This window comes from Spirosoma humi (assembly GCF_054776575.1).
This window is the reverse complement of record NZ_BAAHBR010000008.1, coordinates 459,296-574,638: the sequence shown is the minus strand read 5'-3', so window position 1 is coordinate 574,638 and position 115,343 is coordinate 459,296. Positions and strand designations below refer to the sequence as shown.

The following is a 115,343-nucleotide window of genomic DNA, read 5'->3' as shown; positions in this document are numbered from 1 at the left end:
CCATGTTGCGCCAGCAGCAAGGCCGTTGCCCGGCCAATGCCCCGCGACGCGCCCGAAATGATAATGGTTTTGTTTTCTACGTTCATAAGATTGATCTTCTAACCGCAAAGGTCGCAAAGGATGGCGCAAGTTTGCCAAGAAGTTTTCTCGGCATTTGTCTGCGCAGTTTGTCCAGAGAAACCTGAACGTCAAGGCCGTTCAATCAAAGTAGAAATTTTTTAGACTCGTCTAAAACCATTTATATTGTCAGTTCGTATCTTTGACGGTATAACGTTTGCCACTCTACCAACCAGGCTGGATTTTAATGATTGATTGGCTCCATATGAATCGGTTGCGCGTAGCCCGCTTGCTGCTTGGCCTGTTTCTGGCTATGTGGCTCAATGGGGTTGTGTTTCGCCACGCGCACCGGTTGTCAGATGGTCGATTGATTGTTCACGCTCACCCCTACTGGCCTTTCGGGAAGAGCCCGATTTTACCCAATACGCATACCGCTCAGGAAATCCTGCTGCTCGATCTGGCCGCGCATCTGCCTGTTGTTGTCAGTAGTTTTTTCGCGTTTCTCTTTCTCCTCAGGACACATTTACGGCCGGTTTTTCTGTTCACCAGCCAGTTGTTTCAGTCCTATTTCCCGTTTTGCTGCTTCTCTCACCGGGGTCCCCCTGTCGTTTGTTGATTTCCTGACTTTGCACGTACTGGTTTCTAAACCAGTAGTTTCTGTTGCACGCTGTTGAAATAATCCATCAAACGATACTTCCTGAATGAAATTATTTTTCCTGTTGATTAGTCTCGGACTAACCGAAGGCTTGGTCTATGCACAACCTGCCCCCAACCGCACTATCCGTGGATCGGTCACCGATGCCGATACGCGAAAACCAATCCCATTCGGCAACGTAAGCCTTAGCGGCCAAAATAAAGGGGCACTTACCGACGCTCGCGGGCAATTTTCCCTGTCCATGAAAGCCGATTCGCTTCCCCACGCGCTTATTATTTCCTGCATCGGCTATAAAGCCGACACCGTGGCCATCACGCCCGGAAACGACGTATACACAGCGACGCTATTGCCCCTTGTAAACGCCTTGAATGAGGTAGTCGTCACGGGGGTTACGCGGGGCACGCTGCTTCGGCAGAATCCGGTGGCTATTCTGGCCATTTCTCATAAATCCATCGAAACAACGGCCAGCAGCAACATTATCGATGTGCTGGTCAAGAACGCGCCCGGCCTGAATGCGGTAAAAACCGGACCTAACATCTCGAAACCGTTTATTCGCGGCCTGGGCTACAATCGGGTGCTCACACTTTACGACGGCGTCCGGCAGGAGGGGCAGCAATGGGGCGATGAACACGGCGTGGAAGTCGACAACTACAACATCGACCGGGCTGAAGTGATTAAGGGACCCGCCAGTCTGATGTATGGCTCCGACGCGCTGGCGGGGGTCGTTAGTATGCTGCCGATGTACCCGAAAGATACCGAAGGTAAAATCAAGGTTGGGTTGGTCACAGAATACCAGTCGAATAACCGGCTGTTGGGCGAATCGATCAGCCTGGCATCGGGCGGATCACGCTGGGCCTGGAACATGCGCGGATCCATCCGGAGGGCAACCAATTACCAAAACAAAGTTGACGGACGCGTATACAACACGGGCTTCTCGGAACGAACCTTAACGACCATGCTTGGCTACTCGGGACATAAGGGCTATTCCCGATTCGGGGCTTCACTGTACGACAATTTACAGGGCATCCCCGATGGAAGCCGGGATTCGCTTACGCGGCAGTTTACGCGGCAGGTAGCCGAATCCGATCTGGACGACATAAAGCATCGCCCCATCGTTCCGGCCAGCGAACTGTCCTCGTATCGCCTGAGTCCTTTGCACCAGCGAATTCAGCACTATCGGTTGCACACCAACAACCATTATCAGATCGGCAACGGCGAAATCGATGTATTGCTGGCTTTTCAGCAGAATATCCGTCGGGAGTATAACCACCCTACGCAACCTGAACAGGCGGGTTTATTCGTGCGGCTCAACACGTTCAATTACGGTCTGCGCTACAATCTGCCCAACCTGGGCCGACTGGCCTCTACCATTGGCGTCAATGGCATGCTACAGTCGAATAAAAACAAGAACGGAACGGATTTTCCAATTCCCAATTACCGGCTCTTCGATGTAGGCACCTTCGTTTTCCTGAAATATCAGGCCGACAAACTGACCCTGAGTGGCGGACTGCGCTACGATAAGCGGCAGTTGCGGGGTGATGATTTTTACGTTCGGACCGACTCCAAAACGGGCTTTGGCCAACACGCGACCCTGCCCGATACCGCCGGAGCCACGTTGCAGTTTCCCCTGCTCAGGCAATCGTTTACGGGTATTTCGGCCAGCGTTGGCGTGACCTACGAGTTTTCGGAAAAACTGGCGTTAAAAGCAAACATCGCCCGGGGCTATCGGGCACCCAGCATCACCGAAATCGCGTCCAATGGTCTCGATCCCGGCGCGCACATTGTGTACATCGGCAACCGGAATTTCAAGCCCGAGTTCAGTTTGCAGGAAGACATTGGCCTGACCGCTACCTTCCCCGATGTCAACGTGGGCGTAAGCGTCTTCAATAACTTTATTCAGAATTACATCTCGCTCGCCCAGTTAGTCGATGATCAGGGTGAGCCGGTGGTCATTGTTCCAGGCAACAAAACGTACCAGTATCAGCAGTCATCAGCGCAGTTGTACGGCTTCGAAACTCAGTTTAGCCTGCACCCAACCGCCTGGCGCGGGTTCAGCTTCGACAATAGTGTCGTCGTCGTTTACGGCTACAACCGGGGCGTACGCTACACGGATGCCGGCATCAATGGCGAGTACCTGCCGTTCATTCCGCCCCTGCGCGTGGCAACGGGCGTGAGTCAGACCCTGCCAATGAAACGGCAATGGCTTTCGGACGTGACTATCAAAGCAGATGTCGATTACAATGCCCGGCAGGACCGGTACCTGGGTTTAAATAATACAGAAACCGCCACGGCGGCTTATACGCTCGTTAATGCCGGAATCGACGGGCTCATTCACACTGGAAAAGACAAGCCCGGTCTTCGGCTGTTATTCCAGGTCAACAATATTTTCGACGTGGCTTACCAGTCGAACCTGAGCCGATTAAAGTACTTCGAATACTTCACGCAATCGCCCAACGGGCGTCTGGGCATGTTCGGTATGGGCAGAAACATATGCGTGAAACTGACTATTCCATTTAATTGACGGGAGGTACCAAATAGCCACTGGCTGTTTGGTACATTTACTTTTTAAAATGCCGGATCATCTCCCCAAAATCCAGGCCCATAGCCAGCCCCATGACGGCTTGTGTTAGTCGTCTGGTTTTGGTTTCGGTGGTTTTGGCAGCGTCAATCCAGTTGCTGAAATAGGTTTGGTGCCCACGGCTTAATGTCTGAAAATGGGCTTGTGCCGCCGGATCATCGTCCAGACAGGCCAGCAGATCGGCCGAGATCGGCCTGGGCGACTCATCAACTTCCAGGTCAACCCGAACGGTGGCACCGGCTTCTTTTCGAATACCCCGACGCATGGTCGCGTTGATCGGCATGATGAACCCGCCTTCCACATCGCCAGACCGGCCCATGGGGATGAGGGCGACTAAGCTGATCGGGTAACTGTCCAGCGTTCCTTTTACCCGAAACGACGTTTTCTGGCCGGGTCTGATGGCTTCTGTTATATCGAGCGGAACGTCGATGTACGTCCAGCCGGTTTTTTCGCCTTTCGCGTCGAACTTTTGAAGGATGGCAGTAAAGGTGGGCATAGGCTTACGTAGTTGCTTGGTACCGAGCAAGTGTTGCTTCCAGCGATGTCTTAATTTCCTGGACCAGACTGGCGGGTTCCAGAACTGTCAGGTGCTCGCCGTAGCTGCGTAAATGCATGAGCAGGTCACGGTTGGGTGCCAGTCGAAGGCGCACAATGCATTCGGTATCCGTATCGCTCAGTACTTCCTGCGTCTGGTGAATGGGCTTGGCTTTTACGTAGCGGCCAAAGAGCGGACTAAACGAAAGAATGATGTTTTCGACGGGCCCGTGACTATCGGTAATCCCGTAAATGTGCTCGAACAGGTCGCTTACGTTGGCCAGAATGGCGGGGGGAACATCGCAGGGATCATCCAGCAGTTCGAGTTCGCTCATGCGGTCGAGCGCAAACGTTTTCTCCCCGCCACTCACGGCATCGTATCCGATCACGTACCAGCTATCGGCAACTTCCCGTAGCAGAATAGGATGCAGAATGCGCAGTTTGGGTCGATCCACCAGGGAGTGAACCGGATTGGTCGCCTTGCCCTTACGCGTGCTCTTTCCATTCGCGACGGGGGTCACCTCTTCGTATTTCAGGTATCGAAACGCCACCTGCCGACTTTGATTGACTGCCCGAATGAGCATGGGCACGAACTGACGATTGCCCCCCAGAATTTTCTCTTCCACATACACGATCCGGCGCGATGTAGCCGGAGCCGCTCTATCGTCGCTTTTCACTTCCCGAATGATATCCAGACTCTGCCGTACTTTCTGGAGGGCATTGGTCAATTCGTCGGCCACGGTAGCGCCCTGGGTAGCGGCCAGCACCTCGCGGGCGTAGTCGAGCGCTTCCATATCCTCGGGAGCGAGCATCAGATTCAGCAAACGAAACTGCGGATTGCTGTAATAATAGCCATTGGCCCGTTTGTCATACTCGATGGGTGCGTCATGATCTTCGCGCATCCGCTGGATGTCTTTTTCGAGCGACGACACCGATCGGATCCCGCATTTATCCTGGCATAATTCAAAGAGCTGCTGTTTAGAATAACGACGCGGGTATCGGCTGATGATCTCGTCGATGAGCCGGTAGCGTTGGAAGGCCGAGCGGGTTATAGGCATGGGAAGGAACGAGGAATTACAAAAGGTGAACAATGACTGGACTATCCATTCAGGTCTTTGCAAAGTAGACGAAACTTTTTTCAAATAAAAAGAAGACCGTAAATAGATTACGTTTTGAGGGGTATACTTTTGAACCGGACATTACATAGACTATCTCATGACTCATACACAGCGTCCGTACTCAAACACCCCGGCTTACACGCCCCGCCCGTCGCTTTCGACCCGGCAATTAGTTGATCTTGAACTGGGTCTGTTCCTGCTCCAGCAGCTACACCCCAGCGCGCCCCCAACGGCCTTGCCGGCGCTGCTCCAGCCCGATGACGCCCGTTGGCTTGGCCTGTCGACAAAACAAAAAAAATACTTGAATCGAGGACGCCTGTTGCTGGCTCACTTCGCCAATAGCTTCCACTGGCAGACGTTACTGAACGCCTACGCGGCTGCCCCCACGCATCGGCTAGCTTACGATCTAAGCCGCGACTGCAGCCATTTTTCGGAGAAAACGGTTGGTTTTTCCCGCAATCGGCTTGGTGTATTACGCAAAATGCTGGCGTAAGCTGACGCTTCTTAATAAATTTCTCACCTTCCACTTTCCCAGTATGACCATGCTTAACCAGTTGCTACAACGGGTATGGGGCCAGTCTGCTCCGGCCGCCCCCCGCATCACCCGGTCAATTGCGTCGCTAACAAGCCCGCTTGCCAACAGCGGATCTCAGCGGTCAGGCCGTCCGCTGCGAACGGCCACCTATATCAAGGTAACATCCGACAACGACAGCAAATACTACGAAATGCGTGAGAATGAAGACGCTACGTTCGATGCGTATTACGGCTGGGTAGGCGGATTCCGGAACAAAGCCACCCATCCAATAACGCAGTGGGATCGGAAAATCCGCGAGAAAAAATCAAGAGGATACATTGACCAGACGCAGTTACTCGCCGAAGCCAGCCCCGTAGCGTTGTTCGAAAGCCTGGGTCTGCTGGTAGGTCGTGTAACAGACAGCCATGTACTCAAGCTCATCAACCGGATGATGGGACCTACCGCTGACCAATTCGACACGGCCTTTAGTGTACGGCATACGGCAACCGATGCCCTTTTCGATGCTTGTGTCCGGCAGCAAAAAAACCGTAAGACGGTGGCGCTCTGGCACAATAACCCCGACGAAGACTGGCTGTCGGCCCTGAAAAGTGAACCGACCATAAACCTGACCAACACGGCCGATTCCGGAAGGTCGGCCACCCGTGGCATTCATTTTGTCGATCGGTTCAACCAGTTGGACCAGCCACTGACGGCGCGGTATCTGGCCATTTATGAAGTGCATATTGGCGAACAGCTCGACCTGCCTCACTCCGTCCAGTTCGCGGCCGATTCCCTTCAGCAGCTCGCAGCTCACTACGATTCGGTTGTTAGGCACCAGAGCGCAGACCTGCCCAAACAGGAGGTTATTATTTACAATCCAGCACAATGCACGATTCGGTACATTGTCAAACTCAAGGCATAAGATGGAGATACAACGTAAAAAACTGGACCCATTAGTGATACGCTTTATTGCCACGACGCTTATTCTGGCCGAAGGCAGTACCACGACACTTGCCGTAAAAAATGCCCTGCGCCGACGTGGCTACGAAGCCAGCCAGGCCGACGTTTCCCAATGGCTGTTTGTGATCAGCCTCTGGGAAAACTGGCACATCGACGACAGCAACGGTACGCACCGAGTGTTTCACTTTCCGAGGTTCGCGCCCTCGTTACAATGAGACTTTTTATCATCCTTTTTCTGGCAGGTGTATGCAGACGGTGTATTCGGCTCTGCGTACACCTGCATTTACATACCGTCATCCACAACACACCGCCCCGGCGGACCATGACCTTTGTGAGAAAATAGGCTAACGGGTACTGTATAGCCGTAAAATCAGCTGTTCGTTGTGATGATACCAGTCACAATGAACAGCTGATTTTGTTTTAGGCCAGTTCATTTTCGGCACGCAGGAAAACCTTCGTCACTACACGAAAAATATTTTCCACAAAAACAGTACAACGTAAAAAGATTACGTTCTTGTAGTCGTAGTTTTGATATGAACAACAAACAACACGACTAATGAACACGCTCCTTTCCACCTCCCGCGTTTCCCGCCCGGCCCTTGCCAGTCTGCTACACTGGCAGGAGCCCCTGGCGACCCGGCTGCGCTTTCGGCATGCGCTACCCGGTATGGTAGCCAACCGGCTGCTCAACGTGGAACTGGGACTTTACTTACTGGCCGAACTGGTCCCGATGGCACCACCACAGGTGTTGCCCGATCTGCTCAACGGCCAGGGGTACGCGTATCGGCACCGGCCCATCTGGTCGCCCCGGCAGCACCGCGCGCTGAGCCAGGCCCGTATTCTGCTGGCTCCCTACATGGACCGCACGGCCTGGTTCAACGCGCTGGACAAATACACGAATCTCTCTTACGAGTTGCGGGCTTTCAGTGCACAGGGCACCCTTCGCACTGATATCAGCGGGTATTTGCTCCGGGAGCGGCTGGGTATGTTTGCCAAGGCGTTGGCGTAAAGGCTGGTAGTAGCCAGAATGCTTTTTGCTGAATGTAGGAACCCTTTAAACCCAATAGTTTATGACGCAATTTCTATCGCTTGAGCCCTTTATTCCATCAGGAGCTGATTTTGACGGGGCCAAACAACTTTTCCAGGAAGTAGGATTCACGATCCGTTGGGACGCAGGCGACTACGTCGGATTTGAGCGGGACGGGTGTAAATTCATTTTACAGAACTACACCAACGTCGAGTTTGCCCAGAACCTGATGCTGAATATCAGGATCAGCAACGCCGACGAATTCTGGCAGGAGATAACCGATAAACAACTTCCCGAAACGTTTGGCATTCGACTCAGCAAGCCAACCAACCAGCCCTACGGCCGGGAAGTAAATCTGATTGATCTGGCTGGCGTCTGCTGGCATTTCGTGGAATAGGTCGGTTGGTTCTTTACGTTTGTCGGATCGACACATGTACCACAATCGCTCAATAAAGGAGGTTACGATTTTAGTTTTAACAGGACTATTACTCAGCTATTTGGGCACCAAGATGGTTTTCTGCCAATTGCCACAGCACAATTCCTTCCTCACTTGTCCAATGTGCATTACCATTAGGAGTTCTTGTGAAGTTTGAATTAAAGCTGTTAAAGATTTGCCTAGTTAGTGCTGATATTTTGTATTCATTCCCGTCATGCTCCCACTTTATGTTTTGAGTACCGTTTCCGATGACAGTTGCTACAAACCGATCGTCATCTTCCAGGAAAGCCACATACGGCATACCCGCTTTTAAATAAATTTTATCGCCCGCTTTCAGAATGTTGTTTTCAAGCAAAATCTTTAAGGTTTGCCGTCGCCGTTTTACTTGCTGCTCTTCGGCTGCTTCTTCTTGCCGCTCCTTACGTTGTACCCGAACCATATATTGAGATGCCTCCGGGGTAGGAATTATTTTGTTAGGAACGATGATCAGTTTACCATCGACCTCATAAGGTTGAAGTCTAATACACGATATATCAAGACCTATTGAGTTAAGCCATAGAACTGTCGTTGTAATCGCAGGTGAGAAGTTCTCCGCACAAAGTATAATACGCGGCTTACCAGACAGTTTAACAAAATCGCTATCATTAATAAATTCCTCCAACTGCCGCTTTCCCTCTTCCAAAGTTATTTCTGGCAGTTGTAGATACCGCTGGCAATACCGAACATACATGGGCACGATGTCAGCCACAGTTATAGTCGATAGCAGTGCAGCATATCGAATTGCCTGCAAATCTGCATAGGCCGCTAGGGAATCTCGCTTAAGTTCAATGATGACTAAATTGCCTTCGTGGTCTAGCGCAAGTATGTCTGGCCGGTCTGCCACCTGATCAAATTCATCAAACTCAATTGAGATGACTTTCAAGTCCTCGCCTAATACGGTCGTATTGTGGCGAACCCATTCTTGAATATGAGTACGTTCCTTAATCCCTAGCTGACTAAATGTACCAGACTCAACTGGTCTTGAACACGTCGGTTCATTTTGGGGTACAACTAACACCATAACTCACTTATTTGAACTCGTTGACAAGGTCAGACACTGAATCGAACTGCTTAACTCTTGGGCCTGTGTTTTGCTTTAAGACTAACGAACACCCGTCTTTGCTGCTTTGACGGGGCGTTCCATTAGGACCCAACTCCCACTTACCTTCTACTACAAATGCTACCCTAATTTTGAGCGGCATATCGTCAACGTCTGATACTCCTAGCAACTTGGTACGAATGGCATCATTTAACAAATGAGAACCTTTCGGATCTATTGCCCAAAGGCATTTAGACGACCACAAAAGAAAGTCTGGGAAAAAATTCGTTGTGCCATGTCCTACTTCTGGGATTGGAATACCATAGCCTGTTTTTGACGGGTTTCGGCACCAATCTAAGCCCAGCGTATCCAGTGCTTCGGCCAACCTCACTTCAAATGGGTTTAAGCCGTTGTACTCGGCATGAAGCGCATTTTTATATGTTCTGACTTGGTATCGTTCACGCTTACCCTCGTCATCCGTCTGTAAATCAGGCGACACTAAGTTAAAGGGCTTAACCTGATACGTTGAATCATATTCATACTCCAACACAAACTCATCATTCAGTCGATTGATGATGTCCGACAGATTCTTATTAAGCGTATTCATTGCTGCCGAACCCATCTGCATTCTCTGTTTCATGCGGGGGTCTTCTTTTATTTTGGTCGAGAAGCGGTGGCCATTCTTATCCACTATGCGCTTGTCTGTTTTGCCCAAACGGTCGGCTCAGTAGTTCCAGACGGTTATTTCTGCGTTATTATCACGCTGTTCCTGTTTATACAACGAACCGTCTTCCTGATTCCGGCGCATATCTAACACACGTGTAGTTACTTGACCTGGCGCTTTGAGGTCGGCATCAGCAAAAAGTGGTACGTTATTGAGAAGTATCTGATCGAGCTTGTTAAGATCTTCACCAAACGATTCAGCTACTTTATCAATTGTTTTTGACTTCAATACGGGCGATTCCCGAGATGATTTGGGTCGGGCACCACTGCCACTAACCGCAATAATCTCGTAACCCTCGTTGGCTAATTCCCGTTGTGTGTTCCGAACAACAGCCGCAAACTCTTCGTCGGGTACGTTGAAATAAAAGTAAGCTGAGTTCAAATCTCCATCATCGAAAGGCGTAGCGTTTGGCTGTCTCAGAAAACGCCCAATTTTCTGAGAAATGTCGGTCATTGATTTGCCCGTACCATCCAGATATGCTACGTAGGCCCAGGGCTCATCCCAACCCTCGCGTAAAGAAAGGTTCCAGATCAAATGCGTGTACCCCTCGTCTCGCAGGGCTTCTGGCGACTTCTTAGCTTTGTGCGTATCGACCAGTTGAGGCCATGGCGCATCGGGGTTTGCGGCTGCCAGATTAGCACTTACATTGGCTAAATGGACAGCTACTCGGTTAGGGTCAACGCCCAGCGTTTGTGTGAGCATATCCCATACTTCCAAACCTGCCAGCGTCGAATTGACAATACAACACATTACCGGCCACTGTTTAGTAGGCTTTAGTTTTTCAATCAGTGTAAACCACTTGTCGTTTGCTTCGCGCAAGGCATCGAGCCGTGTTGTGTTGCAATCGACCAGATACAGCCGGGTCTTTAGCAACCCATTTTCGACTACTTCTTGGGTCGGTACAGTTACTGTTTGCCGTTGAAAAGATTCAGTTTTTTCCTCGCTGCTTTGGCCGGGTAGTAGGTCGGCCAAACCGTCTGGCAGTTCGGAAGCAGATGCCAGAATAAAGGCGCGGGGGTGCAACTCGGTCAGGCGCGAAAACTGCGCTGTCGTGCCACCATGCGCTTCGTCATACACCACGTATAACGGCCTATGACGACCTTCGGCCCCTTCTCCGGCCAGCATTTGCCAGCGGGTAGTGCCGTCAGTCAAGGGTTGATGCACCTTTAAGGCGTCACCGTCGCGGTTGAACAACGCCACCGTTGCCAGAATGATTGTCAGGCCGGTTTGGGCCGTGCAAACCTCTGTCCAATCCGACGACTGCATGTCTGACATTTCTAGTACCTGTGCGTCTTCGGGCAGCAGTTTAGCGTAGTTACCGCCTGCGCTGAAGTTCGTAGCGGTTTGCGAAATAACCGCCCCCCTGTTGGTTGTCCAGAGTACGATAGCATCGCCTAAGCTGCCCACACTCAGGGCAAGCATTGGCGTTTTGCCGCTACCCGTTATAGCCTTCAGTCGGCACAAGAAAGGATTTGGCTTCCCCGTCTTCTGATTGTACCAAGGTTCATAAGGCGGGTTAGGGTACGTTGCCAGCATCTGCGTGAGTTGTCCGGCGGCTCGTAGCTGAAAGGGTTTTAGTGTATCTTGGGTAAGTTGTTGCACGGATTATTCTTGTTCTTCCTCTTCCAACATGTTCAACCGGGCTAGAATAGAGTCCGGGATTTGCTGGAATCGGTATAGTTCATCATTAATCGGCGATACGTTGGCAACGGCATAGATGTACACCGGCTTTGTTACGCCTGCCTGTTCGGCTTCTTTCATAATCTCGGAGCGGATTTGACGTGTCAGGGGTTGATGTCCGTCGGCATTGCCCTTCTCCCATACCAGCGCAATTCCGAAGCCAAGCCGAGTTTTGCCAATCAGGTACTTGTAGCCCCCAAAACGACAATCGTGGCGGTTAGAGTCTTCCTCAATGATTTGCAGGATAATATCAGCCATGTTCTCCCGCTCGAAGCCCATGATTACCCTTTTATCAACGGTACGTTTGGCTTCGTAGAATGTGAAGCCACCGGGCAGGGCGGGGTGGTCTTTGCCATCGGCCCACCGCCCCGACAACACGCGCTGGATACGCTCAGCAGTAAGCCGTTCGGTGTATTCATCGCGAGAGATTTTCTTATTGGTGGGATCGCCATTTTCGACTAGCACAAATTGCCGGTTGCCGCCGTCTTCGGCATTCATTGCCAGTACAGCATGGCCGGTAGTACCGCTACCTGCATAAGGGTCAAAGATTTTGGCGTTTGGGTCGCGCCATGTAACGAGGTTGAACAACTCCGCCAGCATTTCATGGTCTTTGGGGTTTTCAAATGCCCCCCCCATACCTAAATCTTCGAGTGATTCAACTGCTCTTTGCCCTACCCGCTGAATCACGCTTGTTCTTACTTCTTTCTCGATTTCGTGTAAATACTTTTTGAGTCTTGGAATACCTGTATGCGTTGCTTTAAACGCAATCTTGTTCGCATCAATCAACTTTTGCATATCGGCTGGATCAGAATATCTCCAGCCAGAACTTGGAACTTTACAAGGTTTCCCAGTTATTGGATGTATGACGTCATATGTAGGCCCACCACCACCCGGCCAGTTCAAATCACCATCATCATTGTACATCCCACCCTCATCTACCTTTCTGTATCTAATTTTTTTTGCAGGATGATCTTGCGATAAGGATTCGAAAAACTCGTCCATTACCGAACGTATTTTTTCTAAATCATTGCCGTATTCAAGCTTTGCTTCGGCATAGGCTGTCAAGATTTCGTCAGCACCATCTTTGGGTCTGCGCCACTTTCCTTTATAATCTTTCCACTTCTCTGTTCCGGCCATTTGCTTCATTTTGTCGTCAAGGGCCGATTTGTCCCGCGCCCACATGAGCATGTATTCGTGGCCTTCGGAAATGTAATTGGCGTCATTTTTTCGAGAGCGTTCCCAAATGAGCGTGGCAATTCGGTTTCTCTCGCCGAACAATTCTTCCATCAGTAGCCACAGACGTGGTAACTCGTGCTCATCAATCGAGATAATGATTACCCCTGTGTGTTTGAGCAACTTACGGGCAGCCCACAGACGAGGTGCAACGTGGTTTATCCACTTTGTATGCCGTGAGGGGTCATCGAGCGATACGCCTTTTTCAACCCGATTGATGGCCCGTTTCATGCGAGCTACCTCGGTCTTCGAAAAGCGGTAGTTATCGTTGTAGATAAATGTGTCTTTGCCTGTATTGTATGGAGGATCGATGTAGACAACATCAAAACCCGTTTTCGGTCCTCCACGAAACTCTGTGAGCAATGAGCGCATCACAGCCAAATTGTCACCGTCGATAATGCGGTGGTTTCCGTTATCAGGATTGTAGCTTTTTTCGGGGACGGGCTTAATAACAACCGGCTTTACGTTCTCAGCCAAAAATCGGTTACGTCCCTGCCACATTAGCGCAGCATCGTTGGAGCCGGTTTCTGAAATGTGAGAAAAGGCTTCTGTCATCCGCTTTTCCTCTTGCAACTCCTCAATCATGCGAATAAGCTGCTCACGATCAAGCGAATGTAAAAGCGGTGAAGTTGTATTGTTTGCAGCGGTCATAAATTTATGAAAGGTAGGTCTGTCAGGTACATCATAACGTTTCTACAAACCTACAATCCGAAGAACGTAATCTTTTTATGGTTTTCTTTTTCAAGCAATTTACTTTGCTACCAAATCAATCGTAGTCCTTTGTCAATATAGCCAAATCATTCAAAACGTCAGGCTGAAGGTGCTACCCTGGCTTGGCTTGGAGTCCACAGTGAGCTGGCCATTATGGAGTTGCATGATCTGGCGGGAAAGGCTTAGCCCAATGCCCGATCCAGTTTTCTTGGTCGTGTAGAAGGGAATGAAAATCTGCTCCAGCGCTTCGGGTTCAATACCAGGGCCATTGTCGGTTACGCGGATTATCACCCGGGGTCCAATGGCTTCGGCAGCCAGTTGAATGGTGGGACAGTTGGCTTTGCCAATGCTTTCAACCGCGTTTTTAATTAGGTTCAGCAGTACCATTTCAATCTGGGCCGCATCGGCCCAAACCGCTACATTGGGCGATGCCACCGTAGCGTCAATCTGGCAATGTGGCGCACTGGCCTTTGCTAACTGTACGACATGGCGAAGCAGCGGCTCAATTGGCACATCGGCAAAAACGGGCTGCGGAATCGTCGTAAAGTGGCGGTAAGCATCCACAAACTGCATGATACCCGCTCCTCGTTGCTCAATGGTCGTCAGGGCATCGCGCAGGTCGTTGACCGATTCAGCCACAACGGCCGGAAATCTCGCGGCTTCGCTGGACTCATCATCCGACGAGGACAGGGGGACCAAATCCGTTTCGACAATGTCGCGCATGGTGCCCGCCAGCGAGACAATCGGCGTGATGGAATTCATAATCTCGTGCCGCAGCACCTTCGTCAGATTCTGCCAGGCATCGAGTTCCCGTTGTTGTAATTCACTACGGATATTCTGCATGGATACCACCGTTACCAGCCTCCCCCGCAGCCGGACGGCCGTACAACGGACCGATAGTTCTCCATCGGCCCCAGTCTGGTACGATACGGGCGTCGACAAGGTTGTGGACGACCGAAGTACGTCGGCCAGGTCAGCGTGGGTGGCGTTGAGGTCGTTGAGCGTACGAAGGCGGTAGATACCCAGCAGCCGGAGCGCCGTTTGGTTAACCAGTTCCACCTGCCCGGTAGCATCGAATGTCAGCAGCCCCACATTGACGTGCTGAACAATCGTGTTGACGTAATGTAAGTTGGCTTCTTTTTCGGCCCGCGCCTGCCGGAAAGCGTCGAGCACCTCATTGAACTGATCGTTTAACTCGTGAAACGAGGGCCCAAGGTTATTGTCGGCCCGGAAGGCAACCGCAAAATCGGAGTAACGCACGGACTCCAGAAAGCGCGTCAGTTTGCGGTTCAGGCTGGTCACGTACCGGTACAGATTGACCGTCAGGAACAGGTCAAGAATGAGTAGCGGAAAGATCAGCAAGCTGTTCACTTCCTGAATATGCAAATACGTAATCACACCGGTAAGGCCGACAATACCAGCAATTCGCCAGCCTATACCAAGCGCAAATCGATCCATATTAGCCGGCAATCCAACTAAATGGGTATTCAAGCGTAGGTACCTTGGTCCGTTCAGCAATCCGGCGCAGACGGGCAGGTAACGCCATCACATAATCGCGGGCGCGTTGACCGGCATCGTTGAGATCGGTGATCGCATCTACTTGCCAGTCCACCAATAAGGCTTCGGCAATTTCGATATAGTCGTAGGTTGTATAAACGCCCAGGCGTTGAGCGGCATCCGAAAAATGGCTGAATGTCTGACCAATTTTTACGCCACTTTCGCGCAGAAAATGGGCAGGCATGACAATCTTTTTGCGCATCATATCTTCGAAAGCCAGCATCATTTCAGACGGGTCCACTTCGAAAATCTGCCGGACAAAATCTTTGTACGCTTTGGCGTGCCGCATTTCATCGGATGCGATCACCCCGCATATTTTCGACAATTGATTACACCCGGCCTGCTTGGCCAGCGTCGCGGTTCGGCGGTGCGACACGTTGGTGGCCAGTTCCTGAAACGACGTATAAACGAAGTTTCGGTAAGGGTCCTTGCCGGTTCCAATGTCGAAACCGTCGGCAATCAGGTACTGCGTAGACACTTCCATGGCCCGCATATTGACCCGCCCCGACAAGTACAGAAACTTGTTCAGCAGATCGCCATGCCGGTTTTCTTCGGCAGTCCAGCTTCGAATCCAGCGGGTCCAGGCCGTGGCACTGCCCTGCTCGATGCCCTCCATATCCATCAGCCACGACTCATAGGTCGGTAAGGCCTCTTCGGTAATGGTATCGCCCACCAGCACGGCTACGTAGTCGTAGGAGAGCTCGCGGGTACTTTCGCGGAGTAATTTCACCTCATCCAAAAAGGACTCCTTGGTTGTATCGGGCAGCAGATCGGCAGGTTGCCAGTTGGTCTCGATAGGTTTAAGGAATTCATCTATAGATGCGTCGATTTTTTCACCGACGAATCGCATTACATCCAAACGTGTGCCAGATAAGATCATGTATAGGTAACGAAGAAACAGGTCAATTTATCCCAGTGTCGAACAAAGTTCGGCTAAAAGAGCCGATGTTTTAAATTAGCTTCCGTTTTTCTTCCCGACTATACTGGACTCCGTATTATTTTTAGGGCTTAATTAGAATGTACCCGACGGCTGTAGCCTGTATGAAAAAAGGTTTAGACTATATACTGAGCTGTATTTACCTGGTTTATTTTGGGTTAGTGCTATGTATTTTCCATGTCATGCAGGCCGCTGCGTTTAACCTGTTTGGCCGCCCGGCGCACAAAAAAACGGTCGACTGGATGAACGCCAGCATTGCTTACGGCTGGTATCTGACGGGGAGTACCATTCGCTTTCGACAGGCAACCGACCTCCCCACAGATCGACCTATTATTTTTGTCGCCAACCACCAGAGCATGTTCGACATTTCGCCCATTATCTGGTTTCTGCGTCGGCACACGCCTACATTCGTTTCTAAAGTCGAACTCGCACATGGTATTCCGGGCGTATCCTATAACCTGCGCAAAAGTGGGGCGGCACTTATCGATCGCAAAGACCCTAAGCAGGCTATTGTCGAGATTGCCCGTTTAGGAAAACTGATTCAGCAGGAGACCCTTTCCGCCATGATTTTTCCGGAAGGAACGCGTTCCGCTTCGGGTCAGATGCGCCCCTTTGTAACGGGTGGCGTGGCAACGTTACTCAAGCGCGCACCGGCCTCCCTTGTTGTACCGATTGCGATTCGGGGAACGGGTCATTTCAATCCCAAAGGTCTCTTTCCGCTCCGCTCCTTTTCGAAAATGTCGTGGTCCGTATTGCCCGCTATCGACCCCAATGGTCGCACCGCTGATGAAGTCGTCAAACTAGCGCAGGAAGCTATCGTCGCTGAATTGAGTAAACTTAACTAAACTCATCTACATCGCTCACATCGTGAAGAATGGATTTGTGACTGTTAAACATTAATAGATAAATTTACGGGAATTTCCGTCGACACCATGACTCCAGATAAAAGACTTGACCAGATCGAACCCGTCTTAGCTGATGTAGCATTAAAGACTGACCGTTTAATTGAATCGAACGGGCAGATTCTGGAGGTCGCTATCCGTGCCGATAGCAACGCAAAGCTAGCAGCTAAGGGAGTTGCCGACCTCACGATCGAAATGCGCCAACAATTTGGACAACAACAAAACCAGATCGACCAACTAAAAACGGAAATGAACAGTCGATTCGAGCAGGTTGACAGCCGATTCGAGCAGGTTGACAATCGGTTCGAGCAGGTTGACAACCGGTTCGAGCAGGTTGATAACCGGTTCGAGCAGGTTATTAACGAACAGATCGAGCTGCGCAAAGAAATGAACCAGAAATTCTCACAAGTTGCGCAGACTCAGGAACAGATTTTGACATTGTTGCTGGATCGCCTAAAATAAACGGGCTCTATTTCGTTCATAAGCCAAACTTCTCCAGTCGACGATAGAGCGCCTGCCGCGACACGCCCAACTCACGAGCGACATCGGTAATGCTTCCCCGGTGTTTCTGCATCGCCTGCTGAATCAGTTGCCGCTCCATATCTTCCAGTTGAAGGGTCTCGTTGACGGGTGAAGTGGCATTTCCATCTTTTCTAAAAACGAAGTTCCCCGGCTCAAGCAGTATACCCGAGCTTCCATCCGGCCGACCCAGTTCAGGCCGAGCCAGAATAACAGCCCGCTCAACGGCATGCTGTAACTCCCGGACATTACCCGGCCAGCGGTACTGCTTCATTTCAGCCAGCAACGCCGGACTCAGCCCGGAAACGGGTCGGTTGTATTGCTTGGCGTATTTTTTCAGGAAATAATCGGCTAATTGCCCAATGTCTGATTGCCGTTCGCGTAAGGGGGGCAGGTGCAGTTCAATTGTATTGATGCGATACAGCAAATCCTGTCGGAACCCCCGTTCGGCTACCCGTTCGGCCAGATCAGCGTTGGTCGCGCAAATAAGGCGCACATCCAGCGCGCGCGCTTTGTTTGAGCCCACCCGCGTTACCTGCCGCTGCTGAAGTACGGTCAATAGGCGAGCCTGTTGCGAAGGCGTCAGGTTACCGATTTCATCCAGGAAAATAGTGCCGCCATTGGCTTCCTCGAAGCGCCCGGCACGGTCGTCACGGGCATCGGTAAACGCTCCTTTTACGTGGCCAAACAATTCACTCTCGAACAGGCTTTCGGTCAGGGCACCTACGTCGACGCTCACAAATGGCTTGTCGCGCCGGTTGGACTGTTCGTGAATTGCCCGGGCAATCAAATCCTTACCGGTACCATTTTCGCCTAAAATCAGGACATTGGCATCCGTTGGCGCTACCTGCTCAACCGTTTCCAGAACGGGCCGCATCGCACTGCCGATAATGGTTGTACTCCCGGCACTACCCTTCTTACGGGTCGTTTTCTGGGCGTCGTCCCGTTCTTCGACTTCCTCTTTTTTGCCATTAACCGCCCCACGAATGGTATCCAGAAATTTATCATTCTGCCAGGGTTTCAGCACAAAATCGACGGCACCGGCCTTGATCGCCCGTACAGCCATTTCCACATCGCCATAGGCGGTGAACAAAACGACGCGTGCCTTGGGATCAATATCCAGAATACGATCAAGCCAGGCAAACCCCTCCCGGCCACTACTCACATCGCGCTGAAAATTCATATCGAGCACGATGGCATCATACCGGTTGTTGTTGAGGAGAAAAGGCAGTTTTTCTGGATTTTTCTCGATGTCTACCGCGCCCACGTGCCGTTTCAGCAACAGCCGGGCCGCCAGTAATACGTCGGGGTCATCATCGACGAGTAAGAGTTTAGCATCTTGCATAGATCAAAGATAGAATAGGGAACGAATTGTTGCACGTCGGTACCGATTCAACAACGAATTACGGTTTTCTTACGTACTTTGACCGCTAAAAGTCGTTAAGCGGTCATTATTGTCAGTAGGTGGAGTATAAGCGGTATAAGGCTCGTGATTTGGCAGATTACTCATTCTTCACCGGCTATTCCGGCAATAAACGAACGCAACTGCTACCCGCTCGGGCAGCCCTACATTGATACCAAATGACCGACAAGTACCCTCCTTTCGATGACCGCTGGTTTTACGCGCTGGTAGCTGTCGGCGTATTTCTAAATGCCACGGGTCTATTTCCACCCATTATGGAAGTAGATAGTGCACTTTATGCCTCTATTGCCAAACAGATGGCTCAAACCGGCGACTTCGTAAACCTGTACGCTGTAGGCAGCGACTGGCTCGACAAGCCGCATTTCCCGTTCTGGGTCTCTGCCGCGAGCTTCCGGATTTTTGGAGTCAACACGTTTGCCTACAAATTCCCGGCACTCCTGTTTTTTCTGGGCAGCGTCCTGTACACGTATAAGTTCGTCCGCCTGACCTACTCGAAATTAACGGCGCAAGTGGCAACCCTGGTGCTGTTAACGGCCTTCCACGGCGTTTTGTCAAACAGCGACGTTCGGGCAGAGCCCTATCTGATGCCGCTCATCATTGGGCCGGTGTATCATTTTTACCGGGTATTTCTGGGCGATAGGCATCAGGCGCGCCACCTGCTTGTTGGCTCCTTCCTGACCGGATGCGCCCTGATGACCAAAGGTGTTTTTGTTCTTATTCCGATTGGGGGCGGTCTGGTGGTGCATTGGTTGCTGACGGGCCATTGGCAGGAGTTACTCAAGCCGCGCTGGTACCTAGCGGTCGTCCTGTCATTTGCCTGTACCCTCCCCGAAATATACTGCCTGTATCAGCAGTTCGACCTGCACCCGGAGAAGGTTATTTTTGGGAATAAAGGCGTGTCGGGCATTCGTTTCTTTTTTTGGGACAGCCAGTTTGGGCGGTTCTTCAACACAGGCCCCATTAAAGGCGAAGGTGACAAGTTTTTCTTTGTTCACACGCTGCTCTGGGCTTTTTTGCCCTGGTCATTACCCCTGTATATGGGGGCGGGGAAGCAAATCATAGGCTTAGTTAAGCGACACAGCAGCACCCATCCGGCAGAATCGCTGGAGTATGTTTCGCTGGGCTCCGGCTTGCTTACGTTTGCCTTATTCTCCTTGTCGGGGTTTCAGTTGCCCCACTACATGAACATCGTTTTCCCGTTTTTTGCGGTTGTAACAGCCCACTTTCTGGTCGGCCTCAACGTAACCAATTTGCGGAAATGGACGGTTGGCCAAACTATCATCGGCCTGGCCATTGCTGGTATCGCCGTTGCTTTGTTAGTCCTGGTTCAGCCGGTCGGGTTGGTCAGCGGGTTGGTTTGGGTAATCGTTATTACCCTAGCTACGCTCAGCATTTTCCGAAAAAACACATTATTATCTTTATCGGGTCGGATGGTTGGCTCGATACTGGTGCTGGCTGGCACACTGAACCTGTTTTTATATCCGACATTCCTGCGCTATCAGGCGGGCATGGCAACGGCCAACTACGTAAACACAGACGCCAAACTGGCCAAACGCCCCACCGTACTTTACGAACCCGGCACGGGCGTTGGTGGCGGCAGTTTCTGGACGTATGAGTTTTACGCGCATGCGCCCACTGTATACGCCCGTTCAGACGAAGCGATGCAGGTACAGGTACAAAAGGCACCCCAACAGGTATTCACAACTGCCGAATATGCCGATTCGCTGGAGGCCCACGGTTTCCAGGTAAAGCGACTGGCGATGTTCCCCTATTACCATGTCAGCCAACTGACGTATGATTTTTTAAACCCCGCTACCCGCGCCAAAACGCTGTTACCGTATGTTTTAGCGGAGGTGGGCGCCAAGCGCGAATGAGCTCCTGGCATGACGTTCCAGCCTGAGTGAGCACTAAAAGCGGACAAGATTCGTCCGAAAGCGGACAAGTGAGGAAGATCGATAGCCCCTAAGCAACTGACTATCAGCAACACCCTCCAACTGGCATGACTATTGGCACAAGGCTTTATAGCGAATGAGATTCGCGCCAGGAACGGCTCTTTCACGGCTCTGGCGGCCTATTCTTTCCCTCGTTCGCTTATCTAAACTAATGGATCGCGTCTTACCTAAACGTTTCTGGACAACCCAACGCCTGGCTATTTTTGGAGGTGGCGTTCTGGTTATAAGCTTGTTAGCTTACACATTCCTCTTCGCCGATCGTCGGTCGAAGCTGAATGTCGAAAAAGATAAAATTACCGTTTCGACTGTTTCAACGGGGCCATTTGAAGATTTTATTGCCGTCACGGGTGTGGTACAACCCCTTAAAACGATCCGGCTGGATGCCATTGAAGGTGGTTATGTGACCCAAAAGCTCGTTGAAGGCGGCAACACCGTCAAACAGGGCGAAGTCTTGTTGAAACTGGAGAACCAAAGTTTGAAACTGAGCTTTTTACAATCCGAAACCGAAGCCAACCGACTGGTCAATGACCTGCAAAATACCCGCCAACGGATACAGATTGAACGCTTTACGTTACGCAAAACGCTGGCGGATGTCGATGCCCAGATTTCCCAGGCAAAAGATACCTACGAACGGCAGGAAAAGTTGTACAAAGATAAAGTCGTGTCGGAAGAAGACTACCTGAAAGCAAAACGCGCTTACGAACGATTGACGGCCCAGCGTACGATCGAAATCGAAACGCAGAAGTACCAGGAGGAAAACGCGAAATTTCAGATTAAGCAGCTCGAAGGCACCTTGCAGCGTACGCAACGAAATGTAGCCCTCTGGCAGCAAACACTCGATAACCTGGTTGTGAAAGCGCCGGTTTCGGGGCAGTTATCCAGCATCGATGTGGAGGTTGGCTCGAATATCAACCGGGGACAGAACATCGGCCAGATTGATGACCTGAATGGGTTTAAAATGCGGGTCGGCATTGATGAACACTACATTAGTCGGGTGTTCGCGGGCTTGAAAGGTTCTTTTGAATTCAACGGAAAAACGCACGAACTTGAAATCAAGCGGGTCTATCCTGAAGTAAAGAGCGGCCGGTTTGAAGTGGATATGACATTTGCAAACGGCACGCCCCAGGGAATCAAACGCGGCCAGTCGTCGCCCATTCAACTGGAACTGGGTAAAGCCGCTAAGGCAACCTTGATTCCCGTCGGTGGTTTCTTCTCCGATACGGGCGGCAACTGGGTATACGTAGTCGACAAATCGGGGAAACGGGCGGTCAAACGGCAGATTACGCTGGGCCGTAAAAACCCGGAGTTCTACGAAGTACTGGACGGCCTGCAACCCGGCGAACAAGTGATTACCAGCAGCTATGAGAATTTTGGTGATAATGATGTCTTAGAATTTTAATTTTTTCGACAGGATTTGCAGGATTCATAGGCTTGGTAATGCCTGTTTAATCCTGTGAATCTTGTTAATCCTGTCAAGAAAAAAAATATGATCCAGACAATTAACCTTCAGAAACTCTTCTCGACCGAAGAAGTAGAAACCACCGCTCTGAATGGCATCAACATGGATGTCAAAGACGGCGAGTTCGTCGCTATTATGGGGCCATCGGGCTGCGGCAAATCCACGCTACTCAACATCCTGGGCCTGTTAGATAACCCAAGCGAGGGCGAATACAACTTCTACGGCACCGAGGTCGCTAAAATGACCGAACGGCAGCGGGCACAGCTTCGCAAAGGCTCCATCGGTTTTGTCTTTCAAAGCTTCAACCTGATCGACGAACTGACCGTGTATGAAAACGTCGAGCTCCCCCTGCTCTACCTGAAAACGCCCCCCGATGAACGCAAAAAGCGGGTTGAAGAAACGCTGGAACGGATGAGCATCATGCACCGTCGCAATCACTTCCCACAACAGCTATCGGGCGGTCAGCAGCAACGGACGGCCATAGCCCGGGCAGTAGTCGCCAAACCCAAACTGATCCTGGCCGATGAACCGACCGGTAACCTCGATTCGAAAAACGGCGAAGAAGTAATGAAACTGCTGGGTGAGCTGAACGACGAAGGCACGACCATTATCATGGTAACTCACTCCCCTTACGACGCAGGCTTTGCCCACCGTACGGTGAACCTGTTTGACGGCAGAGTAGTAACGGAAAACTTCCACGTTTAACTAGGCCATTTATCCTTTTCATCGCTTCGAAAAGAAGCGATTCGTACTCAATGCGGTAAATTCTAAAAACTGGCCCTATGTTCCGTAACTACCTCAAAATAGCCGTTCGGAGTTTGATGAAAAGCAAACTCTATTCGGGGATCAACGTCTTTGGCCTGGCGCTGGGTATGGCGTGCAGCCTGCTGATTGGCCTTTGGGTAAAGGACGAATTGAGTTACAACCGTTTTCTGCCTGATGCGGAACGTATCCATTATGTGCGGGTCAATTTTCCGTACAATGGCGAAACGGTAACGAATTTTGTAACACCCGGCCCGTTGCAGGAAGCAATTGCGCAGGACGTTCCGGAGGTAGCGGCTACCACGAAAATTAATTTTGCCAATGAAACCCTGATTAAAGTAGGCGAGAAAGCTGCCAAAGAAAAGGGGCATTATGCGAGTGCTGACTTTTTTGGCGTATTCGATTTACCAGCAATCTACGGGAACCCGAAAGCGGCTCTGGCCCAAACCAACCAGATCGTTATTACGCAGAAAGTAGCGGAGAAGTATTTCCCGAATGGGCTGGCTTTAGGAAAAACGCTGCAACTCGATAACAATAAATTCTACGTTGTCGGGGCCGTTATCGCCAATTTACCTGCCACCTCGACGCTGCAATTCGACTGGGTAGTTAATTGGAAAGAATACCAGCAGGACTGGATGAAAACCTGGGGAAATAATTCATTCCAGACGTTTGTCCGACTGAAGCCCAACACCACGCAGGCGCAGGCGGAAGCAGCTATGGCCACGATTTACCCCCGTGCTGCGGGAAAAAATTTCGAAACAGGTCGCCCCGTTCTCCAGCCCATCACCGATCTGCACCTTTACGGTGAATACAAAAATGGACAGCCCGTAGGCGGTCGGATCGAGTATGTACGTATATTCTCCATCGTAGCGCTGTTTATTCTGCTCATTGCCTGCATCAACTTCATGAACCTGTCCACGGCTCGGTCGTCGGAGCGGGCGAAGGAAGTAGGTGTCCGTAAAGTAGTGGGGGCATTGCGGTCGTCGCTAATTGGGCAGTTTATGAGCGAGTCGATCATCATGAGCTTACTGGCGGTTGTGCTGGCGATCGGGTTCGTCTGGGCGCTTTTACCCACCTTCAACACGCTCTTCGAAAAGCAGCTAACGCTCAGCGCCACCGAACCGTCGGTATGGATCAGCATTCTGGGTCTGGTACTCATCACGGGCATTCTATCAGGCAGTTACCCGGCCTTTTTCTTGTCGTCGCTTCAACCGATCAAAATCCTGAAAGGAAACGGCGCATCGTCGCGGCTCCAGTTCGGTTCCGGTCCGGCCCTGTTCCGGCGGGTACTGGTCGTTTTCCAATTCTCGCTGTCTATTTTTCTGATTGTGGGTATGCTGGCCGTTGGGCGGCAGATGAACTACCTGCGTACGAAAAACCTGGGTCTCGATCGGGAGAACGTGGTATACATCCCGCTGGAAGGTGAAATTGCCCAGCCTAAAAAAGTGGAAGCCTTCCGGCAGGAAGTGATGCGTAAGCCAACGGTGGCTTCTGCCACCACCACCATGTCGCTGCCGATTAACGTACAAAGCAACTCCGGCGACTTACGATGGGCGGGTAAAGACCCCAAACTGGAAACCAGTGTGGCCTGCATGTTTGTGGGGGGTGATTTTATGCGTACCATGAACATCAAATTAGCTGCCGGCCGTGATTTCAGTGTAGACAGTCCCGCCGATTCGGCCAACTACATCATCAACGAATCAACCGCCCGGCTGATCAGTAAATCGACCCCGAGCATGAAAAATCCGCTTGGCAAGGAGGTTACGTTCTGGATGGGTAAAGGCCGGATCATCGGGATTATGAAAGACTTCCACCTCAACTCGCTGCATCAGGCCATCAATCCCCTGATTCTCTGCTTCGACGGCCGGAATACAAGTTACCTGTTGGTCAAAACCCGCGCGGGCCAAACCCGACAAGCCATCACCGATCTCGAACAACTGGCGAAGCAATTCAACCCGAACTATCCGTTCAATTACCACTTTGTGGACGAGGAATACGAGAACCTGTACCGGAGCGAGCAACAGGTGAATACACTGGTCAACTATTTCGGTATGCTGGCCATCCTGATTTCGTGTCTGGGCCTGTTTGCCCTGGCGGCCTTCACCGCCGAGCAACGCACCAAAGAAATCGGTGTTCGGAAAGTGCTGGGTGCCTCGGTTGCCAATATCGTTGGGTTACTGTCCAAAGACTTCCTGAAGCTGGTCCTGGTTGCTCTCTTCCTGGCAACACCGCTGGCCTGGTGGGCGCTCCGCAAATGGCTCGACACATTCGTTTATCGGGAAGACCTGACCTGGTGGATCTTTGGCGCAGCTGGTGCACTGGCGGTTCTGATCGCCTTCCTGACGGTGAGTTACCAAAGTATAAAGGCCGCGCTCATGAACCCGGTAACAAGTTTACGAAGCGAATAAATTGTGCATCGTAGAGCCGCATCGTTGCGGCTCTACTTATTTTAAAAACACTCATGTTCAGCAATTACCTCAAAATTGCCCTACGCACCCTCTGGAAACACCGGACACATACGCTCATTAACATCGTTGGGTTATCGGTAGCTTTTGGTACGTGTGTGCTCTTGTTTTTAACCGCTAGCTTTGAGCTCTCTTACGACTCGTTCCACGCGGATGCCGACCGGATCTTCCGGCTCAATTTTCTGGCGTCTAACCGCGATGGCACATCCGACAAAGGGGCAATCATGCCCTATCCGATTTCACCGGCACTGAAAGCCGAATTTCCGGAGATTGACGGCGTTTCGCGCTTCTTCGACCGCAGTGCGAGCATTCGGCGGGGCAGCCAGACGTATGGCAAAGATGTCAGAATGGTCGACCCTGATTTCCTGCACATGTTTACCTTCCCGTTTCAGAAGGGAAACCCCAAATCGGCTCTGAATAGCCTGAGCGATATCGTCATCAGCGAAAAAATGGCGCAGGACGTTTTTGGGACGGAAGATCCGATTGGCAAACCCCTTCAACTCCGCCTGAACGACAGCTGGCAGGCATTTACCGTGACGGGTGTTCTGAGCAATGCGCCCAAAAACTCAACGTTCGACTTCGATGGCTTGATCCGCAGCGACAATGCTCCGGATTATCAGGAAAACAAAACCCGCTGGGATCATGGCAACCATGATGTATATGTCAAGCTGAAAGCCGGAACCGATCCACAAACGCTCCAACGCCGGACCCAGGCCTTTGTGGAGAAATACTTTGCTCAGGAACTCAACGATCTGAAAGAACAAGGCTATCCCAAAAATGAACTGGGTTTCCAGAAAAGCCTGCTGCTGGAACCGTTGCGGGATGTGCATTTCGACACGGAAACAACCAACGGTCAGGGCATTAGCCGGGCATATGTGTACACGCTCCTGCTGGTTGGCTTGTTTATACTGGCGATTGCCTGCATCAATTTCATTAACCTGACCATTGCTCAATCGCTCTCGCGGGCGCGGGAAGTGGGCGTCCGCAAATCGCTGGGTGCCAAGCGCGGGCAATTATTCGGTCAGATTTGGGGCGAAACGCTCCTGTTATGCTTGGTCGCCTTACTCATCGGCCTGGGCCTGGCTTATGTGAGTTTGCCTGGCTTTAACCGGCTCTTCCGGAGCCAACTAACGCTGGACGACTTTCTGAATCCGGGTACGTTACTGGTAACGGGGCTGGGCTTTTTGCTTATTTCACTGGTAGCCGGTGGGTACCCATCCTGGTTCGTGACGCGTTTTAATGCCGTGGAGGTGCTGAAAGGCAGCGTGAAAGTGAGTCGCCCCGGCTTATTACGTAATTCACTGATCGTAAGCCAGTTTACCATTGCCTGCCTGCTCATCGTTTGCACCATTATCATTCATCAGCAAATCGCCTACCTACAGCAAAAGCCGATGGGGTTGAATAAAGAGCAGGTTGTCAGCATTCCAGTAGGTGGCGAAATTAACGGTGAGGTCGCCCTGAAAGCCATGCGCGACCGACTAGCCAATCAACCCAACATTACCGCCGTATCGGGGTCGGGAGTAAACATTGGCGCGGGTCTGGATAACAGTTCATCCCGGATGGTGTTCGGCTTTCTATACGGCAAACGCGATGTTGCCTGCGACTGGGTACGGGTGGACACTGACTACCTGAAAACAATGGGCATCAAACTGATTCAGGGCCGCGATTTCAGCACTAAGTTCAGCACCGATTCGAGTTCAGCCGTGCTGATTACGCAAAGCATGGCGAAAGCCCTGGGCGAAGCCAATCCCGTCGGCAAGTTCATCAAGCCCGACGACAAATCGTTTCAGATCGTCGGTGTCGTCTCAGACTTCAACCTGTATTCGCTGCACCAGAAAGCCAAACCGATTGCCCTGCAGATGCAGGCAAAAACCCCCATTCAGTACATTCTGGTGCGCGTCAATCCGCAAAACCTGATGGGCGCCATGGACATCATCAAGAGTGCCTGGAAAACGATCGCGCCAAAGCAGGAATTCATCGGTTCGTTTCTGGATGAAAACACCCAGCGCTGGTATAAAAAAGAACAGCGACTGGCAACCATCTTCTCCTCAGCGGCTGGCATTGCCATCCTGTTATCCTGCATGGGTTTGTTTTCCATCGCCCTGATCTCTATTCAGCAGCGCACCAAAGAAATTGGCGTGCGCAAAGTACTCGGAGCCAGTATACCCAATATTGTGGCCTTGCTGTCCAAAGACTTTCTGAAGCTGGTTATTATAGCGATTGTCATTGCCAGTCCGATTGCCTGGTATGCCATGACCAATTGGTTAGCTGACTTTGCCTATAAAATCGACATTGCCTGGTGGGTGTTTGCGCTGGCGGGCTTACTGGCGATGGGCATTGCGTTTATAACGGTGAGTTTCCAGAGTATCAAAGCGGCCCTCATGAATCCAGTCAACTCATTGCGAAGCGAATAATTCAGTACAAGTATGATTCGAAACTACCTCCAGATTGCCCTTCGTAACCTATGGCGAAACAAGGGCTTCTCCAGTATCAATATCGTAGGGTTAGCCGTCGGGCTGGCCTCTTGCCTGTTGCTGTTCACGTACATTACGCATGAACTGAGCTATGACGATTTCCAGCAGAAAGCCGACCGAACCGTGCGGGTGACGATGGAGTACAGCATGGAAGGCAAGGTCTCGAAAATACCCCAGACGGGAACCAAGGTTGTCAAGGAATTTGGCCGACAGTTTCCGGAAATAGAATCAGGTGTTCGAATGATTAACCGCGACGCCGTGGTACTCAAGGGTGACCGGCAGTTCAGCGAAAAACGACTTGTCTTTGCCGATTCGGCCTTCTTCACGCTATTTTCGTTCCCCTTGGTCAAGGGCGATCCGCAGACGGCGCTGGCCGCACCCAATTTGGTGGTACTGTCGGAGACAACGGCGGGGATTTACTTCGGCTCCGCAAATCCAGTGGGAAAGACCCTGCGCATCAATACCGGTGGCTCTTTTCGAGATTACACCGTAACGGGTGTGGTTAAAGACAGTCCGGCTAACTCCCAGATCAAATACGACCTGGTGGCTTCGTTCCTGACACTCCCCGCAGCCAAAAGTGAAGAGTGGTTTTCCTCCAATTACGCCACCTATTTACTGCTTCATAAACCCGAAGACATAGCCCGACTGCAGGCCAAAATTCCAGGATTTATGAAAACGCAGTTCGGCAAGGAAGACATGTCGTCGGGTGGTTACCTGACCTATAATCTTGAGCCCTTGCGCCGGGTACATCTGTATTCGGACGTGGAAGGCAGTTTTGAACCCAACGGCGACCTGACGTACATCTATATATTCGGTTCTATTGCCCTGTTGATTTTACTGATTGCCTGTGTCAACTACATCAACCTGGCAACGTCGCGGGCGGTGGAGCGCGCTCAGGAAGTGGGCGTACGGAAAGTAATGGGGGCTATGCGGGGGCAGTTGTTTGGGCAGTTCATCGGCGAATCGGTTATCGTTACGTTTCTGGCCCTTGTGCTGGCCTTTCTGCTGGCGGGATTAACGCTCCCCCTCTTCAACGCCCTCTCTGACCGGCAGTTTTCGGTTCGGATATGGTTTAAGCCGGACAATATTCTGTTACTACTGGGTATTGGTCTGGTGGTCAGCCTGGTAGCCGGAAGTTACCCGGCTTTGGTGCTGGCACGATTCGAGCCGGTTCGCGTTCTGAAAGGGCATCTGAGAACAACCGGAGCAGGGCAGTTTCGCCGGGCGCTGATCGTCTTTCAGTTCGCCATTACCGCGTTCCTTATCATCAGCACCCTGCTGGTTCGGAACCAACTAGCGTTTGTCCAACAAAAGAAGTTAGGCTACAGCAAAGACCACGTACTTATTCTCCCCGTCGATAAGCAGGTCAACGAAAAAATAGCGGCTATAAAAAGTGAGTTTCGGCAAAATGCAGATGTACAGCATGTCTCGCTGGCGTCTGAATCGCCGGTATTTGTCGAAGGCGGGTATGGGATGCGCAGCACTACCATGGCGGCCAACCAGCGTAAAATGGTTGCCGGGGTTTCCATTGATGAAGACTACGTACCCACGATGAGCTTGAACCTGATTGCGGGGAGCAATCTAAATGCCGCCGATATGGACCGTGTTTCGCGGACGGATAATGACAGCCTCACGCGGAGTCGGTTTATTCTTAACGAAGCCGCTGTAAAGGAGCTGGGCTGGACACCGCAACAGGCTGTTGGCCAGCGGCTGGATGTAAGCGGTCGACTGGGTGAAGTGAAGGGTGTTGTCGCCGATTTTCATTTCGCGTCCATGAAGCAGAAAATTGGTCCGCTGGTTCTTTTTCCACAGAATGGCGGTGAAACGCTGCTGGTCAAACTGTCGGGCAGTCGATTGCCGAACACCCTCCAGTTTATGGAAACTAAATGGCGGGCCCTTATCCCCGACCGGCCGTTTGCTTACGAATTTATGGATGCCCAATTCGACAAGCTGTATACCGCCGAAACGCGAACGGAACGTATTTTTAGTGTTTTTGCCTTTCTGTCCATCTTCCTGGCCTGCCTTGGTTTGTTCGGTTTGTCGGCGTATACAACCGCGCAGCGCACTAAAGAAATCGGTGTTCGGAAAGTTCTCGGCGCGAGTGTCTTCAGTATCATTGGGTTACTGTCCAAAGACTTTTTAAAGCTCGTCCTGATTGCCCTTTTGGTGGCCTCCCCCATTGCCTGGTACGCCATGGACCAGTGGCTGAACGGCTTCGCCTACAAAATCAACATCGAGTGGTGGGTGTTTGCCCTGGCGGGTATTTTGGCCATAGGCATTGCTTTACTAACCGTCAGTTTTCAGAGTGTAAAAGCCGCGTTAATGAATCCGGTCAAGAGTTTGCGGAGTGAGTAGTGATAGCGAAGTTATGGATAGAATTCAACGCCCAGTCATCTCAGATGATTGGGCGTTTTTAGTTATTTGAAGTTTTGACAAGACTCTCTATACTACAGTTTCGTATATTCACAAGTTGCACCATTACATTAGAACAACCGGGTGGCATTCCTATCAAAAATGCGAACGGTGAAGTCATTGGTGTATCGGGCAGTTCGGTCGAAAATGACCACCCGGTCGCCCAGGCCGGTGTCGATGCCCTTAGCTAAAGCCTCCTGACCCTTAAATCATCAAGTTCGTCTACTAGAAGCCTAAGAGTACTTAATTTTCGATCACCTGGCTTTAATTAACCACAGAGACACAAAGAACACAGAGGTTATTAGCAGTTACTTTCTGCGCCAGAACCCTCTGTTCTCCGTGCCTCTGTGGTTAATTCTTTTTTAGCGCTATTCTGTCAGTAGGGCAATCCGTTCAACACCAACGTAATCTAAAAGCTTAACATTTTTTAACAGCCTATTAGTCAGCGCGAAAGACAAAGGATGAATACCTTCGCAGCAACAAATTAGCTGTCAAAAACTGCGTGTGTTATGCTCCAAAATTACCTCAAAATTGCGCTACGCAACCTGCTACGGCGTCGATTCTACGCCCTGGTTACGCTGCTCGGCCTGACGGTTGGTATTACATTTCTCCTGCTGATTGGCAGCTACATTCTGGGCGAACTAGCCGTCAATAAAACCTTACGAAACGCTTCTCAACAATACCTCCTTCAGAGCCGATGGAAAGAGCCAAGCATGGGCATGGACGTAACAACGCTGGCTCCCATTGGTCCGGCGCTGAAGGAGCGATACCCAAATCTGGTGGCCAATTATTACCGGTTCTACGGGGTTACAGCCATTGTCTCGACAGATCAGAATCATTTCAGGGAACAAATTCAGGTCGGCGACTCCACCCTACTGTCCATGTTCGGTTTTCCGCTGGCGTATGGCGATCCGAAGACGGCGCTTCTGGCTCCCAACTCAATCGTTATCACGGCCGCACTGGCTCAAAAATACTTCGGGAAGACCGATGTGCTTCGTCAGCAACTAACGGTGCAGACGCCGGTAAGTGGCAAACAGGTTTTTACTGTTACGGGCATCCTGAAAGAGCTTCCGTTCAACAGCGTCACGAACCTGTTGTCGGTGCCCGACCAGGTGTTTATTCCGATGCGCAACGTGGGTTACTTTGCCCCGGAGGCCGCTATGCGCTCCTGGCAGAACCAGTACATTCCTACGTATGTGGCATTGCAACCGGGGGTAACCGCCGACCAGCTCACCCGCCCCATTGCGCAGACGCTGGCCACGTATGCCCCACCCGGATTCAAAGAGAACCTCACCGCTTACCTGAGTCCGCTAGAAACACTATACCTGAAGGCGAACGCTGGCCTGGTCGAAAAAATGGTGTTGACACTGGCCGTTATCGCGCTGTTTATTCTGCTGATGGCCGTGGTCAATTTCGTGAATATTACCATCGGAATGTCGGCTACCCGATTGCGGGAAATTGGGGTTAGGAAAGTGCTGGGCAGCCTTAAAAAGCAGGTTATCGCCCAATTTCTGGCCGAAGCCCTCTTGCTGACCACGGGCGCTACCGTGCTGGCCATAGGCGGCTACGAACTGTTTCGATCAACTTTCGCGGCTTTGCTCGACAAGCCAATTCCATCGGTAGTGACCTGGTCGCCTTACGCTTTTTTAGCGGTGATTGTGCTGATGGTAGCCATTGGCTTACTGGCCGGTAGCTATCCGGCGTTCGTCTTGTCCGGACTTCCTTCTGTGGATTCGCTGAAAGGTAAGCTGGCAGCATCGGTGCAAAAAGGCATTGGCCTGCGTCGGGCGTTGATTGTCTTTCAATTTACCGTAGCCATTCTGGTTTTTGTTGGGGCCGTAGTGATCAGTCGTCAGGTTTCTTTTTTCTTTAACAAGGAATTAGGCTACCAGAAAGATCAGCTCATGACGGTGTCGTCGGTGCCCCGCGACTGGTCACGCGATGGGGTGCAGCGAATGGAAGGTATACGAAACCAACTGGCGCGCATTCCCGGTGTAAGCGACGTTAGCCTTTCATTCGAAATTCCCGATGGACGAACGAGTGGTAGCGGCCGCCTGTTTCCGCAGGGACGCGATAGCACGCAGGCCATCATTGCCAACGTACTAACAACCGACGAGCGATTTGCCCAAACGTATGGCCTGCGCTTTCGGGAAGGAGCCTACTTTACGGCCAGTCCCGGCGATTCGCTGAGCGTTGTCCTGAATGAAGCGGCAACGAAAGCGATGGGCTGGTCTAACCCAGCGAAAGCGATTGATCAGCTGGTACGGTTTCAGGGCAACAGCCAACTATACCGGGTACGTGGTGTTCTTGCCGATTTTCACTTTGGCTCGCTTCACGAAACCATCAAACCCCTCATCTTCCTGAACAATCGGAGCAATCCGATCTATCGCTATTTCTCCTTCAAGATTGCGTCCGGATCCGGTCAATTACCCGAAACAGTAGCCGCCGTCGGGCAGGCGTGGGCGCGTCTGTTCCCCGACGCGCCGTTCGATTATTCGTTTATGGACGATACGCTTCAGAAACTGTATAAAACAGAAATTCAATTACAGAGGGCGGCACGGTTGGCAACTACGCTGGCGCTGCTCATTGTTTTGCTGGGCGTGCTGGGCCTGGTTTCGCTGAACGTAACCCACCGGACCAAGGAGATTGGCATCCGTAAAGTGCTGGGCGCATCGACCGTCGGTATTGTCAATCTCTTCATGAGGGAGTTTGCCCTGATTCTAATCGTTGCCAACGGTATCGCTTGGCCAATTGCGTACTATCTGTTGGGCGACTGGCTTACTCATTTTGCTTACCGCACTGAGCTGTCGTGGTGGCCGTTTGCGCTGGTAGCAGCTTGTCTGGCTGCACTAACGACCTTGATTGTCAGCACACAAACGATCAAAGCGGCCCTGGCTAATCCCGTATCGAGCTTACGAAGTGAATGACCCACAAGAAAAATCTATGCTCTATTCGTATCTTAAAATCGCCCTTCGGAACCTGCGTGCACAGCGTACGTACACGCTGCTGAATAGCATTGGCCTATCGGTGGGTATGGTGGGCGCCTTGCTGATCTTTTTGTTCCTGCGCCACCATCTCAGCATCGACCGGCACCACGCCAACCTGAACCGACTGTTCAGAATTAATACGGACCTTCACTTGGCCGATGGCTCCATTGAGTACAATCCGGAAGCGCCCTTACCCCTGGCAGCAACCCTTCGGAGAGATTATCCGCAAGTGGAACAGGCGGCATTCCTGGTCATGAATCGGGAGCTAACGGTTCAGGTTAAGCGGACTGGGTCGGGCCAGTCAGCACCCGTACGTTTCCTTGAGCATAAAGGCACCGGCCAGGTTGAGCCCGAATGGTTCGACATACTCGATTATACCTGGCTGCAGGGCAACCCGAAAACCGCCCTCCGCCAGCCCAACAGTGCGGTGTTGACACAGTCGTGGGCAACGAGGTATTTCGGTACTGCCGACCCAATCGGGCAGACCCTGACCATCAATAATAAAACCGACGTAACCGTAACGGGTATCGTGGCCGATCCACCGCCCATGACCGATACGAATCTCGGTTTATTTATTTCGATGGCCACGTTGAAGCAGATCGACCCAGGCTATGAGGAAACTAGCTGGGTCTACCTCAACAGCACCAATCGATTGTATGTCAGGCTTACGAATCCGGAGGCCGCTTTTGGCCTCGAAAAAGCATTTCCGGCGCTGGTCCAAAAACAGTACGGCGCAGATGCCAAATTCTTTCAGTTTCATGCGCAGCCCTTACAAGATATTCACGTCGACGTGAAGCGGGGTGGCGAAACGATTCGTGCCTCAATAATCTGGTCATTGGGTGCCATTGGCGTGTTGCTGATCGGGGCGGCCTGTATCAACTTTATCAATCTGGCCACGGCCCAGGCTTTGCGACGTGGTAAAGAAGTTGGCGTCCGCAAAACGCTGGGTAGCTCGCGGAGCCAGTTAATCGGTCAGTTTCTCCTCGAAACAAGCCTGATCGTTGCGGTATCGACTGCTCTGGCCCTGTTGCTGGTGTCACTGCTGCTGCCCTTCTTCGCCGATTGGGTTCAGGTACCGCTAACGTTCCGGATTGATCGATCGACGTCCCTGTTTATCGGATTGCTGCTGGTCAGTATTGTCCTGTTGGCGGGTGGCTATCCGGCGGCTGTTTTGTCGGGCGTGTCGCCCTGGGCTGCGCTGCGTGGTACGGCATTCCGGTACGGCGGGTGTTGGTTGTAACGCAGTTTGTGGTTTGCCAGTCGCTTATTATCGGGGCGCTGGTCGTGGCGAATCAGATTCAGTACATGCAGCAGGCCGACCTGGGATTTCAGAAAGACAATGTCGTGCTGGTAACACTACCGTCCAACCAAAAGGCCAGGCAGGAAGCGTTCAAGAAGCAGCTTCTGTCGTATTCCGATATTGTGTCGGTGAGTTTAAGCCATCGCCCGCCTTCGAGCGATCAGATGTTTGGCGGCTCGTTTAAATTTAACGGCAGCAACGAATGGGTTTTATTTCCGGTTCGGGATCGGCTGGCCGATGCCGACTATGTTCGAACGTATGGCCTGAAACTGGTTGCCGGTCGTAGCCTTGTCCCGAGCGACACCATTCACGAATACCTGATCAATGAAACACTGGCGCGCCAGCTTGGTTTCAGCAACCCGCAGCAGATAGTGGGCAAAAAACTCCAGTATTATCCTTCACCGGTGCCGCTGCCCATTGTTGGCGTTGTGAACGACTTCCATCAAAAATCTTTTCGGGAGGCCATTGGCCCTTGCTTAATTGCCAGTAAAGCTGACTGGTATGCGCGGGCGGGTATTCGCATTTCGGGGCATCATCCAGCACAAACGCTCCAGCGAATCCGGCAAACCTGGCAGCAGCTGTTTCCCGATGAAGTGTTCGAATACCAGTTCATGGATGAACAGATAGCCCGCTTTTACCAAACCGAATCCCTCCTGGCCAAGCTCATCAACGCGTTTACGGGCATTGCCATGTTGATCTGCTGCCTGGGCTTGTATGGCTTGGTACTTCACATTGTCAGCCAGCGCACTAAGGAGATCGGGATTCGCAAAGTACTTGGTGCATCGGTCGCTGGTATCGTGGCGCTTTTGTCCAGAGACTTTATCAAACTGATTGTTATCGCCATTCTCATTGCCTCGCCCCTGGCCGGGTGGACCATGAATCAGTGGCTGCAAGACTTCGCCTACAGAATAGACATTGCCTGGTGGATGTTTGCGCTGGCCGGTCTGCTGGCGATTGGGATTGCCTTGCTAACGGTGAGTTTTCAGAGCGTCAAAGCCGCCCTCATGAATCCAGTCAACTCATTACGCAGCGAGTGAGGTGATCAACACGATCGTTCCGATCGGGGTTTTCTACAGTAATGTCGACGGGCAGCGAAGCCCGTCTTTCTGGGTGCATCAGATTGAATCAAGGTCTATTTAGCCTAATTCATGCCCTTAATTTCACAGTTACGTCATTTATCCGCCGACGAGAAACGAGTAGTTCTACGCCATCAGTCAGGCGTAAAAACATAATTTTCGATCCTGCCCGAGTTACTTCCTCAACATAATCCGGGTTAACTAAGGCTGATTTATTAACCCGAATGAAACCAGGTATACGCTCTTCAAAATACCGTAATGTCTGAGCGACCATCAAAATTTTTGAGCTATCAGCAAAATGAATAATTGTGTAATTCCCATTACCTTCTAATCTGATCATCCTCCGCGTATTTTGAGGGTCACGATAACCTGGAATAAGCACAAAACCTGTCTGCATTTGTTAGTTTACTATATGTTTTTAAAGATTTAACTTAAATTAGTAAAGGCTGAAAAAACCGCTCACACGTCCATTAAAAATCAGAATTGATAAAGCAAAAAGGGGACCATTTACAGGCATTCGTTTAGGGAAGTTAATTCAAAAATAATTCTTCACATTTTGTTTACATGGGTAGCATTTCAGCTCCGCTACCACAAAAAAAGACAGCTAAAGCTATAGGATACGTATATTATTAGCTGGCAAAACGAGTTTATTGCCTGGTCTTTCCGCCACATGGCTTTTTTTGGACATTAGATGTGTCAACCTTGTATTGGTTTAACCGTTGAAGTTTTACTGACCAAACATTTTAAAATAATCCAGGTTATAGAAGCTAATAAGCAACCCGTTTATCTTTCACTATCTATCACAAAAACCATGGGCAATCTCCTGTACACAATTGCTGTGATCCTCATTATCATCTGGTTACTAGGCTTCCTGGGCGTTTTAGGAGCCGGTATTGCCACAAGTGGACTTATTCACATCCTGTTGGTCATTGCCGTAATAGCCATCATTTTACGGCTAATTCAAGGGAGAGGAATTTGACGGACTCCCCAGTAATGAGTTTGTATTTTTAAGTTATTTTTTCGCTGTTGCCATCTGTTTTTTAGCGTTATACTCGTATTCGCTCAAAGTCAGATGGCAACAGTTTTTGATTAACATCGTTTTCAAACGATTGCCAACACTGTTAATAAAACAATTTATTTGCTCAAGATAAAGTCACCGTCCAAAGCCAGTACTCTTTTATCATCTGAAAATGGTTTTCCCATTCTTCCAGAATTGAGGGTTTCCCTAAAAAAGAATGAGCACCTAGCTGATAGGCTTTATTGACAAGAGGCTGATCTTGTTCACTGCTTAAAATGATAACAGGAAGGAGAGGATAAAGAATTCGGATTTCCTCCAACAAGGCAAATCCATGACTCGTTTTGGGCAGGCTAAGATCAAGGAGAATTAGCTTAGGGAAATTTTCCCGTTGATTGAAGGAACGCTTTAAAAAATTGAAGGAACGCTTTAAAAAAGAGAGCGTTTCTTTCGTTGTTGTCGCAAACGTAGGCTCTACCTGGGGAATTTTTGTTCGTAAACAGTATCCAATTAACAATTGATGATCTTTGTTTTTATCTACCACCAAAAGAGGGATACTACTCCTCTGGTGGAACATCTTTTCAGAATCCATACGATTAATACTATTTGTTGAGTACTGCTTTACCCATAAGGACATACGTTAAAGTTTGCTAACCGAGTAGAATAAATTCTACATAGCAAGACTACTACTAAATTCTGTAGGAAATCTGTAGACATTCTGAAGTTAGTGTAAGCCTTCAAAGAGGCAACTTTATTGACGTATTTGTATCTATTCTATTGACTTTGCAGGATTAGCAGTCAATTACCGCCCTGGGAGCCATTGACAACTGTGACTCATGATCACTGTCCGCAACTGTACGTACGGCGTCCGTTTGCGGACATTTTTCAGGCATCTTCAGAATAAATCATCTACTAATCAGTCAGTTAATTTTCTGGTACGGCATTTGGCACCCTTATTTGTTGTGCCACATTAGCCTCATCCAGTCATGCTTCAGAATTACCTGCTCATCGCTTTTCGAAACTTGCGCAAACACAAAGCGTTTAGCGTCATCAATATGGCCGGGGTTGCGGTTGGATTGGCCTGTTTCCTGCTAATTGCCTTGTATGTGCAGGATGAGCTACGGTACGACCGCTATAATGCCCATGCCGACCGGACTTATCGGGTTACCCGAACCTTTTTATCTTCCGAAGGAACGGCATCGCTGCGACTGGCGCATGCAGCCCCGCCCTTCGGCCCCCTTATCAAACAGGACTTCCCGGAAGTAGAACAAGCAGTCAGAACACTGGCCAATGGTGGCCTGATACGGTATGGCGAGCATTCGTTCAATGAGGAAGATATGTATTTTGCCGAGGCCAACCTGTTTAAGGTATTTAGTTTTGACCTTGTGAGCGGCCATCCCGACCAGGCACTTGTCAATCCATTTTCCATTCTCTTTTCCCGGCCAATGGCCGAAAAATACTTCGGTAAGGAAAATCCAGTTGGCAAGACCGTCCGTCTGAACAATCAGTTCGACTTAACCGTCACGGGTGTTTATGAACCACTTCCGACACAAGCTCATTTTCATCCCAATTTTCTGCTCTCCTTCTCAACGTTGAATGATAACCGCGTTTACGGGGCTGAAGTCTTGCGCAGTAATTGGGGCAATAACTCGTTCAATACGTATATACTCCTGCGGCCGGGGGCCAATCCACAACGTATCGAAGCGGGTTTTCCGGCCTTCCAGAATAAACATGTTCCCCCCGAAGAAGGCCGACAGGCGGCTACCTGGTCGGTGCTGAACCTGCAAAAACTCACGGATATTCACTTACGGTCACATACGGATTCGGAGGTAGAGCCAACCGGCAACATTACGTACATTTATCTGTTTTCGGCCATTGGTTTGTTCATTCTGCTTATTGCCTGCATCAATTACATGAATCTGGCAACAGCCCGTTCGGCGGGGCGGGCCAAAGAAGTTGGGATGCGCAAGGTTGTAGGGGCTTTGCGTTCCCAGCTCATTGGGCAGTTTCTAAGTGAATCCCTTTTACTGGTCATTTTATCGCTGGGCATCGCCATTGGTCTGGTGTTTGTGTGTTTACCCGCGCTGAATGCGTTCACGCAAAAGCAGCTGGCGTTCAGTCAACTTCTTGATCCAGCCTTTCTGGGCATACTCCTTGCCATTACGCTACTAACGGGCCTGGTAGCAGGCAGCTATCCAGCTTTCTTCCTGACTTCCTTCCGGCCACTTGGCGTATTGAAGGGGCAAATTGGGTCGGCTATGCGCACGGGTAAGCTACGGCAAGTGCTGGTCATTACCCAGTTTTCCATTGCTATTGTGCTTATTATCAGTACCGCGGTGGTGTATAACCAAATGAAATACATCCAGAATTACCGACTGGGGTATCAGAAAGATCAGATGCTGCTCCTGGCGGACGTTGGTGATTCAACGACAAACTACGAAACGCTGAAACAGCAGTTGGTGCAAACGGGTGTTGTGGCCGATATGGGCCGCTCATCCCGTATACCATCGTCCCGCCTGCTGGACTCCTACGATGCCGCGGCCCCCAAAGGGGATAGCATGGCGCCGGTAAAAATTAACCTGCGCGGTTTGTATGTCGATTACGATTTCATTCCGACCTACCAGATTGCGATGGCCGCCGGCCGTAATTTTTCGCGTTCGTTCTCGACCGACACATCCATGGTGGTTCTCAACGAAACCGCTGTGCGCCAGTTAGGCTGGACACCCCAACAGGCCATTGGCAAGCGCTTTCGTTACGGCCAAGCCGATGGGCAAATTATCGGCGTAACGAAAGATTTTCATTTTGAATCGCTCCACCAGCAGGTTGCCGCCGTTGCTATGGTGATGGCGAAACAGCGTTTCAACTGGATCTCCATTCCTATCAAGGGCAATGTCCCGGCCGCTATCCAGCGCGTCGAGTCGGTGTGGAAGCAGTTTTTCCCGGAACGCCCCTTTGACTATCAGTTTCTGGATTCACGCTTTAATCGGCTCTACGCCCGGGAGCAAACCCAGCAGACTCTGTTTAGTGTCTTCGCGAGCGTGGCCATTCTAATCTCCTGCCTGGGCTTATTTGGCTTGTCGATGTTTATGGCGGAGCAACGGACCAAGGAAATTGGTATTCGGAAAGTGCTGGGTGCGTCGGAAGTTAGCTTAGTGGCTCTTTTTTCGAAAGACTTTATGCAATTGGTACTGGTGGCGCTGCTCATTGCCTCGCCCATTGCCTGGTACGCCATGCACACCTGGCTCGATGATTTTGCCTACCGAACAGCCATTCACTGGTGGGTCTTCCTGCTGGCGGGTGGCCTCACCATATTGATTGCCCTGCTCACCGTGAGCTTTCAGAGCGTCAAAGCCGCCTTGATGAATCCGGTAAAGTCACTACGATCTGAATAAATAACGCAGCCCATGCTTACAAACTATATCAAGATTTCCTGGCGAAGCCTGATGAAAAACAAGGTTTTTTCAGTCATCAACATTGTGGGGCTGGCCGTTGGGATGACCTGTTGTATTCTGATTGCGGCATTTGTCACGGACGAGCTGAGTTATGACCGTTATCCGACGCGGGCAAGTCAGCTATATCGGGTAGGGCTTCAGTTAACGGAGAATGGCGGCACTACGGATTTTTCCAATGTGGATGCGGCTGTCGGACCGGGTATCCAGGCTGCGTTTCCGGAGGTACTGGCGGTTACCCGCTTAGTACCGTGGAGCCAGGTCTTTATGCGGTACCAGGATAAACAATTCAAGGAGCAGGCTATTGCCATGGCCGACTCGAACTTCCTGGAAATCTTTTCCATTCCCTTGCTGGAGGGCGACCTGAAAACTGCCCTGAAAGAACCCGGCTCTATAGTCGTTACGAAAGCTTTTGCGCAGAAATATTTTGGAACCAGCCCCGCTCTGGGCAAAGCACTTCTTTTTGGCAAAGGGCAGGAGGTGCGAAAAGTGACCGGTGTTATTGACCGAATACCCAGCAACACGCACTTTCACTTCGATGCGTTTTTAAGTATGGCCGATTTGGCTTCTAAGTCGCTAACCTGGAGCAACATCGGCTTTTATACATACCTGGTTTTGAACAAAGGTGCCGATCCGCAGAAGCTCGAAGCTAAATTCCCCCAATTGGTCGCCAACTATGTAGTGCCGGAAATAAGGGCCGACATGGGCGTTAGTCTGGCCGAAGCGCAGAAATCGGTTGATACATTCCGGTTTTCTCTGATGCCCTTGACCGACATTCACCTTCATTCGGCGACTAAATACGAACTAGCAGCCAACGGCGATATTAATTCGGTATATATATTCAGTATCCTGGCGATTTTCATTCTGCTCCTGGCCATTGTCAATTTCACGAACTTATCCACGGCGGGGGCCGCGGGGCGCTCGAAAGAGATTGGCATTCGTAAAGTAATGGGCTCCGTCAGGACCCAGTTAATCAGGCAATTTTTACTCGAGTCTACGTTACTGACCTTTATTGCCCTGCTTCTGGCTGTTTTTGCCGTTGGCTTGCTGCTACCCTCCTTCAATGAACTAGCCGGGAAAGAAATTTCGATGGCCTCCCTACTATCCGTAGAGAACGTTAGTATCCTGCTGGCATTCGGCGTTTTCGTCGGTATTCTGGCGGGTGCCTATCCAGCGTTTCTACTCTCTTTCTCAAAGATAACGGCGGTGTTGAAAGGTGGATCGGCAGTGCAAACCAGTCGTCGCAGCAACCTCAGGAGCGGGTTGGTCGTGTTCCAGTTCGCCGTTTCTGGTACGCTGATCGTAGCCACGATGGTAGCCTACCAGCAGTTGCATTTCATGCAGAACAAGAAAGTGGGTTTCGATAAGGATCAGGTACTGGTGATTCAGGACTCGTACATGCTGGGGCAAAACGAGTCCGTTTTCAAGCAGCAGCTTCAACAAGACAGCCGCGTCATTCAGGCCAGCCTTTCCGGCAACATTCCGGTTGGCATGAACAATATGGATGGCACCCAGATTTACGCGAAACGGGACAAAGGCGGCCAGAACCGAGCCGAAATCCAAACCAACATTTACCATGTCGACGAGGATTACCTGAAAACGCTGGGTATGGAAATGAAAGAAGGACGGTCTTTTTCCAAAGCGTTTTCAACCGACTCTACAGCCACAATCATCAATGAAACGGCCGTTCGTGAGTTAGGGCTGGGAAATACCAGTCCGCTCGGCAAGAAAATTGTTCGTTCCGGCCAACACGAATTCACCATTATTGGTGTGGTGAAAGACTTTCATTACGTGTCGGCCCGACAAAAAATTGCCCCGCTGATGATGCTTCTGGGGCGTAACTCTGGTGCCATCCTTGTGAAAGTGAAAGCGACGGATGTTTCGGATGTCATAGCCTCTTTCAAAAAGCAATGGGAATCCTTTGCTCCGCCAGCTCCGTTCACGTATTCATTTCTGAACGAGCGGCTCGCATTTCTCTACGAAAAAGAACAAAGAACAAGTCAGTTATTTACAATTTTTGCCGTCATATCCATCGTCATTGCCTGTCTGGGCTTGTTTGGCTTGGCCGCGTTCACGGCGGAACAACGCACCAAAGAGATTGGTGTTCGAAAAGTGCTGGGTGCATCCGTCGTCAGCATCATCGCGCTCTTATCCAAAGATTTTCTGAAACTCGTGCTCATCGCCATCGTTCTGGCCGTACCCGTTGCCTGGCTTGCCATGGATCGCTGGCTGGAAGGTTTTGCCTACCGAATTGATCTTTCCTGGTGGGTGTTTGCCGGGGCAGGATTACTAGCCGTCGGCATTGCTTTGTTGACGGTGAGTTTCCAGAGTATAAAGGCAGCCCTGCTGGACCCGGTGAAGAGTCTGCGATCCGAATAAATCCTGACAATGATGCTCACAAACTATTTGAAAATTGCCTGGCGAAATCTGGTCCGCAATAAAATATATAGTGCCCTCACGCTATTGGGGTTAGTTAGTGGCATGGTTGGTGCTATCCTGCTGGAGCTTTACGTTTATGACGAACTCACGTTCGACGGATACCATACGCGTGCGGCCGATATTTATCGGCTAAATCTGCATCTCAAATGGGGCGATAATGATCTGAATATGGGTGTCGTTTCAGCACCAATTGGACCAGCCCTCCAACACGAATACCCCGAAGTTAGTCATGTATTACGTGTCAAACCCGGCCACGAGATTTTGTTCCGAGTTGGCGAGAAAGCGCTTTACGTTAAGAATGTCATCTACGCCGATTCGACCTTGTTTTCGTTTTTCGACTATTCATTTATCGACGGCAATCCTAGAGCGTCCTTGTTGAAACCGAACAGTGTCATTCTGACTCAGACACTGGCGATGTCGCTATTTGGGCGAACAGAGGGGGTATTGGGTAAGATAATCAACGTAAAAGATGCCTACCCACTGACCGTGGCAGGTGTCATTCGCGATGCGCCTGCGAATCACCATCTAAAATTCGGCGCGATCCTTCCCTACAGCAATACTCAGCTTAACGGCATTCAACTGGACAAATGGGACAACTTTGGCTCAGTTACTTATTTAATGCTTCACCCGAATGGTGATTCACAAAAGCTGGTTCGTAAAATGTCCGCTTTCTACAAAAAATACATTGCCCGAGCCATCGGTGATGAGACGGGGAAAGGGGTTACGTTCGACATTACGTTACAGCCGTTGACAGACATGCACCTCTTTTCGAGCCACCTGATGGGGGAAGAAAATGTAGGCAATATGGCTTACGTCTACACGTTTTCTGCTATTGGCTTTTTTATCCTGCTGATTGCCATTGTCAATTACATTAACCTCGCAACGGCGCGGTCGGCTGGCCGAGCCCGTGAAATCGGTGTCCGGAAAGCCGTCGGATCGTTGCGTATTCAGTTAGTTGGCCAATTTTTATCGGAGTCGATATTACTGTCGTTACTGGCTCTTATAATTAGTATTCTCCTATTGTATAGTCTGCTTCCACTTTTTAATTATCTAACAGCTAAAACATTATCGATCGATATCTGGAGCCTTCAGACGCTTAGCTTGCTCCTTGGCTTTAGCTTGCTGGTCGGCTTGGTCGGCGGGCTTTATCCAGCTTTCGTACTCTCCCGTTTCAATCCGGTGGCCGTTCTGAAAGGAACGTTCTCCACCAGCGGGAAAGGCCTTCTTCTGCGTAAATCACTAGTGGTTCTACAGTTTACGATTTCAATTGTCATGATCGTGGGAACAGTCGTGGTGTATCGCCAATTACAATACATGCGGCATACGCAGCTAGGGTTCAATCAGGAACAGGTGCTGGTGCTTTCGCTCAAAGCACCAACGGCCCAGCGATCAGCTAAATTACTGAAGGATAAGCTATTGCAAAACTCTATTATCAAAGGAGCCACGCTAACCAATGGGTCAATAGGTGGCGAATTGAACGATAAAACCACATTTGATTTTTATGTCGGCGGTAAAGAGCAACCCGTTAGTACGGAGTATTTCTCAGTAGATCGCGATTTTCTCAACGTCTTGCAGATCGGCGTGAAAGAAGGCCGCAATTTTTCGACTGACTTAGCCAGTGATTCGACGGGAGCGGTACTTATCAACGAAGCCATGCTTAAAAGGCTGGGCTGGAAATCCCTGAAAGAAGGGCTGGTAGGATTTGATTCAAAGCGTATACCCATCACCGGCGTTATTCGCGATTTCCATTTACGTTCGCTGCGTAACAAAATAGAGCCGCTCGTTCTGGTTACGCACGAAGATCGGGGCGACAAGCTTGTCGTGCGAGTCGCTGCGCAGCAAGTCCCCGACGCCCTGGCTTACGTCAGCACTGTTTATAAACAGGTCAACCCAAACCAGCCCTTTGAGTACACCTTCCTGGACCAAACCTTTGCCCAACAATACCAGTCCGACGAGCGTAAAGGCAACCTGTTTCTAGCTTTTTCGAGCCTGGCTATCTTCATTGCCTGTCTGGGCTTGTTCGGTCTGGCTACGTTTACGGCTGAGCAACGGACTAAAGAGGTTGGAGTTCGAAAAGTGCTGGGGGCGTCAGTTACCAGCCTTGTTGCGTTGCTTTCCAAAGATTTCTTAAAGCTGGTGCTCATCGCCATTGTACTGGCCACTCCTCTAGCCTGGTACGTCATGAGCCGCTGGCTGGAGGAATTTGCCTACAAAATCGACATCGAGTGGTGGATGTTTGTAGTAGCGGCCGTACTGGCCATCGGTATCGCCCTACTGACGGTCAGTTTTCAGAGCGTCAAAGCCGCCCTGATGAATCCGGTGAAGAGTCTGCGATCCGAATAAATCCTGACAAGTATGCTTACAAACTATATCAAAATCGCCCTGCGAATCTTCCGGAAAGACAATACCTTCACGCTCATCAACGTGGTGGGGCTGGCCACCGGTTTGGCCGTGGCGCTGCTCATTATCCAGTATGTGCGCTTCGAGTTGAGCTACGAGAACACACACCCGCTGGCTGACCGGATCGTGCGGCTCACTATGGATTATATGAACGGGGGTACAGTCCACGCGCAGGACACAGAAACCAATCCCCCGGTGGGGCCTAAAGCGATGCGGGAAATGAATGAGGTCGTCAAGTATACCCGCGCTTATCCTGTCGGTGAATCCAGCATGACTATTCAGATCGGCGATAGGTATCACCTGGTCAATAATATCTACGCAGTTGATCCTACTTTCTTCTCGATGTTCAACTACCCGCTACTCCGGGGAAGCCTCAACGGTCTTTTTACCCGGCCACGGCAGGTTGTCCTGACGAAAACGATGGCGTTAACCTACTTTAAAACGCTGGATGTGCTGGGCAAAACCCTGAAAATCCTGAAGTCGGAAGGCAGCGTTCTGTTCGAAATCGTGGGCGTAGTGCCGGATAGCCCGGCCAATACGCACTTGAAATTCAACATGCTATTCTCCTACCCGACGATGCTGTCGGACTTTGGCGAACAGGAAGACAACTGGAATGGAAACAACACGCTCACGTACCTGCAACTGGCCGATAACGCCAGTTACGAAGGGTTTACGAAATCGCTGGTAGCCTTCAACGACCGGTTAGTTCGTGAAAAGAAAGTACGAAATCATCGGGTGATCGGGCAGAAAATCAAGGACATTCACCTGTATTCCCATAAAAACTTCGAAACCGAACCCAATGGCGAAGCCCGGTCGGTCTACTTCCTGTTGGGTGTAGCCCTGCTGGTGCTCCTGAGTGCGTTTGTCAACTATGTCAATCTGACCACGTCCAAAGCCCTCGACCGGGCCCGGGAAATTGGTATGAGAAAAGTCGTTGGTTCTACCCAACGTCAGATAAGGATACAAATTTTTATAGAAACCGTCCTGGTCAATATCGTTGCCGGCATTCTGGCCGTGGGATTCGTCGCTGCCCTGCGGTCGGTGTTTGTTCAGGTGGCGGGTCTGCCCGAAGGCTTCAGCGTGTTCGGAGACGTATTTTTCTGGCAAAGCGTTGGGGTGTTTCTAGTACTGAGCATTCTTTTATCGGGCTTTTATCCAGCCTTTGTCCTGTCATCGTTCGATCCGATCGCTGTTCTCAAAGGCAATTTCTCACGCTCTACCAAAGGAACATTGTTGCGCAAATCGTTAGTGGTCTTTCAATTTACGATTACCCTGATTCTGCTGGTACAAACGTTCGTCGTTTATCAGCAGGTCAACTTTCTGCGGGAGCAAAACTTAGGGGTAAACATTTCCCACACTCTTGTGGTAAAAGCGCCGGTAGGAAATAAAGCGCAGCAGGATTATGGAGCGTTTCGGCAAATGCTGCTCGATCAGGCACAGGTAAAGGCGGTGTCTCTTTCCGGCACCGTACCGGGTCTGGGATCCACCCAACTGAATACGACAACGGGCCTTAATTTGTCGGATGCGTCAAAGAAAACCTCCTACAACTACTATTTGACCCAGATAGATACATCATTTGTCGGACTGATGGGCATCAAATTACTGGCAGGCAAAAACTTCGACGCCACAACTCAGCCCGGTTATTCAGATACGACCAACCGGCAGCTCATTGTCAATGAAGAAACCCTCCGGCTCTGGGAAATTCCAACGCCCGCAGCCGCGATTGGCCGACGGGTAGACTTCTGGGGGCGCACGGCAACGATTCGGGGCGTTGTCCAGAATTACCACTACGAATCGCCCAAGGCAGCTTATATTCCGATCATACACTTGTATTCGCCCAACTTCGATTCATACGCCAGCGTGAAGTTTGCCGGGGGAAACCCCAAGGAACAACTCGCGACGTTGAAGAAGGTATACGAGGCCAATTTCCCCTATTCGCCGTTCAGCTACTTCTTCATGGACAGTGAATATGACAAACAATACAAAGCCGACGAACGCTTTCAGCAGGTGTTCGGTGCCCTGACGGGCTTCGCCATTCTGATTTCCTGCCTGGGCTTGTTCGGCCTGGCTACGTTTACCGTTTCCAAACGAACGAAGGAAATCGGCATTCGCAAAGTTATTGGCGCCAGCACGACAAATCTGCTGATTTTACTCTCGAAAGATTTTATTCGTACTGTGCTGGTATCCATCGTTATCGGCTTGCCCATCACCTATTTTCTGGTCAGAAACTGGCTAACCAGTTACGCGGCCCGTATCGAATTAAGCTGGTGGCTTTTTGCCGTCCCCGCCCTGTTTGTCCTGTTCTTAGTGCTCCTGTCGATTGGTGGCAAAACGATTGCTACGGCCCTGATGAACCCCGTTACGTCTCTACGATCTGAATAACGAATTATGCTAAAAAGCTATCTTACTACCGCCCTCCGCGCCTTGAAGCGCAATTGGAGTTATTCGATCATCAACGTGCTGGGGCTGACCCTCAGCCTGGCCTGTTGTTTACTTTTGTTTCTGGCCATTCGGTACGAACTGAGCTTCGACCAGCACAACGCCCATGCCGACCAGACTTATCGACTGATTTCGTTTAACAAAAAATCGAACGACGACCGCTGGCAGGCCGGCATTCCACTCCCTGCATTACCCGCGTTGCGAAACGATTTCCCATCGTTGAAACACGATGTGACGATGGTTTATCGGATGGCCAATGTGGTGGTCAGTGTGCGTGGAAAAGCCAACGTTGCGACTAAAAAATTCCAGGAGGGCGATGGCGTCATTGCGTTCGCCGAACCCGAATATTTCCGTCTGTTCGACTACATCTGGAAAAGCGGCAGCCCGCAAACGTCACTCACCAATCCCAATACGGTTGTCCTGAGCGAGCGAATGGCTGAAAAATATTTTGGTGCAGGCAATCCGATTGGCCAAACGCTCCGGCTCGAAAACAAGACCGACTTTGTGGTAACGGGCGTGATCCAGGAGCCTCCCGCTACAAGCAGCCTGCCTTTTGAGGTGCTGTTGTCGTTTGCCTCCCTCAAACAGTTTGGAGCCAGCACCAACTGGGACGACTGGCAGTCGACATACGGTGGTGCGCAAATCTACCTGAAGCTACCCAACGCACCAGCCGATCAGCCGATGGCCGCAGCACAGATGGACAAACAACTGGCCGCATTCGTCAACAAATACCATAAGTCCGACGATGCCCGTGACCTGATCTATGCGCTCCAACCGCTGACCAGCATCCATTTCGACACGCGCACCGACAATTTTGCCAAGCGGACCGTGAGCAGGGAAATGATCTGGGCAATGGGGTTGATTGGCCTGTTCATTCTGGTCACGGCCTGTGTCAACTTCGTTAACTTGGCCACGGCGCAGGCCATTCGTCGGGCCAAAGAAGTGGGGGTCCGAAAAGTGCTGGGTAGCTCGCGCGGTCAACTGGTGCGTCAGTTTCTGGGTGAAACCGGCGTGCTAACTGCCCTGGCGATGGTGCTGGCCTTCCTGGTGGCGCAGGTGTCGCTGCCCTACGTGGGCGAGTTACTCAATATAAAGTCGGAAAGCGCAACGCTATTCGACCCAACTATTATTCTCTTCCTGTGTGCGCTGGGGATACTGACGACCACACTGGCTGGTTTTTATCCGGCCCTGGTCTTATCCGGTTACCAACCCATTTTAGCCTTGAAAGGCAAGATCCGGTCATCGGGTCGGGGCAATGCACAGCTATCGCTCCGCCGGGGATTAATTGTGGGGCAGTTTGCCATTTCGCAGTTGCTCATTATCGGAACGATCATTGCCTATAGCCAGATGAAGTACTTCCGTTCGGCCGACTTAGGCTATAGCCGGGAGGCCGTGCTGACGGTGCTGATACCGGAGAAAAAGCCCGGCCAGCTTGAATCGCTGACCGCTAAACTAACGGGCCTCCCCGGCATACAGTCCATGAGTTATGCCATGACGACGCCCTCCTCAACCAGCAACTGGACAACGGGCTTTCGCTTCGGCAATTCGGACAAAGAGCCCGATTACGGTGTACTGATGCGGCCAGCCGATACGGCCTATGTGCACACCTACGGACTGAAATTACTGGCCGGACGCATGTACCAGCCTGCCGACACCATACGGGAGTTCGTTATCAATGAAGCCTTTATGAAACGTCTGGGGTTTCAGAAGCCCGAGCAGGTACTTGGTAAGTTGATGACCGTGAACGGTGAGGACATGAAAAAGCCGATTGTTGGCGTCGTCAAGGACTTCAACGCGTTTTCGCTGCATCAGCACATCGAACCAAGTGTATTGACCTCCTACCGCGATCAATACCGCAGTTTAGGCATCAAACTGACGGCCAAACAGGCCAATGCGGAAGCCGTTAGCCAGTTGCTGAAGGAAATCGAAACGCACTGGAACGCCACCTTCCCCGACTTCGTGTTTAAATACAGTTTTCTGGATGAAACACTCGCCAATTTCTACAAAACCGAACAACGTATGTATCTGCTGTTCCAATTGCTGGCGGGCATTGCCATCTTTATCGGCTGCCTGGGCCTTTACGGCGTCGTGGCTTTCATGGCCGAAACCCGGACCAAGGAAATTGGTATTCGGAAAGCGCTCGGCGCTTCAACGGCGCATATCTTCGGATTGTTCTCCTTCGACTTCGTTAAGCTGGTGCTGGTGGCGCTGGTCCTGAGTTCGCCCATCGCCTGGTATGTCATGAATCAATGGCTCCAGAAGTTCGCCTACAAAATCGACATCGCCTGGTGGATGTTTGCGCTGGCAGGACTGCTGGCGGTAGGCGTTGCCTTGCTGACGGTGAGTTTTCAGAGCATTAAAGCGGCCTTGATGAATCCGGTGAAAAGTTTGCGCAGCGAGTAAGGTGTGGAGCAACGTAAACAAGAATCTGGTGTCTATAAGGCATTGACTGAATCCGCGCTTCGGCTCCCTGGATTCCGGTTAGCCTATCGAAAACCAACCAATCGACAATCCTTATGAGAACGCTCGTAACCACTTTGCTGGCGCTTACTACGTCGCTGGCCATCGCTCAGCATTCATCCATCAGCCGGAGCATCAACGACGACGGCAAACTACTGTCTATTCGGGTGCAAGGCACCGTCGATGATAAACCGATCGATTATGACCGCACCTTCGACGTATCTAAATTAAGCAAGACGGAGCGAAACGCCCTGCGCGAACACATTCTGGATTCGCTGAACGTGCGTGTTTCCGAACCAACCAAACCACCCGTTGCTCCGAATGCCGTACCGGCTCCACGTACCCCGAGGGCGCCCATGCCCCCGACACCCCCAAGCCATCCAGAAGAAGTCGGCATCAATAGCCATGATCAGACCATTGTATCGGTCAATAGCGGCAATAACCTGGCAGTCGCGGTAGGTGGAAAACAGCCCTACACCAAAGAAGTGAACTACAACACCGAATCGGGGGAGTTACACCTGCGCTATCGGTTCAGGAGAGATGGCGACGATTTCACGTACGATCGAACCCTGAATGCCCGGAACAAATCGCAGCCGGAACGACAACAGATCATTGAGCGTATCGAGAACGAAATAGGCGTGCCAACAACCCGGAACTAAAATAACGAACCACGATGCTAACGAACTACGTCAAAATTGCCTGGCGAAACCTGATTCGCAACAAAGCCTTTTCGGCGATCAATATTCTGGGACTGGCGCTGGGCATGGGTTGTAGTTTGCTCATTTTCCTGTGGATTCAGGACGAGCTGCGCATGGATAGTTACCATACAAACGGCCCGCATCTGTACAACGTCATGCAACGGCAGTTTTACGATGGACAGGTTCAGACGGGCCGGTTCACCCCCGGCGTGTTAGCCGATGAGCTGAAAAAGCAGTTCCCAGAGGTGGTGTATGCGGCTGGCTATACGGGCTGGGATGCCAATGTGACGTTTGCCGCTGGCGAGAAAATCAACAAAGAAACCGGCCATTGGGCAGGTGCTGACTGGTTCAGCATGTTCAGTATTCCCCTGTTGGCCGGTACACCCGCCACGGCACTGAACTCGCCCAATAGCCTGGCTATTTCCCGAAAAACGGCCGAGTTTTACTTCGGCAATCCGGTGTCGGCTCTTGGCAAAAGCATCCGCATCGACAATAAGAATGATTATCAGGTTACGGCGGTCTTTGAAAACCTGCCCGAAACATCGTCCGACAAGTATGACTTCCTGCTTAACTGGTACGACTGTCTGACGCGCAATCCATGGATGAAAGAATGGGGCAACAATGGCCCGCACACGCGCATCATGCTTCGCCCCGCCAGCAACGGCGAACCGGTCAACACGGCCGCTTTTGAGGCCAAACTGGGACCCTTCCTGCGGAAATACAACAAAGAGATTGGCAAGAGTTTCGATGCGCAACTCTTTTTACAAGCTTACCTGGACGGTTACCTGTATTCTAACTTCAAAAATGGCCAGCAGGACGGCGGTCGCATCGAGTATGTACGCTTGTTTACACTTGTGGCCGTATTTCTGTTGCTGATTGCCTGTATCAATTTTATGAATCTGGCCACGGCTCGCTCCGTCAAGCGAGCACGGGAAGTGGGCGTTCGGAAGGTGATTGGCGCCGTACGAAGTGTGCTGGCTGGTCAGTTTATTGGCGAGGCTTTGTTATTTACGGTTCTGGCTTTACTCATTGCGTTATTCCTCGTTTTCCTGACCCTCCCTTTCTTCAACTCCTTAACGGGCAAACACATAAGCCTGCAAACGACGCAAGCGTCTTTTTGGGTAGTACTGGTTGGGATGGCCCTATTCACCGGCCTGATTGCGGGAAGTTATCCGGCCATGTTTCTATCATCGCTGGAGCCAGTTCGAGTGTTAAAAGGCACCTTGAAATTCGGGGCTGGAGCCCGGTTTTTCCGACAAGGGCTGGTTGTGTTTCAGTTTGTGCTGTCTATGCTGCTCATCGTAGGGACGATCATCGTGTACCGGCAGGTCAATTACGTGCAAACGACCAACCTTGGCTACGAGCGGGAGAACCTGATCTACGTTCCGGTAGAGGGCGAACTCACCAGTTTATCAAGCTACAAAACGTTTAAAGATGAGTTGCTTCGGCAACCCGGCATTCTGGCCGTATCATCCATGCAGGAAGCGCCCACTAATATTGGCAGCAGCACTGGCGGGGTAACCTGGCCGGGGAAAGATCCGAACGTCAACATCGAAATGACCCAGACGGCCGTTGGTTACGATCTGATGAAAACGCTGAAAGTGAACGTGACCGGCCGGGATTTCTCCCCCGAATTTGGAACCGACACCACCAATTACCTGATCAACGAAGCTGCGGCTAAGCGCATTGGGTATAAAGCTGCCGGGTCGGCCAGCTCGCTCGTGGGACAACCGATTACGATGTGGGGAAAGCCGGGAAAAATCATTGGCGTCATGCAGGATTTTCATTTTCAGTCGCTGCACATTCCCATTTCTCCCCTGATCATCCGGTTAAGTACGGAACCCGGTATGCAAAATTTCCTCATTCGAACCCAGCCCGGGCAAACGACGCAGGCCCTGGCCAGTATCGAGGGTTTATGGAAACAGATGAATCCGAAATTTCCGTTTGCCTACCGCTTTGCCGACGATGAATACCAGAAGCTATACAAGAGCGAAACCGTCGTGGGCAGTCTGGCCAATTACTTTGCGTTTCTGGCTATTTTCATTTCCTGCCTGGGTCTGTTTGGGCTCTCAGCGTTTACGGCCGAACAGCGTACCAAGGAAATCGGCATTCGTAAAGTACTCGGTGCATCTGTAAGCAGTATCATTGGGTTGCTCTCCCAGGATTTCCTGAAGCTGGTTCTGCTGGCCATTGCCATTGCGTCGCCCCTGGCCTGGTACGCCATGAACCAGTGGTTACAGGGCTTCGCCTATAAGGTCGACTTATCGTGGTGGGTATTTGCGCTGGCGGGGATACTAGCCATCGGGATTGCCCTACTCACCATCAGTTTTCAGAGTGTGAAAGCTGCGTTAATGAATCCGGTAAAGAGTTTACGCAGCGAGTAGCGCTACGCTCCCTACTTCGCCAGCCTGTGTCCGTAAGTGAACGAAAATCGTCCGCTTACGGACACGAGCCATTTACAAAAAACCGCAATCTACTGTCAGACAGGCTACTACAATCATGGTACGTCATTTGAAATATATACTATAGCACATTGCCAGAAAAACTACGGTGTCTCATGCTAACGAACTACATTAAAATTGCCTGGCGAAATCTGATTCGCAACAAGGCCTTCTCAGCAATCAACATCATTGGGCTGGCGCTTGGCCTGGCAACCTGCATGCTCATTAGCCTGTTCGTGCTCGACGAACTGAGCTACGACCGCTTCCACGACAAGGCGGGCCGGATTGTTCGGGTCTTCTTTCGGGGGTCCATGCAGGGCGGAAAATTGAATGAATCACACGTAATGAGCCCCGTTGCCCAGACGCTGAAAGCCGATTATCCCGAAGTGCAGGAAGCCACACGCCTGCGTATGGGTGGCTCCCCTTTCATTACCTATGGCGATAAGACATTTCGCGATGCATCACTCGTTTACGTCGACTCCAATTTCTTCCAGGTGTTCACGTTTCCACTGCTCCAGGGCGATGCAAAAACAGCACTCGTTCGCCCCAACACCGCGGTTATCACGCAGGAGTTAGCCCATAAATACTTTGGCGATGCCAACCCGATTGGCAAAGTCCTGACGATCAAAAGCTGGAATACAACGTACCAGGTTACGGGCATCATTGACCGGATGCCCGCAAATTCTCACATTCAGGCCGACTTTTTTGCATCGATGGCGAGCTTTCCGGAGGCTAATTCACCCTCCTGGATGACGTCCGAATTTTTCACGTATCTGGTCTTGCCCAACGGCTACGACTACAAACAACTCGAAGCCAAGTTGCCACAGGTGGTGGACAAATACATGGGGCCGCAGATCCAGAAGTCGTTTGGCATGAGCATGAGCCAATTCCGGCAGAAAGGCAATGATCTTGGCCTGTTTTTACAGTCGTTGACCGACATTCACCTCTATTCCAGTTTTGGCTACGACCTTTCCCCTCCCGGCAACATCCAGTACGTTTATATATTCGGGGCTATTGCCTTGTTCATGCTGGTTATTGCCTGTATAAACTTCATGAACCTATCCACGGCGGGTGCTTCCAAACGTGCTAAAGAAGTGGGCATCCGAAAAGTGCTGGGGTCTGTCCGGCAAAGCCTGACCAGCCAGTTTCTAATTGAATCAATGCTGCTCACGGGCATCGCGTTGTTAATCGCCATTGGCATCGTCTACGCATCGTTGCCCGCCTTCAACACGCTGGCGGGGAAAACGCTGACGCTCAACTTCCTGGCGAATGCGTGGCTGCTGCCGGGGCTATTGATTTTGGGTGTGCTGGTGAGTGTTTTGGCCGGGAGTTACCCCGCTTTTTTTCTCTCCTCATTTAAACCGGTGGCGGTATTGAAAGGCGCCAAGTTTACCGGCGACAGCAAAAGTGTCGGCCTGAGAAGCGGACTGGTTGTCATTCAGTTCTTCATTTCGATCACGCTGATCGTTAGTACGACGGTGGTCTACCGGCAGTTGAGCTACATTCAAAACAAAAAGCTGGGCTATAACAAAGATCAGGTACTGGTACTGCCGGAAACCTGGCTGTTGGGCAACAAGGAAGATGTGTTCCGCAGCCAGATCATGCAGGACCCCAACGTAGTGAATGTCAGCACATCGGGCTATTTGCCCGCTGGCCCCAGCAACAACAATAACTTCATGGTGTATCCCGAAACGAACGCCACTCAACTGGTTAAAACGCTCCGATACGATGTCGACTACAATTATATTCCAACCCTGGGTATGCAACTGGCCGCCGGGCGGAATTTCTCTCCCGAGTACGGTACGGATTCGGCCAGCGTCATTCTAAACGAAACTGCGGCAAAAACACTGGGCTGGGGCGACAAAGCCATTGGGCACACCCTGACCAATACGAATAATGAAGGTAACAAAGGCACCTACCGGGTCATTGGCGTGGTCAAAGATTTCCATTTCAGATCGCTGCACGAGCGCATCACGCCCCTCGTAATGGTCTTGGGCAATACAGCCGGAACGGTCATTGTAAAAGTGAAAACTAAAGACCTGACGGGCCTGCTGGCAAACCTGAAAAAACAGTGGAGCCAGCTCGCGCCGGAGGCTCCATTTACCTACTCTTTTCTGGATGAACGCTTCAACGATACTTACCGGACTGAACAAAAAATCGGGCAAATTCTGGGTCTGTTCGCCGGTCTGACCATTTTTGTCGCCTGCCTGGGTCTGTTCGGTCTGGCTACGTTCATGGCCGAGCAGCGTACCAAAGAAATTGGGGTACGGAAGGTCCTTGGCGCATCGGTTACCAGTATCGTAACCTTACTTTCCAAAGACTTTTTGAAGCTGGTTGGCGTAGCCATTCTACTCGCGATACCCGTGGCCTGGTACGTCATGGATCGCTGGCTGCAGGATTTCGCCTATAAAATAGAGCTATCCTGGTGGGTGTTCGCCCTAGCCGGCGTGCTCGCCGTTAGTATTGCTTTGCTGACCGTAAGCTTCCAGAGCGTAAAAGCCGCCCTGATGAATCCGGTCAAATCATTACGATCTGAGTAGAGACGCATATTGGCGTCTCTCACATGCGTCAGTAACACCATTCAATCAGCAATACCATCTGGTCGGGAGGAGCCGCAACTATGCGGCTCTACGCCAATTCCCGAATGACGCGGCAGGGATTTCCAGCGGCAAATACGTTGGCAGGGATGTCTTTCGTGACTACGCTACCGGCCCCGATGGTTGTATTATCGCCAATGGTTACGCCGGGGCAAACGATGACTCCGCCACCCAGCCAGACATTATCGCCGATGGTAATGGGGGCGGCCAGTTCCGGCCCTTTGATTCGTTCAGCCGCTATGACGGGATGATAGGCTGCGTATAACTGCACGTTGGGCGCACACTGAAAATTGGTACCGATTGTAATTTGGGCGCAATCCAGAAAGATGCAGTTGAAGTTCAGAAATCCGTTTGCACCGATGCTGATATTTGACCCATAATCGCAGTAGAATGGCGGTTGTATATTGATGTTGGTGCCCATGCTGCCCAGTAGTTGACCCAGAATTGCCTGGCGTTCCGGCTCGGTATCGTAGGGCGTCCGATTGAACTCAGAGAATAACGTCCGGGCTTTGGTTCGCATCTGTACCAAGGTGGCATCACTGGCGTCGTATAGTTCACCTGCCAGCATCTTTTCCAGTTCTGTTTTCATATCGTTCGTGGTTTTGTGAGTAGACGTAAAAGCCTACTCCCATTAGGTTGTAGGCCTTTCGCCCGAAAGCATCTGAGTCGGCAAAGCTATCGGTAGTTTCTGGTCTGTTGTCCGCAACTGTACAAAAACTTGTCCACATTCGGACAGTACACATCGCCCACAATATCAACTAACTAATTATCAATCCATTACCATTATGGTACAACTTTTGGCGTACAGTCTGTATTCTTAACTAGCTTAAACCCTAATCGCTCATGTTCCGCAGTTACTTAAAAATCGCGTTCCGAAATCTCTGGAAAAACCGGCTGTTCAGCACGTTGAACGTTGTCGGCATGGGCGTGGGTATAGCCGCCGTAGGTCTGATGGTTTTGTATGTATGGCATGAGCTGAGCTACGACCGATTCAATGCCCATGCCGACCGAATTTTCCGGGTCGTGCAGTATGCCCAATGGGCGGGCGGCAACCTGAAACTAGCCCCTACATCGGCCCCGTTCGCGGGTGCGTTGAAAAACGATTACCCCGAAATAGAAAAGACCGTTCGGCTCTATCCCGAAGGCGGTGGGATGATTACCTATCGCGACAAGAAAATCGAAACCAACGATGTCATGTTCGCCGATCAATCGGTGTTCGATGTCTTTACGTTTCCCTTTCTGTACGGCGATCCGGCTACGGCGCTGGCTCAGCCCGAACGTATTGTGATCACTAAAACCCTCGCCGAGAAGCTATTTGGCGATGCGTCCAAAGCCGTCGGGCAACCGATTGAATTCAGCAATCACTTTGTCAACATCGTAACCGGGGTTATCGCCGATGTACCGACGAATTCGCACCTGCAATTCAGCGCCTTGCGATCGATGCCAACCAACTACACCAACGGCTGGCAGAGTTTTGAACTGTATACCTACGTATTACTCAATAAAGCCGCCGATGCCAAAGCCCTGGAAGCCAAGTTAGCAGGCTTCTTCCCCAAATACCTGAAAAAGGAAATGGGCTCGGATATAACCTATCGGATGGAACTCCAGCCGTTACCCTCCATTCACCTTCATTCGCATCTGGATTACGAAGCCAGCACCAATGGCAATAGCCAAACCGTATACATTTTTGCCCTGGTGGCCGCTCTGATCCTGCTCATTGCGGGCATTAACTATGTGAATCTGTACACTGTCCGGTCGATAGGCCGTCTGCGCGAAGTGGGCGTTCGAAAAGCAATTGGCTCACAGCGGAGCCAACTCGTCGGGCAGTTCATCACCGAGTCGGTTCTGATGGCGCTGCTGGCCAGCCTCGTTGGCATCGTATTCGCCAACATAGCCTTACCCCTATTCAATGCACTTGCCGACAAGTCTTTGTCATTAACAACCTATGGCCCCTGGCTGATGCTGGGTGTTGTGGCGCTGTTTGCCTTATTGTTAGGAGCGGGAAGCGGCATCTATCCGGCTTTATTTCTATCGGGATTTCGAACGGTCGTAGCGCTAAAAGGGCAAACGAGCAGCAAGATTGGCGGCATTGGGTTTAGAAAGGCGCTGGTCGTCTTTCAATTCGTGGCGGCTGTCGGCCTGATTGCCTGCTCGTGGGTCATCTACCGGCAAATGGGATATGTACTGCGTAAAGACCTTGGCTTCAACAAAGACCAGGTTGTCACGTTTCATTTGGAAAGCGAAGCCCCGCGCAAACAAGTTCAGGCCCTGAAAGAGGAGTTACGAAAAAGCCCACTTATTGAAGCAGTATCGGCCGCCAGCAATCCGATTGGCAATAATAATATCGGTACGAAGGGGATGAAATTCGAGCAGAATGGTGTCATGCCCGCCGGTTCGCAGGTGGTGCAGAAATTCGCAGTCGATGCCGACTACCTGAACACCCTGCAAATCAAGCTTCTGGAGGGGCGGAATTTCGCAGCCTCATCGCCCGGCGATGCGACGGGTGCTGTATTGGTAAACGAAGCACTGGTGAAGAAAATGGGTTGGCATTCTCCCATCGGCAAGCGGGTAATGTCCTACATCAGTATGGACAAAGCGATTGAATCGCAGGTGGTTGGTGTAGTAAAGGATTTTCACACCTATTCGCTTCAGCACAAAATTGAACCACTGGTACTACAAATTCCGGCACCTGAAGACCAGGACAACCTGTATGTCCGCATCCGGTCCGGCGAAGCGAAAGAAGCGCTGGCGTATATCCAGACGGTTTATCGGAAGTTCGATCCATCGGCCAGCCTAAGTTTCCATTTTCTGGATGAAAACTTTTCCCGGCAATACAAAGCCGAACAAAAGCAGGGTCAATTACTGCTTTCGTTTACCATCCTGGCCGTTCTGATTGCCTGCCTGGGCCTGTTCGGGCTGGCCGCGCTGGCCGCCGAAGCCCGCACCAAAGAAATTGGCGTGCGTAAAGTATTAGGGGCATCGGTGGTCAGCATCGTATCGCTTCTTTCCAAAGACTTTTTAAAACTGGTCCTGATCGCCATTGGGATTGCCACACCCATAGCCTGGTATGCCATGAGCCAATGGTTACAGAGTTTTGCCTACAAGGTTGACCTGGAGTGGTGGGTGTTTGCGCTGGCGGGTTTACTGGCCGTCGGTATTGCCCTACTGACCGTAGGGTTCCAAAGCGTAAAAGCGGCCCTGATGAACCCGGTCAACTCATTACGATCCGACTAACGAATCCTACTACGCTCCGTGCTCATTTCGACCGCTCAGCCTTCTTGTTAACAATGCCATAACATACCTAACTGATTCATTCTGTTCACATAGCAACGGTCGTCAGACATATAAAACAGGATTGGGCCTCAACGCTCAATCCTGTTTTCTTAATTACTTAATACGACTGGTTACTCCCCGGCGCTGTACCTGAGTAGATTTCCGTATCAGGTTGATTTCCTTAGCGATATACGTCACGAGTCCGTAGCGGCTTATTATCTAATCATTAACAGGCCCGTCTGACTTTGTAACTACGTCTATCAATCTTACTATTGTCCATTTATTCTTCACAAACCGAGCCACTTATGAATCGATTTTACACAGCTTCACCCCCGCTGACATTGTTGATGACGGGTTGTCTGCTTATCGCGTTGGCGCTTCAGCCCCCGCAAATTTACGGGCATACACGAGCAGCATTAACCCATAAACTAGCGGACATTATTGTAAAGGGACGCGTCAAGGACGCTCTCACCAATGAGTCACTAACGGGCTGTACCATTGTTATTAAAGGGAGCCAGCGGGGCACCACAACCGATGTCAATGGCGACTACTCCATATCGGTTCCAGACGGAAACGCCGTGCTGGTTGTCGGGTTTATTGGCTACGAAAAGCAGGAAGTTGTCGTGGGCAACCGAACCGTTCTCAATATAGAACTGAAGTCCGAAGCATCCGAATTGTCGCAGGTAGTCGTTATTGGCTATGGCAGCGCGGCCAAGAAAGACATGACGGGCGCGGTTAAATCCCTGAAGAGCACCGAATTCAACAAAGGCATTATCAACTCGCCCGAACAACTGCTGCAGGGTAAAGTATCCGGGGTAAACGTTACGTCGGCCAGTGGCGAGCCCGGTAGCACCCAGTCGATCACCATCCGCGGGCCAGGGGGCGTCCGGACCGGTAGTACACCCCTTTTTGTCTTGGACGGTCTGGCCCTCGACAACTCGAGCACGGGCGGTGTGACTAACCCACTGAACTTCCTGAACCCACAGGACATTGAGTCGATCGACGTGCTGAAAGACGCATCGGCAACGGCCATTTACGGGTCTAGGGGCGCAAACGGCGTGGTGCTGATCACGACCAAGAAAGGCAAATCAGGTGCATCGACCCTCAACTATACGACCAGCTATGGCATTTCTACCCTGACACGGGCCTTGCCTGTGTTCTCGGCTGATGAATTCCGGCAACAGGTTCCTCTGGTGGGGGGCGTTCTCGATGATTTGAAGAGCAATACCGATTGGCAGAAGGAAATTACCCGGACGGCCTACACCAAAAACCATAACCTGTCGCTGGGTGGTGGTTCCGAAAAAACGACCTTCTACGGCTCGTTTGGCTTGCAGAATCAGGATGGTATCCTGAAAGGCAGCCAGATGAATCGCTACACCGGACGCATCAATATCTCGCAGAAATTGCTGGAAGATCGGCTGACCATCGACGCGAACATCAATGCGGCTTACACCAGTAATGAGCGGCCGCTCATTGATATTATGATCGGGAGTGCCATTGCGAACAACCCGACGTACCCCGCTTACGACGCCAATGGCAAACCAGCTCAATACCAGTCCATTACCAATCCATTGACGACCCTCCAGCTGAACCAGGACATTACCAACATTACCCGGATCGTGGGGAGCATATCGCCTTCCTTCCGGATTATTGACGGCCTGGTGTATAAACTGAACTTCGGAATTGACAACTCCAGTTCGGTTCGGAATCAGCAATCGCTGCCCAATGCGGTACCTTTTCAGGATGGTCGGCTGGAAACCACCTACACCTATAACAACAACCGGCTGATCGAGAACTACCTGACGTATAACTACAACAAGGGTGTGCATAACCTGACGGCGCTGGCAGGGCATTCATACCAGAAGTTCTCCTTACAGGGACGGTCATCCAGCATCAATAAATTCCCCATTTCGGACATCCAGCCGATCTACAATCCGGGTCTGGGACAGGAGCTGACGCTGACCAACAATAAGCCGACGGGCTATGCAACGCTCAATGAACTGCAATCCTTTTTCTCCCGCGTCAATTACCAATACAAGGATAAATATCTGCTGACGGCCACCGTCCGGGCAGATGGTTCGTCTAAGTTTGGGTCGAACAACAAGTACGGAATTTTCCCTTCATTCTCGGCGGGCTGGCGTTTGTCGGAAGAAGCGTTCATGAAGTCATCGCCGTTTAGCGATCTGAAACTACGGGCGGGCTGGGGCCGGACCGGCAACCAGGAAATCCCCTCCAAAATTACCCAGGCGTTATTCACCTCGCAGGTGTCCGCGTCGACCAGTTACCCGCTGACGGCTACGGGCCCCTACCCGGCGGGTACGTCGTACTCCCGACTGGCCAACCCCGATATTCAGTGGGAAGTATCGAACCAGACCGATGTGGGCCTCGACTTTGCCCTGTTTAACGGTGCCATTTCCGGCGGCATCGACTATTTCAGGAAAGTGTCCAGTAATATCCTGCTCGAAGTGATTCCGGCCGACCCCGTTCAGCCAGCAGGTACATTCTGGACCAACGTGCCGGATATGACCATCACCAATAAAGGACTCGAACTGGAATTGATGTATCACTACATGGCCAAAAGTGGCTTCCGTTTCGATGTTGGTGGCAACGTCACGTTTATCAATAACGTAGTCAATAACTCACCGTATTCAGTTATTGCATCGGGCTCGGCACAGGGTTCGGGGCTGACGTCGGCAACGATCAATGGGTATGTGAACGGTCAGCCAATCGGTACGTTTTTCCTGAAGGAATTTACGGGCTTCGACGACAAAGGAATCAGCACCTACCGTGATACAGATGGCAACGGATTGATTACGGATAAAGACCGGGTTCCGGCCGGAAGTGCCCTGCCCACAAAGCAGTTCAATTTTAACGCCAGTTCATCGTTCCGAGGGTTCGACTTGTCCGCCAACTTCAATGGGGTGTCGGGCAACAAAGTTTACGACAACACCGCCAACTCCAGTTTCTACAAACTACGCCTGTCGAAAGGCCTCAACACCACACCGGAGGCCATTGCCAACCCCAACGAATCCGTCAACAATCCGGCTCCCGTATCGACGCGCTACCTGAAAGACGGCTCGTTCTTCCGCCTGAATAATTTGTCGCTGGGTTATACCGTCAATACCAAAGCGCTGGGTATCAAACGCTGGGTATCGGGTTTACGCGTATCGGTAACAGGGCAAAACCTGTTCGTGATTACGAAATACAATGGTTACGACCCGGAAGTAAATACCGACCGTACCATCAACGGCATCTCCTCGTACGGGATTGACTACATGAGCTACCCCAAAGCAAAGTCCGTTGTTTTTGGCTTGAACCTGACGCTTTAATCCGTAAAATATGAAAACGAAATTACCGATTTTGCTAACCCTGGTTGGCATATTATTCATAAATGGCTGTACTAATCTAAACGAGGTCATTCTGGACGAAACCTCAGCCACGGGACTTTCCGACAAACAGGCGGCTGATGGCATTATTGCGCCGGTATACGCCCGTCTGCCCGATATTTTCACGCATACCAACTACTTCAACGTGCAGGAAATTTCGACCGACGAGGCTATTCTGCCGTATAGGGGCGGCAGCGACTGGGGCGATAATGGGATTTACATTGCCATGCACCAGCACACCTACACCAGCACCGACCCGAATCTGGGGAGTACCTGGGGATTCATTCTACAGGGGCTATCGAGATCCATTACGGCCATCAATACGCTGCCAACCCTGAACGACGCATCGGCCAAAACCTATCTGGCCGAAGCCCGGGGTATGCGCGCTTATTACAACATGATGGCGTTCGACTTATTCGGGGTTGTTTTCCTGAAAGACGATCTGGGTGCTACGTCGGTCATTCTGCGGGATGAGAAAGCACTGGAGTATCTCAAAAGCGAACTGCTGGCCGTTGAACCCAACTTATCAACCACCGTTGGGCCCGGCCGTCTGACCAAAGGAGCCGTTTGGGGTCTGCTGGCCCGGCTTTATCTTAACTCAGGCGTCTATCGGGACCGGTTTGCAGCTTCGTTTACGTTCAGAGCCGACGATATGGACAAGGTTGTGGAGTACTGCGATAAAATCATCACGTCGGGTCAGTACCAGTTGTCGAATGACTTCTTTTCCATTTTTGGTTCGAACAATCACGACAACAAGGAGCTGATTTTCGCGGTTGATCAACGGGCCGATCTCAACGGGCAAAATCGCCTGGCGTACTTCTCCATATCCGGCGATCAGTTTCCCATTCCGGCTTATCCGGCGGCTAACGGTACCGATGGTCCCGCCATTACGCCTGATTATTATCAGACGTGGGCAACGGCTTATGCGCCTAAAGACCCAACGGTCGATCCCCGATTCTATAAGCAGAACCTGACCATCTATTCCAACCCGGCAGATTCGTGCGTAGCCGAAGCAGACTTCAACATTAACCGCGGCATTCTGCGCGGCCAGCAATACGGCTTGCTGCGGAAGAACGGAGTTTTCCTGAAGTGTGCTGATGGGAAGTTTAAGGTGGGTAAACTCTTCAACGACACCCGCAACAAACCCACGCTGCCGGTCGATTTTACGGAACAGATTGACTTTACGGTAGCTGGTAGTAACCACAACACGGGGTATCGCGTTGAAAAGTACGAGTTCAGCAAAAAGTCGGTGAGTGGTCGTAATTTTGGGGAAGCCGACATTGTTATTCTGCGCCTGGCCGATATTTACCTGATGCGGGCCGAAGCCAAACTTCGTAAAAGTGGTGATGCCGCCAGCGCCCTGGCCGATGTAAACACCGTTCGGGCCGCCCGGAATATAACGACTCCCCCACCAGCCCTTACGGCCATGACCCTTGACCTGCTCTACCGCGAACGGGGCTTCGAATTATACTGGGAAATGGTACGGCGCACCGACATGATTCGGTTTGGCAAATACGAAGGAACCTGGACCGAAAAGACCAACACCGATAAGCTGAAGCGAATTTTCCCGATTCCGCAGACAGCCATCGACGGGGCGTCTAATTTACCGGGTTATCTGAAGCAAAACGATAGCTATTAAACGCGAAAAGAGGGTAGATGAGCAATTGTCCGCTGTCGTACAGAATTTGTCCGATAGTGGACAATTGCCATTTACTTCATGTATCAATTGTCTGACAAACAGGACCATATAGAGCTGGCACGATGATGGATAGAGTAAATCTACCCAGCTGATCTAATTATTTTTGCCGATACCATGAAAACGCTTTTTACCCTGTTACTGCTTACGGTTGGTTTCAGCGCGTTAGCACAACGTTCGTCCAGCAAACACGTTACGAACGACGGTCGGCAGCTACGTATCCGCGTAGACATTGAGCAATCTGACCGATCGGTTCATTACCGTCGCTCGTTCGACGTGGCTGATATGGATGAGCGCGCCGTAAAAGCGTTGGAAAATCATATTATCGACTCTCTGGATCAGGCCGCTTCCGATAACGGAACGGTACTTGTTAACAGGCAAAAGCACGAAAGACAGTCCATAAAAAAGGCAACAGATGAGCCTATCGTTTACTCGTCAGGGTCTACAGATCCCCAGGCCGATCGGATGGAAGCCAACGCAAGCTCGGTACTGTCTCCCAGTGATGTTGCGCCCTCTTCAGTACAGGTTCGGGAGGATAAAGAGAACGGACGTTTATGGATGCAGTACACGTTTCAGAAAGACGGCGAAGAACTGGTCATCGAGCGGACAGCCAACGTCGTTGGCAAAACGGAGCGTGAAAAACAGGCGATCATTAAAGAAACCGAACGTAGTTTCGGCATCAAAACAGGCAATCAATAACTTTCTTTTCCCAGCATACGCCTTTCTACTAGCAGGCCGCCCTATCCGGTGGCCTGCTTTATTTTCTGGTAGCGCCATCGATCGTTAAAAAAATTCAGAAATTTTCGTTCGTCGCTGTAACCTTGTCGGTATCGCGCAGTTTCCAGTCCAAAATCCACCAAACATACTCTTTAGACGGTTGAACGCTCTGACAGATAACGCGCTCATGCTGCAGGTAAAGGCAGGCAATATGGATGTGATGGGGTTGCTTTTTGAGCGATACCACCGGCCTCTGTTCGGCTTCCTTTTCCACATGACCAGTCAGCGGGAAGCCAGCGAAGATATGTTGCAGAACGTGTTCTACCGAATGCTGAAATACCGCCACACCTTCACGGGCGATGGTGAGTTTCGAACCTGGATGTACCACCTGGCCCGGAATGTACTGGTCGACCATAGCAAGCAGAACAAACGGTCGGCCCAGCAATATGACCTGGCCGACGTAGCGGATCGGGTGGGCGGTGGACCAGCCGCTGACGAGCGTATCCTGAAACAACAGGAGATGGATACGCTTCACAACGCGATGGCCAGGCTCAACACCGACTACCGTGAAGTGCTGGTTCTGAGCCGGTTTCAGGAACTAAAATACGACGAGATTGCCCGGGTGCTGAATACAACCGAAGGAGCTGTTAAAGTTCGGGTGCACCGCGCGATGAACGAGTTGAAGAAAATTTATCTGACTATTGACCATGAACGAACAGCCCACAACTTGTGAACAGACAAACGAGCAGCTAGCCGACTGGTTGAGCAATCGGTTGCCTGATTCCGACCGGGCCCGTCTCGAAATGCACCTGAAGCAGTGCCCCGCCTGCGAGGCTGAAGCCAACTCGATCCGTCAGCTTTGGCAACTCATGGGCGACCTGCCCGCACCCGAGCCCAGTGCTGCAGCGCGGGTGCGTTTCCAGGCTATGCTCGATACGTATAAGGAGACCGTTACAGAACAGAAAGAAAGCGTAATTGATACATTGCTAACCAAGCTGCGGCAGCTGTGGACCCCGACGTTTGCCTACCGATTGGCCTACAGTCTAGTTCTGGTAAGCATAGGTCTAGCCGGTGGTTATTGGTTTAATCAGACGGCCACACCAGCCACTGCCTATCAGCAACAGATTGATACCTTGTCGACACAGATACAGGAAATGCGCCAGATGATGCTTCTGTCGGGACTGGAAAACCCGGCGGCTTCGGAACGGCTGCGGGCAGTTAGTTACACGGAGGAAATCAGTGAAATAAACGGGCAGGTCGTTGACGCCCTGCTGACAACCCTCAACAATGACCAGAACGTGAATGTGCGGCTGGTAACGCTCGAAGCGCTGGCCAAACTGGCCAACAACCCGAAAGTACGCGAGGGCCTGGTGCAGTCGATTGTTCAACAGGATTCTCCGCTGGTGCAGTCGGCGCTGGCCGATGTGATGGTGAAATTGCAGGAGAAACGGTCGATCAAACACCTCCGGCAATTGCTCCGGGATGATCGTCTGAATGGCCTAGTAAAAGGCAAAATCGAGCAAAGTATCAAGGAATTGTCCTGACAAAAAATAAACCCCAACTAATAATTATGAAACTGCTGTTAATCCCCGTACTGGCGGGGCTCGTACTTTCTTGTGCCCAATCGCCGGCAATGGCTCAGGAATTCAAAGAGCACGTCAGTAAAGAATTTACCGTGTCGAAAGCCGCTACCAGCGCGCTGGCGATCTACAATGTCAATGGCTTTATCAAAGTCGAAGGCTACTCCGGCGATAAAGTGGTGTTTGAGGTCGATAAGTCCATTACGGCCAAAAACAACCAGGACCTGGAAACGGGGAAGAAAGAACTCCAGCTCCAGTTTGAGCAGAAAGGTGACAGTATCGTCGCTTACATTGCCGAACCATTCGATTCGCGGCCACGACGTAGACAGGACCATAGAAATAGCTGGAACAATGACCGGGAGGTGGAGTATGACTTCACGCTCAACTTCACCGTCAAAGTGCCGAATCGGATGAACCTGATCGTTTCGACGGTCAACCGGGGCAACGTGACCATTAAGGATATAGACGGTACCCTGCGGGTTCGCAATGTAAACGGCGCGATTGCCCTGACGAATGTGAAAGGCACGACGGATGCCCATACCATCAATGGCAACCTCGATGTTGATTACGTGGCCAATCCGCCCGAGAACTCATCCTACTACACACTAAACGGCGACATTCGCGTGAGCTACCCGGCCAATTTCTCGGCCGACTTACAGTTCAAAACGTTCCAAGGTAAGTTTTACACCGACTTTCCAAATACCGAAATCTTACCGGTACAGGCGATTAAAACAACCCAGCAAACCGGCAACGGTACGGTATATAAACTCAACAAAAATACGGCTATCCGCATTGGCAAGGGTGGCAAAACATTCAAGTTCGAAACATTCAACGGAAGCATTTACATAAAAAAACAGTCCTGATGAAAACCCATATTCTAACCACCGCACTGTTACTGTTAAGCCTGTTGCTATCCCGCCCGCTACTTGCCCAGAATGAGGTAAAAGAGCAATTGGTCGTTCCGCTGAGTGATCCTGGGAAGCCCGGCAACCTGCATGTAGGGTTGATCAATGGCTCCATCCGGGTGATTGGCTACTCGGGCAAAGACGTCGTGATCGACATTGTTGCCAGTCCAAAACGTGGACGGCGGGACGACAACGACGACCGTCCAGACCGGACAGCAAACGGGATGAAACGCATCGGTACGGGCTCGCCCCTTGACGTCAGTGCTGAAGAACGAAACAATACGGTCAACGTCAATGCCAATACAACCAGACAGACTGTTGATTTAACAATCAAAGTGCCGCAGCGCTTTTCGCTGAAGATCAGCACGATCAATAATGGCACCATTGAGGTGGAGAACGTGGCCGGCAATCTGGAAGCAACCAATGTCAACGGTTATATCCATCTGACCAACATTGCGGGCTCAGCCGTGGCCAACACGGTAAATGGCAACCTGATAGCTACGTTTAAATCCATTGATTCCGGTACGCCAATGGCGTTTTCTACCCTGAACGGCAATGTCGACGTAACCTTTCCGGCCAGTGTAAAAGTGAACAGCAAACTCAAATCGGATCGGGGTGACATTTACAGCGATTTCGATATCGACGTCGATAAAAACCAGCCGAAAGTGAACCGCACCAGCCAATCGGGAATGTATCAGGTAAAGATCGAAGATTGGGTGTATGGCAAGATCAACGGGGGTGGCCCGGAAGTCATGATGAAGAACATGAACGGCAATATCTATATCCGCAAGGCAAAGTAAGAAACGCTCATGACCATGAATCGATTCAGGATAGCCGCTTGCCTATCAGGACTGGCAATGACGCTTACGCTCAGTTTCGGCCAAATTAAATCCGTTCCGTCGACCCCATCCGTTATGGCGCAAAAATCCGTTGACTCGCTCGACAACTTTTTGCGTGATCAAATGAGCCAGCTAAGCATTCCGGGCATGCAGGTTGCCGTCGTACAGCATGGGCATCTGGTGTTCAGCAGATGCTATGGTTTTGCCAATCTGCAAGATTCTATACCGGTCAGCCGTAACAGTGTGTTTGCCATTAATTCCTGTACCAAAGCCTTTACGGGTGTAGCCATTATGCAATTGGTTGAAGCAGGCAAAGTCGACTTGTCAGCCCCAATCTCCCGATACATAGATAACCTTCCTGCCGACTGGCAGCCGGTAACGATAACGCAGTTACTCACCCATATTTCGGGCATACCTGATATTCTGCGCGTCTTCAATCCATTTACGCACGGCCTGGGAAATTTGGGTACCGAAGCCGCAGCTTGGGAGAAAGTAAAGTCGCTGCCAATGGCGTTTCGGCCGGGCGAACAGTTTAGCTACAATCAAACCAATTATGTGTTATTGGGCCAGGTCATTGACAAGTTCAGCGGGAAACCATTTGCTCAGGTATTCAGCGAAAAACAGTTTCAGCCAGCCGGTATGGCGAGGACCCGCTTTGGCGATTCACGCGATATTATTCCTCATTTCGCCCCAACCTATACGTTTAAGAATAGCCTTGACGGTAGAAAACTCGATGAAGCACAGCTAACGGGCACGTACACCGAATTTCCGGGTTTTCAGCGAACAGGATCGGGTTTAAACAGCACCGCCGAAGATATGGCGAACTGGATTATCTCGTTGCAACAGGGAAAACTGTTAAAGACGAAAACCGCTCTCAACACGCTTTGGTCGCCTGGTTCGTATAACAACGGTTCGCCCACACAATGGGCGCTGGGCTGGGGAATCACCAAATTCCGACCTAAACACAGGGCCGTGGGCATGTCGGGGGGCGGCCGATCGGCCTTTCTGGTCTATCCCGATGATAAGCTGGCGGTTATTGTATTGACCAATCTGGGAGGAAGCTCTCCCGAGAATTTCATTGAAGAGATCGCCGGGTATTACAATCCGGACATTCCGGCATCTGACCCGATTACGAGCCTTCGACTACAGTTGCAGAAACGCGGTTTTGAGCAGGCTATCCCGGTGGCTAACGAATTAAAAACGCGAAACCTTCGGCCCAACGAAGGTGAATTGAACGAATGGGCATACCGCCTGATGAGCAGCGGACAGACGAAAGAAGCCCTCGAACTTTTCAAGCTGAATGTCGACCTCTACCCTGAAAGCTGGAATGTTTACGACAGCCTGGCCGAAGGCTACGAGCGGCTGAACAATTCGGAGTTGGCTATCAAAAATTATAAGCGCTCGCTGGCACTCTATCCAGACAATACCAACGCGACCGAGCATTTGAAACGGCTGGCCCAACACAGTAACTAATAGAATTAACCAAGACAACGCGGCACTCTACTTAATATTCCGGATGAATAATCGACTCTTTTTCACTGCCTGTTTGCTGGCTTTCGCCCGGCTGCTGGTTAATGGTCAACCGACTACACCAGCCAGTATCGCCCACGCTGAAGCAACCATTCAGCAACTGGGTAACGCGTTTGTCCAGGAGAAAAATCACGTTGGGCTATCTATCGGGATTGTCCGGAATGGAACGAAATCTTTCTACAATTTCGGCACCACCGAGAAAGGCAAACATCAGCTACCGACGGAGAACACGATTTATGAAATTGGGTCGATTAGTAAAACGTTCGGGAGCCTGCTGCTGGCAAGGGCCGTTCTCGACAAACGTGCCCGGCTCGACGACGACATCCGTCAGTACCTCGGTGGCGACTACCCAAATCTGGCTTACGAAGGAAAGCCCATCCGGCTGGTGAACCTGACCAACTGGACCTCTGAACTACCCGACAACTTTCCAGACAATCCCGATGTCTACAAGCAAGCCAATCCGGATTCCATTCCTTATCTGATCATCAAAGGATTAACCGGTTATACGAAGCCGGATTTTTTCAACGATCTGCATAAAGTAACACTGAAGGCAGCTCCCGGCCAGCATCTGCGCCATTCCAACGTAGCGGCTCAATTGCTGGGCTATATTCTGGAGAACATTTACCAGATGCCCTATGGCGAGTTAGTCAATACGCAGATTGAACGGATGCTGGCTATGCGCAGCAGTTCGGTGTCGGAACCCGCGTCAGCCCAATTTGCCATTGGTTATAACGGTAGCGGGGTTCAAATGCCCGCTTTCACCCTGCAGGCAATGCAGGCGGCCGGTGGTCTTCGCTACAGTGCGGCCGATCTGCTGAAATACGCAGCCTACCAGCTGGACGAACGAAACAGGGCCGTGAAGCTGAGCCACCAGCTGACGTGGGGAGATGTGGACGGTCAGGCCTTTGGCTTAAACTGGTTTCTCCATAAAACTATCGACAGCAAGCGGCAGGTGGAACACTCGGGCGGCACGTTCGGCTTTGCCAGTTACTGCGACCTGTATCCGGATCAGAAAACGGCTTTGGTCTTATTCGCCAACAATTCAGACCAAACAACGCAGGGCCAGTTAGGCGACCTATCCAAAAAGATCATGGATGCCCTGTACGGTGAGCCGGCCGGCCTGACAGCGCTGAACGACGCATTGAAAAAACAAGGCTATGCTCAGGTGATCAACGTGGTAAAGGATGTCCGTAAAAAGCACCCGGAACTTCATTTAGACGAAAACTACGTGAACAATTGGGGCTATTCGCTGGCCGGACAGAGTAAACTTCAGGAAGCTCTCGCGATTTTTAAACTAAACGTCAGCTTATATCCCAGGGGTTGGAATACCTACGACAGCTTGGCCGAAACCTACGAGCGACTAGGCAATCGTAAACTTGCCATCGACAATTATACTCATTCGCTGGCTTTAAACCCGCACAACACGACTGCCTCCGAATTTCTTAAAAAGAACGGTGCGGGCAACTAACGTGCGCTGTGGATATATGGGCTAAGCAGGCAACCTATGTGGCAAAAGCTGCATCTGTGAATAAACAGTGAATACGTCAATCAGCGATTTACTTTCCTCAACCCGTCAAATCGACCCCTATCCATGAACGCCTGGTTTATTTCCGCCCTGTTGCTATTTCCGTCGGCGCTTATTTATCCAAAGTGCCCGACTGCGCTGGTTACGCTTCCTACAAAAGCCCTAACGGATAACCCCCTGAACAGCCCCATCGATCATCTTGTTGAACAGGCCGCTCAGCAATTCATGGCAGCACCGCAGGCCGTCGGGCTTTCGGTCGGCATTTACAAAGATGGACAAACGTATCTATACAATTATGGCAGCGTTCGGAAAGACCGGCAGCAACTCCCAACCAGCCGGACGTTGTATGCCATTGCGTCCATCAGCATGACCATTACGGGCGCTTTGCTGGCTCAGGCAGTGGCCGAAAAGAAGGTGACCTTAGGGGACGACATCCGAACGTATTTACCGGGTCATTATCCAAACCTCTCGTTTGATGGTCAACCCATCCGGCTTTTCCACCTGATCAATCACCGATCAGGTTTACCCTTCCTCCTGCCGGATCGCCCGGAAGCCTTTGCCAACACAGCTATACCTTCCTCGGCCATTGCCGCTGCGCTTTTACAGAATTACACACAATCTGACTTTTTTGCGGATTTGCACAAAGTAAGGCTCGAGGCCGCACCGGGTTATACATTCAGGTATTCCAACGCGGGCGCTCAGCTACTGGGCTACATTCTGGAACGTGTCTATAAAATGCCTTTCGAAGAGCTTGTCCAGCTGAAAATAACGCAGCCGCTGGCCATGAACGATACGAAAATTACCCTGGCCCCGTCAGATCAGACTCGTATGGCCAGGGGCTACGACTGCAACGGTACACAAATGCCGGACACGCCGAATCAACTTCAGGGAGCCTGCGCGCTGAAATCGACCGTAGCCGACATGCTTAGCTTTATCCAATGGAATGTGGCCGAGCAGGACAAAGCAGCCAAACTATCTCACCAACTAACCTGGGGTGACGAAAACCGATACTCGGCCGGATTAAATTGGCAAATGCTCAAATCATCCGGTTATCAGGTCATATGGCAGGACGGCAATATTCCCGGATTCAGTAGTCTGTGCGTCAATCACCCGGACCTGAATATGGGTATCGTTATTCTCAGCAATGAGTGTGATCGACAAACCGCATCCCGCATTAGGGCAATGGCTAATCAGCTCATGAAAGCACTTGATGAGCGGGCCGTATCCCTGCCAAACTAATAGGCTGTTTATGGCTCATGTCCGCTACCGAACGCAGACTGTCCATTATCGGACAGTCTGCGTTCGTGCTATCGAATCAAATGCATGATTATCAATCCATAATAGCACTGGTACAAGATTTGGTATGATTATAGACCTACCGTTACTCCTAGAGCTATGTCATACATCGCCATTCCTATCTCCTCATTACCTGGTAAACAGGATATTGAAATCGACGTGACGATCAACGGGCAAAAACAGGCGCTTCACTACCGTGTCGAACTGTTTTACTGGGGCGACTGCCGGGTACCGACCTTCGATCGGGTCGAGTGCATTCAGCAACTGCTGGCTGATTATGACCGGGATTGGGCTCTTTATTACATTGGCGCACCCACCGACGACTTTGTACCCATCACCTTCGTCAGGAAAGAGGATTTGGTCAAACAGCGCACCCTTCTGAGAGCCTCTTCCTGACGAGCCAAAAGGGTATAGTTCATTCAATAGATCATCTCGATCAACAGGCCTGATAGATAGGCGCCTACTCTGCTATCCATCAGGCCTAATTCATAGTCTTTATATATAAGAAAGTTTTATATATTTGTTTCACTATTATTATTCATGAACCCGTATGTTTCGCAACTTCTTTAGGATCTCACTTCGCAATCTGTGGCGTAACCGGAAAATTACCCTAATCAGTATTGTCGGCCTCTCCATTGGCCTAGCTTGTAGCCTGGTTATTTTCCTGCTGGTCAGTTATATGTTCAGCTTCGACCGGTATCACGCAAAAGCCGACCGGACTTACTGGGTCGTTACCGATATTCGGCAGGAGAACATTGTTCCAACCGATGCCACGCCCCGGCCAATGGGCGATGTACTGCGACAGGAATTCCCCTTCGTGGAGACGGCGGCCCGGCTCGAAAATGTCTCCAGGCGCATCATGGCTGTACCTGATGGGAAAGGAGGTTTTTTAAAGAAATTTGACGAATCACGTAATCTTTGTTTCACTGAACCGCAATTCTTCAGCGTGTTTGATTCCGAGTGGCTAAGCGGTAACCCAAAAACCGCTTTGGCCGCCCCAAACACGGTCGTTCTGACAGAACGATACGCCCAGAAATACTTTGGTTCAACTAATCCAATAGGTAAAGTATTACGCTTCGATAACCAGGCGAACCTGACCGTTACGGGCCTCATCAAAAATCTGCCGTCCAATTCCAAGCTGCGATACGACGCTTTCATTTCCTACGCAACGGTACCCACTCTTTTGGGTGCGGGTGGTGAACAGGCTATGCAGAACTGGGCCGACGTATTTACCGTATGCTTCGTTACGCTCCGTGAAGGCACGCCCGTGGAACGGCTGCTCGATACCTTTCCGGTTATTCAGAGGAAATACCTGACCAAGCCCGAAGCGAAGAAACTGGCCTTTCATGCCATTCCGCTTCCGGAGTTGGATCATATGCCTCAATACGGCGGCCGATCGCCGAAGCTAATTCTGTATGTCCTCATTGTTGTCGGCCTGTTTCTGGTGCTGGCGTCCTGCATTAACTTCATTAACGTAGCTACCGCCCACGCGCTGAAACGGGCCAAAGAAGTAGGTGTTCGGAAAGTCATGGGTAGTTCCCGCTGGCATCTCGTCGGACAATTTATGGTTGAAACAACGCTGATTACGCTGGCAGCGGTACTGCTGGCCATGGTGCTGGCTTACCTCTGCCTGCCCATGCTGAACAGCGCCCTGTCTGTGATGAATACCGACATTTCCATCGTAAGTTTATTCCGGCCCGATTCACTACGCTGGTTTGTCGCCTTGATTATCGGTGTTATTCTGCTCGCGGGCCTGTATCCCTCGTTGGTACTGGCTCGTTTCAATCCGGTGGCAGCGCTGCGCGGTCGGCTAACGACACAACAGGTTGGCGGGGTGTCGGTTCGGCGTGGGCTAATCGTCACGCAGTTTTTCATTAGCCAGCTATTCATCATTGGTGTAGTCGTCATGATGGCGCAGGTACGCCACCTGCAAAAGGCCGATTTGGGTTTTCAGAAAGAAGCGATTCTGACGGTACCCATACCGGCCAGTAATGCCCTAAAGCAGGATGTTGTTCGTGCCCGGATGGAACAGATAGCGGGCGTCGAAGCCGTGTCGCTGGGCGCCGATCCGCCCGCAGCTTACCGGCGGTTACCCGTTGCATTCACGTATGACACCCACACGCAACCGGAAAAATTTCCCACCGTGGTTAAAGTTGGTGATAAAAATTATGTGCCCCTTTACGGGATCAGGCTGCTGGCCGGGCGCAACTTCCGAAACAACGATACGACGAACAAGGAAGCGCTCGTGAACGAAACAATGGTCAGGGAATTAGGCTTGCGCTCACCCAATGAGGTACTTGGCAAACGCATTAACTTATGGGGTGGCGACAAAATTGTGATTGGCGTTGTGCGTGATTTTCACCTGAGCAGCCTGAACCAGCGCATTCCACCCGCCACCATTCTAAACTACTATCGCGAGAATCGGATGGCCTCATTAAAACTCAACCCAACCACTATTCCGGCAACGCTGAAAGCTATTGAAACCACCTGGAATGGGTTGTATCCTGAACACGTTTTCAAAGCCGATTTTATGGACGATCTGCTGAACAACTTTTACATGACCGAGCAAATCCTGCTCGGTTTGGCCCAGGTATTTTCACTGATCGCCATCCTGATTGGCTGTTTGGGCTTGTATGGAATGGTGGCGTTTATGGCCGAATCGAAAACCAAAGAAATTGGCGTCCGCAAAGTACTGGGAGCCAGCCCCAAGCAGCTTTTGTGGCTGTTTGGCCGCGAATTTAGCCGACTGGTATTGATTGGCTTTGCATTGGCTGCGCCAGTTGGCTGGTTTGTGATGAAGGGCTGGCTGCAAGGCTATGTGTACCGCATTGATTTCGGCTGGTGGGTTTTTGCCATTACGTTGGGCATTGCTACGCTAATTACTGCCCTAACCGTCGGGTACGAATCCCTGAAAGCCGCCCGGATGGACCCTGCCAGAAGCCTCCGAACGGAATAAGGCAAACCTGTAACGGCGCCGGTAAAGATAAATTTATCAACGGTTTTGACACGTACTGGCAAAAGTCCGACATTTACTGTAAACCCTTAGCTATGAAGCCACTAACCTTACTTTCAGGTTTACTCCTCTGGCTAGCCGCCGTGTCGGCCTGGGCACAACAGGGGTTGAAAGGTGAGTACTATACCGGGACAAACTTCGACCGCAAAGTATTTACCCGGCTGGATCCACAACTGAATTATAACTGGCGGGGCCGCAGCCCCGCCCCCGGCCTCTCCGAGTCGTATTATTCGATTCGGTGGACGGGAAAACTACTGGCTCCTGCGTCGGGGGTATACCGATTTTACGCCAAGGTAGACGACGGTATCCGCATCTGGGTAGGCAATAAGCTCGTCGTAAACTCCTGGCAGCTGAACGACTCCAAAGACTTTAGTGGTCGTGTTATTCTGGAAGCGGGCCATTTCTACGACCTGCGTATTGATTACTTTAATGACATGCTGGAAGGTGAAATTTATCTCTACTGGCAACGACCCGATACGCAAAAGACCAATCTAAACCCGTTTACAACAACGGGCGATCTCATAACCGCTCAATATTTGTTTCAAAAACCATCACCCGCCCGAGTCGCCCTGATCAAAACGCCCCCACCAGCGCCCCCAAAGCCTCAGACGGCCATTGTTAAAACGCAGGAAAAAATCGTTTCACCCAAACAGGTAGTCCGGGTAACGCCAACGGCCAGGCTTAGTCCGTCACCGACAAAAGCAGTCACCACCACTGCCCGTGTAAACGCACCATCAGCCTCTAAGATTGACCCGGAACCCGGTAGGGTATTTGAGCCGGGCGCAACGGTTGTGCTGCATAGGGTACAGTTCGAACAAAGCAGTTATAACCTATTGCCGGAATCCTTTACCGAGCTGGATCAACTGGTGATTGCCCTGAAAAAGAACCCGCTCTGGCATATCACGATCGCAGGCCATACCGACAACGTGGGCGACCCACGCCTGAATGTAGCCTTGTCGGAAAACCGGGCAAAAGTAGTGGCCGCCTATCTGCGACGTCGGGGCGTTGCAGACGACCATATCAGCACCAATGGGTATGGCGGCACACATCCAATTGCCGACAACAGCCTCGACAGCGAACGAAGCAAGAATCGACGCGTCGAAATCACGGTGAAAGACGAAAAAATTAGTAGCTATTAAAAATTTAAAAGTAACAGATTAATTTATTTTCTATATTTATGTGAAACTTATAGTTTACAAATAATAGATATTATATACATGAGATTTAGTAGGCTGATTGACAACACTTCTCGTATTACGTATTTGATGGGCTGGGGCAATTATACCCGTGTATTTTTAATTGACTCGTCGCCCGAAGTAAACGCTACCACATTAAAAAAATGTGTCGGTACACTGCCCGGCTTCATTCGATTGAGCAAGAGCCTTGCGGTCAATCCATACCACGTTGCCCAGGTTCGTCGGAAAGGTGACCGTTGCGCTGATGTCCTGGTTGATGGTACCTGGTTGCCGGTAAGCCGACGGAGAGTTACGCCGGTTGTGAAGCATCTCCAGGAAATACAGGGCGCCCGCCTGAAGGGTTTGATTCATTTTCGTGTATTGACGCAAACAGGCAGTTCTCAGAGGCCAAGGGCCTTCATGGGGCCCGTCGCCTGACAACATAACTCTTTACTACGGCTACACTAGCATCTATTTATAGTAAGCGATAGGGTTATCCGCCTGGACTCGACAAACGGGTCGATAAGTATACTATTCTCGAAACATGAACTGTCCGGCGCCGAACAAACTATGTCCGTTGCCGGACAGTTCATGTTTTAACAAGGCCCATAAATTCCTGATAACCAACCTGCTGCCTCACTGGCATGACACTTGCCCAACCCTATTTGAACGCTTTTAGACCAGCGTAGCCCTGAATTTACGGATAACGTGCAACCTTGCTCACCGGAAAGGCATCTTTACCCTATAAACAGAGAAACACCATGAAACGCAACCAGTTTCTACTAACCCTCCTAAGCGCCGGTACGCTAGCGCTGACATCGCTGGCCGGTACTCGCATCGAAGACCAGCCACCGTATCAAATTAAAACCTTCTCAGGCAAGATCAACGCTGTGCGTGCCGAAACATCGGGTGGCAGCCTGACCATTGAGGGCGGAACCGACATGAACGCCAAAGTCGAGATGTACGTTCGCGCCAACAACTGGAACGATCGGCTCGATAAAAGTGAAATCGAAGATCGGCTCAGAGATTATGATATTACGATTGCGCAGGAAGGCGGCACCATTGTAGCAACGGCCAAACGCCGGAACAACGACCGGGACTGGAAAAAGTCGTTAAGCATCAGCTTCAAGTTTTACACGCCCCGCCATGTTACGACCGATCTGCGTACCTCAGGGGGCAGTATTCAGTTATCTGCTCTTACGGGTGATCAGCGGTTCCGCACGAGTGGGGGCAGCCTCAACGTCAGTGATGTGCAGGGCAACATAAATGGACAAACATCGGGTGGTTCCATTCACATGGACCGGTGCCGTGGCAACCGGTCCTCAAACATCGATCTGCAAACGTCAGGCGGCTCTATCGAAGCCAGAGAGTCGACGGGTACAATGCGCCTGCACACATCGGGCGGCAGTATCCGGCTCACCGACTTGAAAGGAACGATCGATGCGCAAACCAGTGGTGGCAGCGTCAATGGTAGCGACATTGAAGGGGATATCAAAGCCAGCACATCGGGCGGATCAGTACGGCTAGCCAACGTAGCGGGCAGCCTCGATGCCAGCACCAGCGCCGGTAGCGTTGACGTAAGCCTAACCAAACTGGGCGAGTTCGTCCGACTGAACACCAGCGCGGGCAACATCAACGTAAGAATGCCTCTCGACAAAGGTATTAGCCTGAACCTTAGCGGCAACCGAATTAAAATCCCGCTGAACAACTTCTCGGGCGACACCGAAAAAGACCGGGTCAAAGGCACCTTAAACGGTGGTGGTGTGGCCGTCACGCTTTCTGCCAGCAGCGGCAATGTGTATGTGAACCAGTAGAGAGAAGTATGATATAGGATGTATGATATATGCTGTCATCAGGCCATATCTCATACATCCTACATCGTTTTATTGCCGTTGTTGAAGTAGATACCGCGTTGAACTGGGCATATAATGGCGAATCCCTCTTGGCGTATAAAGGGGTAGATTCATTAACCGAGCTGACTTTGAATTAGTGGCTTTATATCGCTCGTATTTTTCAAGCATGTTCTTTTCTTCCGGGCTGAGATCATCATTCAAGTAGTACTGGATATGCCTAAGTATTTGCAATTCATCAAGAACATCCACTATATTTATATTTTTGAACGTTGCCTGATTTGTCGGGGAAATGACGACAATAGCTCCGTAGTTATGATTGAGTGTGATGGCCAGCAATTGGTTACGAATTTCCCGAACAGAATAACCGGTTTCTAAAAACTCGGCTTGCGACCCATCTGGACGGTACGTCAGGAAGCCAATCCGGTTATTCGCCAGCAGGAACAGATGGGCATCCACAGCAAGCGGCTCCGCGCATTCAGATTTACCTCGATCAGGCAAGCTGCCATGCATGTAATTCGGTTGTTGTACCAGTTTCACCCAGAAGAAAAATACAATCAGCAGCAAGGCAACCGACACAAAAGGCGTAAAATCAATTCGTATCGGGGTATACCTACGGCGTGTTCTCATGACGAATAAGGGCTTTAGCCGATTGATGACACAGGTGCGTTGATTCCACAAACGCCAATCGTTTTTGTATCTTTACAAGACGTTTGATGCTTTTGCTGCTATGTTTCGCTTTTCCCAGAATCCCCCCTTTGCCAATCTGCTGCCTTCCTTCGAAGGTGACCTGTATTTCGACAATTCACCGGAACATACGGCCCAACGGATTTTGTACGCAACCGATGCATCAGTGTATCAGGAAATGCCCATTGCGGTAGCGCTACCCAAATCTGTAAGCGATATCAAACGATTACTCCGGTTTGCCCAGCAACATGGATTGGGACTTATTCCCCGCGCAGCCGGAACATCACTAGCGGGGCAGGTAGTTGGGAGCGGCATTGTCGTCGACATCTCCAAATACTTCAGCAACATTCTGGATATCAGAGCCGAAGAAAAGTGGGTACGCGTTCAGCCGGGTGTTATCCGGGACGATCTCAACGCATTCCTGAAACCCCATGGCCTGCTGTTTGGTCCGGAAACCTCTACTGCCAGCCGGGCTATGATTGGCGGCATGATTGGCAATAATTCCTGTGGTTTACATTCCATCATCTGGGGTACTACCCGAAACCACCTGCTCGACGTAAAAGCCGTCCTGAGCGACGGGGCCGAGGTTACGTTCGGGCCACTCACCCGAGATCAGTTCGAGGCTAAGTGCCGGGGTGAAAGCGTCGTGAGTCCACTCGAACAGCACCTTTATGTTCAGTTTCGTGATTGGCTATCGACGCCGGACATCCAGCGGCACATTAGCGAAGGATACCCCAAACCAACCGTTACGCGCCGGAATACGGGCTACGCCCTGGATGCGCTGGTCCCTTTTTTCACGACCGACGCAATAGCTCCTGCTGGACAGACGGGCAAAAATGAGCCGACGTTTAACTTCGCTCAGCTCATTGCAGGTTCGGAGGGAACGCTTTGTTTCATTACGGAAGCCAGGTTGAATTTATTGCCGTTGCCGCCGAAGGAGTCGGCTTTGGTCTGTGCGCACTTTGCCACCATTCGGCAATCGCTGGAGGCTAACCTGATCGCGTTGGCCCATAACTGCTCCGCGTCGGAACTGGTCGATGATTACATTCTGCAACTCACCAAAACGAACATCGAGCAAACTAAAAACCGCACGTTTGTCGAAGGCGATCCGAAAGCCATTCTGATGGTCGAGTTCTTCGGCGACACGGTGGAGGGCGTACGGGAAAAAGCCGCCGATTTTGTGTCGGACTTACAACAAAAAGACCTGGGCTACGCTTACCCAACATTGTTCGATATCGATACGCAGAAGCCCTGGGCACTGCGAAAAGCGGGACTGAGTATTATGTACAACATTCCTGGTAATGATAAGCCCGCTAATGTTATTGAAGATACGGCGGTCGATGTGCACGACCTTCCCGATTACATCGACGAACTGGATCGAATGGCCTGGGAGCAGCACGGCCTGAAGCTCGAATATTCGGCCCATGCCGGAGCCGGTGAGATTCACGTTCTGCCGCTGATCAACCTCAAGTCGTCCGAAGGGCGGGCCAAGTTTCGGGCGTTGCTCATGGATACGGCGCAACTGGTCAAAAAATACGGTGGGTCCCTGTCCGGCGAGCATGGCGATGGTCGGTTGCGGGGCGAATGCATCGCTTTTATGCTGGGTCCCGAAAATTTCCAGTTGTGCAAGGATGTCAAAGAGCTTTGGGACCCGCACAATACGTTCAATCCCGGCAAAATAGTCAATACGCCCCCCATGAACGAGTCGCTTCGGTCAGAAGCGGACAAGGTTATTCCACAACCCAAAACCGTATTCGACTTCTCGAAAGATGGTGGTTTGCTGGAGCTGGCCGAGAAGTGCTCCGGCTCCGGCGACTGCCGCAAAACGGAAATTTCGGGGGGGACCATGTGCCCCAGTTACATGGCCACCCGACGCGAACGAGACACCACGCGGGGACGCGCCAATATCTTACGGCATTTTTATACATCGGAAGAAAAACCATCTGACCACGATTACAAGGCCGTTAAAGAGGTTCTCGACCTGTGTCTGTCCTGCAAAGCCTGCAAAGCCGAATGCCCATCGAGTGTAGATATGACGCGCATGAAAGCCGAGTTCATGAATACCCTTAACAACGACTATGGGGCGTCGACAAGAACGTTACTGGTGGGTAATTTCACAAAGCTGATGTCGCTGGCGAGTATGGCTCCCTGGGCGTATAATGCCATTTATAACCGGCCGGGTCTACGCCGGATAGCCAACCGCGCCGTGGGGTTCCACCCCGACCGGACCATGCCCGAATTGGCCAGAGTAACCTTGCGAAAGTGGTTTTCGAATCGAAGCGAGAATGTTGCCCGATCAGACGACAGACCGGGTAGCAATGCTGGCGCTCAGGTCCTGTTTTTCTGCGACGAATTCACCAACTACAACGATGTGCCGGTTGGGCAGAAAGCGATTCAACTCATGGAACGTTTGGGCTATTCGGTCACAATTCCTGAACACGTAGAGAGTGGTCGGACGTATTTGTCCAAAGGGCTGGTCGATAACGCAAAAGCTATCGCCACTCGCAACGTAACCTTGCTAAAGGACCTCGTCACCGAGGACATGCCGCTGATCGGGCTTGAGCCTTCGGCTATTCTGACTTTCCGCGACGAGTACCCGTTGCTGGTGCCGGATAACCTGAAAGACGACGCCGAACGGATTGCTAAGAACGTTTTTCTGTTCGAGGAATGGCTTGCTCGGGAAACCGACGCCGGGCGCATCGACCGAAATCGGTTCACGGCGACGGCTCAGTTGGTAAAAGTGCACGGTCACTGCCACCAGAAGGCACTGTCGTCCATGGTTCCGGTCAAGAAAGCCCTATCCTTGCCCCGTAACTATACGGTTCAGTTGATTCCATCGGGTTGTTGCGGCATGGCGGGCTCATTTGGGTATGAGACGGAGCATTACGACCTGTCGATGCAAATTGGTGAGCTGGTCCTGTTTCCGGCTGTCAGACAGGCCGAAACGGCTATTATCTCAGCAGCAGGCACCAGCTGTCGGCACCAGATCAAAGACGGCACGGGTCGGAAAGCCCAGCACCCGGCCGAGATTCTGTTCGATGCCCTTTTGTAAGGCAGTAGTGCGGCACGATGCGCCACAAAAACCTTTTGCCCTCCCAGTGGTTCTCCATAGACCTAAAACATTCACAAGTCATGGAAAACAACGCAAATCTCTCCGATGGAGCCAGACAGGCCGATACCGTCTCCAGTGAGCACGCCGAAACGATGTTCGGTGCGGATCAGGCCGAAACCAATATGGTGAAGCTGGTAGATGGCAAATTAGTCTCTACCGGCGATACCGAAGCTGATGTTTCTGACGATATGCCCCGTATTCGGCTGGGTAGCGATGAGGAGCGGGCTTTGCAGGGCGACGATAAAAAGAAATACGAGAACTCAGACGCTGCCTTACGGGCGGGTACTCTGTTCGACCCGTCGGTTATGCCAGACGATCCCATTGCCGTTGGCGATATTACGGGCAATCCGGACTCGGGCTCCGTTGTCAATACAGGTTTACCTTCTGAGGATGAATCTGATCAAAATAAGAAGGAAACACCAACCAACTCGTTTGGTGGCTGGAACGTTATTGGAAGCGGCTATCCAACCGGCGACATGATTCCGCAAACACCGGGTGTTCCTGATCCCACGCAACCTGTGCCGGGCATTCCCGAAACACCACCGACCCCACCCGTACCGGGGCCCGAAATTCCGGATCTTCCAGGTACGCCTAAACCAGCGGTACCCGAAATTCAGGAACCTGATCAACCCGATCGTTCGCACGAAATCAATGCAGGAACATGGAGCACGTTCACCTCGGGACTACCGAGTGTAATGTCTCCCGATGAGCTTGAAACGAGCGAACCCGTTGCGGGTACAGCGTATCAGGGTGCAGCCGCCGGACCGGATGAGGAAGGCATGGAAGACAAGCCCGATACAGGCGATTCCGCGCGTCCGTATGATGTCAATGCGAAAGATCCACACGAGAATCAGCCGGGCGAGCGTCCGGAAGAAGCCAGGGAAGCGCAGAAACTGCCCCGTGAGCTAGCTGACGAAAGCAGCGTTACGGCACAGGATATGATTTCGGGACCTGATCGTTCAGACCAGAAATCGACCGATGGGCTGGACCGTAAGTACAATGATCCAGAGGCCGCCCGCGAAATGGCCAGCTAGGAATGAACTGGGTTATGCGGCTGGAAAGCCACGCGTTGAGATGGTTGTTGTACCGTCTTCAGCCGTGACTCTCCAGCCGCATTGCGTTTTTTCCTACCTTAGTCAAAAATTCCAAACTACATGAAAAAGCTTCTTCTCCCCTGCCTGTTGCTAAGTGCAGTTGCCCTGGCAGCCCCGCCCAAATGGACCTCTTTGTTTGACGGTAAGACCATAAAAGGATGGCATAGCTACCACAAGGATGGCGTGGTGGGCTGGTCAGTTGAAGACGGTGCCATGACCCCCGACGGTACTGGCGGTGACCTTGTCACTGACAAAGAATACGAAAACTTCGAACTGGAGTTCGAGTTCAAAATTCCCAAAGGCAGCAACAGTGGGGTTGTCTATAAAATAATCGATAGTCCAGACATTAAATCAACGTATATGTCGGGACCAGAATATCAGGTTATCGACGACAAAGGGTATGTGGATGCCGAAGGCAAGCCATATAAACTCAAGGATACCCAAATGACCGGTGCGAACTATGACATGATTCCACCGGCTGACTTTAATGTTGCCAAAGCCCCCGGCGAGTGGAACAAAGGTCGGGTTGTAGTCAACAAAGACCACGTGGAGCACTTCCTGAACGGCAAGAAAGTAGTCGATTATCAGTATGGTTCCGATGAGTGGAAGACTCTGGTCGCAAAGAGTAAATTTGCCAACTGGCCTTATGCCACACCCCACGCGAAAGGCAAAATTGCCCTGCAAAATCACAGCCCCAGAGAACGCGTCTGGTACAAAAACATACAGATTCGGGAATTGTAATTCGAGCCAGGCGCGTGTCGTTCTGACGCTCAATCGGTCGATTTAGTCAAGGAAAACCTTCCAAAAGCAGGGCTAAACCGCAGAAGCGGTGCCAGGCCCTGCCCGGAAGGTTTTCTGCTTTTTGGGATTTCAACTAATGTCGAGGAGCATTTGATTGGCTACGCAAGCTACAAGCTAAGGCAAACGTGTCACTTATCGTCGTGTGGAGTACACGGCTAGGACCGCATTCTTTCTCGTTCCAGCCAAAGACACGACCGGCGGTTGTTCATAAAAAGCCTATTCCCGATTGTCGTCTTATGGCCAACAAACCTATTGAAAGCGTCCTGATTTTTGATATGGACGGTACTCGGATTAATAGTAACCTAACCCATAAACTGGCTTATGGTGAATTTCTGAAACGGCACGACATCGAGATGAGTGATGAGCCAAAATCGTTTCTGAAAAGGATGTTCAGGTTGGCAAACCAGATCCAACCGTGTTTCGTCTGGCAGCCGAACGCGTGAAAGCTTCGCCCGGCCGGTGCCTGGTTTTTGAAAATTCTCAACCGGGCGTTAAGGCGGCATAAGAAAAGAAGTGTGATTAAAAGTATACCTTCCGACGCTTCTCTTTTACATCTCCTTTATGCTTTTTTGTAGCGATCCGTTCATCCACGGCTGACTTCGAAGGCTTCGTGGCTTTACGGGGCTTTGGCTTCTCAAACGCTTTTTCGATAAGGCGGTAAAATTTCCTGGTCACCTTCTCCTTGTTGGCCAGTTGTGTACGCTCCGTCTGGTGAGTTAATACCAACTCACCCTCGGTGGTCAGTTTGCTCGCTAGCTTTTCTTCCAGAATTGCTCGCTCTTCGTCGGTGAGCACCGTCGACTGGCGCAGGTTGAACCGGAGTTCGGCCTTGGTTGCCACTTTGTTTACGTTCTGCCCACCGGCCCCACCACTACGGGCAAACTGATACTGTAATTCGGGCTGTAAACGGGACGTATCCATACTTAATCAAGCTAATCTGTGGATTGAATAGAAAAACTACCAAATCGGCGAACAATCGCCAAAGGTGGCAGTTTCCCCAAAACTAATGGATTCAACGGTATGGCTCATCACGATCAGAAAATCGCCACAATGCTGGGCGATACGTTAACCGTAAGAAAACAAACTACATATAGAAAAAACGGACCATGATTGCCAAAGACCAAAATCATATCTCGCTCATCGAAGAGACGGTGGCGGCATTCGATGGAAATATCGACACGACCACCGCTACCGACGGCCTGTCGCTTATTGACAAATGGCTAAACCGGCTCAACGAAGCCGGCACTGAAAACACCGACGCAATCGCCGACATACTCGAACGACTGCGGCCAGAAATCGACACGGCACAGCGCTACAACCGAATAGACAACCAGCGTATTGCCAGTTTACTCCAGGAACTTATCCAGCAAACCCAAAAAGTAGCGGTTTCACCCGAAGCCAGTGCCGAACAGGATGAGCTGTCACAGTTGATCGCCACGCTCGAAAATCTGCACCGGCAGGCAGTCAGTCTTATTGATTAACCCAACTAACTACTAACAATGGCTATAAACCAGCATGCCTCAAATCTGATCGACATAACCGCCAGCGCTTTCAACGGGAATGTCATGAGTATATCCCCAACGGATGGACTTTCACTCGTCGACAGTTGGATCAGCTTTCTAAAGGCTGACGGACAGGAAAATAATCCAATTACCAGCCAATTAACCGAGCTAAGAACGGAATTGCAGGAGAGCAACCTCAACGGGCCCCGTATTCAGGAAATCCTCAACGAACTGGTTGGGCAGACAACGCAACTAGCCCGTTCAGCCGAAGACGACAATGCGCCAAGGCTCACTACTTTAGCGGAAGCTCTACAAGGATTTAATGAGCAACTGAACTCACCAACACCAATGACCAACCCCGATAAACAAGCCCCACTGACCAGTACAGTTGGGGGTGAGTCAACGACCAGTGGCGCGGGAATTTCGGCCGTCGGTGCGAGCGATGACGACCTGTCGAACCGGAACGGCGGCACTGTAAGTAGTGGTCCAACGACGACGATGGATGCAACTCCCGGCAATGGCCGTTCGGCAGAGGAAAGCAGCAACGCGAGTGGATCCCAAACAGCCGGTACTACATCGAACTCGTTGATTTCAGATTCCGCCGAAACCAACTCGGGACGGGTTAGCGGTATGGGTATTTCGGGTGGCGACAGTGATTCGGATTCCGTTCAATCCGGAGGGCGATCGTCTCTTTAACGCAAGCGAGGTAACTTGCCTGATGCGTATTCATCCATAGAGCATTTACCCGAATCGGCATTTAACGTGACAGACAACACCCTTCTGTCGGCTAAACAAACGGTCGTCAGATGGGTTATTTACAGAACAACAAACCACCAACAGGTTGAAGCCCGCTTATGATCAGATGCTTTTCAGCCCGTTATCAACCCATAAAAGCGCTATGCCTTCTCATGCATTAGATCAACGGCTGTTTGAACAAACAAATAGCCTAACCGACGAAAATGATTCGATTCTAGGATCGCCCCAGGATGGTGTCGAACTAATCGATAACTGGTTACGGGTAATTGCCGGAGACAATAGTACACAACTTATTGAAGAGCAGTTAAAGGAACTACGCAACGAGCTAACGCTCGATGAGCCCGATGACGACCGCGTTCGGGGCCTGCTAAGGGACCTTGCTGACAATACCGCACTCGTGGCGCAGAGTAGGCATGTTCAGGAACCAACCGCCAATAAGCTGGATGACCTGGCCTTTTCGCTGCGTTCACTGGCGGGGATGTAAAGACGCGAATAAATACACATCAACAGCCCTAACCGATAGGGTCTCTACGGCCTTATTGGTTTATCAATATAAAAGTCACGCTTAAATCAGCCTTTTCAGGATGCTAGGATCAAACAAGTTAGAAGAGAGCATGCTCGGCGATACGCTCAATCTGTTTCGGGGTACCGACCCGGCCGATATATCAGCCGCTCAGGGCGTTATGTTAATCGATGGCTGGCTACAGGCACTCAATGGCGACCCGAATATTGATCAGCTCAAAGACAAGCTCAACGAATTGCGAACGGTCCTGCAATCGCCCCAGCCTGACGAACAGCACTTGCGCACGTTACTGACAAACCTGGCCGACATTGCACAGGAGGTTGCCGAAGGCCCAACGGCTGAGGGCACCTGGACGGGTGGGCTGGAGAGCCTGTCGAAAATTTTACGCAATTTGGGCACCAGCTCGTAGCTATCCAATCTGGCTTTGGCTGATAAATAATACCATCACAGACAAATTCACTACACAAAATGGAAGGAACAGGCACGACCCTTGAACACAGAATGCTTACCGATACCCTCGGTGCCTTTGGTGAAGAAAACCTTAGTACGCTTTCGCCCGAACAGGGTATCTTACTGCTCGAAGGTTGGTTGAACGCACTACCCGGCGATGTGGGCGCGGAGCGCATCATGGCTGAAATCACTACCCTGCGAGATCACCTGAAAACAGGCGATTACGACATTGAAAAGATACGACACCTGCTACTCAGCATGGCCAGCCATACATCGACCCTCTCCCACGAACCCGTGGTTGATTCGTCAACGGCCAGCCAGCTGACTCAACTAGCGCAGGCACTGCGTAGCCTCAGTAACCGTTTTTAATATGTTTACACACGAAGAATCGTCAACGCTGCTCGACTCCACGATGGATGTCTTAGAGGGCGATCTGGCCAGTATAACGCCTGAAAGCGGTACTGGTATTATTGATCAATGGTTAGCTCAGTTGAATAAAGCGGAGAACACTAAAGACATTACCAGTACGCTGGAGCAGATAAAGGCGCTTACGGAGAAGAATCCGGCTGATACGGGCGCACTGGTTCAGTTATTGGAAACTCTGTCTACCCAAACTGCCGAATTCAGCACGAAGATGGGGCCGGAAGGTGACATAGCCACGCGTCTTGAGGCCTTGTCATCGGCATTACGGTTGCTGGCGGGCCAGGTGGGTAATCAGTGAGAATGGATACATCCAAACGGGTCAGCCAAAGGGACTATCAGCACTTCCCCTGGCTGACCTGTTTGGATATATATACGATGTGCGGAGTCTGGAGCTTACTTTTCGAAGAAGCTACCGAAGCAGAATGCTTATTTCAAACCATTCCAGTAGATAAGCACATTCAGCGTAGCCCGTCCCGATGCGATCAAGTCAAGATCACCGTCGCCATCGAGGTCAGCGGCCTGTAAATCTTCACAAGCCATGCGCACACTATCGTCTACGACATAGCCAGCCACGCTTCCCCGTTCCTGAGGTTTGAATAGTCGAATACCCACTTTCTTATCGGCATTTGGATTCCGCCAACCGGCCACTACCTGATCGCTGCCAATGCCCAGAAAATCGCCACAAACCAGGGCATGCCCCTGACTGAGTATGTCGGAAAGCACGCTGATCTGTTTCTCATCCACCCGGCTTTTTACTTTTTTGAGCGTATAGTTGCCGCTCTCCACCTGTAGCAGATTCCCGTGCATGGGTTGAATGGTGGCAATACCTTTACCGTTATCTAGCCGCCTGATTTCGCCGATTCCCTCCACCCCATTGGTCAACAAAGGCAGCGCATTGCTGGCCGATTCGGTTTCGACAGGTCGCCATTGCTTTTTCCGCCACTGGAAAATACTACCCCCTTCTTTACTGGCAACGATCAGGCCCGTAGCGGAGCCATTTTCACCATCTTCCCAAACGTCAACATTATGGGTCAGGTGCATAGTCGAATCGACCAGGTGCCGTTTCCAGACAGCATGCGGGTCTTTCGGGAATTCATAGCCCCAAATCCGGACGCCCTTCCCCTCGCCGTTTTTGTTTCCCAACCCATGCAGCGGAACAACGATCAACTGGTAATTATCTTTCCCTACCTTAGCCCAGCGCATCCGATGCGTTGTCACTTCATGCGGTAGGCGAACGGGTGTCCAGGACTGAGTTGGGTCTTGTGGACGCAGGAGGTAAAAAACAGCACCCGACTTGGTGCTGTCACTCGTTTCGGCCGGATTCCAGCCCGCGCCAACGGCCACCTCCACCCGACCATCGCCGTCCAGATCGCGGGCGGCCAGGCAAACGTTATCCTGCGGAGTCAGATTGGCCGCCATGACATGCCGCTTCCAGGCGTCGGTCCGATTGCCGGGGTTTCGGTACCAGACAATCTCTTTCTGATCGGCGAGCAAAATATCAGGACGCCGGTCGCCGTCAACGTCGCCAATGGCGAGGCCGTATCCAATACTGATCTGGTTATCAATCACCTGAACGGTAAAATTCAAGGCATCTTGGCGAGCGGTATCCGGTTGCGCAATGACTGATGAGGCCGTTATACAGCCAAAGAAAAGAGCGCATTTCATAACGGTTGGTGTCATGCTTGAGAAAGCCAAGTAAATGGGGGTTCTACCGACCTATGCTTATTGGCTGCCCGGCGGTAGAATACGATAGGTTGGTTTCGGTTCCAGTCTAAACCGGTTGACATGAATAACGTATCCGTTTTTTTATACTTCTGGTGCCCGTAATCCACTGATCCGGCTCAGAATCCAGTCCAGCGTTCGGGCGGGTAACAGACGGGGAAGCACCCAGCCCGTCAGTTTACCCGGTACCAATGCATAGCGAATGGCAGGCCGGGCGGTTTCATGAATATCGACAATCCGCTTACCCAGATAGTCAGTAGAAAACCCTTTACGTTCAGCCATCTCGACTTGCTTCAGAAAACGGGTTATTGCCGAAAAATAAGGCGTATGAGCATACGGACTCATGTCCGTTCCTTTTCCCCAGATTGGCGTCTGTACGGCCCCAGGGCCCACAATGATTACCTTTATCCCAAACAAGACCAGCTCCCGACGCAGGCTGTGCGATAGCCCTTCTACCGCGTGTTTGGACCCAACGTAAGCCCCCATGAAGGGGATGGCTACCTGCCCATTGACTGAGCTAATATTCTGAATACGTCCTGGCTGAACGGGGTGATTTTTGCGTGCGCCAAGCAATGGTAGAAAGGCCTGGGTAACCTGAATCAAACCCAGTACATTTACATCGAAGTGTGCCCGAATGGTGTCCATTGGCTGATCTTGCAGGGGACCACCCACGGCAATGCCCGCATTGTTGATGAGCCCACCCAGCCCATCACCCGCCAGCCGTTCGGCGAGGAAACTGGCGGCTTCGGTGACGGCCTCACGATCCGTTACGTCGAACAAGAGCGGGGTAAATGATTCCCCTAACTCAGGCAGTAAGCGGTCGGCATCCGCTTGTGTTCGAACGCTGCCAAAAACGGTGTAACCACGCTGAATAAAGTGCTTGGCGGCACCATAGCCAATACCCGTCGAAACGCCGGTAATGAGGATGTTTTTACTGATGGACTTCATGGTGTAAACATACCCATAATCCGGCTCAACAAACGGGCTCAAGTTAACGTTATGCAGTAAAACACAGCGAACGGGTGAACGCATGAAAAGGCAGCTTGCTGACACGGACTTTTCCCGACAACAGCCCCTTCGCTCTTCCACTTTCGACAATGCAGGACATCGAACCTTTCTACGGCTGGGAAAAATACTATACCGCATCGGAGGATGAGCGGTCTCCGTTCCACGAGCGGGAGTACAACATGCAGCAGTATGAAAATAATATTTACGGCTATTACATCCATCCTCTGTGGGATGAAATAGGCTCCGAAACCCTTTATTGCAAGATTCTATTTGCCAACTATGAACGTCAGTTCGTAGTGATCGAACTCTTCGGCGAATGGAACGACACCCTGCACAATGACATCATGTACCTCAAACGGCAGGTTATTGATCCACTTCTGCAGGAAGACATCAAGTATTTTATTCTTATCAGCGAGAACGTTCTCAATTTTCACGGCTCCGACGACAGCTATTACGAAGAATGGTTTGAGGAGGTTGAAGATGGCTGGATTGCGGCCATTCACTCGCCGGAATTTATTGAACGAGAGTGGAAAAAATACCACCTCGACTATTACATAAACTTTGGCGGTACGCTCGACATCGAAAACTGGCGAACACTCAAACCGGCTGGCTTATTTGAACTAGTCAACAGCCTGATTATCCGACGGCTTGGCTAAAAGAGAATGAAGAATGACACATGATGAGTGAAGAGCAGAAGGCTATGTATTCGGTATTCTACACTTGTCATTCTTCACTCCCTTCTATCCCTTTCTTATTGCATTTCCGTCCGTTTCTGGTCAATTTTCGCCTGTACGTAAATCCCCACAAGTAAGTCTATGGAAAGTAACGAAAAACTCAAGGCTACTGAAGAGGTTCAGGCCGCTAAAGTAACCACTGCTGAAAAGCTGGAAGCCTTTAAAGTAGAAGCGGGTCAGCATCTGGATGCTGCCAGCACACAACTCGATGAGCTGAAGGATAAGCTGGTTGCCCAGGCGCAGGAATTCGGCAAAGACATCGATATTGATGGCATAAAAGCAAAGGCTACCGAGCATTTTGAAGCGGCCAAAGCGTCTACTGCCCAGAATCTGGCTAATCTGCAGGCCCAGGCCGAAACTGCTTTTGCTTCAGCGTCTGCTAAAGCCGACAAACTCTCGGATGTGGCCGAAGATAAGTTCGACGAACTGAAAGCCGAAGCCGCTGTTCAACTGGAAGCGGCCCAGATTAAGTTCGATGAGCTGAAAGTTGAAGCGGCCCAACAACTTGACATCGCGAAAGAAAAAGCGAAAGGTATCTGGAATCAACTGTTTGGTCAATAGCCTCTGCCAAGAGAAGAAGCCAGTTCTTTACCTTAGATGGCTGGCTTTTTAATAAATTTCGCGGATCCGACGTAACGCGGTATGAAGCCTCGCAACTAAGCTGTAGTTACCTGCTTAACTACTATTTTTCGTACAGATCAGGTATAACCGTGAAAGTCAACCGTTTTCTACAACCAAGTGAATGTGTTGGCAAGATTGGTTTCCACTGGCGAATAACTAAATTTGTGCTTCGTTGCCTCTTTCTTCTATCGTGGATTCTATTCGTGTTTTTGCTCCCGCCACCGTTGCGAACGTAGCTTGTGGATTTGATATTTTTGGATTTGCTGTCGATAACCCAGGCGACCAGATTGTTCTGACGGCTAGTGATGAGCCGGGCGTTCGAATTACGGACATCATCGGTGATAATGGCCGTTTACCCCGCGAGGCAGCCCGTAATACGGCGGGCATTGCTATTCAAACCTATTTGAAGCACATTGACCGGACAGATGTCGGGCTCGATATCGTGCTGCACAAGCAAATGCCTCTGGGCAGTGGTCTGGGGTCGAGCGCAGCCAGCGCTGTAGCCGGTGTTTTTGCCGTCAATGAGCTGTTGGGGCGGCCGTTGCCCACGCTGAAATTACTGCCCTTTGCCATGGAAGGGGAGCGCATTGCCTGCGGCTCGGCCCATGCCGATAATGTTGGCCCCTCGCTATTGGGCGGCTTTGTTGTCGTTCGCAGCTATAGCCCCCTGGATGTTATCAAGATCGAAACACCAGCTACCCTGTTCTGTACACTGGTTCACCCGGATATTGAAGTCAATACGAAAGATGCCCGTTTCATTCTAAAAAACGAAGTCTCCTTAAAAAATACCATTATTCAGATGGGCAATGTAGCCGGTCTGATTGCCGGTTTAATGACTCCCGATTATAGCCTGATCAGTCGCTCGCTGGTTGATGTGATCATTGAGCCGGTACGCGCCATTCTGATTCCGGAATTTAACGAAGCCAAACAGGCCGCTTTGGATAACGGTGCCCTCGGATGCAGTATTTCAGGATCGGGTCCATCCATGTTTGCCCTGAGCCGCGATGCCCAGACAGCCGAAAAAATAGGCGCAGCCATGCAACAGGCTTTTCTATCTGTGGGTATTACCAGCGAAGCCTACGTGTCTGAAATTAATCGGCAAGGGCCTAAGGTATTCCCTGCTTAGACGTACATTCTGCCATTTCCGGAAAGCCGTTCCTGGCGATTAAAATTTGGGTGGCGCGATCGTCGCTATACGGCCGGCACCAGTCCCTATGTTGCCTTCATGCCTAGGTTTTAACTTTCTTTATCAAGAAGAAACTATTTAACCAGCACCTTTGGTTAACCAGGCGAATAGCACCAGACAGACTTGTCTGTTCAAAAAAAATGAATACCGATACGAAACGCTCAGTTGAAACGTCATCTGTCCGCCAGCGGATTCTGGAAACGGCAGGCCGCTTGTTTTATCGGCAGGGCTACAACTCAACGGGTATAAACCAACTCATTAGCGAAGCGGGCGTAGCCAAAGCCAGCTTATACCAGCATTTTAAGACGAAAGAGGATATTCTTAAAGCTTATTTAGCCGAGACCAGCCAGGCCTGGTTCGAACTGGTTCATAAAACAATAGACGCCCACTCCACCACAAAAGAAAAAGTACTGGCTCTTTTTGACATGCTCCGTGATACATTAATCAATGCGGATTTCAGGGGCTGTAACTTTCAGAATGCTACGATTGAGCTGGCCATAGACGAAATCGATATCCGGCAATTTATTCAAACCCACAAATCACGTATGCGGCAAATCTTTGCTGATTTACTGATTTCGACAGGGACGGATGTAGCCGATGAGGTAACACTGCTTTTTGAAGGGGCTATGATTACCAGTCAGCTCTATCAAAATAAAGAACCAATTGATACAGCCTATGGCATCGTGAATCGGCTCCTCTAAATTTTTTTACCCGAATATAGACAGACCGTTCTGTACGTATCCATTGTACTCATTAACCAAATAAAGACCATGAGCAAGATCGAAGAAGCAAATGATGAACGCCCTTTCGTAAACGAAGAATGTGGCGACACAATGTGGGATGCCGTATTGGCCGATCATGAGGCAAGACTAGCGCAAAGGAAGGGACAGCTGAATCTGGATCAACTTGTTACTGATTTACCAGCAACTCCGGACACCTCTAACATATCGTCTTATTAATCAGCTCATTGTACCATGGCACATAGTTATGCATCGCTGGCATTCTCCGAGCCTATCAAGGCTTTACAGGAGCGTTATGGAAGTCGCCAAGCTTACGCCCGGGTTGAAAAATACACGGCGTTCGCAGGATTAGGCGTTAATGAAACCAGCTTTATCGCCGATCGGGATAGCTTCTACATCGCCAGCTATGGCGAAAATGGGTTTCCCTATATTCAACATCGGGGCGGACCAAAGGGATTTTTGCATCTGATTGATAACACTACGCTTGGGTTTGTGGACTTCCGGGGCAACAGGCAGTACATATCTGTTGGCAATGTATTGACGCATCCACAGGTGTCGCTCATTCTGGTTGATTACCCCCGGCAAACCCGTCTGAAAATATATGCTGAAGCCGAAATCGTAGAATTGGCCGACCGACCAGAGCTTTTTAGCCAGTTAGACCATACGGCCTACAAACACACACCGGAACGAATGATACTGCTGCATGTGAAGGCATTCGACTGGAACTGTCCGCAACATATTACTCCGCGATACACAACTGAAGAGATCAATGAAGCGCTTACCTCCCAACGCGCTTACATCAAGCAGTTGGAAGCGGAAATAGACCGGTTAAAAAGCATAGTCTGATGGTTATTAGGGCCATTGCGGGCGGAAAAAGAAACCCGCCAGAAACGAAGTGTATTCGAACGGATAGGCCTACAAAAATAAGGTTAACCGACGATTAGCCAGAGAAAGAGTTGCTTTTTCGGTAAAACGCTTGCTTCTTGTAGGTATATCTTCTTTTCTTCATGTCAGCAAACCTACCGAACTCTCTTTCCCCGACCGATGTAACAGCGGAACCGACCGAATTTAAACGTTCCCTGAGCCTACTCGACTCGACCCTTATTGTATCCGGCTCGATGATCGGCTCCGGTGTTTTCATCGTTACGGCCGACATGGCCCGCAATTTGGGGGCCTCTGGCTGGCTTCTGATGCTATGGGTACTGACGGGCATATTGACGGTAGCAGCTGCCCTTAGCTATGGCGAACTGGCAGGCATGATGCCTAAAGCAGGCGGACAGTACATTTACATTCAACGGGCATTCGGGCACCTGACAGGTTTTGTGTATGGCTGGACGGTATTTATGGTCATTCAAACCGGTACCATTGCGGCCGTAGCGGTGGCATTCACCAAATATTCCGCCGTATTTATCCCCGCATTAAGTCCGGCCAACGTTTTGTTTTCCATTGGTCCGGTGAATGTCTCCGGAGGGTCTATATTCGCTATTTCGAGTTTGGTTTTGCTCACCTGGCTCAACAGCCGGGGCGTTCAGAGTGGAAAACTGATTCAGAACGTGTTTACGTCTGCCAAACTGATTGCTCTCCTCGGGCTCATTGTCATTGGAATTACCATCGGGTTGAGTACGGGCTTGCTGTCGACGAACCTGTCGAATGCTTGGGATGCCAGCACCACATCAGCAACGGGCGAAGTACTTCCTCTGGCAGGCATGGCCCTGATTCTGGCCTTTGGTACGTCGATGATTGGCTCGCTGTTTTCGGCCGATGCCTGGAACAACGTTACGTTCATTGCGGGCGAAATCAAGAATCCGCGCCGAAATATTCCGCTGGCGCTCTTCTTTGGTACGCTGATCGTTACGACGATCTACTTCCTGGCCAACGTTTCCTACTTGTCTCTGCTGCCGCTGAAGGGCCTACCGACGGCTACTGACATTGTGGGGCGGGGCATTCAGTTTGCCGAAGCTGACCGGGTGGCTACGGCCGCAGTCGAAACCGTTTTTGGTAACGTAGCGGTCGCCATCATGGCCGTCCTGATTATGATTTCGACGTTCGGGTGTAACAACGGCCTGATTCTGGCGGGTGCCCGGCTGTATTATGCCATGGCGAAAGATGGGCTCTTTATCAAACAGGCGTCGCACCTGAACAAGAACTCGGTACCGGGTCGGGCGCTGTGGTTGCAGTGTATCTGGGCCTCCTTACTCTGCCTGTCGGGCAAATATGGCGACTTGCTGGATTACTGCACATTTGCTTCCTTGTTGTTCTATATCGTTACCATTGCCGGGTTGTTTCGGCTCCGGCGTACGGAGCCAAACGCCGAGCGGCCCTACCGGGCCTTCGGCTATCCGGTCGTTCCGGCCCTTTACATCATTGCCGGTGTAACGATCTGTGTCATTTTGCTTTATACCAAAACGTTCAATACAGGCATGGGCCTACTGATTGCCGGACTAGGTATTCCGGTTTATTTCTTCACAAAACGAGGTCAGCGAAACGCGGTTTGATTTCCGGACTACTCCCAGGGCTGCGGGAACGTAGGCTGCGAGTACAGTCGAAGTTGTGCCAGGCAATGCTGTTGATTTTATGCTGGAATCAACAGCATTGGTTATAAGCTGGCAGTTAGGGCCATAAGTCCGTAACTATTCTCCGCACAAGCCGTTTGTGAGATAGACACAACAACCGATTAATGGAGAATTTTCAGAAAAACGAAACCCTTCGCATGGAAACGTTCAGCGATGGCGTTTTTGCGATTGACATCACTCTCCTGACCTTCCAGCTTAAAGCACCAAGCCTTAAAGTGGCTACGTCCAACTACAATTTAGGCCACGCTTTACTCCAACAGTGGCCAAACTACATTGCTTACTTTATCAGCTTCACGACTATCTTCATTATCTGGCTGAATCACCACCGCATGTACAACGTCATCCGGCGCAGCGATGCCCGGTTTATGTTTTATAATGGCCTGCTTCTGTTACTGGTCAGTATTGTTCCCTTCACGACCTCACTTATTGCCGACTACCTGAATACGCCTGCTCACGAATTGTCGGCCGCCATTTATATGCTGTTGTTTGCCGGCATATCCGGTACGTTACTCCGGATGTGGCTTTATGCCACTAACAATTACCAGCTCCTCAAACGGCCAGCCGTCGACGTCCGAATTATTTCAATCCGCACCAGCCTACTGATCACTACCGTTACTTACACGGTTGCGGCTGGCCTATCCTTCTTAATCCCATTTCTGAGTTTCCTGGTTGGCCTGGTAATGGTGGTTTACCTCGCCCGACTGAAATATCACCGCGACAAAGTCGTTTAATACATAGGAATACTATGGTACTTAATCACACAGTTCGCTGCGTTTGGGCAGGGTTATTATTGGCCGGGTTTAGTGCCTGTACAGGAGTCGGTCCAACGGCTAATTTATTTCGCTCCTCATCGCCCCACGAGCAATACGGACAATCGCTTAAGGAAGCAAAACTCGACCGAACAGCCCTTGGCACCGACTGGCTTTCGGCGGGTGAACGTGCCCTCCGCGATTCCCTCAAAATTACCATTCCGTATCGGGAGAGCGGTTACTTCTCGGCTAACAAAGCCTTTGCCGTTGGCTACAGACTCGATGCCCAGCGGGGCGACCGGTTTCTAATACGCGTTGAAACGCAGGGGCAGAAAGAAGCCCAGGTCTTTATGGATGTATTTGCCCTGGAATCCCGCAATCGAACCAGCCTCGTTGCCGCATCGAAAGCGGACACCAATGTGCTGACCTGGGAACCCCGACGCACCCAAACGTACCTGATTCGGGTTCAGCCGGAACTGCTGCGAACGGGTCAGTATACAATCACCATTACACGCGAACCTGCCTTGAGTTTTCCCGTTAAAGGCCGCGATAGCCGACAGATCAGTAGTTTTTTTGGCGTTGCTCGGGATGGTGGACGTCGTCGACACGAAGGCGTTGATATTTTTGCACCCAGAGGCACGCCTGCTTTAGCAGCGGTGGATGGCATTATTTCGGGAGTTGGCACCAGCAAATTGGGGGGAAATGTTGCTTTTCTGACAGACATTGACCGGAACATCAGGCTGTATTATGCCCACCTGGATCGATGGAATGTTAAGAACGGCCAGCGCGTGTCTATTGGCGATACGATAGGGTTTGTCGGCAACACGGGCAATGCCCGAACAACAGGGCCGCACCTTCACTTCGGTATTTATGGCTTCACCGATGGTGCCACTGACCCACTACCATTTATTCGCCTGGGACGCGGACCAGCGCGTCAATCACTGCTTCCAGCGTCTCGCCTGGGCGATTCCGTGCGTGTTTCAGTTGCCCGGTCCGTTGTTCGATTGGCCCCCACCAGTGACTCCCCTATTCTCCGCGAAATACCGAAAGCGTCGGCTCTAACCATCGTGGGTGGCACCGAAACATGGTTACGGGTAGAGTTGCCGGATGGCTTGACTGGCTACGTCATGAGCAATGCGACTGAAGTAGAAAAGAGGCCCCTTCGACGGCTGGTTTTACCGGCTCCACACTCCCTACTCGACGCAGCTCATGGCCAGGCGGCCACTATGAAAACGCTCCCTACCGGTGCGACTGTCGATGTATTAGCCACTGCCAGTTCGTTCCAACTGGTTCGCGATTCGGACGGTCAGACGGGTTGGTTACCCATAAACGTTGCTCCCTAAACATAGCAAATGAAAAAACCTGCCACTCGGCAGGTTTTTCTATATTCGTTTGGAAGAAATTGCTCTTAGGCCGCTTTCTTTAGTCCTTTCACTTTCGTGAGGGCTTCTTCCAGTGAAGAAAGCTGCTTCTGCAGATCTTCTTTGATGTAAGCGGGAATATGATCTTTCTCAATCGCATCTTTATACGACTCCACAGCGGCATTTTCGCCAAACTCAACCGAGCTCAATACCGTCTCTTTATCTTTTCCCGTTAGTGCCGACTTGATGTCAATCCAGGCACGGTGGAGTTTGCTCGAGACATCCGTAGAGGTCGCGTCTGATACAGCCAGTCCGTCAATGCGCACGATATGCTCGGCTAATTGACTGCGGAAATTCTGGCTCTGAATAACATAGTGGCGGAAGAGGTCATCTAGCTGAGCATCTTCGGTATCGTCAATTGCTTTTTCGTATCCCTGAATACGGTCGTTGTTTATTTTGACCAGTTCATTTAGATCGTCAACAATTTCTTTATTCGTAATCATAGCAGTCTAGTTTCTAGAGTTTGTGAACTTCTCATTACAACTACACGCAAAACCAATTGTTTATCCGGGAAACGAGTTTGCCGACAAATTTGGGCGGACTTCTTACGGAAAAAGAGCCGGTACCAGGCGAAATTCGGCGGGTGTACGGCCCGTCTGTTTCCGAAAAAAGCGCACAAAATACGACGGATCACTAAAGCCCAGAAGAAACGCAATTTCTTTTATTGACTGAGTAGTGTGCGTCAACAACCGCTGCGCTTCAATCAATAAGCGGGCCTGCCACAATTGGCTGGCTGTTTTACCAACGATGTGCTGACAGATGTAATTAAGATAATTAGGCGTCAAATTCATCTGATCAGCGTAGCCCCGTACTTCCCGAACGGTCAGAAATTGCTGCTCCAGTAGTTCTTCATATTGCCGAAGCCGGTCATACAGGTGCGTGTCGGGACCAATTTGCTGTTCATGGTACAACCGACTGGCGGCTTCCAGCAAAATGTGCACAAATGACAAAAATACCTCAGACCGATTTGGCTGACGAGCTTCGTATTCCTGATAGGCATACGAGAACAAATCGCGAAAAAAGTCAAGTTGCGGCACTGCCGACACGAGCGGCTGGTGCTGGTGCGAATGAAAGAAAGGGTACTGATGCAGCCGGTTACCAAACCGACTTTTGAAAAAGTTGGCGTCGAAAAACAGGTTATAGCCTGTCGTATCAGCGGATAACTCCCAACAGTGCACCTGGCCCGGCGTCAGAAAATAAAGCTGATTTGGCTCAATGGTGTACGTTTTAAAGTCGATCGTATGCGTACCCGTCCCCTGACCTATCCACATGACCAGGTAAAATGTATGTGCATGGGAATTATCGATGCCTTTTACTTCCTGAACAAGCCGCTCCAGCCTGGTCATGTAGAAGGGTTCATCGGGTTCGTGGCGCGGAAACGAATGAAGCTGGTAAACCGGTACGGGCGAATCAGCGGGGATGTGATCATTTTTCATAGAGTCCCTTTGACCGACGGTGCCGTACGCTTATAATTTCGTTCCGGTCACGCTTCGCAAATGCACTCTGGAGCCAACTTCGACACTACGCTGGCTGGCAGGACTGGTTAGGGAAAGCTGCGAAATAACGCCATCCCAACCGGCTTGTTGACCCATGTTTAGTTCGTAAGTCCTGAACTGGCCATCGCCCACAATAGGAAAATCAACGTATCGACCGCCCGTGTCCATAAAGTCGATCTCATCAGATTTACGCCAGGACAGCCGGGCAACCGTGCCTTTGGTCTGAAAAGCCGCTTCTATGTATAGCTTGGGAACATTTTCGGCATACCAGAAATTTAGCGGACTGGCAATCCGAAAACCTGCTTCATTGGTGTTTTTGCGAGCCCAGCTTACGTTCAGTTCGTTCTGAATAGGCCAGCCTTTATCGGTCGTATTGGTGTAAAACCAGCCCTGCCGATCATTTACAAACTTGTAATTGGGGGCCGATGGTGGCCGGGGCTGGCTGTACACATACTGCCGAATATCCGTCAGTGAACCGACAATGAGGGTGTATTCAAACTCATACTGGCCGTTGTGATCGATCAGCAGAAACTCCTCCCCGTTCATATAGCCGGCCGATTGATCGAACTCGCCCCCTACTTTGGGTATCCCAAAACCAGCCGTTCTGAAGCGTACCTCCCCTGGTTTATAAAGACCTACTCCCCGCCCCTTTACGTTCAACAGCGCGGTCCAGTTTTCGGTACCATACCGGTTTGTCATGCCTCTATCCGAAAACTCCGAAACGGCATCATTGGTAAAAGGTTTCAGTCCGGTATAGGTAATCATCCGATCATAGGGTCCGTTCAGATAAACACAGGGTGCTTCCTGCGTACGCGCTTCGTATTGCGTGGTATCCGATCGATTGACCACAACACGACAACGCACGTGCACGGCATTATCCTTAATCGTAACCCAGTGCTCAAACGTGCATTCGGCGGGCTCATTCTGCAGAGGCCAAATGTGGGGTATACTCTTCACATACAGTTCATTATCCGTTTGCCTGTAACTAACGATCTGCGCTGGATTCAGGTAATAATCGCCCGCCTGAACCGGGTTCCAGCCGAGGTATTTCCACTGCTCGACGGGTTGCTTCCCATTTTGGACGTAATAGTTCGGGCCCGCATACAGCGATGTTTGGATCTGACGGCCCAGATCGGGATTGTTCACCATATTTTCGCTGCTTCCGGCTTCGGCCAGGTACGTAATGGCCCCCCCCATGTTCAGGTCAATACCTACCCGCAGCTTGTCGTTGTCCAGAAACAGCCGCCGTTGGGTCGATGGCTGCGGCTGCCCCGGTAGCCCACCCGAAGGCGGATTGACGATGGGGGGCGCATTGGGCGTAGTAGACGGATAGTCGCGAACGCAGGTAACAGCCAGGCAACTGACCAGAACGTAAACGAACAAATAATAAGGTCGAATCATAAACGGGATGTATGAAAAACATACGTAGTCAAAAATAAACCTCTTGTCGTCTATTTCCAAGAATGGTGGGCAAATGGAGCCGGTAAGTCAACCGTATGGAACTGATTTATAAAGAAAGCGTTAATTTTTCACGAATACCCTGTTCCTTTCGGGTGTATACGCTACTTTTGCAAGATTTTTGGGTATCCGTCTGCGGCCTATCAATCAGTCTTCTTTGTGTTCATTAACCAGTCAATAGTTTTTAGTCAATCGGGTGTACCGGGCCACTGGTTTACCAGCTCGCCGGACCGGTTCATTTTCCTACTGAAAAATGCCTAAAAATACCAACATTCGCTCCGTTCTTATTATTGGCTCAGGCCCCATTGTGATTGGCCAGGCGTGTGAATTCGATTATGCTGGCTCACAGGCAGCCCGCTCTATCCGGGAAGAAGGCATCGAGGTCGCCCTGATCAACTCCAATCCGGCCACGATCATGACTGATCCGATCAATGCCGATTATGTGTACCTGCTCCCCCTGGAAAAAAAATCCATCGTCGAAATTCTGGAAAAGCACCAGCAAATGGGTAAACCCATCGATGCAGTACTGCCAACGATGGGTGGACAAACGGCGCTGAACCTGGCTATCGACTGTGAGAAAGCAGGTGTCTGGGCAAAATACGGCGTGGCAATCATTGGTGTCGACATCAAAGCCATTGAGACTACCGAAGACCGGGAGAAATTCCGGTTGCTGATGCTGGAACTCGGCGCGGGCGTTTGTAAGGGCCGTACAGCCCGCTCGTTTCTGGAAGGCAAAGAGATTGCCCAGGAAATTGGCTTTCCACTCGTTATCCGGCCGTCCTTTACACTCGGTGGTACGGGGGGCGGCTTTGTAAATAAGCCGGAAGATTTTGACAAAGCGCTTACCGCGGGTCTGCATGCCTCGCCCGTTCACGAAGTACTCGTTGAGCAGAGCGTGATGGGCTGGAAAGAATATGAACTGGAGTTGCTCCGCGATAACAACGGCAACTTTATCATTATCTGCTCCATCGAGAACTTCGATCCGATGGGCATTCATACTGGCGACAGCATAACGGTGGCTCCGGCAATGACTCTGCCCGATACGCTATACCAGAAAATGCGCGACCTGTCTATTCGGGTTATGAGCGGCATTGGGCAGTTTGCCGGGGGTTGTAACATCCAGTTTTCGGTTAACCCGCAAACCGACGACATCATCGTTATTGAAGTGAACCCACGGGTTAGCCGCTCGTCGGCGCTGGCATCGAAAGCAACGGGTTATCCGATTGCCAAGATTGCCGCCAAAATGGCCATTGGTTATAACCTCGATGAGTTGATTAACCCCATTACGGGCACGACCTCGGCGTTTTTCGAACCCGCCATCGACTACGTGATCGTGAAAGTACCCCGCTGGAACTTCGATAAGTTTCCGGGTGCCGACCGGTCATTGGGTTTGCAAATGAAGTCTGTCGGCGAAACGATGGGTATTGGCCGGAATTTTCAGGAAGCCCTGCAAAAAGCCTGTCAGTCGCTCGAAATTCGTCGCAACGGACTGGGTGCCGATGGTCACGAGCTAACCGATCGCAACGCCCTGACCGAAAGTCTGCAACACCCAAGCTGGAACCGATTGTTTCACATTTACGACGCTTTCAAGGCGGGCATGTCGTTCCGGACTATTCAGCAGCTCACCCGCATCGATCCCTGGTTCCTGCACCAGATCGAAGAGTTGATTGAACTGGAACGCGAAATCGGGCAGTACGATTTGGACGATATGCCCCCTGAACTGCTTCGGACAGCCAAGCAGAAAGGGTATGCCGACCGGCAGTTAGCCCATCTGCTGCAAGTGAAGGAAAGCAAGATCTACGCGTATCGCCAGGCGCACAACATTCGCCGGGTATATAAATGTGTGGACACCTGTGCTGCCGAATTTGAGGCCAGAACGCCTTATTACTATTCGACATTCAATAACCAGGTGCCCATCATGACGGACCATGCCGAACCCGTATCGGATCTGCCTGGCAACGAGTCGATCCGCAGCAATCGAAAGAAAGTGGTTATCCTGGGGTCTGGTCCCAACCGCATCGGGCAGGGTATCGAGTTCGATTACTCCTGCGTACACGGTGTACTGGCGGCCAAAGAAGCCGGTTACGAAACGATCATGATCAACTGTAATCCGGAGACCGTTTCTACCGATCCTGACATTGCCGATAAGCTGTATTTCGAGCCGGTCTTCTGGGAGCATGTGCACGCCATCATCATGCACGAACAGCCAGAGGGCGTTATTGTGCAGTTGGGTGGCCAGACGGCGCTGAAAATGGCCGAGAAGCTAACCCGCTACGGTATCAAAATAATCGGTACGAGTTGGGAAGCACTCGATCTGGCCGAAGATCGGGGGCACTTCTCCGAAATGCTGCAAAAGCTCGATATTCCATATCCAAAATTCGGCACGGTACGCGAGTCGGAAGCGGCTATCGAACTATCGCGCGAACTGGGCTTCCCGCTGCTGGTGCGGCCGAGTTACGTACTGGGCGGTCAGAACATGAAAATCGTGATCAACGAGAACGAGCTGGAACAGCATGTCATGAAAATTTTGCAGGACATTCCTGACAACAATATTCTGCTCGACCACTTCCTCGAAAACGCCATTGAAGCCGAGGCCGACGCCATCTGCGACGGGGAAGATGTGTACATCATCGGCATCATGGAGCACATCGAACCGGCAGGTATCCACTCCGGCGACTCCTATGCCGTGCTACCCACCTTCGATCTGAGCGACAACGTGATCCGGCAAATTGAAGAACATACCCGCAAAATTGCCATTGCCCTGAAGACGGTGGGGCTGATCAATATTCAGTTTGCGATCAAAAATGAGGTGGTGTACATCATTGAAGCCAATCCCCGCGCCAGCCGTACCGTACCGTTTATCTGCAAGGCCTATCAGGAGCCGTATGTAAACTACGCGACGAAGGTGATGCTGGGCGATAAGAAGGTGAAGGATTTCGATTTCAAACCCGTTAAAAAAGGGTACGCCATCAAGATTCCGGTCTTCTCGTTTAGCAAATTTCCGAACGTGAACAAGGAACTCGGTCCCGAGATGAAATCGACCGGCGAAGGCATCTATTTCATCGATGACCTCACCGACGATTATTTCCAGAAAGTCTACTCGGAGCGGAATTTGTATCTGAGCCGGTAAGACCACTTAATAATAACAAACACAAGGGCCCCACTCGCTATTGACGAGTGGGGCCCTTGTGTTTGGTGAATAGACCGATTTAGAACCCTAAACCAAGCGCAAAGCCACGAACAATTGGATTGCCGGGCAGCGTTCCAGCAGCCGTTGCCGAGCCATTCGTTAAGTTAACCGTGTAAAGCACCGTGGTGCCATTAGACCGTAGTAAGGCGTAAGCGGCACCCGACGTACCGCCAATATCAAAGCCATTGGCCCCTTCCGACGCAACACCCAGCGAACCTACCGGAACCAGCGTACCGTTGTTTGGCGGAACCTGCGTGAAGAGCCGGGCCGGGTTCATGCTGGTTTCAATGTTATACAATGTCGTCGTTGTAGCACCCGCGAAGTTGTTGGAGTAAGCGGAGGCCGTCACCGTTGGTGTACCCGGATTCAGAGGCCCATCTACCGAAGCCACGGCAGCGTTAGTGGGGTCTAAACGCAGGTTCTGGCCTGAACTGGTAATTACCCGGATCCGGTCGACGGTTGGGTTGAAGTCGAAGCCAACATCGTTGCCAACCAGCAGAGTGCTCAATGGACCTGACCCGACCAGAGCAGCCGCACCATTCGATGTGTTGAGCGTATACAAACGACTGGTGCTGCCAATAGCATATAGTTGGCCGTTAACAGGGCGAAAATCAATACCAAACAACGTTTCGCCGGGCTGAAGTCCCGTGATCGGTTTGGCTATAGGCGACGGGCTGAGCGGATTGAAAATAAGCAAATTGCCCGACCCATCCAGCGCATACGCAACGGGTTCGGTTGGGATAGCCAGGCCAATTATGGTACCAGGCAGGTTACCCAGTTTTTGCAAACGGCCCGTCGATAGATTGATCTGTTGCAGTTCAGAGCTACCATTGAACGTTATCGCCACCAGGCCCTGCGAATTATCCGTAGGTGAAATATCGAAACCAGCCGCACCCGTAATGTCGAGTCCAAGCGGACCGACATCGATCAAGGTGCCATTGTTGGGTGGGTTCTGAATGTAAAGCCGATCGGTGGCAGGGTCGATGTCATACAGCGTGGTGGTTGTCGATCCTGCCCGGTTGTTGGTGTAGGCTACTTCTGAAATCATCACTCCCGACACACCATTGATTGCTCCATCGACAGCAGCTACGGTTCCCGTTTCAGGATTCAGCCGCAGATCCTGTCCTGTGTTGGTCACAAGCCGAATCCGGTCAACGGTTGGATTGAAATCGAGGGCGACTACGCTTCCGGTAACGGCGGGCGTAAAGGGCCCGGCGCCTATTGGGCGGGCTTCGGCAGTTGTCGTATTAATGACAAACAAACGGCTCATGTTGCTGACCCCGTAGAGCTGTCCGGTAGCCGGGCGAAAATCGATTGCCATGATGCGCTCACCACTCATCAGGCCCGAGCCCATAATCGTCGTTGTTGCCAGTGGTGTATTGGAGTTCCGGATGTTCAACCGTACCAGTTGGTTGGCATCATTCAGAGCATACACCGTAGCATCGGGCACATTGCCCGGATCGGGCACAAGACGGTGATCCTGGCAGGCATTGAGCGTTAATAAGGAGCCAATCGTTAGCATACCCACAGCCATCCGAAGCCGTTTTCTGTAAAGCGTAGTCATAGTCTTTCTCGTTGAAGATAACAGGGAAAAATAGTACAGATAATTGCACGTAACTATACGCTCATCGGCCTGATATGGATTTGCTTTATTAAAAAGAAATTAAAAAACGATTAAATGGACGGGTGCTATACTCCTCTTTTACCCGTAGTATTGACGCGGGTTGTGGCCCTTACCACATCTTTTTTAAGCTTATATAACTCCCAAAGCTGTCAGGCATCAGCTCACCCCGGTCAAGCGCAACCGATGTGGTTAGTATAGTTCCGGGAAATTTAGGCACGACCCACTGAGCGGCCAGATAGGTAGACAGTTGATGAAATACAGCGGGATATGGTTGCTTGTAAGACCCGAAGTTACGGCTGTACGACGCTCGCATCGTGAGGGTTGGTCCGCGACGAAACAGGCCCGTTGCACCTGCGTACCAGGCCACAACCCGGTTATTGGGGTAATACCCATTACCCGCGTAGCCATTGCCGATAGCCGGTGTTAAGTCGGAGCGGGGCATGACGAAGGGGGTACCAATCGTACGCCCCCGATATGACCAGCCCTGAATGTATTGACTGTGGTTGAAATAATTGTCGGCCCCCTGGTACCGGGCTGCCGGATCGAACGTCGGACCACTTTGATTGGTGGTCGTTAACCATTCGAGAACGACCCGCTGAAAGCGAAATCGGGGATTAGTCTTTTGCCGGTTCAGAAATCGTAAACCCGTCAAACCGTCCGGCACATTTTGTAAGGCGAGGCCCGATGCGTCGTCGTACATGTGCTGATGATACAGCAGCCAGTTGGCCCGATCGCCCTTCCATTCCAGCGCCAGATCATAGCTCCCGACATGGTTACCGAGTCGGTTAGTGCCATCGAAACCCGTAAATCGGTCATTTTCCAGCGCATCAGGATAGCGGCCCGTAACAAGCGATAAATAATCCTGAAACGAGGTCGACAAGCTACCATTCACAGCCAGTGGTGTACCAATCAGATAATCGGCATGACCGCCCCACTGCACCTGGTGATTCAATCCGCCGTAAATCCGGACGCGCCAGTTTGGTTTGCCAATTCGGCCGTACAGGTATTTCTGGTGGAGGTAGCTGCCCTGTATATAGGAATCGATCAGCCAGCCGTGGGCATAGCCAGCGCGAATGGCCACTAGTTTTTTAGTAAACCCCAGCGGAACAAAATCGGGCGTATGCAATTGTATTTTAGGAAATGGCATCGCGTTTCCCGACCAGGCAACAAAGCCCGACGTGAGTGTGGTGTCGCCCAGCCCAACGACCTCGCGCCGATTTCCTCCATACAGCTCAAGATATCTGAAACGCACTTTCACGTAGGCATCCGGCAGCAAAACCGCCGGGTTATTGCTCGTCGACGGGGGACCAGCGTTTGCCACGGCATAAAGACCAAACCCCCAGTCGAAACGGGATTTGCCTTTTATGACTGAATCAGGTCGGGTTGTATAGTCCCGCACCACACTGACCCGAACGGTAGCAAACGAACCCCGTACCGGCGTGATGTTATACTGATTGGCCCGCAACCAGAACGGGTTTTGTACCGAAGATGTAGCCATGCCCCCGATAGTAGCCGAATACTGCACTACGCCAGCCGACGACGTTTGTTGGGACTGAGCAGACGTCGTAACCAATAAAAAAAGGAAAACAAGAAAGTATAGTGCGTGCATAGGGTGTCGATTCTACGGAACTATCGTCTCAATAGGCAAACATACGCTATACTACCCGAATGAGTTTACTTACCAAATAGTAGGTTCATGAAAACATCTTCCCCTTATTTTTAATTAATATATATGAAACAATACTAGCGCATGAACATACCCTCTACTACGCTTAACAATGGTGTCGAAATGCCTCTGCTGGGACTTGGTGTTCACACACCAGGCCACAACGATGAGGTGCAACCGGCTATTGAGTGGGCACTTGAGGCCGGTTGCCGGTTAATTGACACGGCAGCAGCATACGGTAACGAGCGGCAGGTGGCCAATGCAATTCGGTCCAGCGGCATCCCTCGAAGCGATATTTTTATTACGACAAAAGTGTGGAATGAAGACCAGGGGTATAACCGGACGATACGCGCTTTCAACCGGAGCCTGGAGCGTCTGGGACTCGATGTGGTGGATTTATATCTGATCCACTGGCCAATAAAAGAACACCGGCATGATACCTGGCGCGCCCTGGAGAAAATTTACTCCGAAGGGAAAGCCCGCGCTATTGGCGTTTCCAATCACTACCCGGCCCATCTGGACGAGTTACTGACCGAAGCCAAGATCATACCGGCGATCAACCAGATCGAACTAAGCCCTTACTCGTACCTACCCGACGTGCTGGACTATCATCGTCAGAACAATATTCAAACCGAAGGGTACGCTCCACTGGTACGGGGGCAAAAAGAAAACGACCCGAGGCTGGTCGAGCTGGCCGAAAAATACGGCAAATCGACTTATCAGCTTCTCATTCGGTGGTCCTTGCAACATGGCGTCGTTACAATTCCCAAATCCGTAAAGCGCGAACGTATCCGGGAAAATTTCGACGTACTGAATTTTACTATTTCGGAGGAAGATATGGCCTTGCTAAACACATTTTACGATAACACACGTGTTGCCGATGATCCACGGACTATCCCCTAGGCTTAATTTCTGACAATCTGCGGCTGGTGGTGAACCACACACGCGACGGGCAGGTGTTCCTGTAGCAGATCGCCCAGGATACGCAATCCCCACTCCTCGCAGCGCCGATGCCCGACGGCGATGACGGCAATACCGGTTTCATCGACCGCCTGCTGGCCCGGTTTTCGATAGGCACCCGTCAGGTACAGGTGTGCGCCCCGCTCGGCAGCCTCCCGAACGAGCGCGTCGGTCATAGCACCAACGACCGCTATTCTGGAGTTGGCAGCCCGCCAACTAGACGAACTGTAGCCGGCTTCGGCCCTGTCATAGCCGCCGAACATAGTTTTCACACGGTTTAGCCAGTAATCAAACTCCTGCTCAACCACATCGACCAGCATACCGATTGGTCGCTCGGGTACGGGCTCCCTGCCTTTAGCAACTTCCTGTTTATAGCCCAGTTGCTCCGGCACGCCCAATCCCTCCAATTGCTCGAACAGATGTGTGTTGAAGCCAATGGTCAGGGCTTCATCGAAGGGCAGATGATGCGTTAACACGCCAACCCCAGGCGGCAAATGCGTTAGATCGAGCTGCCAGGGTCGGTGTAACCACAGCGCATCCAAATCCATTTCCGTTACCCACTTCGCCAGATCGGGGAAGGGCTCAAGAGCAAGACCTATTCGCTGAACGGGCTGCTCGGATGGGTGATAAATGCCTCCCCGTTCGTCGGTGGGAAAACGGTGAACGGCCAGTTCATCTTCGAGAAACGTAGCGATGTGGTTGATGGTAAGCGTTGGCGAATTCATTCTCATTTAACTTGTCTTCCGGCCAGATAGTTTTAGCCCATTGCCCAGCCGAATAAAATTTGTCCGGTATGTACGGTAATGAACGCAGTTTGTCCGGTAACGTACATAAAACCATAAGGTAATAAAAGTCAGCACACTGACAATCAACGCATTAATACCATTGGCATGCTTGTTGGCATAAGGTAAGAGAACGTATAAATCAATCATACAACACATACTACCATGAAAAACACATTGACCTCCGCTCTTGCTAAAACGTTAGTTGGCCTCTTTTTACTGAGCAGCACCAGCCTGTTGGCTAACCCAACGGCACCGGCTAAACCGGCTACATTCGATGCCAGTGTTTATGTTAACAAAGCGAATAAGATTCGCCTGGCGGTTGAGAAAACAGCGGCAGAACCCTTAACGATTACCTTACGGCAAACAGGTGAAAAAATTCCGGTCTTCATGCGGCAAATCGGTAAGAAACAAACTAAAGCGGCCCTTCAACTGGATGTAGATCAACTGGCTGATGGCGTTTATGAACTGGAGATTGCCTCCGCTTCGGGCCGTATCGTTAAGCAAGTAAATTTGAAGGCTGCCACACCCGTAATGACTAGTGAACGACTGCTGGCTATTCAGTAAAACAACAGAACTTTAAACGAAGCAGCCTGACGAATTAAATTGATTCGTCAGGCTGCTTCGTTTTATATCTAGCCCACTCTGATCTGGTTTGCCAGTCAGACTTGCAGCCTTCTATCGGGCAGTACCGTCTCGTTACTTAGCTCCTGGTGACCAAACTCGTTCGGCGGCTCTGTGTTGATGCCTGAACTCTGTTTCTAGATCTGACATAGAGGTAGGCGAGGTAATTATTCCAATCAACTAACGCACTCATTTCGATGCAACAGGTAATCTGACAATGTGCGCCCGAAGACATGGGCGGCAATGGTACCAATGAGAATACGGGCCTACCAAGTGAAGCCAGCAATGACGGTGGAACGGGTACAACAGGCGGCAGCGATATTGCTGGCAATACGCCCGCCACGAACGAGCCGATGAAGGAGATATAGATGACTCAGATGAGTCTTTTTCTGACGATGGTGATCCATGTTATTGTCGCCCCGCCACTCGCCATCGTGCGCGCTGGTTACCGATGGTTCATCGGCTGGAGTAGCGGCTCCTACACCCGATGCCTCATCTCACCCATCCGGGCTGTATATTCTGGTTTGCTTATTAATAGGTGTATTTTTTAACGGCTATCTATATACGCATCTGTCTCCATGTTTATTTCCAATGCCAGTAAGTCATGTCCCTACAAGGCTGTTTTGTCTATCAATCAGCCAGTTAATTTTCGGAAAGTAAGGACGGGCGTCCTGATAGCCAGCAGATACTAGTCTTAAGGTGGATAGGGCAAAAATAAGGGGGCGATCCGTAGTGCCCGTTGATCGCCAGCTCAATGGCTTTTTCGAAGGCCTGGGGTGTTTCCGCCAATCAAAACCGGACTCCGCTGGCCACCGTATCTGCGCACGACATCGAGAATGGGCATCAAGACAACCGGAAAACCCGCCACTGATTGCTGGCCCGGCTTAGCAGATGCTGCGGACGCTGGTAAACAAAATCCCAGCAGGTGAAGGGAAACAGCAGGTGCTTCACAGGGGTTGAGGAATAGAGAATTAGCTAGCCGACTACGGTTATATCGAAGGGCTGGTTCAGCGATAACCAGTACTGACAGGTCGACTCCATTAATCGCCGGAGCGATTCATAATCCAGCGGTTTTCTTAAAAATGAATTAGCCCCCAATCGATACCCCTGTTGAACCTCCTCCGGACTGGCATTGGCACTGATCATCACCACGGGCACCACATGCCAGTACGGATGCTGTTTAAGCACCTGCAGGGTTTGATACCCATCCCGATTGGGCATATGCCGATCCAGCAGAATCAACGCAGGTCGCTCCAGATTACGAAGGACATGATAAGCCAGATCATTCCCACTCTCAAACAAGCGAAGCTGATAGTCGGGCATGTGCCGGGCGAAAATACCTTGTACCAGCAACCGGTAGTCATAAGCATCATCAACAAGATACACTTCCTTTGGATTGGTCATAGGCTGGCAATCAATTAGCATTTATAAAGCAACTCCCGAAACCCGTATGCTCTTTCTGTAAAAAGGGGAAGTTAGGTAGTGGGCCTTTTTCGACGATTAGATTTCCTCTCGCTTCCCTCAATAAACTACAGCGGTAGGGTACGGCATGCTAGATGCAGCCAGCAACGATCTGGGCAATTCTATCCCGAAACGCATCATCTCCGTTCTGTGTTAAATCAACTAAACTGTTAAAACAGGTTCAACACGGGAAATGCGCGATGAGCTACCGTAAATGAGGCAATGGTATCGTGCTGTGGAGAAGGGTACTCTCCCAGCCTGGTGCATAAAATCGAATGGGCATATTGGTACCGGATTTCAGCATCCAGAGACTTCATGTACGAACGATGGCTATTTTTCCGTCAACTGATCCGTACCATAACGCAGCACCATTTTGGTTAGAATACCCTTCAGTCCGGACTTGTTGACCGCAACCGCTTCCAGATTATTTACGCCTTCGGTCAGATTAGCCGGGTAACGCCCCTTGGCATCGGCCTCCAGAAGCTTGCCATTCAGCCGCACTTCGTAGTGGTCGAACCAGGGCATGTTGTGCAGTAAGGAAAGGTTGAGATTGGGCACTGGGGCAAATTCAGCCATATGCCGCTTATACTGCCCATCGGTACGGATGTTGTATTTCCTGTTAATCTCCAAGAAACGGGACGTTTGTTGAAACGAGAAGCTGATGCTCACCCGATTCATGTCGAAATAAAAATCGTCGGGATTCTTGGTAAACACCATATTACCCGATGTTTGCCCCTGAAAGGTGAGGTAAGGAGCCGTTCCGTCGAGCATCAGTGCCAGTGATTGCTTCTGGTTCTGATAGCGATAACTCGCGTTGATAAAGCCAAAGTACTGCTTCTGAAACCCTTTATAATCCCGTTGGTAAGCAGCCAAATCCAGTTTCCGTTTACGGGCATATTTCTCCGTTGGCAGAAACGAGATTTCGTCGTATTTACCTTCTTTGTAGCGTTTGTATATGTCGTAATAATTTAGGTAATCGCCTTTATGCTGCACATAGATACTAAACTGAGGATCGACAAAAATCCACTTCTGAAGCGAGTTGCACCAAACCTCCGTAGCTACGTGGCCCATGCCAAAGCCGCCATAGGCAACATCGGGCGTTGTCAGGCCGAGCGACCGCGATACAAAACCGAAACTCTTCAACGCATCGCTGAGCACCCCCCCGTACTCAACGCATCGGTAGCGATTACCATCCCGCGCCGACAAAACAATCTGGTACGAATTGAGCGAGTCGGGCGCTTCGTTAATGCCATCGTGATCCCACTGGCTACTTACCCAGTTTAGTAGCTCGATAATCAGCTGCTGATCGGTCATACCCGCGACGCTAACGTCTTTCTCAATAAGTGCTTTCAGGTCGGCATACTCTTTTTTACTAATGTCGTCGGGATAATTTAGGTAGTCGACCTTGTTGTTAAGCAGGTAGTTGTTGCTTTCCAGTACGGTGATTTTTTTCACACTGCTACCCGTCTCCCGTATTATTTTTTCAATTCTGGTCAGCGCTGTTTTCCATTCGGGCGTTCCGCGCAGACTGGCAAAATCGGGGTCTTCGTTGATATGACTCAAGTTTGTATAGCCATCGTCCACCGCTTTAGTGAGGGTAGTCAAGGCTTCCTTTTTTTTACCACCTAACGCGAAGCTGCAAGCGGCATTGTAATAGTCCTGCACTTGTAGAAACAAGGTGGCAGCCTTATCGAACTGTTTGTTCTGATAAGCGATTTCGGCCTGCTTGCCAACATCGTTCTGGGCCATGGCTAGCTGAGTCAGGAATAGCCATACCAGAATTGAGAGAGATGTTTTTATACGTGTCATTGGGTATGTGTATGGTTTGCTGGTGAGATGCATTAATGGTGTAGTAAGTTGCGTTTAAAAAGACTTAAATCATAAACACCTACTAGCGAACGATAAGCCTGCATCCTGGCTACCTCGTTCGGAGCCACGTTGCCCCAACAGTTCCATTGTTCAGCTTAGATTATCGTGTGCGGTAGCCACTTTCCCTGTAAATAAGGTTCGATCAGGAAGCAACACGGCCTGAAGGTTATCCACAAATTGCCGTTAAATCCTGTGGATAACCTTCAATAAGAGCCTTATACTGTTGGTAAGTCTCTTCCCTAGGCCGGTAGAGGGCTGTTTTACTCCGCCATTTTAACTAAAAATAGCCCGGAAGTTAGCTTCCGGGCTACATACGATCATAATAAGTTCACATTTCGTTCAAGCGCTTCTCAGCTGATAAAGATTGCGCTGCAAACGCGTAATCTCCTTACGACAAAATACTAACTGGTCCGTTGGCGCGTGTGCGTCCTGTAAATCATCCAGTAACCGAAACCACTCACTCAGATGCTGTTCGGTTAGCGCGACCAACTCTTTATGAGGGTGAACAGGCAGCATTTGATTGACTCGTCGAGTTTCCATCATTAAAAGCATTTTGGGTATCAACCAGCCTAGTAAGTAGCGGCCCTTTACCCGGATTCAGAAAAATGTCCAACACTATAGATGTTTAATTTTTTACACTAATAGTCCTATTAACAAAAAGAGACTCATTTGTTCCCTAAAATTTGCGGAGGTTGACGATTATATTTTTTGACCACTTAATGTGCATCGTACCAACGTGTTACATTACTCGTTGCCTAGTAAAGGAGTCGTTACTAAACATATGGGCAAGCAATGTATTTTTCCTCTCGACAGTCGTTCAAAATCAGCCAATTGCTCAACAAACAGAACAATTTAAAGACCACTTTCTCATTATTATTTACGCTCATTAACAAACTTATTGGGAAAATGTAAAACCCGTATTACAAGTTAAAGAATGGTGGGTACGACAGCCGTCGTCTGCCTGGATGGCGGCTGTTTTTATACCTGAACCATATCCTCACCCGATACTATCTGTTCTTTTCTTCGTCGTTAGAAATCAATGAACAGTGAATAAAATAAAAATATGTGCGTTCAAATACGACTCATAGCGGCTAATTTCCCAGTCAACATAACCAATCAATTTTATTTATTTTTTTAATTATTCGTAAATAATTAATTTACAAATAATTATTTGTATTAACTTTAATCCATTAAAACATTGATAGGGTAGTATATTAGTGTGGCTAGGATTATAAAAGCCCGTCTACATTGTGGATGGGCTTTTTAAAACGCATATCCATTGAAAATGTATTGCTATAGGCCTATCGCCAAACATAATGCTCTTACAGGCTCTTGACTGGTAATTGATTAGGTTTAAAAGAGGAAGGTTAAACAAGACTGGGCCATGCCCGGTCTTTGTTTTTTAATGACTTTCGCTGTTTTGACCAGAAGGCTAATCTGTTTAGACGATGGCAGCAAAGCAACTAATCCTTATTTTTGCTCCATGCAACCGAGCACAGACCATCAGGAATTAATCAACTTTTTCGCCAATCGCCCGCTGCCCTCTGGCCCTCAGCACGTTAACCCCTACAGCGTTTTTCTTAATTTACCTGACGCTGTAGAAACACAGCTCAAACAATTACGCAGTGAGGTCGACGCATCAAGGAAGTCGGCTGCGATTACACTTCGCGAAGTACAGGAGTGGCTTGTAGCCCAATCCCCGTTAGCGTAAAATATGTAAAACACGCTAGTTAGCAGCTTCAGTTAGGATACACTAAAGCCCTATCAATGCTGACAGGGCTTCAGACTTGAGCGGCAGCCTAACTAATTGGTATCATGTAGCCAGACAAAACTACATTGATTCCGCGCCCTCACCTGA

93 protein-coding genes and 1 pseudogene (2 of these 94 running past the window's edge) are annotated in these 115,343 nt (G+C 50.8%); 68 read left to right on the top strand and 26 right to left on the bottom strand.

The window, feature by feature from the left end; genetic code table 11:
* Positions 1-86, bottom strand: the 5' end (the start) of a protein-coding gene (locus ACYU8Y_RS11085; RefSeq protein WP_460937090.1) for an SDR family oxidoreductase. It extends 637 nt beyond the left edge of the window; the window shows 86 of its 723 coding nt (coding positions 1-86); the start codon lies at positions 84-86; the stop codon falls past the left edge of the window.
* A gap of 218 nt (positions 87-304) precedes the next feature.
* Between ACYU8Y_RS11085 and ACYU8Y_RS11080 the strand changes: the two genes are divergently transcribed.
* On the top strand, positions 305-673 hold the full coding sequence (locus tag ACYU8Y_RS11080) for a hypothetical protein (RefSeq protein ID WP_460937088.1): 369 nt from the start codon (positions 305-307) through the stop codon (positions 671-673).
* 85 nt (positions 674-758) lie between these two features.
* Positions 759-3,233: a TonB-dependent receptor gene (locus tag ACYU8Y_RS11075; RefSeq protein WP_460937086.1), complete on the top strand. Its 2,475-nt coding sequence runs from the start codon at positions 759-761 to the stop codon at positions 3,231-3,233.
* A 37-nt stretch (positions 3,234-3,270) separates the two neighbouring features.
* Here ACYU8Y_RS11075 and ACYU8Y_RS11070 read toward each other — a convergent pair whose 3' ends face one another.
* Together ACYU8Y_RS11070 and ACYU8Y_RS11065 are read right to left on the bottom strand one after the other, a co-directional pair.
* Complete coding sequence (locus ACYU8Y_RS11070) at positions 3,271-3,786, bottom strand: DUF1905 domain-containing protein (protein WP_460937084.1); 516 nt, start codon at positions 3,784-3,786, stop codon at positions 3,271-3,273.
* A gap of 4 nt (positions 3,787-3,790) precedes the next feature.
* Entirely contained in the window at positions 3,791-4,882 is a 1,092-nt protein-coding gene (locus tag ACYU8Y_RS11065; protein ID WP_460937082.1) for a helix-turn-helix transcriptional regulator, read from the bottom strand.
* Between the two features lie 157 nt (positions 4,883-5,039).
* On the opposite strand from ACYU8Y_RS11065, the gene ACYU8Y_RS11060 reads away from it, so the two are divergent.
* The 5 genes from ACYU8Y_RS11060 to ACYU8Y_RS11040 all read left to right on the top strand — a co-directional run bounded on the left by ACYU8Y_RS11060 (position 5,040) and on the right by ACYU8Y_RS11040 (position 7,840).
* Positions 5,040-5,435 (top strand): pPIWI_RE_Z domain-containing protein, encoded by a 396-nt coding sequence (locus ACYU8Y_RS11060; RefSeq protein ID WP_460937080.1) that lies wholly within the window; start codon positions 5,040-5,042, stop codon positions 5,433-5,435.
* Between the two features lie 43 nt (positions 5,436-5,478).
* Positions 5,479-6,378 carry a PARP domain-containing protein gene (locus tag ACYU8Y_RS11055; protein WP_460937078.1) on the top strand — a complete coding sequence of 300 codons (900 nt, stop codon included), beginning with the start codon at positions 5,479-5,481 and terminating at the stop codon, positions 6,376-6,378.
* A gap of 1 nt (position 6,379) precedes the next feature.
* Complete coding sequence (locus ACYU8Y_RS11050) at positions 6,380-6,631, top strand: hypothetical protein (RefSeq protein ID WP_460937076.1); 252 nt, start codon at positions 6,380-6,382, stop codon at positions 6,629-6,631.
* A gap of 341 nt (positions 6,632-6,972) precedes the next feature.
* Positions 6,973-7,425 (top strand): pPIWI_RE_Z domain-containing protein, encoded by a 453-nt coding sequence (locus ACYU8Y_RS11045; protein ID WP_460937074.1) that lies wholly within the window; start codon positions 6,973-6,975, stop codon positions 7,423-7,425.
* Positions 7,426-7,486: 61 nt separating this feature from the next.
* Positions 7,487-7,840: a VOC family protein gene (locus ACYU8Y_RS11040; protein ID WP_460937072.1), complete on the top strand. Its 354-nt coding sequence runs from the start codon at positions 7,487-7,489 to the stop codon at positions 7,838-7,840.
* A gap of 88 nt (positions 7,841-7,928) precedes the next feature.
* On the opposite strand, the gene ACYU8Y_RS11035 is transcribed toward ACYU8Y_RS11040, so the two are convergent.
* The 6 genes from ACYU8Y_RS11035 to ACYU8Y_RS11010 form a co-directional block, all read right to left on the bottom strand.
* A complete protein-coding gene (locus ACYU8Y_RS11035; protein WP_460937070.1) occupies positions 7,929-8,939 on the bottom strand; it encodes a hypothetical protein in 1,011 nt (336 codons plus the stop codon).
* 7 nt (positions 8,940-8,946) lie between these two features.
* Positions 8,947-9,672: a hypothetical protein gene (locus tag ACYU8Y_RS11030; RefSeq protein WP_460937068.1), complete on the bottom strand. Its 726-nt coding sequence runs from the start codon at positions 9,670-9,672 to the stop codon at positions 8,947-8,949.
* A 9-nt stretch (positions 9,673-9,681) separates the two neighbouring features.
* Positions 9,682-11,283 carry a DEAD/DEAH box helicase gene (locus ACYU8Y_RS11025; protein WP_460937066.1) on the bottom strand — a complete coding sequence of 534 codons (1,602 nt, stop codon included), beginning with the start codon at positions 11,281-11,283 and terminating at the stop codon, positions 9,682-9,684.
* Between the two features lie 3 nt (positions 11,284-11,286).
* Positions 11,287-13,245, bottom strand: coding sequence for a site-specific DNA-methyltransferase (locus ACYU8Y_RS11020; RefSeq protein WP_460937064.1), 1,959 nt, complete (start codon positions 13,243-13,245; stop codon positions 11,287-11,289).
* Positions 13,246-13,395: 150 nt separating this feature from the next.
* Complete coding sequence (locus ACYU8Y_RS11015; RefSeq protein WP_460937062.1) at positions 13,396-14,763, bottom strand: sensor histidine kinase; 1,368 nt, start codon at positions 14,761-14,763, stop codon at positions 13,396-13,398.
* 1 nt (position 14,764) lies between these two features.
* Complete coding sequence (locus ACYU8Y_RS11010) at positions 14,765-15,742, bottom strand: acyl-ACP desaturase (protein WP_460937060.1); 978 nt, start codon at positions 15,740-15,742, stop codon at positions 14,765-14,767.
* Positions 15,743-15,903: 161 nt separating this feature from the next.
* Between ACYU8Y_RS11010 and ACYU8Y_RS11005 the strand changes: the two genes are divergently transcribed.
* Positions 15,904-16,644 (top strand): lysophospholipid acyltransferase family protein, encoded by a 741-nt coding sequence (locus ACYU8Y_RS11005; protein ID WP_460937058.1) that lies wholly within the window; start codon positions 15,904-15,906, stop codon positions 16,642-16,644.
* Positions 16,645-16,731: 87 nt separating this feature from the next.
* Positions 16,732-17,163, top strand: a complete 432-nt coding sequence (locus tag ACYU8Y_RS11000; RefSeq protein ID WP_460937056.1) for a hypothetical protein — start codon at positions 16,732-16,734, stop codon at positions 17,161-17,163.
* A gap of 16 nt (positions 17,164-17,179) precedes the next feature.
* On the opposite strand, the gene ACYU8Y_RS10995 is transcribed toward ACYU8Y_RS11000, so the two are convergent.
* Positions 17,180-18,565, bottom strand: coding sequence for a sigma-54-dependent transcriptional regulator (locus tag ACYU8Y_RS10995; protein ID WP_460937054.1), 1,386 nt, complete (start codon positions 18,563-18,565; stop codon positions 17,180-17,182).
* A 236-nt stretch (positions 18,566-18,801) separates the two neighbouring features.
* On the opposite strand from ACYU8Y_RS10995, the gene ACYU8Y_RS10990 reads away from it, so the two are divergent.
* From ACYU8Y_RS10990 to ACYU8Y_RS10945, 10 genes and pseudogenes are all read left to right on the top strand, one after another.
* Entirely contained in the window at positions 18,802-20,517 is a 1,716-nt protein-coding gene (locus tag ACYU8Y_RS10990) for an ArnT family glycosyltransferase (RefSeq protein WP_460937053.1), read from the top strand.
* 229 nt (positions 20,518-20,746) lie between these two features.
* The gene (locus ACYU8Y_RS10985) at positions 20,747-21,994 is read left to right on the top strand and encodes an efflux RND transporter periplasmic adaptor subunit (RefSeq protein WP_460937051.1); all 1,248 of its coding nucleotides are present in this window, start codon (positions 20,747-20,749) and stop codon (positions 21,992-21,994) included.
* Between the two features lie 87 nt (positions 21,995-22,081).
* Positions 22,082-22,759, top strand: coding sequence for an ABC transporter ATP-binding protein (locus tag ACYU8Y_RS10980; protein WP_460937049.1), 678 nt, complete (start codon positions 22,082-22,084; stop codon positions 22,757-22,759).
* A 77-nt stretch (positions 22,760-22,836) separates the two neighbouring features.
* The gene (locus tag ACYU8Y_RS10975; RefSeq protein ID WP_460937047.1) at positions 22,837-25,224 is read left to right on the top strand and encodes an ABC transporter permease; all 2,388 of its coding nucleotides are present in this window, start codon (positions 22,837-22,839) and stop codon (positions 25,222-25,224) included.
* A gap of 53 nt (positions 25,225-25,277) precedes the next feature.
* Entirely contained in the window at positions 25,278-27,695 is a 2,418-nt protein-coding gene (locus ACYU8Y_RS10970; RefSeq protein WP_460937046.1) for an ABC transporter permease, read from the top strand.
* 12 nt (positions 27,696-27,707) lie between these two features.
* Positions 27,708-30,110: an ABC transporter permease gene (locus tag ACYU8Y_RS10965; RefSeq protein ID WP_460937045.1), complete on the top strand. Its 2,403-nt coding sequence runs from the start codon at positions 27,708-27,710 to the stop codon at positions 30,108-30,110.
* Between the two features lie 137 nt (positions 30,111-30,247).
* Positions 30,248-30,358: pseudogene (locus tag ACYU8Y_RS10960) on the top strand (heme-binding protein); the annotation flags it as partial.
* Positions 30,359-30,676: 318 nt separating this feature from the next.
* On the top strand, positions 30,677-33,094 hold the full coding sequence (locus ACYU8Y_RS10955; RefSeq protein WP_460937043.1) for an ABC transporter permease: 2,418 nt from the start codon (positions 30,677-30,679) through the stop codon (positions 33,092-33,094).
* Positions 33,095-33,110: 16 nt separating this feature from the next.
* The gene (locus tag ACYU8Y_RS10950; RefSeq protein ID WP_460937041.1) at positions 33,111-34,394 is read left to right on the top strand and encodes an ABC transporter permease; all 1,284 of its coding nucleotides are present in this window, start codon (positions 33,111-33,113) and stop codon (positions 34,392-34,394) included.
* Positions 34,382-35,491, top strand: coding sequence for an ABC transporter permease (locus ACYU8Y_RS10945; protein ID WP_460937038.1), 1,110 nt, complete (start codon positions 34,382-34,384; stop codon positions 35,489-35,491). Before ACYU8Y_RS10950 ends, ACYU8Y_RS10945 begins: the two co-directional genes overlap by 13 nt.
* A gap of 109 nt (positions 35,492-35,600) precedes the next feature.
* On the opposite strand, the gene ACYU8Y_RS10940 is transcribed toward ACYU8Y_RS10945, so the two are convergent.
* Entirely contained in the window at positions 35,601-35,927 is a 327-nt protein-coding gene (locus tag ACYU8Y_RS10940) for a LytTR family DNA-binding domain-containing protein (RefSeq protein WP_460937036.1), read from the bottom strand.
* A gap of 414 nt (positions 35,928-36,341) precedes the next feature.
* Between ACYU8Y_RS10940 and ACYU8Y_RS10935 the strand changes: the two genes are divergently transcribed.
* Entirely contained in the window at positions 36,342-36,509 is a 168-nt protein-coding gene (locus tag ACYU8Y_RS10935) for a lmo0937 family membrane protein (RefSeq protein ID WP_148562506.1), read from the top strand.
* Between the two features lie 163 nt (positions 36,510-36,672).
* Here ACYU8Y_RS10935 and ACYU8Y_RS10930 read toward each other — a convergent pair whose 3' ends face one another.
* On the bottom strand, positions 36,673-37,137 hold the full coding sequence (locus tag ACYU8Y_RS10930; RefSeq protein ID WP_460937034.1) for a response regulator: 465 nt from the start codon (positions 37,135-37,137) through the stop codon (positions 36,673-36,675).
* 394 nt (positions 37,138-37,531) lie between these two features.
* Here ACYU8Y_RS10930 and ACYU8Y_RS10925 point away from each other — a divergent pair, with 394 nt between their 5' ends.
* From ACYU8Y_RS10925 to ACYU8Y_RS10890, 8 genes are all read left to right on the top strand, one after another.
* On the top strand, positions 37,532-39,937 hold the full coding sequence (locus tag ACYU8Y_RS10925) for an ABC transporter permease (protein ID WP_460937032.1): 2,406 nt from the start codon (positions 37,532-37,534) through the stop codon (positions 39,935-39,937).
* Positions 39,938-39,949: 12 nt separating this feature from the next.
* Complete coding sequence (locus ACYU8Y_RS10920; RefSeq protein WP_460937030.1) at positions 39,950-42,373, top strand: ABC transporter permease; 2,424 nt, start codon at positions 39,950-39,952, stop codon at positions 42,371-42,373.
* Between the two features lie 9 nt (positions 42,374-42,382).
* Positions 42,383-44,776 carry an ABC transporter permease gene (locus ACYU8Y_RS10915; RefSeq protein ID WP_460937028.1) on the top strand — a complete coding sequence of 798 codons (2,394 nt, stop codon included), beginning with the start codon at positions 42,383-42,385 and terminating at the stop codon, positions 44,774-44,776.
* A 12-nt stretch (positions 44,777-44,788) separates the two neighbouring features.
* Positions 44,789-47,215: an ABC transporter permease gene (locus ACYU8Y_RS10910; RefSeq protein ID WP_460937026.1), complete on the top strand. Its 2,427-nt coding sequence runs from the start codon at positions 44,789-44,791 to the stop codon at positions 47,213-47,215.
* Between the two features lie 6 nt (positions 47,216-47,221).
* Positions 47,222-49,675 (top strand): ABC transporter permease, encoded by a 2,454-nt coding sequence (locus ACYU8Y_RS10905; RefSeq protein ID WP_460937024.1) that lies wholly within the window; start codon positions 47,222-47,224, stop codon positions 49,673-49,675.
* A gap of 113 nt (positions 49,676-49,788) precedes the next feature.
* Entirely contained in the window at positions 49,789-50,391 is a 603-nt protein-coding gene (locus ACYU8Y_RS10900) for a hypothetical protein (RefSeq protein ID WP_460937022.1), read from the top strand.
* Between the two features lie 14 nt (positions 50,392-50,405).
* Positions 50,406-52,814 (top strand): ABC transporter permease, encoded by a 2,409-nt coding sequence (locus ACYU8Y_RS10895; protein WP_460937020.1) that lies wholly within the window; start codon positions 50,406-50,408, stop codon positions 52,812-52,814.
* A gap of 173 nt (positions 52,815-52,987) precedes the next feature.
* The gene (locus ACYU8Y_RS10890; RefSeq protein ID WP_460937018.1) at positions 52,988-55,411 is read left to right on the top strand and encodes an ABC transporter permease; all 2,424 of its coding nucleotides are present in this window, start codon (positions 52,988-52,990) and stop codon (positions 55,409-55,411) included.
* An 88-nt stretch (positions 55,412-55,499) separates the two neighbouring features.
* Here ACYU8Y_RS10890 and ACYU8Y_RS10885 read toward each other — a convergent pair whose 3' ends face one another.
* A complete protein-coding gene (locus ACYU8Y_RS10885; protein WP_460937016.1) occupies positions 55,500-56,057 on the bottom strand; it encodes a sugar O-acetyltransferase in 558 nt (185 codons plus the stop codon).
* Positions 56,058-56,311: 254 nt separating this feature from the next.
* Here ACYU8Y_RS10885 and ACYU8Y_RS10880 point away from each other — a divergent pair, with 254 nt between their 5' ends.
* The 16 genes from ACYU8Y_RS10880 (at position 56,312) to ACYU8Y_RS10805 (ending at position 78,217) form a co-directional block, all read left to right on the top strand.
* Positions 56,312-58,702, top strand: a complete 2,391-nt coding sequence (locus ACYU8Y_RS10880) for an ABC transporter permease (protein WP_460937014.1) — start codon at positions 56,312-56,314, stop codon at positions 58,700-58,702.
* 344 nt (positions 58,703-59,046) lie between these two features.
* Complete coding sequence (locus ACYU8Y_RS10875) at positions 59,047-62,070, top strand: SusC/RagA family TonB-linked outer membrane protein (RefSeq protein WP_460937012.1); 3,024 nt, start codon at positions 59,047-59,049, stop codon at positions 62,068-62,070.
* A gap of 10 nt (positions 62,071-62,080) precedes the next feature.
* On the top strand, positions 62,081-63,766 hold the full coding sequence (locus tag ACYU8Y_RS10870; protein WP_460937010.1) for a RagB/SusD family nutrient uptake outer membrane protein: 1,686 nt from the start codon (positions 62,081-62,083) through the stop codon (positions 63,764-63,766).
* A gap of 174 nt (positions 63,767-63,940) precedes the next feature.
* On the top strand, positions 63,941-64,522 hold the full coding sequence (locus tag ACYU8Y_RS10865) for a hypothetical protein (RefSeq protein WP_460937008.1): 582 nt from the start codon (positions 63,941-63,943) through the stop codon (positions 64,520-64,522).
* A gap of 205 nt (positions 64,523-64,727) precedes the next feature.
* Positions 64,728-65,273: an RNA polymerase sigma factor gene (locus ACYU8Y_RS10860; protein WP_460939022.1), complete on the top strand. Its 546-nt coding sequence runs from the start codon at positions 64,728-64,730 to the stop codon at positions 65,271-65,273.
* Complete coding sequence (locus tag ACYU8Y_RS10855; protein ID WP_460937006.1) at positions 65,248-66,084, top strand: HEAT repeat domain-containing protein; 837 nt, start codon at positions 65,248-65,250, stop codon at positions 66,082-66,084. Before ACYU8Y_RS10860 ends, ACYU8Y_RS10855 begins: the two co-directional genes overlap by 26 nt.
* Positions 66,085-66,110: 26 nt before the next feature.
* Complete coding sequence (locus tag ACYU8Y_RS10850; protein WP_460937004.1) at positions 66,111-66,983, top strand: DUF4097 family beta strand repeat-containing protein; 873 nt, start codon at positions 66,111-66,113, stop codon at positions 66,981-66,983.
* Positions 66,983-67,825, top strand: coding sequence for a DUF4097 family beta strand repeat-containing protein (locus ACYU8Y_RS10845; RefSeq protein WP_460937002.1), 843 nt, complete (start codon positions 66,983-66,985; stop codon positions 67,823-67,825). The genes ACYU8Y_RS10850 and ACYU8Y_RS10845 overlap by 1 nt, the downstream gene beginning before the upstream one ends.
* 15 nt (positions 67,826-67,840) lie before the next feature.
* On the top strand, positions 67,841-69,337 hold the full coding sequence (locus ACYU8Y_RS10840) for a serine hydrolase (protein WP_460937000.1): 1,497 nt from the start codon (positions 67,841-67,843) through the stop codon (positions 69,335-69,337).
* Between the two features lie 43 nt (positions 69,338-69,380).
* On the top strand, positions 69,381-70,862 hold the full coding sequence (locus ACYU8Y_RS10835) for a serine hydrolase domain-containing protein (RefSeq protein WP_460936998.1): 1,482 nt from the start codon (positions 69,381-69,383) through the stop codon (positions 70,860-70,862).
* A gap of 123 nt (positions 70,863-70,985) precedes the next feature.
* Positions 70,986-72,158 carry a serine hydrolase domain-containing protein gene (locus ACYU8Y_RS10830; protein WP_460936996.1) on the top strand — a complete coding sequence of 391 codons (1,173 nt, stop codon included), beginning with the start codon at positions 70,986-70,988 and terminating at the stop codon, positions 72,156-72,158.
* Positions 72,159-72,314: 156 nt separating this feature from the next.
* Positions 72,315-72,611, top strand: coding sequence for a hypothetical protein (locus tag ACYU8Y_RS10825; RefSeq protein WP_460936994.1), 297 nt, complete (start codon positions 72,315-72,317; stop codon positions 72,609-72,611).
* 154 nt (positions 72,612-72,765) lie between these two features.
* Positions 72,766-75,171, top strand: coding sequence for an ABC transporter permease (locus tag ACYU8Y_RS10820; protein ID WP_460936992.1), 2,406 nt, complete (start codon positions 72,766-72,768; stop codon positions 75,169-75,171).
* A gap of 92 nt (positions 75,172-75,263) precedes the next feature.
* On the top strand, positions 75,264-76,367 hold the full coding sequence (locus tag ACYU8Y_RS10815; protein WP_460936990.1) for a PA14 domain-containing protein: 1,104 nt from the start codon (positions 75,264-75,266) through the stop codon (positions 76,365-76,367).
* A gap of 78 nt (positions 76,368-76,445) precedes the next feature.
* Positions 76,446-76,841, top strand: a complete 396-nt coding sequence (locus ACYU8Y_RS10810; protein WP_460936988.1) for a LytTR family transcriptional regulator DNA-binding domain-containing protein — start codon at positions 76,446-76,448, stop codon at positions 76,839-76,841.
* Between the two features lie 323 nt (positions 76,842-77,164).
* Positions 77,165-78,217, top strand: a complete 1,053-nt coding sequence (locus ACYU8Y_RS10805; RefSeq protein WP_460936986.1) for a DUF4097 family beta strand repeat-containing protein — start codon at positions 77,165-77,167, stop codon at positions 78,215-78,217.
* Positions 78,218-78,286: 69 nt separating this feature from the next.
* Here the strand turns inward: ACYU8Y_RS10805 and ACYU8Y_RS10800 are convergent, their stop codons facing one another.
* Complete coding sequence (locus tag ACYU8Y_RS10800; RefSeq protein ID WP_460936984.1) at positions 78,287-78,883, bottom strand: biopolymer transporter ExbD; 597 nt, start codon at positions 78,881-78,883, stop codon at positions 78,287-78,289.
* 100 nt (positions 78,884-78,983) lie between these two features.
* Between ACYU8Y_RS10800 and ACYU8Y_RS10795 the strand changes: the two genes are divergently transcribed.
* The 4 genes from ACYU8Y_RS10795 (at position 78,984) to ACYU8Y_RS10780 (ending at position 84,452) form a co-directional block, all read left to right on the top strand.
* Complete coding sequence (locus tag ACYU8Y_RS10795; RefSeq protein ID WP_460936982.1) at positions 78,984-81,992, top strand: FAD-binding and (Fe-S)-binding domain-containing protein; 3,009 nt, start codon at positions 78,984-78,986, stop codon at positions 81,990-81,992.
* An 80-nt stretch (positions 81,993-82,072) separates the two neighbouring features.
* Complete coding sequence (locus tag ACYU8Y_RS10790; RefSeq protein WP_460936980.1) at positions 82,073-83,086, top strand: hypothetical protein; 1,014 nt, start codon at positions 82,073-82,075, stop codon at positions 83,084-83,086.
* A 120-nt stretch (positions 83,087-83,206) separates the two neighbouring features.
* Positions 83,207-83,887, top strand: coding sequence for a 3-keto-disaccharide hydrolase (locus ACYU8Y_RS10785; RefSeq protein ID WP_460936978.1), 681 nt, complete (start codon positions 83,207-83,209; stop codon positions 83,885-83,887).
* Positions 83,888-84,317: 430 nt separating this feature from the next.
* Positions 84,318-84,452 carry an HAD family hydrolase gene (locus ACYU8Y_RS10780; protein ID WP_460939020.1) on the top strand — a complete coding sequence of 45 codons (135 nt, stop codon included), beginning with the start codon at positions 84,318-84,320 and terminating at the stop codon, positions 84,450-84,452.
* 14 nt (positions 84,453-84,466) lie between these two features.
* Here ACYU8Y_RS10780 and arfB read toward each other — a convergent pair whose 3' ends face one another.
* Positions 84,467-84,868 carry an alternative ribosome rescue aminoacyl-tRNA hydrolase ArfB gene (gene arfB / locus ACYU8Y_RS10775; protein WP_460936976.1) on the bottom strand — a complete coding sequence of 134 codons (402 nt, stop codon included), beginning with the start codon at positions 84,866-84,868 and terminating at the stop codon, positions 84,467-84,469.
* Positions 84,869-85,053: 185 nt separating this feature from the next.
* Between arfB and ACYU8Y_RS10770 the strand changes: the two genes are divergently transcribed.
* The 6 genes from ACYU8Y_RS10770 (at position 85,054) to ACYU8Y_RS10745 (ending at position 87,899) form a co-directional block, all read left to right on the top strand.
* A complete protein-coding gene (locus tag ACYU8Y_RS10770) occupies positions 85,054-85,428 on the top strand; it encodes a hypothetical protein (RefSeq protein ID WP_460936974.1) in 375 nt (124 codons plus the stop codon).
* Between the two features lie 18 nt (positions 85,429-85,446).
* Positions 85,447-86,145, top strand: coding sequence for a hypothetical protein (locus tag ACYU8Y_RS10765; RefSeq protein ID WP_460936972.1), 699 nt, complete (start codon positions 85,447-85,449; stop codon positions 86,143-86,145).
* A gap of 202 nt (positions 86,146-86,347) precedes the next feature.
* Complete coding sequence (locus ACYU8Y_RS10760; protein ID WP_460936970.1) at positions 86,348-86,689, top strand: hypothetical protein; 342 nt, start codon at positions 86,348-86,350, stop codon at positions 86,687-86,689.
* 100 nt (positions 86,690-86,789) lie between these two features.
* Positions 86,790-87,137, top strand: a complete 348-nt coding sequence (locus tag ACYU8Y_RS10755; protein WP_460936968.1) for a hypothetical protein — start codon at positions 86,790-86,792, stop codon at positions 87,135-87,137.
* A gap of 59 nt (positions 87,138-87,196) precedes the next feature.
* Positions 87,197-87,547: a hypothetical protein gene (locus tag ACYU8Y_RS10750; RefSeq protein ID WP_460936966.1), complete on the top strand. Its 351-nt coding sequence runs from the start codon at positions 87,197-87,199 to the stop codon at positions 87,545-87,547.
* Position 87,548: 1 nt separating this feature from the next.
* Positions 87,549-87,899, top strand: a complete 351-nt coding sequence (locus ACYU8Y_RS10745) for a hypothetical protein (RefSeq protein ID WP_460936965.1) — start codon at positions 87,549-87,551, stop codon at positions 87,897-87,899.
* Between the two features lie 128 nt (positions 87,900-88,027).
* Here ACYU8Y_RS10745 and ACYU8Y_RS10740 read toward each other — a convergent pair whose 3' ends face one another.
* Both ACYU8Y_RS10740 and ACYU8Y_RS10735 read right to left on the bottom strand, forming a co-directional pair.
* On the bottom strand, positions 88,028-89,266 hold the full coding sequence (locus ACYU8Y_RS10740) for an FG-GAP repeat domain-containing protein (RefSeq protein ID WP_460936963.1): 1,239 nt from the start codon (positions 89,264-89,266) through the stop codon (positions 88,028-88,030).
* Positions 89,267-89,407: 141 nt separating this feature from the next.
* Entirely contained in the window at positions 89,408-90,355 is a 948-nt protein-coding gene (locus tag ACYU8Y_RS10735; protein WP_460936961.1) for an SDR family oxidoreductase, read from the bottom strand.
* A gap of 65 nt (positions 90,356-90,420) precedes the next feature.
* On the opposite strand from ACYU8Y_RS10735, the gene ACYU8Y_RS10730 reads away from it, so the two are divergent.
* The 9 genes from ACYU8Y_RS10730 to ACYU8Y_RS10690 all read left to right on the top strand — a co-directional run bounded on the left by ACYU8Y_RS10730 (position 90,421) and on the right by ACYU8Y_RS10690 (position 98,277).
* Positions 90,421-90,987 (top strand): hypothetical protein, encoded by a 567-nt coding sequence (locus ACYU8Y_RS10730; protein WP_460936959.1) that lies wholly within the window; start codon positions 90,421-90,423, stop codon positions 90,985-90,987.
* A gap of 159 nt (positions 90,988-91,146) precedes the next feature.
* A complete protein-coding gene (locus ACYU8Y_RS10725; protein WP_460936957.1) occupies positions 91,147-91,626 on the top strand; it encodes a hypothetical protein in 480 nt (159 codons plus the stop codon).
* A 250-nt stretch (positions 91,627-91,876) separates the two neighbouring features.
* Positions 91,877-92,812, top strand: coding sequence for a homoserine kinase (locus ACYU8Y_RS10720; RefSeq protein WP_460936956.1), 936 nt, complete (start codon positions 91,877-91,879; stop codon positions 92,810-92,812).
* A gap of 200 nt (positions 92,813-93,012) precedes the next feature.
* Positions 93,013-93,573, top strand: coding sequence for a TetR/AcrR family transcriptional regulator (locus tag ACYU8Y_RS10715; protein ID WP_460936954.1), 561 nt, complete (start codon positions 93,013-93,015; stop codon positions 93,571-93,573).
* A 69-nt stretch (positions 93,574-93,642) separates the two neighbouring features.
* Positions 93,643-93,831, top strand: coding sequence for a hypothetical protein (locus ACYU8Y_RS10710; protein ID WP_460936952.1), 189 nt, complete (start codon positions 93,643-93,645; stop codon positions 93,829-93,831).
* 15 nt (positions 93,832-93,846) lie between these two features.
* Entirely contained in the window at positions 93,847-94,458 is a 612-nt protein-coding gene (locus ACYU8Y_RS10705) for a pyridoxamine 5'-phosphate oxidase family protein (RefSeq protein WP_460936949.1), read from the top strand.
* Between the two features lie 161 nt (positions 94,459-94,619).
* Positions 94,620-96,107 carry an APC family permease gene (locus ACYU8Y_RS10700; RefSeq protein ID WP_460936947.1) on the top strand — a complete coding sequence of 496 codons (1,488 nt, stop codon included), beginning with the start codon at positions 94,620-94,622 and terminating at the stop codon, positions 96,105-96,107.
* Positions 96,108-96,289: 182 nt separating this feature from the next.
* Positions 96,290-96,916: a TMEM175 family protein gene (locus ACYU8Y_RS10695; protein ID WP_460936945.1), complete on the top strand. Its 627-nt coding sequence runs from the start codon at positions 96,290-96,292 to the stop codon at positions 96,914-96,916.
* A gap of 14 nt (positions 96,917-96,930) precedes the next feature.
* A complete protein-coding gene (locus ACYU8Y_RS10690; RefSeq protein ID WP_460936943.1) occupies positions 96,931-98,277 on the top strand; it encodes a peptidoglycan DD-metalloendopeptidase family protein in 1,347 nt (448 codons plus the stop codon).
* Positions 98,278-98,342: 65 nt separating this feature from the next.
* Here the strand turns inward: ACYU8Y_RS10690 and ACYU8Y_RS10685 are convergent, their stop codons facing one another.
* The 3 genes from ACYU8Y_RS10685 to ACYU8Y_RS10675 form a co-directional block, all read right to left on the bottom strand.
* Positions 98,343-98,798 (bottom strand): ferritin-like domain-containing protein, encoded by a 456-nt coding sequence (locus tag ACYU8Y_RS10685; protein WP_460936941.1) that lies wholly within the window; start codon positions 98,796-98,798, stop codon positions 98,343-98,345.
* Between the two features lie 102 nt (positions 98,799-98,900).
* Positions 98,901-99,791, bottom strand: coding sequence for a helix-turn-helix domain-containing protein (locus ACYU8Y_RS10680; protein ID WP_460936938.1), 891 nt, complete (start codon positions 99,789-99,791; stop codon positions 98,901-98,903).
* A 30-nt stretch (positions 99,792-99,821) separates the two neighbouring features.
* Positions 99,822-101,252 carry a hypothetical protein gene (locus ACYU8Y_RS10675; protein ID WP_460936936.1) on the bottom strand — a complete coding sequence of 477 codons (1,431 nt, stop codon included), beginning with the start codon at positions 101,250-101,252 and terminating at the stop codon, positions 99,822-99,824.
* Between the two features lie 310 nt (positions 101,253-101,562).
* Here ACYU8Y_RS10675 and carB point away from each other — a divergent pair, with 310 nt between their 5' ends.
* Positions 101,563-104,439 carry a carbamoyl-phosphate synthase large subunit gene (gene carB, locus ACYU8Y_RS10670; RefSeq protein WP_460936934.1) on the top strand — a complete coding sequence of 959 codons (2,877 nt, stop codon included), beginning with the start codon at positions 101,563-101,565 and terminating at the stop codon, positions 104,437-104,439.
* A 79-nt stretch (positions 104,440-104,518) separates the two neighbouring features.
* Here carB and ACYU8Y_RS10665 read toward each other — a convergent pair whose 3' ends face one another.
* Together ACYU8Y_RS10665 and ACYU8Y_RS10660 are read right to left on the bottom strand one after the other, a co-directional pair.
* The gene (locus ACYU8Y_RS10665) at positions 104,519-106,063 is read right to left on the bottom strand and encodes a DUF4394 domain-containing protein (RefSeq protein ID WP_460936932.1); all 1,545 of its coding nucleotides are present in this window, start codon (positions 106,061-106,063) and stop codon (positions 104,519-104,521) included.
* A 169-nt stretch (positions 106,064-106,232) separates the two neighbouring features.
* A complete protein-coding gene (locus ACYU8Y_RS10660; RefSeq protein WP_460936930.1) occupies positions 106,233-107,732 on the bottom strand; it encodes a capsule assembly Wzi family protein in 1,500 nt (499 codons plus the stop codon).
* 141 nt (positions 107,733-107,873) lie between these two features.
* On the opposite strand from ACYU8Y_RS10660, the gene ACYU8Y_RS10655 reads away from it, so the two are divergent.
* The gene (locus tag ACYU8Y_RS10655) at positions 107,874-108,692 is read left to right on the top strand and encodes an aldo/keto reductase (protein ID WP_460936929.1); all 819 of its coding nucleotides are present in this window, start codon (positions 107,874-107,876) and stop codon (positions 108,690-108,692) included.
* Positions 108,693-108,694: 2 nt separating this feature from the next.
* Here the strand turns inward: ACYU8Y_RS10655 and ACYU8Y_RS10650 are convergent, their stop codons facing one another.
* Positions 108,695-109,474, bottom strand: coding sequence for a Nif3-like dinuclear metal center hexameric protein (locus ACYU8Y_RS10650; protein WP_460936927.1), 780 nt, complete (start codon positions 109,472-109,474; stop codon positions 108,695-108,697).
* A gap of 222 nt (positions 109,475-109,696) precedes the next feature.
* On the opposite strand from ACYU8Y_RS10650, the gene ACYU8Y_RS10645 reads away from it, so the two are divergent.
* Both ACYU8Y_RS10645 and ACYU8Y_RS10640 read left to right on the top strand, forming a co-directional pair.
* Positions 109,697-110,098 carry a hypothetical protein gene (locus tag ACYU8Y_RS10645; RefSeq protein ID WP_460936925.1) on the top strand — a complete coding sequence of 134 codons (402 nt, stop codon included), beginning with the start codon at positions 109,697-109,699 and terminating at the stop codon, positions 110,096-110,098.
* A 290-nt stretch (positions 110,099-110,388) separates the two neighbouring features.
* Positions 110,389-110,523 carry a hypothetical protein gene (locus ACYU8Y_RS10640; RefSeq protein WP_460936923.1) on the top strand — a complete coding sequence of 45 codons (135 nt, stop codon included), beginning with the start codon at positions 110,389-110,391 and terminating at the stop codon, positions 110,521-110,523.
* Positions 110,524-111,130: 607 nt separating this feature from the next.
* Here the strand turns inward: ACYU8Y_RS10640 and ACYU8Y_RS10635 are convergent.
* Together ACYU8Y_RS10635 and ACYU8Y_RS10630 are read right to left on the bottom strand one after the other, a co-directional pair.
* Positions 111,131-111,559, bottom strand: coding sequence for a response regulator (locus tag ACYU8Y_RS10635; RefSeq protein WP_460936921.1), 429 nt, complete (start codon positions 111,557-111,559; stop codon positions 111,131-111,133).
* Positions 111,560-111,946: 387 nt separating this feature from the next.
* On the bottom strand, positions 111,947-113,425 hold the full coding sequence (locus tag ACYU8Y_RS10630) for a TPR end-of-group domain-containing protein (protein ID WP_460936919.1): 1,479 nt from the start codon (positions 113,423-113,425) through the stop codon (positions 111,947-111,949).
* 1,543 nt (positions 113,426-114,968) lie between these two features.
* Between ACYU8Y_RS10630 and ACYU8Y_RS10625 the strand changes: the two genes are divergently transcribed.
* On the top strand, positions 114,969-115,196 hold the full coding sequence (locus ACYU8Y_RS10625) for a DUF6965 family protein (protein ID WP_460936917.1): 228 nt from the start codon (positions 114,969-114,971) through the stop codon (positions 115,194-115,196).
* Positions 115,197-115,335: 139 nt separating this feature from the next.
* On the opposite strand, the gene ACYU8Y_RS10620 is transcribed toward ACYU8Y_RS10625, so the two are convergent.
* A protein-coding gene (locus ACYU8Y_RS10620) for a hypothetical protein (RefSeq protein WP_460936916.1) crosses the window boundary here: on the bottom strand, positions 115,336-115,343 show its 3' end. Its footprint extends 232 nt past the window's final position; 8 of the gene's 240 nt are visible here — the last part of the coding sequence; the start codon falls outside the window, past its right edge; it ends in the stop codon at positions 115,336-115,338.

Coding starts and splice junctions, on each gene's coding strand:
- ACYU8Y_RS11080 (WP_460937088.1), top strand. CDS start 305: ATGATTGATTGGCTCCATATGAATCGGTTGCGCGTAGCCCGCTTGCTG.
- ACYU8Y_RS11075 (WP_460937086.1), top strand. CDS start 759: ATGAAATTATTTTTCCTGTTGATTAGTCTCGGACTAACCGAAGGCTTG.
- ACYU8Y_RS11070 (WP_460937084.1), bottom strand. CDS start 3,786: ATGCCCACCTTTACTGCCATCCTTCAAAAGTTCGACGCGAAAGGCGAA.
- ACYU8Y_RS11065 (WP_460937082.1), bottom strand. CDS start 4,882: ATGCCTATAACCCGCTCGGCCTTCCAACGCTACCGGCTCATCGACGAG.
- ACYU8Y_RS11060 (WP_460937080.1), top strand. CDS start 5,040: ATGACTCATACACAGCGTCCGTACTCAAACACCCCGGCTTACACGCCC.
- ACYU8Y_RS11055 (WP_460937078.1), top strand. CDS start 5,479: ATGACCATGCTTAACCAGTTGCTACAACGGGTATGGGGCCAGTCTGCT.
- ACYU8Y_RS11050 (WP_460937076.1), top strand. CDS start 6,380: ATGGAGATACAACGTAAAAAACTGGACCCATTAGTGATACGCTTTATT.
- ACYU8Y_RS11045 (WP_460937074.1), top strand. CDS start 6,973: ATGAACACGCTCCTTTCCACCTCCCGCGTTTCCCGCCCGGCCCTTGCC.
- ACYU8Y_RS11040 (WP_460937072.1), top strand. CDS start 7,487: ATGACGCAATTTCTATCGCTTGAGCCCTTTATTCCATCAGGAGCTGAT.
- ACYU8Y_RS11035 (WP_460937070.1), bottom strand. CDS start 8,939: ATGGTGTTAGTTGTACCCCAAAATGAACCGACGTGTTCAAGACCAGTT.
- ACYU8Y_RS11020 (WP_460937064.1), bottom strand. CDS start 13,245: ATGACCGCTGCAAACAATACAACTTCACCGCTTTTACATTCGCTTGAT.
- ACYU8Y_RS11015 (WP_460937062.1), bottom strand. CDS start 14,763: ATGGATCGATTTGCGCTTGGTATAGGCTGGCGAATTGCTGGTATTGTC.
- ACYU8Y_RS11010 (WP_460937060.1), bottom strand. CDS start 15,742: ATGATCTTATCTGGCACACGTTTGGATGTAATGCGATTCGTCGGTGAA.
- ACYU8Y_RS11005 (WP_460937058.1), top strand. CDS start 15,904: ATGAAAAAAGGTTTAGACTATATACTGAGCTGTATTTACCTGGTTTAT.
- ACYU8Y_RS11000 (WP_460937056.1), top strand. CDS start 16,732: ATGACTCCAGATAAAAGACTTGACCAGATCGAACCCGTCTTAGCTGAT.
- ACYU8Y_RS10995 (WP_460937054.1), bottom strand. CDS start 18,565: ATGCAAGATGCTAAACTCTTACTCGTCGATGATGACCCCGACGTATTA.
- ACYU8Y_RS10990 (WP_460937053.1), top strand. CDS start 18,802: ATGACCGACAAGTACCCTCCTTTCGATGACCGCTGGTTTTACGCGCTG.
- ACYU8Y_RS10985 (WP_460937051.1), top strand. CDS start 20,747: ATGGATCGCGTCTTACCTAAACGTTTCTGGACAACCCAACGCCTGGCT.
- ACYU8Y_RS10980 (WP_460937049.1), top strand. CDS start 22,082: ATGATCCAGACAATTAACCTTCAGAAACTCTTCTCGACCGAAGAAGTA.
- ACYU8Y_RS10975 (WP_460937047.1), top strand. CDS start 22,837: ATGTTCCGTAACTACCTCAAAATAGCCGTTCGGAGTTTGATGAAAAGC.
- ACYU8Y_RS10970 (WP_460937046.1), top strand. CDS start 25,278: ATGTTCAGCAATTACCTCAAAATTGCCCTACGCACCCTCTGGAAACAC.
- ACYU8Y_RS10965 (WP_460937045.1), top strand. CDS start 27,708: ATGATTCGAAACTACCTCCAGATTGCCCTTCGTAACCTATGGCGAAAC.
- ACYU8Y_RS10955 (WP_460937043.1), top strand. CDS start 30,677: ATGCTCCAAAATTACCTCAAAATTGCGCTACGCAACCTGCTACGGCGT.
- ACYU8Y_RS10950 (WP_460937041.1), top strand. CDS start 33,111: ATGCTCTATTCGTATCTTAAAATCGCCCTTCGGAACCTGCGTGCACAG.
- ACYU8Y_RS10940 (WP_460937036.1), bottom strand. CDS start 35,927: ATGCAGACAGGTTTTGTGCTTATTCCAGGTTATCGTGACCCTCAAAAT.
- ACYU8Y_RS10935 (WP_148562506.1), top strand. CDS start 36,342: ATGGGCAATCTCCTGTACACAATTGCTGTGATCCTCATTATCATCTGG.
- ACYU8Y_RS10930 (WP_460937034.1), bottom strand. CDS start 37,137: ATGGATTCTGAAAAGATGTTCCACCAGAGGAGTAGTATCCCTCTTTTG.
- ACYU8Y_RS10925 (WP_460937032.1), top strand. CDS start 37,532: ATGCTTCAGAATTACCTGCTCATCGCTTTTCGAAACTTGCGCAAACAC.
- ACYU8Y_RS10920 (WP_460937030.1), top strand. CDS start 39,950: ATGCTTACAAACTATATCAAGATTTCCTGGCGAAGCCTGATGAAAAAC.
- ACYU8Y_RS10915 (WP_460937028.1), top strand. CDS start 42,383: ATGATGCTCACAAACTATTTGAAAATTGCCTGGCGAAATCTGGTCCGC.
- ACYU8Y_RS10910 (WP_460937026.1), top strand. CDS start 44,789: ATGCTTACAAACTATATCAAAATCGCCCTGCGAATCTTCCGGAAAGAC.
- ACYU8Y_RS10905 (WP_460937024.1), top strand. CDS start 47,222: ATGCTAAAAAGCTATCTTACTACCGCCCTCCGCGCCTTGAAGCGCAAT.
- ACYU8Y_RS10900 (WP_460937022.1), top strand. CDS start 49,789: ATGAGAACGCTCGTAACCACTTTGCTGGCGCTTACTACGTCGCTGGCC.
- ACYU8Y_RS10895 (WP_460937020.1), top strand. CDS start 50,406: ATGCTAACGAACTACGTCAAAATTGCCTGGCGAAACCTGATTCGCAAC.
- ACYU8Y_RS10890 (WP_460937018.1), top strand. CDS start 52,988: ATGCTAACGAACTACATTAAAATTGCCTGGCGAAATCTGATTCGCAAC.
- ACYU8Y_RS10885 (WP_460937016.1), bottom strand. CDS start 56,057: ATGAAAACAGAACTGGAAAAGATGCTGGCAGGTGAACTATACGACGCC.
- ACYU8Y_RS10880 (WP_460937014.1), top strand. CDS start 56,312: ATGTTCCGCAGTTACTTAAAAATCGCGTTCCGAAATCTCTGGAAAAAC.
- ACYU8Y_RS10875 (WP_460937012.1), top strand. CDS start 59,047: ATGAATCGATTTTACACAGCTTCACCCCCGCTGACATTGTTGATGACG.
- ACYU8Y_RS10870 (WP_460937010.1), top strand. CDS start 62,081: ATGAAAACGAAATTACCGATTTTGCTAACCCTGGTTGGCATATTATTC.
- ACYU8Y_RS10865 (WP_460937008.1), top strand. CDS start 63,941: ATGAAAACGCTTTTTACCCTGTTACTGCTTACGGTTGGTTTCAGCGCG.
- ACYU8Y_RS10860 (WP_460939022.1), top strand. CDS start 64,728: ATGCTGCAGGTAAAGGCAGGCAATATGGATGTGATGGGGTTGCTTTTT.
- ACYU8Y_RS10855 (WP_460937006.1), top strand. CDS start 65,248: ATGAACGAACAGCCCACAACTTGTGAACAGACAAACGAGCAGCTAGCC.
- ACYU8Y_RS10850 (WP_460937004.1), top strand. CDS start 66,111: ATGAAACTGCTGTTAATCCCCGTACTGGCGGGGCTCGTACTTTCTTGT.
- ACYU8Y_RS10845 (WP_460937002.1), top strand. CDS start 66,983: ATGAAAACCCATATTCTAACCACCGCACTGTTACTGTTAAGCCTGTTG.
- ACYU8Y_RS10840 (WP_460937000.1), top strand. CDS start 67,841: ATGAATCGATTCAGGATAGCCGCTTGCCTATCAGGACTGGCAATGACG.
- ACYU8Y_RS10835 (WP_460936998.1), top strand. CDS start 69,381: ATGAATAATCGACTCTTTTTCACTGCCTGTTTGCTGGCTTTCGCCCGG.
- ACYU8Y_RS10830 (WP_460936996.1), top strand. CDS start 70,986: ATGAACGCCTGGTTTATTTCCGCCCTGTTGCTATTTCCGTCGGCGCTT.
- ACYU8Y_RS10825 (WP_460936994.1), top strand. CDS start 72,315: ATGTCATACATCGCCATTCCTATCTCCTCATTACCTGGTAAACAGGAT.
- ACYU8Y_RS10820 (WP_460936992.1), top strand. CDS start 72,766: ATGTTTCGCAACTTCTTTAGGATCTCACTTCGCAATCTGTGGCGTAAC.
- ACYU8Y_RS10815 (WP_460936990.1), top strand. CDS start 75,264: ATGAAGCCACTAACCTTACTTTCAGGTTTACTCCTCTGGCTAGCCGCC.
- ACYU8Y_RS10810 (WP_460936988.1), top strand. CDS start 76,446: ATGAGATTTAGTAGGCTGATTGACAACACTTCTCGTATTACGTATTTG.
- ACYU8Y_RS10805 (WP_460936986.1), top strand. CDS start 77,165: ATGAAACGCAACCAGTTTCTACTAACCCTCCTAAGCGCCGGTACGCTA.
- ACYU8Y_RS10800 (WP_460936984.1), bottom strand. CDS start 78,883: ATGAGAACACGCCGTAGGTATACCCCGATACGAATTGATTTTACGCCT.
- ACYU8Y_RS10795 (WP_460936982.1), top strand. CDS start 78,984: ATGTTTCGCTTTTCCCAGAATCCCCCCTTTGCCAATCTGCTGCCTTCC.
- ACYU8Y_RS10790 (WP_460936980.1), top strand. CDS start 82,073: ATGGAAAACAACGCAAATCTCTCCGATGGAGCCAGACAGGCCGATACC.
- ACYU8Y_RS10785 (WP_460936978.1), top strand. CDS start 83,207: ATGAAAAAGCTTCTTCTCCCCTGCCTGTTGCTAAGTGCAGTTGCCCTG.
- arfB (WP_460936976.1), bottom strand. CDS start 84,868: ATGGATACGTCCCGTTTACAGCCCGAATTACAGTATCAGTTTGCCCGT.
- ACYU8Y_RS10770 (WP_460936974.1), top strand. CDS start 85,054: ATGATTGCCAAAGACCAAAATCATATCTCGCTCATCGAAGAGACGGTG.
- ACYU8Y_RS10765 (WP_460936972.1), top strand. CDS start 85,447: ATGGCTATAAACCAGCATGCCTCAAATCTGATCGACATAACCGCCAGC.
- ACYU8Y_RS10760 (WP_460936970.1), top strand. CDS start 86,348: ATGCCTTCTCATGCATTAGATCAACGGCTGTTTGAACAAACAAATAGC.
- ACYU8Y_RS10755 (WP_460936968.1), top strand. CDS start 86,790: ATGCTAGGATCAAACAAGTTAGAAGAGAGCATGCTCGGCGATACGCTC.
- ACYU8Y_RS10750 (WP_460936966.1), top strand. CDS start 87,197: ATGGAAGGAACAGGCACGACCCTTGAACACAGAATGCTTACCGATACC.
- ACYU8Y_RS10745 (WP_460936965.1), top strand. CDS start 87,549: ATGTTTACACACGAAGAATCGTCAACGCTGCTCGACTCCACGATGGAT.
- ACYU8Y_RS10740 (WP_460936963.1), bottom strand. CDS start 89,266: ATGAAATGCGCTCTTTTCTTTGGCTGTATAACGGCCTCATCAGTCATT.
- ACYU8Y_RS10735 (WP_460936961.1), bottom strand. CDS start 90,355: ATGCGTTCACCCGTTCGCTGTGTTTTACTGCATAACGTTAACTTGAGC.
- ACYU8Y_RS10730 (WP_460936959.1), top strand. CDS start 90,421: ATGCAGGACATCGAACCTTTCTACGGCTGGGAAAAATACTATACCGCA.
- ACYU8Y_RS10725 (WP_460936957.1), top strand. CDS start 91,147: ATGGAAAGTAACGAAAAACTCAAGGCTACTGAAGAGGTTCAGGCCGCT.
- ACYU8Y_RS10715 (WP_460936954.1), top strand. CDS start 93,013: ATGAATACCGATACGAAACGCTCAGTTGAAACGTCATCTGTCCGCCAG.
- ACYU8Y_RS10710 (WP_460936952.1), top strand. CDS start 93,643: ATGAGCAAGATCGAAGAAGCAAATGATGAACGCCCTTTCGTAAACGAA.
- ACYU8Y_RS10705 (WP_460936949.1), top strand. CDS start 93,847: ATGGCACATAGTTATGCATCGCTGGCATTCTCCGAGCCTATCAAGGCT.
- ACYU8Y_RS10700 (WP_460936947.1), top strand. CDS start 94,620: ATGTCAGCAAACCTACCGAACTCTCTTTCCCCGACCGATGTAACAGCG.
- ACYU8Y_RS10695 (WP_460936945.1), top strand. CDS start 96,290: ATGGAGAATTTTCAGAAAAACGAAACCCTTCGCATGGAAACGTTCAGC.
- ACYU8Y_RS10690 (WP_460936943.1), top strand. CDS start 96,931: ATGGTACTTAATCACACAGTTCGCTGCGTTTGGGCAGGGTTATTATTG.
- ACYU8Y_RS10685 (WP_460936941.1), bottom strand. CDS start 98,798: ATGATTACGAATAAAGAAATTGTTGACGATCTAAATGAACTGGTCAAA.
- ACYU8Y_RS10680 (WP_460936938.1), bottom strand. CDS start 99,791: ATGAAAAATGATCACATCCCCGCTGATTCGCCCGTACCGGTTTACCAG.
- ACYU8Y_RS10675 (WP_460936936.1), bottom strand. CDS start 101,252: ATGATTCGACCTTATTATTTGTTCGTTTACGTTCTGGTCAGTTGCCTG.
- carB (WP_460936934.1), top strand. CDS start 101,563: ATGCCTAAAAATACCAACATTCGCTCCGTTCTTATTATTGGCTCAGGC.
- ACYU8Y_RS10665 (WP_460936932.1), bottom strand. CDS start 106,063: ATGACTACGCTTTACAGAAAACGGCTTCGGATGGCTGTGGGTATGCTA.
- ACYU8Y_RS10660 (WP_460936930.1), bottom strand. CDS start 107,732: ATGCACGCACTATACTTTCTTGTTTTCCTTTTTTTATTGGTTACGACG.
- ACYU8Y_RS10655 (WP_460936929.1), top strand. CDS start 107,874: ATGAACATACCCTCTACTACGCTTAACAATGGTGTCGAAATGCCTCTG.
- ACYU8Y_RS10650 (WP_460936927.1), bottom strand. CDS start 109,474: ATGAATTCGCCAACGCTTACCATCAACCACATCGCTACGTTTCTCGAA.
- ACYU8Y_RS10645 (WP_460936925.1), top strand. CDS start 109,697: ATGAAAAACACATTGACCTCCGCTCTTGCTAAAACGTTAGTTGGCCTC.
- ACYU8Y_RS10640 (WP_460936923.1), top strand. CDS start 110,389: ATGGGCGGCAATGGTACCAATGAGAATACGGGCCTACCAAGTGAAGCC.
- ACYU8Y_RS10635 (WP_460936921.1), bottom strand. CDS start 111,559: ATGACCAATCCAAAGGAAGTGTATCTTGTTGATGATGCTTATGACTAC.
- ACYU8Y_RS10630 (WP_460936919.1), bottom strand. CDS start 113,425: ATGACACGTATAAAAACATCTCTCTCAATTCTGGTATGGCTATTCCTG.
- ACYU8Y_RS10625 (WP_460936917.1), top strand. CDS start 114,969: ATGCAACCGAGCACAGACCATCAGGAATTAATCAACTTTTTCGCCAAT.